Genomic DNA, 115343 nt, shown 5'->3' on the forward strand with positions numbered 1-115343 from the left:
GCGCATGGCCTATCGCTACTTCCGCTATACGCGAGTGCGGCGCCATGCCCGCAGCGAGGACGCAGCCCCGACGCTACTGATCGGCCGCGCCGCGGATGCCGAGGTGCTCTTGCGCGGCATCGAGAGCGGATCGATCAAGCGGATCTGGCCGGTCGGCCTGCTGTCGCCGTCGAGCTCCGATCGCGGCCAGTTGATCCGCAACTTGCCGGTGCTGGGCGGCATCGACGACATCGAGGACGTCGTCGCCGATTTCGCCAAGCGCGGCAAGGCGATCACCCGCGTGGTGATGACGCCGTCCGCGTTCGAACCGGAGGCCCACCCGGAATCGATCCTGATGCGGGCGCGCAGGCTGGGTGTGATCGTCAACCGCATGCCCTCGCTGGAGAGCGGCGACACCCCGCGGCTCACGGCCGTCGCGGTCGAGGACTTGCTGCTGCGGCCCAGCGAAAAGATCGACTATGCGCGGCTGGAGGCCCTCATCAAGGGCAAGGCGGTGATCGTCACCGGCGGCGGCGGTTCGATCGGCTCGGAGATCTGCGAGCGTATCGTCGCCTTTGGCGCCGCGCGCCTGCTGATCGTGGAGAATTCAGAGCCGGCGCTCTACGCGATCACCGAGGCGCTCGCCGCGCAGGACACCGGGGCGGCGATCGAGGGCCGGATCGCCGACATCCGCGACCGCGAGCGCGTCATGCGCCTGATGGCCGAGTTCAGGCCTGACATCGTGTTCCACGCGGCAGCCCTCAAGCACGTGCCGATCCTCGAGCGCGACTGGAGCGAAGGCGTCAAGACCAACATCTTCGGCTCGATCAACGTCGCCGATGCGGCGCTGGCCGCCGGCGCCGAAGCCATGGTCATGATCTCGACCGACAAGGCGATCGAGCCGGTGTCGATGCTGGGCCTGACCAAGCGTTTCGCCGAGATGTACTGCCAGGCGCTCGACCACGATCTTGCGGCGGGTGGCACCGGCACCAAGCCGCCGATGCGGCTGATCTCGGTCCGGTTCGGCAATGTGCTGGCCTCGAACGGCTCGGTGGTGCCGAAATTCAAGGCCCAGATCGAAGCCGGCGGCCCGGTGACCGTCACGCATCCCGACATGGTCCGCTATTTCATGACCATTCGCGAGGCCTGCGATCTCGTGATCACGGCGGCTACGCATGCGCTCGGAACACAGCGTCCCGACGTTTCCGTATATGTGCTCAACATGGGCCAGCCGGTGAAGATCGTCGATCTCGCCGAGCGCATGATCCGCCTCTCGGGTCTTCAGCCCGGCTACGACATCGAGATCGTGTTCACGGGGATGCGACCGGGCGAGCGCCTGAACGAAATCCTGTTCGCCTCCGAAGAGCCGACCCGCGAGATCGGCGTTGCCGGCATCATGGCCGCGCAGCCGAACGAGCCGCCGATGCAGACCCTGCGCAAATGGATCGCGGCGCTCGACCAGGCGATCGCGCGTGACGATCGGGCCACCATCAGCACCATCCTGAAGGATGCGGTCCCCGAATTCGGGTCGACCGCGGCCTGACCATGCAGCCAGAAGGCAAGATCGTCGTCGCGAGCCAGCATTATCCGCCGGATCCGAGCACGACCGCGGCGATCATGGCCGAGATAGCCTGCCGCCTCGCCTCCGAGCACGAGGTCGTGGTGTTGTCGGGCTCGCCTGGTGCGCTGCCGGCCTCGCAGACCGGTGTGGATAAGCCGCACGTAGTCGCCATCAGGAACCGGATGGGAGGAAAGGCGGCGCTGGTCCGCCGCGGTCTATCCGAACTGCTGTTCGTGCTGCGCATCTTCGTCGCGCTGCTGCGGCGCCTGCGGCGCGGCGACGTCGTGCTGACCGTCACGGCACCGTTCATGCTGCCTTACGCGGTCGCTGCCGCGGCCCGGTTCAAGGGGGCACGCTCGGCGCTGATCATGCATGACCTGTTTCCCGACGTGCTGGTGATGGCGGGCCTGTTGAAGCCGCGCGCGTTCGTGACCGGCGTGATGCGCGCCGCCAACAGCCTGATGTTCCGCGCGCTCGATGCCGTGATCACCATCGGCCGCGATGCGGAAGCGCCGCTGCTCGGCTATGCCGGCATGACGCGAAACAAGATCCGCTTCATTCCGAACTGGGCCACACTCGTGCCTGCGACGCGGCCGGTGACGTCGGACAATCCGTTCCGGAAAGACCTTGCGGCGCGCTTCATCGTCGGGCTGTCAGGCAATCTCGGCTTCACCCACGATCCCGAGATCGTGTTCGAGGCGGCGCGCCTGCTGAAGGACGACGCGGACATTCATTTCCTGCTCTCCGGCTGGGGCATCGGCTTCGAACGGCTGAAGCAGCTGCAGGCCGAGGCCGGTCTCTCCAATGTCTCCTTCGTGGCCCGGGTCGAGGATGCCGAGCTCGAGGCGTTCCTGACCGCCGCCGACCTCTGGATTATCCCGTACCGGAAGGACGTCGCCGGGGTATCGGTGCCGAGCCGTTTCTATAATCTGCTGGCGGTCGGCCGCCCCGTCGTGCTGGTGTCGGAGCCCGAGGCCGAGGCGGCCCTGACGGTGGTGGAGAACGGGCTGGGCTGGGTGGTGACGCCGGGCCGCGCCGATCAGCTCGCCGCGGCGATCCGTGCGGCGTCCAAATGCTGTGACGGCGCTTTGGCCGAACGCGCGGTGAAGGCGGCATCGAAGTTCGATCGCAGCGTCGCGATGAACGCCTATGCCGCTCTGATCGAGGAATTGTTGCGCAACCCGAGCCTGAGGGAGCAACGATGAGCGAGAACAAGCGGGTCGTGCTGGTCACGGGGGCGAGCGGCTTTGTCGGCCGTCATGTGGTGCCGGACCTGGTGCGCGCGGGATGGTCGGTCCGCCGCGCGGTTCGCAGCCCGGAAGGCCTCGACGACGAGGTCGTGATCGAGACGATCGGCCCCGACACCGATTGGACGGCCGCGCTCGAGGGCGTCGACGCCGTCGTTCATCTCGCCGCACGCGTGCATCACAAGCACGAGGAGCACGCGGTCCAGCTCTATCGCAACGTCAACATCGCCGGCACGCTGCACCTGGCGCGGTCGGCGGCGACCGCCGGCGTGCGCCAGTTCATCTTCGTCAGCACCGTTCTCGTGCATGGCCGCAGCAACGAGGGCCGTGCCCCGTTCTGCGAAGACGACATCCTGACGCCGCGCGGCCTCTACTGCATGTCCAAGGCGGCAGCCGAGGCGGGACTGCGGACGCTGGCGCGCGACAGCGACATAAACATCTCGGTGATCAGGCCGCCGCTGGTCTATGGCGCAGGCGCCAAGGGCAATTTCGCGCTGCTCACGCGCGCGGTGAATTTGGGCGTGCCGCTGCCGTTTGCCGCGATCCGCAACCACCGCGCCTTCCTCGCCGTGCAGAACCTCTCGTCCTTCATCCTGCGCCAGCTGGCCCATCCCGATCCCGCAAGCAATTTCGAGATCTTCCTGGTGCCCGACAGGGAGCAGGTCTCGACTCCCGAATTCGTCGAGCGGCTGGCGAGAGCGTCCGGCAAGAGCCCGCGGCTGTTCGGCATGTCACCCGAGCTGCTGGGCTCGCTGTTCGGCCTGCTGGGCCGGCAGGACACGCATGACAGCCTGATCGGCTCGCTCGAGCTCAACGTCTCCAAGGCGATCGCGACGGGGTGGCAGCCGGAGGTGTCGCTCGACGAGGGTCTGCGGCTGGCGCTGGCGGCTCAGGACGCCTGAGGGCGGGAGAACCGCCGCAGCACGACGGCAACCGCGATCGCGCCCACCAGGAGCGCGATCGGCGTGACGGTCGCCGAGCCGGCGCGGACGGTGAGGATGGCAAGCGCCGCCAGCAGGAGGTTGAGCGCAAACACCTCGCCGATGACGCGCCGAACCGAAAAGCCGTTGTCGGTGGCGCGCTGGTAGAAGTGCGAGCGATGCGCCGACCAGAACTGCTCGCGGCGCGCGATGCGGCGGAATAGCGTGATGGTGGAATCGGCGAGGTAATAGGCGGGCAGCAGCAGCGCCGCGGCGGGCTCACCGCGCCAGGTAAGCGCGAGCAGGCACCAGCCGACCAGAAGGCCGATCGGCAGGCTGCCGACATCGCCCAAGAACACTTTCGCGACCGGCTTGTTGAACGGTGCAAAGCCGAGCATCGCGCCGCACAGGGCCGTTGCGATCAACACCGCCGGCCACGGCAGTTCGCCGAGCAGCCCGAGCAGCAGCAGTGCCGCGGTGACCGGCACCACCTCCGCCACCGTCATCAGGTCGAGCCCGTCCATGAAGTTGACGAGGTTCACGAACCAGATTCCGGCGAGCAGGATCAGGCTGCGCTCCAGCGCCAGCGGCAGATCAGGCACGATGCGCGCATCGTCCGATGCGGTGAACACGACGGCGCCGACGCAGGCGGCCTGCAGCACGAGCCGCACCAGCACCGGCAGCGAGACGATGTCGTCGGCAAACCCGACCAGTGCGATCACGACGGTTGCGACGACCAGCGCCGGCGGGATCGCAACGTCGGCCCAGGCCGCCCACGCCAATGCGACGACGAGCGTCGCCGAGATCACCGCGATGCCCGCGCCCTGCGGGGTCGGGATCCGGTGCGAGGAACGTGCGTTCGGCCGCGCCAGCGCGTAGCGCTGCAGCAGGGGGCGGCTGATCCAGGTGATGAGCGCCGACATCAGCGCGGCGATCGCTGCGGCAAGCAGCGAGGCCACGATCGTGGGCGCGGTCACTCCGGGACCCCGAGCTGCGCCGAGCCCTGCGCCGCCTTCTCCGCGCTGAGGATCCAGACCAGGCCGCCGAACGCCCCGACGATGAACGAAACCGCGCCGAACAGCAGCGAGACGTTGACGCCCTCGTTGGCGGCCAGCCCCGCGAAGCCGAAGGCCAGGCCCATGCTTGCCTCGCGCACGCCCCAGCCGGCGATCGAGATCGGCATCAACGTGATCAGCATCACCGGCGGCACCAGCAGGAACACCTGCGCGAACGTGACGGGGGCGGCGATCGATTTCACCACGCACCAGGCAATGACGACCGCGAGCACGTGGACGAGCAGCGACAGGATTGCGATCATCGGCCCGCGCGTGCGGCTGAAGATGACGCGGTTGGCGATGACGGCGCAGGCGTGGATGTGGTGGGTCGCCCACCACGTCTTCAGCCAGGGCCATTTCAGCGCACCGAAGATGAGAAAGCCGATGCCGCCGGCGAGCGCCGCGAGGTCGATGAGCAGCAGCGCCGAACGTCCATGCGTGTCGGTGATGAGCTGGTAGCTCCAGGGCAGGCTCGCGACGATGAGGATGGCGAGCGCGACGAGGCCGATCGCGCGATCGACGAAGATCGAATAGGTTGCCGCGCGCCATCCGGCACCGGCGCGCGCCACCAGCCAGAGCCGGACCGCATCGCCGCCGATCGCCGACGGCAGGGTCTGGTTGAAGAAGGAGCCGATCACGTTGTAGCGCATGGCGCGGCCGAGCTCGAGCGGCGCGCTGCATGCGGCGCCGACCTCGCGCCAGCGCAGCACGCCGACGAAGATTTGCAGGAACGTGACCGCGATCGCCACGCCGATCCAGAACAGGCTGGTCGCGGTGAAGCGCGACAACAGCTCGGTCAGGTCGACCTTGCGCAGCGCCAGATAGAGCAGCGCTCCGGAAATCAGGATTTTGGCCGTCGACAACAGGATTCGGCGCATCTCGCCCGCGGGGTTTGCGAAGATTGGAGGCGACCCGACGCGAGGCGCCGAATTCGGCCGCTTTGGTATGGTTTTGGCGTCGATCTTGCAATAGCCCTCCTTCGTCCGCCGTGCTTCGCCGCCGAGGGCTCTTGCGAGCCCCTCGATACCGGCCAAAGCGCGCCGCAGGCAGGGTTTCGGGATCGCTTGGGAACAGGATGACGGATCGGGCGGCTCCGATCACCGGGACGGCCGGTTTCCCCGGCTTTCGCATCGCCCTGTTTGCGCATGTTTCCGTCTGTAAACGCCGTCGTGGCCGGCCAGCCGATCCTGCTCTCTGGACCATGGCAAAATGCGCCGCGAGGTCACCTATCTTGACGTCGCGGCCCGTGTAGTATCCAAGCCGATCGCACGGGGTCCACAATTCTGTCGCCTGCTATCGGGACGACTTCAAGGTTTGAGATGACGATGGACAAACGCATTATCCCCCTGATCATGTGCGGCGGCGCCGGCACGCGGTTGTGGCCGGCTTCGCGCGAGGTGCGCCCGAAGCAGTTCCTGCCGCTGTTCGGCGCGCGCTCGACCTTCCAGGACACGCTGCTGCGCGTCTCGGACGCTACGCTGTTCGACCGCCCCATCGTCATCACCAATGCGGCGTATCGCTTCATGGTGCTGGAGCAACTCGCCGAGATCGGCATCGAGGCCGACGTCATCCTCGAGCCGATGCGCCGCGACTCCGGCCCGGCGATCGCCGCTGGCGCTGCGTTCGCGCAGAACCGCACGAGTGAAGCGATCGTGCTCGCGCTCGCCGCCGATCACGTCGTGCAGGACAACGCCGCCTTCGTCGCCGCCTGCCGCGAAGGCCTCGCTGCCGCGAGCACGGGGCGCATCGTCACTTTCGGCGTGAAGCCGGAGCGGCCGGCGACCGAATACGGCTATATCAGCCCGGGCGAGGTGATCTCAGGCGAGGTGCACGCGGTCGCACGCTTCGTCGAGAAGCCGGATGCGGTGAAGGCCGCCGACTACGTCAATTCGGGCTATCTCTGGAACAGCGGCAACTTCATGTTTCCGGCGGCGCTGCTGCTCGACGAATACCGCAAGGTGGATGCGGCGAGTGTCGAGGCGGTGTCCAGCGCGGTCGCCAACGCCGGCCGCGATCTCGGCTTCGTCACGCTGGAGCCCGAGGCCTTCGGTGCGGCGAAGGCAATCTCGATCGACTATGCCGTGATGGAGAAGACTTCGCGCGCAGCGGTCGTGCCGGTATCCTGCGGCTGGTCCGACGTCGGCTCGTGGCGGGCGGTGTGGGAGCTCTCCGACAAGGATGCGCAGGGCAACGCCGCGCACGGCACCGCCGTGTTCGAGGATTCGCGCAATTGCAACGTCACGAGCGATCACGCGCTGGTCGCGCTCGAAGGCGTCGACGACCTCGTCGTGGTCGCGACCGCGGACGCGGTGCTGGTCTCGCGCCAGAAGGACGCCAACGGGCTGAAGCGCCTCGTCACCAAGCTGAAGGCGGTCGCGCCGAAGGTCACCGAGGAGCACCTCAAGGTGCATCGCCCCTGGGGCAGCTACCAGTCGGTCGACAATGGCGAGCGCCATCAGGTCAAGCGGATCGTGGTGAAGCCGGGCGGGCGGCTGTCGCTGCAGAAGCATCACCATCGCGCCGAGCACTGGATCGTGGTCCGCGGCGCCGCCCGCGTCACCGTGAACGAGACCGTGAAGACGGTGCACGAGAACGAGTCCATCTACATCCCGATGGGCGCGGTGCACCGGATGGAGAATCCCGGCAAGATCATGCTGGAACTCATCGAGGTCCAGACCGGCTCCTATCTCGGGGAAGACGACATCATCCGGATTGAAGACGACTATCAAAGGTCGTAACCAGCAGGCTCCGAATCACGCGATCCGGGCCCGTAAAGCCCGCCTTTGCGGCTTAAGGCCCGGAGAACGTGTAACTTTTTGAATCAAATCGTGTCCGGGCAGTCAGGCCGGCATTCGCCACATCTGTGGCACCCGTGCTAGAAGCGGCCCGGGGATTTGCGTTGAATCGGGGTTCGATCAGATGAGTTCCAAGGGGTCACAAGCGGCAAAGGCCGGCTTGCGCGTCGGCGTCATCGGCGCCGGCGTGATGGGCAGCAACCACGCGCGCGTGCTCGCTGGTTTGCCCGGCGTCAGCCTGGTCGGCGCGGTCGATCCTTCGCCGGCGCATCGCGCCCGCGCGACCGAGCTTGCCGATTGCAACAGCTTCGAGACGCTCGACCAGCTCGTCGCCGAGGGGGTCGATGCCGTCACCATCGCGGCGCCGACCCATCTGCACCACGAGGTTGCGCTCGCCTGCATCGCCAGGAACATCCACGTGCTGGTGGAAAAGCCGATCGCATCGACGGTCGAAGAGGGCCGCGAGATCGTCGCCGCCGCGCACAAGGCCGGCGTGACACTGATGATCGGCCATGTCGAGCGCTTCAATCCGGCGGTCGCTGCGGTCAAGCAGGCGATCGCGGGCGAGGACATTCTCTCCATCGCGATTACGCGCGTCGGCCCGTTCCCGCCGCGCATGTCCAATGTCGGCGTGGTCATCGACCTTGCCGTGCACGACATCGACCTGATCCGCTGGTTCACCGAATCCGACATCGTTGAAGTGCAGCCTCAGCTGTCGAGCGCGGTCGCCGAGCGCGAGGACATCGCGCTGCTGCAGTTCCGCACCGCCAATGGCGTGCTCGCGCACATCAACACGAATTGGCTGACGCCGTTCAAGGCGCGCAGCGTCACGGTCGCGACCCGCGGCAAATACGTGATGGGCGATCTGCTCACGCGCCAGGTCACCGAATGCTTCGGCTTCAAGCCCGACGGCAGCTATTCGATGCGGCATCTGCCCGTCGGCCATGACGAGCCGCTCCGCGCCGAGCTGCTGGCGTTCCTCAAGGCGGTGCGCAACGGCGAGACGCCGGCGGTGACCGGTGACGAGGGCGTCGCCAGCCTCGAGATCGCGACGCAGTGCCTCGAAACGCCGTCGCGGCCCGCAGCCACCTCGCCCGCCCGCAAGGGCCCGCGCCGCGTCGCCGGCTAAAACCTCTCTATGTCGACCACGCAAGAAGGCGTCATGAACCAACATCTGCGTTCCGAACCCATTCCCTTCATCGACGTCGCCTCGCAGCGCGTCCGGCTCGGCGCCTCGCTCGATGCGGCGGTCAAGCGCGTGATGGACCATTGCCAGTTCGTCAATGGTCCGGAGGTCACCGAGCTCGAAAGGCAGCTCGCGGCCTATTGCGGCGTCAGGCACGTCATCGCCTGCGCCAGCGGCACCGATGCGCTTCTCATGGTGTTGATGGCGAAGAATGTCGGGCCGGGCGATGCCGTGCTCTGTCCGTCCTTCACCTTCATCGCAACCGCCTCGCCCGCGGCGCGAATGGGCGCGACGCCTGTTTACGTCGATGTTGACGAGACGACCTTCAACATGAGCCCGGAGTCGCTCAAGCGCGGCATCGCGACCGCGCGGAAGGCCGGCTTGAGGCCGGTTGCGATCATTCCGGTGGATCTGTTCGGCCAGCCGGCCGACCACGACGCCATCGCCGAGATCGCGAGGGCCGAAGGCCTGTTCATCATCGATGACGCCGCGCAAGGTTTCGGCGCAAGCTACAGGGGTCGCAAGCTCGGCACCTTCGGGCTCGCCACCACGACCAGCTTCTTCCCGGCGAAGCCACTCGGCTGCTTCGGCGACGGCGGCGCGATTCTGACCGATGACGACGAGCTTGCAGCGACCCTGCGCAGCATCCGCGTGCACGGGCAGGGCGTCGACAAATACGACAACGTCCGCCTCGGCCTCACCGGCCGGCTCGACACCATGCAGGCCGCGATCCTGATCGAGAAACTGAAGATTTTCGACGACGAGATCGCCGCTCGCAACAGGGTCGCCGAGCGCTACGCGCGCGGCCTGTCCAACGTGGTCACCGTGCCGCGTCTCGCGCCCGGCAATACCTCGGTCTGGGCGCAATACACGATCCGCCTGCCTGAGGGGACCGACCGCGACGGCTTTGCCGCCGCGCTGAAAGCCCAGGGCGTACCGACGGCGGTCTACTACGGCAAGTCGATGCATCAGCAGTCCGCCTATAAGCAGTTTCCGGTCGCCGAGGGCGGCTTGCCTGCTTGCGAGAGCCTGTCGCAGGACGTCATCAGCCTGCCGATGCACGCCTATTTGACCGAAGCCGATCAGGAGCGGGTAATCGCGGCCGTGCGCGGCGCGCTTGCGGGCTGACTTGGCCGTTTCGCCTGCCACCTCTTCACCTCTCCCCATCGGGGAGAGGTGAACACCGAGCAAGCCTCTTTTTTGATCCGATCGTCGTTCAAAGCCTTATCGATTGATCGATAAGTCTCTAGAAGAAACGCATGCTCGGACGCATCTTCACGGTTGGTGGTTACACGCTGCTCTCGCGGCTGACGGGATTTGCCCGCGACATCATGCTTGCGGCGATCCTCGGCGCCGGCCCGGTGGCCGACGCGTTTTTCGTGGCGCTGCGGCTGCCCAATCACTTCCGCGCGATCTTTGCCGAGGGCGCCTTCAACGCCGCCTGGGTGCCGGCCTATGCGCACGTCCATGGCGAGAAGGGGGAGGGGGCGGCACACCTGTTCGCCGACCGCATCTTCACGCTGCTGCTGGCCTCGCAGGTGGTGCTGCTGATCGTGGCCTGGCTGTTCATGCCGCAGGCCATGAGCATCCTGGCGCCCGGCTTCAGTGAGGATGCCGAGCAGCGCAAGCTCGCGATCGAGCTGACCCGGATCACCTTTCCCTATCTGCTGCTGATCACGCTGGTGACGCTCTATGGCGGCATGCTCAACGTGATGCAGCGCTTTGCCAGCGCTGCGGCTGCGTCAATCTTCCTCAATGTCGCGATGATGATGACGCTGGCGCTCGCCGCCTGGTTTCCGACCGCCGGCCACGCCGCGGCTTGGGGCGTCCTGATCTCGGGCTTCATGCAGTATTTCCTGCTCGCCGGAGATCTCGGCCGCCATGGCGGCCTGCCGCGCTTCGCGCCGCTCAGGCTCGATGAAGACGTCCGCAGCTTCTTCAAGGCGCTTGGGCCGGCGACACTGGGATCGATGGGCACGCAGGTCGCGCTGTTCGCCGACACCATCATCGCGACCTTCCTGCCCGCCGGCGCGCTGTCGGCGCTGTATTACGCCGACCGCCTCAATCAATTGCCGATCGGCGTCATCGGCATCGCCATCGGCACGGTGCTGCTGCCGGAGATGTCGCGGCGGATCACGGCCGACGATCACGACGGCGCGATGAAGGCGCAGCGCCGGGCCTTCGATTTCACGCTGCTGTTCTCGATACCCTTCGTGGCGGCCTTCCTGACCGTGCCCGACGAGATCATGCGCGCGCTGTTCGCTCGCGGCGCGTTCTCCAAGGCCGATGCCGTCGCCGCCGGCGGCACGCTTGCGGCCTATGCCATCGGCCTGATCCCTTTCGTCCTGATCCGCAGCGCGGTCGCGACCTTTTACGCCCGCAAGGATACCGCGACGCCGGTCCGCGCATCGCTGTCGGGCATTGCCGTCAACGTCGCACTGAAGGTCGCCTTGATGGGATCGCTCGCCCAGATCGGCCTCGCGCTGGCAACCGCCGTCGGTGTCTGGACCAATCTCCTGCTGGTTCTGTTCTTCGCCGTGCGGCGCGGCTTTCTCGTGCTGGATCGCGCCTGGCTGCTGTCGCTCGTCAAATTCCTTCTGACCGGCATCATCCTTGCCGCGGCCTTCTGGCTGATTGCGCATTTCAGCCGTTCGGCGCTGGGCGCAATGCACTTCCGGGCCGAGGTGACGCTGGCGCTCCTGGCCGTCGGGGGCACGATCGTTTATGGGCTCGCGATCCTCGTTCTGTTCGGTCGGAGCTGGCTGGTCTCGCTGGTGCGCGGCTAGGCGGGTTCAAGCGAGTTTCGTCGTTTTCATAGCGAAACTGCGCCTGCCGGAAGTCTTGACATGCGTCAAACCTTCGGCGCGCGAAGCCGCTAGTAGTTGACGGCATGCTGGCCGGCGTCGGAGCGCGACATGGTAAAATCTGCTGTGAAATGTTTGATAATTGCCGGGCTGACCGCCGGTTTCGCCGCCGTGGCTCAGGCTGAAGACCCCGACGTCGGCAAGTCGGAATTTCAGTCCTCGTGCGCGAGTTGTCACGGCGCGGATGCGAGGGGCAAGGGACCGGTTGGCGACCTGCTCAAGGTACCGCCTCCCGATTTGACGGTGTTGGCCAAGAACAACAACGGCGTGTTTCCCACGAACGCTGTTTATGAAACCATCGATGGATCGAAGGCAGTTCCGGCTCACGGCACGCGTGACATGCCGATTTGGGGCGAGCGATTCAACCCCGTCGTCAACCTGCCTCACTATGTTGATCCGTCCTATTGGCAGAAGGCCGGGCCGGAGCAAAGCCCGGAAGTCGTCGTGCGAAAACGCATCCTCGCTGTCATCGATTATCTCGGTCGTATTCAGCAGAAGTAGCAACCGACAGGGCGCCTACCCACGGAAGGTGATCCGAACGCTTTGGACGATGCATCCGCCGACATGAGGCGCTCGCCTAAGGGATGTATGAAACCTCTACACATCTCTTGATTTTGCGCCATTGCCGTGCTATTGGCGCCGCATGATCAAATGGTCGCGCAACGTCAACTTCTCGCACATGACCCGCTTCGGCTGGGCCGTGGAGGGAGTCGTGCGCTAGCATTTGGACGACGACATCTCTTCCACCAGGCCCCGCCGGCATCGGACGGGGCCTTTTGTTTGGCCACGCACCCTGCCGGCACAACAGCAGGAGCGTGCGATGCCACCACAACTGACGAACCTCTCTTCCGGAATTGAGGCCGATGCCGCAAGGCGCGGCCTCAACCTCACCATCGTGCCGGCGAAGGATGCGATCGACCGGGCTTTGGCCGCGCGCCTCAAGGCGTCGGCCACGGCACTGGACGGCGCTTTGCCGCGCCAGGATGCTGCCGGACCAAGGCCGCCGGGCGTTCTCGGTCTGCTCAAGCGTGCCTGGCTTGCACTTCTGGAGCGGCGCCAGCACCCACGGGTCACCCTGCAGGACCTGAGCGACAGGGAGCTGATGGATATCGGCCTGACGCGCGGCGAGATCGACTACCTCACGCCTCAGCGCGCGATCGATACGCTGGGAGACAACACGCGGTATCTCTTGAGCCGCGGCGGGATGTAGATGACCAACCGCGGGAATTTGACATGCGTTCTGACAGCAAGCGGTGGTTGGTACCGCCGCTCGTTGTCAGGCATGCGCTGCGGTGCGAATTTGGCAAAAGTTCTGCAGTCGAAGGCGCCTCGCCGAGTCTTCGATCTACACGGAGAAATGACCAAGCTGCGGCCCTTCGGTCCGATCCCGCTCTGAGGCTCGAGGCAATTTTTCGCGGCCCGGGTCTGCCTAAAGCCGTTTGCCTTGCCTCTTTTTCCACGGCAATATGCCCGCAAAACAACCATAGGACGGGACAAGAAAAATGGCAGCCCCCATCAAGTTCGGCGTCGGCCAAAGCGTGCTGCGCAAGGAGGACGACGCGCTGATCCGCGGCAAGGGCCGCTATACCGACGATTATGCCCCGCAGGCCGCGCTGCGCTGCCTGATGCTGCGCTCGCCGCACGCGCATGCCAAATTCACCATCGATGCCGGCCGCGCCCGTACCCTGCCTGGTGTTGCGCTGATTCTGACCGCGGCCGAGGTCGGGGATCTCGGCAACCTGCCCTGCCTGTTCAATCTCGAGACCGATCCGTTCACCGGCCCGCCTTACCCGATTCTCGCCAAGGACGAGGTGCGTCATGTCGGCGATTCCGTCGCCTTCGTGGTGGCCGAGACCATCGACCAGGCGCGCGATGCGATCGAAGCCATCGACGTCAAGTGGAGCCCGCTGCCTTCGGTGACCGGCGTCGTCAACGCCGTCAAGAAGGGCGCTCCGCAGGTCTGGCCGGACAAATCCGGCAACGTGCTGTTCGACGTCTCGATCGGCGACAAGAAAGCGACCGAAGCTGCCTTTGCCAAGGCGCATGCGGTCGCCGAAATCTCCATCGTCAATCCGCGCGTGGTCGCGAGCTTCATGGAGACGCGCGCGGCGGTCTGCGAATACGACGCCAAGAACGATCACCTGACGCTGACGGTCGGCAGCCAGGGCAGCCACCGTCTGCGCGACATCCTCTGCCAGAACGTGCTCAACATCCCCACCGACAAGATGCGGGTGATCTGCCCCGACGTCGGCGGCGGCTTCGGCACGAAGCTGTTTCCGTATCGCGAATACGCCCTGATGGCGGTCGCGGCACGCAAGCTGAAGAAGGCGGTGAAGTGGTCGGCCGATCGCTCCGAGCATTTCATGGGCGATGCGCAGGGCCGCGACAACGTCACCACCGCGAGGATGGCGCTGGCCGAGGACGGCAAGTTCCTCGCGATGGATTGCGACCTGATGGGCGACATGGGCGCGTATCTGTCGACCTTTGGGCCCTACATCCCGCATGGCGGCGCAGGCATGCTGCCGGGGCTCTACGACATCCAGGCGTTCCACTGCCGGGTGCGCACGATCTTCACCAACAGCGTGCCCGTCGATGCCTATCGCGGCGCGGGCCGGCCCGAGGCCGCCTATGTCATCGAGCGCCTTGTGGACGCGTGCGCGCGAAAACTCGACATGACGCCGGATGCGATCCGTCGCAAGAACTTCATTCAGCCGAAGGCGCTGCCGTACAAGACCGCGACCGGCAAGGTCTACGATTCCGGCGACTTCGCCGCGCATCTCAAGCGCGCGATGGAAATCGCCGAGTGGAAGGAGTTTTCAAAGCGCGCCAAGGCGGCCAGGAAGAACGGCCTGATCCGCGGCATCGGGCTCGCCAGCTATGTCGAGGTCTGCGGCACCATGGGCGAGGAGACCGCCAACGTGCGGATGGACCCCAATGGCGACATCACGATCCTGATCGGCACGCAATCGAGCGGGCAGGGCCACCAGACCGCCTATGCGCAAATCGTCGCCGAGCAGTTCGGCGTCGCGCCCGAGCGCGTGCACGTCCACCAGGGCGACACCGCGGAGATCGCCACAGGCCTCGGCACCGGCGGCTCCGCCTCGATTCCGTCGGGCGGCGTCAGCGTCGAGCGCGCCACGCGTGAGCTCGGCGAGAAGCTGAAGGCGATCGCGGCGCAGGCGTTGGAAGCGAGCGCCGGCGACCTCGAGATCTCGGAGGGCGTCGTGCGCATCGCCGGCACCGACCGTTCGATCTCGTTCGCCGATCTGGCCAAGCGGCCGGGCGCGGATCCCTCGAAGCTGAACGCGAGCGCGACCTTTGCCAGTGCCGACGGCACCTATCCGAACGGCACGCATGTCGCGGAGGTCGAGATCGATCCGGCCACCGGCATCATCAAAATCGTCAACTACGTGATCGTCGACGATTTCGGCAAGACGCTCAATCCGCTGCTCCTGGCAGGCCAGGTGCATGGCGGCGCCATGCAGGGCATCGGCCAGGCGCTGATGGAGCAGGTGGTTTATGGCGCGGGCGACGGCCAGCTCATCACCGCAACCTTCATGGACTACGCGCTGCCGCGCGCGGCCGACGGTCCGTCGTTCGTGTTCGAGACCCACAATATTCCCTGCACGACCAATCCGATGGGCGTGAAGGGTGCGGGCGAGGCCGGTGCGATCGGCTCCTGCCCGGCCGTCGTCAACGCCATCGTTGACGGGCTCTGGCGCGAGTACAGGATCGACCACATCGACATGCCGGCAACGCCGGAGCGGGTGTGGATTGCGATCAACGAGCACCATCGCCGCCACAGCCTGTAAATCGGCCGCTCGGTCCGCGGGAATTAATTGCCCGCGGCCGGGTTCTATCCTCAATGGTCCTCCCCCGAATCGACTTGCGAGCCGGAGTAACAAGCCTATGAAACGTACGTTGATTGTCGCGGGCACCCTGCTTCTGGGTGCGGGCGCCGTGATGGCGCAGCAGGAGATTGCCGTCCAGCAGGACAATCTGATGCGATCGCAGGCCAAAAGCCTCTACAACGTCATGCTGAAGATGGCGAAGGGCGACATTCACTACAACCAGAAGAGCGTCGACGAGGCGCTGACGACCCTCGAAGCCGACGTCGGGAAGATCGCAAAGACGTTCGAGACCAATCCCAAGCAGGACGTGGTGAATGCCACCTACGGTTCGTCGCCAAAGGTGTGGCAGCAGAAGGCGGATTTCGATTCCAAGATCCCGCCGGTGCAGAAGGCGATCGCCGAGGCCAAGGGCAAGATCCACGATGTCGCCAGCCTGAAGGCCGCCTACACGGTGATCAACGACCGCTGCAACGATTGCCACGAGACGTACCGGTTGAAGCTGAAGTAGACGGCGTAGCTCGTTCACTCGTAGCCCGGATTGCGCTGCGCTCCATCCGGGCTACGGCTTCACTGCCAAATTCCGTTCGCACGCCCTGACGGATCGCCGTCAGAACGACTATGTTTGCTGGCGCCGCCGCGGCGTTGATGCCTCACGCCGTACCGAGTTCCGACGCGCGGTGGCGATCTCAGTCAACAGCGAGACAGGCCATGGCAAAACCGTTCCCGTCGAAAACCCATATCGGCAACCATATGCTGCATCCGGAAACGCTGATGCTGACCTATGGCTACGATCCGCAACTGTCGGAAGGCGCCATCAAGCCGCCGGTGTTCCTGACCTCGACCTTCGTGTTCAAGACGGCCGAGGACGGGCAGGACTTCTTCGATTTCGTCGCGGGCCGGCGCGAGCCGCCGGAGGGCATGGGCGCGGGCCTGGTCTATTCGCGCTTCAACCACCCCAACAGCGAGATCGTCGAGGACAGGCTCGCCATCTATGAGCGCACCGAGAGCTGCGCACTGTTCTCTTCAGGCATGGCGGCGATCTCGACGACGATTTTGGCGTTCGTCCGTCCCGGCGACGTCATCCTGCACTCTCAGCCGCTGTACGGCGGCACGGAGACGCTGCTGACGAACACGCTGTCGCGCTTCTCGATCGGCGCGGTCGGTTTTGCCGACGGCATCGACGAGGCGGTGGTCAATCAGGCCGCGGAGGAGGCGATGCGCAAGGGCAGGGTTTCAATGATCCTGATCGAGACGCCGGCCAACCCGACCAACGGCCTGGTCGACATCGCGCTGATGCGCCGCGTCGCCGATGCCATCGGCAAGGCACAGGGCCACACGCCGATCATCGCCTGCGACAACACGCTGCTCGGCCCGGTGTTTCAGCGGCCGATCGAGCACGGCGCCGACATCTCGCTGTACTCGCTGACCAAATATGTCGGCGGCCATTCCGATCTGATCGCGGGCGCCGCGCTCGGCACCAAGGCGATGATGAAGGGCGTCAAGGCGCTGCGCGGCGCCATCGGCACCCAGCTCGACCCGCATTCCTGCTGGATGATCAACCGCTCGCTGGAAACGCTGAGCCTGCGCATGGAGAAGGCCAACAGCAACGCGCAGCTCGTGGCGGATTTCCTTCGCGACCACGCCAAGGTGGCGAAGGTCCACTATCTCGGCCATCACGCGGAGGCCTCGCTGGCCGGACGCGTGTTCGCAAGGCAGTGCCTGGGCGCGGGATCGACGTTCTCGTTCGACATCGTCGGCGGCCAGGCGGCGGCGGAGAAATTCCTCAATTCGTTGCAGATATTCAAGCTCGCCGTGAGCCTCGGCGGAACGGAATCGCTGGCGAGCCTGCCGGCGACGATGACCCATTCCGGCGTTCCCGCCGAGATCCGCCGCAAGATCGGCGTTCTCGACTCCACGATCCGGCTGTCGATCGGGATCGAAAATCCGTCGGATCTGATCGCGGATCTGGAGCAGGCGTTGAGTGCGGCTTGAGCCCGCGGCATCACGTGCCGTTTCGGATCGAAAAGGCCGGACGCGCGCGCCCGGCCTTCGACGATGACCTCGCGATGAAATCTACTTGGTCACCTGGCCGCGGATTTCGCCGCCCGGGTTGGCCGCAGTGTGAATGTTGACGTAGAGCTTGCCGGAGAGGAGGTCCGAGGCCTGCGCATCGGTGAGCGTCGCACTGCCTTCGACCGGGCTGTTGGCGATGCCCGGGATCGGGACCATCACGCCGGCATTCTTGCCGGCCTCGGCGGGACCGTGGAAATGGGCGGCGGTGGCGGGGCCGGTGAGGCCGGAATAGGTCACCTTCCAGGAGAGCTTCTTGGTGGCGGCGTCATAGTCGATATCGGCCTTGCCGGTGCCGCTGCTGGTGGTGGCAGGAACTTCGGACTTGCCGTCCAGCGTCGCCTTCAGCTTCTCCGCGCTGGCCGAGCCTGCGAATGCGACGGCGGCTCCGAGCGCCAGCGTGGCAAAAAGCGCTTTGTTCATGGGTCTCTCCCTGTTGACGCCTGATTGCGGTCAACTTGCAAACAGTGCGGTTCCGACTTTATTCCCGGATTCCGATCAAACCATCTAAATTATTCGTGGCTGGAGCGGCCGCCGGGTGATCCGTAAATTCGCTCGAGCTCAATGGGATCCTCGATGCTGCGACGAACAATCCATGTCATTCTGATCGCCGTCGTCGCAGCCTTGGCCGCCTACTGGTGGCTGACAGCGCCGACAGCTTTGGCCCTGCCGGCGCCGACACGCGCGCCTGATCTTGCCAATGGGCAGGAGCTGTTCAACGCAGGCGGATGCTCGTCCTGCCATGCGGTGCCCAACCAGCCCGATCGCTTGAAACTCGGCGGCGGCCTGGCGCTCGCTTCGCCATTCGGCACGTTCTATGCGCCGAACATTTCACCTGATCCCGCTGACGGCATCGGCCGATGGAGCGAGGCCGATTTCGTCAACGCGGTGATGCGCGGCATCTCGCCCGAGGGCACGCATTATTATCCGGCGTTTCCCTACACGTCCTATCACCTCGCCAAGGTCGACGACGTCCGCGATCTCTTCGCGTATCTGAAGACGCTGCCGCCGGTCTCGGGGCGGGTGCGCGATCACGACCTGCCGTTTCCCTTCAACATCCGCCGCAATGTCGGCATCTGGAAATTGCTGTTCATGGATGTCAGGCCGTTCGTGCCGGCGGCGATGCATTCGGCCGGGTGGAATCGGGGCGCGTATCTCGTCAACGGTTTCGGCCATTGCGCCGAATGCCACAGCCCGCGCAATTTCCTCGGCGGCGTCGTCACCGCGCAGCGCTTCGCCGGCGGCCCCAATCCCGAAGGCGAGGGCTGGGTGCCGAACATCACCCAGAAGGGTCTGGGGAGCTGGAGCGAGAAGGATATCGCCGATTTCCTCGAGACCGGCGACATGCCCGAGGGCGACAGCGCGTCAGGCTCGATGCGGCCGGTGATCAAGAACCTCGCGCAGTTGAAGCCCGAGGACCGCGCCGCGATGGCCGCCTATCTGAAGTCGCTGCCGCCGGTCGATGGGCCGACGCCGCCCAAGCGCAAGGCGGGAGGCGATTGAACGCGTCCGGCTAGCCGGTGCCGAACGCCTTGAAGGTGATGATGGTGAGGGTGTCCTGGATGCCCGGCAGCACCTGCACCTTCTCGTTCACGAAGTGGCCGATGTCGGTGTCGTTGTCGACGTAGAACTTGACCAGCAGGTCGTATTGGCCGGCGGTGGAGTAGATCTCGGAGGCGATCTCGGCTTCGGCAAGCGCATTGGCGACCGTATAGGACTGGCCGAGCTTGCATTTGATCTGGACGAAGAAGGGAACCATTGCAGTCACTCCGAAGGCGAATTCTGAAGGCTAATAGGCCAAAACCAGCCCGATTTAGCAAGCGGGCCGGCCGGCCGGCCGAGGGCGGTCCGACGTCCTACGAGGCCACCGTCGCTGCCGCAAATGCGTCCCTGAGCCGCTGGGCGAGTTCGGCCTTGCGATAGGGCTTGGTCAGGACCACGGCCTGTGCCTGAGCGCGGCCCTGCTCGACCAGGGTCTCCAGCGCGTAGCCCGAGGTGAACAGTACCGGCAGGCCGGGCCTGATACGCCGGGCCTGGTCGGCGAGCTCCCAGCCGCTCATGCCGCCGGGCATGACGATGTCGGTGAACAGCATGTCGATGCCGGGGTCGGCACGCAGCCGCTGCAAGGCCTCCTTGCCGTTGACGGCGGCGACGACGCGGTAGCCGAGCGCCTCCACCCGGAGGATGACCGAGGAGCGGACGAACGGATCGTCCTCGGCGATCAGGATGGTCTCGTGGCCGCGCGGCGCGGCGTCTTCCTTGTCCGGCGCGTCGGTCAGCGACTGACCGCCGCCGGCGCGCGGCAGGTAGATCCGGACCGTCGTCCCCAGGCCCTGCTCGCTGTAGATGGAGACGTGGCCGTCGGACTGCTTGGCGAAACCATAGACCATGCTCAGCCCGAGGCCGGACCCTTTGCCGACCTCCTTGGTGGTGAAGAACGGCTCGAAGGCGCGCTCGATCACCTCCGGCGACATGCCTTCGCCGTCATCGGTGATGGAAATCAGCACATAGGCGCCGGAGGCCACCTCCGGGTGCAGGGCGCGGTAGTCCTCGTCGATCGCGGCGAGCTCGGTGCTCAGCGTCAGATGCCCTCCTGACGGCATGGCATCCTGCGCATTCAGCGCCAGGTTCAGCACGGCGGATTCGAGCTGGGAGCGGTCGGCAAAGGCCCGGATCGTGCCGGGCCCGAAAGCGGTGCCGATCTCGATGTTCTCGCGCAGGGTGCGCTTGAACAGCTTGAGCATGGACAAGATCAGCTCGGTGCAATCGATCGTCTGCGGCCGCAGCAGCTGGCGGCGGCTGAAGGCGAGCAGCCGCTGCGTCAGCTCCGCGCCGCGTTCGCCGGACTGGCAGATGTCGTCGGCGAACTGGCGCAAATCCGGCCGGGCCTTGAGCTGCTCGCTGAGATGCTCGGCGTTGCCGATGATGACGGTCAGCAGGTTGTTGAAGTCGTGCGCGATGCCGCCGGAGAGCTGGCCGACCGTCTCCATCTTCTGCGCCTGCTGGAGCTGCTGCTCGGTCAGCTTGCGCGCGGTCAGATCATGGATGATGCCGACATAGATCAGCTCGCCGTCCTGCCACGCCTGGCCCACCGACAGATCCATCGGAAAGTGTGACCCGTCCTTGCGCAGGCCGACGGTTTCCCCCGTCGCGAAACGCTGAGCATGAGCGGTGGATGAACGCTTCCCTCCGTCGGACATCAGCATGCCGATGTCGAGATTCATGACCTCCTCGGCGCGATAGCCGAACAGCCGTTCGCAGGCTGGATTGAACAGGAGAATGCGGGCCTGCGCATCGAACAGAATGACGCCGTCGACCGCAGTCTCGACGACGGCGGTGAGGCGCGCCACGCTCTCGCGCATCGCGCGCTGCGCCTCTCCCACCTGTTTCAGCAGCTGCGTCGCATCGCGGCGCTTGGTCTCCTCCTCCTCGAGCGCGGCCTGCACCTTTTGCAGCTCGAAGGGAGAGGGGATCGCCAGGATCTTGGGCAGCAGCGGCCAGAGCGCGACCGCGGTGAAGATCGAGGCGATCGCGGTCGCCGCCTTGACCAGGCCCTCGATGCCGTAGACCGGTACCCAGAGCGTATAGATCGACAGGACATGGGTGAGGCCGCAGGCCGTGATGAAGACCGCGAACGCCCAGAACACCCAGCCGAACTTGAGGTCACGCCGCTTGGTGACGAGGATCGCGAGCGCGAAAGGAATCGAGAAATACGCCGCGGCGATGCAAGCGTCGGAGACGACGTGGAGCCAGATCAGCTCGGGTTCCCACAGCAGGCAGATGCCGTGCGGTGAGAACATCGAGGAGTCGAGGATACGTTCGAAATATGCCCACATGATCTCTTCCCCGGAGGGTTGCAGGCCGAGGGCCGGCAATTTGCGTCGCTGGACGAATCCACTGACTACCGTGTCATTCGCACGCTTGGTCGCCAAGGCCGGGTGATGCCGTGCTCTTATTTTCGCAGGATATGCCCGCTTGCGGGACGACAATGCCGTGCAGCTCGCGCTTGGCCTGATTCGGCGGCTTGCTGGGGCTCCGCCGACGCGCTAGGACGGGCCATGGCCATGTCCTTTTCGAGCAAGCGTTTCCTGCGATGACCACGCCCGTGGCGCTCACCGTCGCCGGTTCCGATTCGAGCGGCGGCGCCGGCATTCAGGCCGACCTGAAGACCTTTGCCGCGCTCGGGGTCTACGGCGCGTCCGCGATCACGGCGCTGACGGCGCAGAACACCAAAGGCGTCACCGGCATTCACGCGGTGCCCGCCGATTTCGTCACCGCGCAGATCGATGCGGTGTTTTCCGATCTCGATGTCGGTGCGGTGAAGATCGGCATGGTGGCGCAGGCCGGCAGCATCGATGCGATTGCTGCCGCGCTGTCACGCTGGAAGCCGGGCCATATCGTGCTCGATCCGGTGATGGTCGCAACCTCCGGCGACCGGCTGCTGGCCGCGGAGGCCGTCGAAGCCTTGCGCACGAAGCTGATGCGGCTTGCATCGGTGATCACGCCCAATCTGCCGGAGGCGGCCGCACTGCTCGACGAGCAGGTCGCACGAAGCGAGGCCGAGATCGAAAGCCAGGGGCGCCGCCTGCTCGGGCTCGGCTGCCGCGCGGTCCTGATCAAGGGTGGCCACGGCGAGGGTGCGCAGAGTATCGACTATCTCGTCAGCGCTGACAAAACGATCGCGCTCCCCGCGCCGCGTGTTGCCACGCGCAACACCCACGGCACCGGCTGCTCGCTGTCGTCAGCCGTTGCGGCGGGGCTTGCCAAGGGCGAGGATCTCGAGACGGCCGTGCGCCATGCCAAGAGCTGGATCAGCGCGGCCATCGCGGCCGCCGACCGCTTCAGCGTCGGTCACGGCCACGGGCCGATCCATCATTTCCACAAGTTCTACTGACGCCGGCTTCCCGATCCACAGTTAACCAGCATCTCCTTGGGGTCCCGGCATTTTGCGGAGAACCATTGGGGCGCCATGTCGCCTGATTGTCGCATGCGGCTGATATTCGCGGGGAGGTCGAGGCAAGGTCCCGATTCGTATCCAAGGGTGCCTCATCGGTTCAATCGTCATCCCCCTGTCACGGGACATTGTTACAGGCTGTCGCATGGGAAGTTACGATGTGAGTGACGAGAGCCCGGAGCGGCGCTTTCGCACGTTGTTCATATCCGATGTCCATCTCGGAGCCCGCGGCTCGCAAGCCGACCTTTTGCTGGACTTCCTGCGCTACCACGATGCCGACACGATCTACCTCGTCGGCGACATCGTCGATGGTTGGGCGCTGAAATCGAGCTGGCACTGGCCGCAATCGCACAACGACCTGGTGCAGAAGCTGCTGCGCAAGGCGCGCAAGGGCGCCAAGGTCATCTACGTGCCCGGCAATCACGACGAGTTCCTGCGCAACTATTACGGCACGCATTTCGGCGGCATCGACGTCGTCGAGAACACCGTGCACATCGGCGCGGACGGCAAGCGCTACCTCGTCATTCACGGCGACATCTTCGACCTCGTGGTGCAGAACGCGCGCTGGCTCGCCCATCTCGGCGACAAGGCCTACGACTTCGCGATCCAGATGAACCGCTTCGTCAACTTCTTCCGACGCCTGTTCGGCGTGCCCTATTGGTCGCTGTCGCAATGGGCCAAGCAGAAGGTCAAGAATGCGGTGAACTATATCGGCGCGTTCGAGCAGGCGCTCTCCGCCGAAGCCCGGCGCCACGACGCCGACGGCGTGATCTGCGGCCACATCCATTACGCCGTGATCCGCGACGAGAACGGCATCCGCTACATGAACTGCGGCGACTGGGTCGAGAGCTGCACCGCGCTCGTCGAGCATGATGACGGTCGTTTCGAGATCATCACGTGGGCCGACCATCTGCGGAAGCCGGCGGAAGTGCCGCAGGTGGCGGCAAGAGCTGCCTGACGAGAGCCGCTTGATGCGCATCCTGGTCGCGACCGACGCCTGGCACCCGCAAGTCAACGGTGTGGTTCGGACGCTGACCAAGCTCGCCGACGCCGCCAAGACGCTCGACGTCGAGTTCTCGTTCCTCACGCCGCAATCGTTCCGCACCTTCGCGATGCCGAGCTATCGCGACGTGCGGCTTGCCATGCCGCGCCCGGCGCGTATCGCAAAACTGATCGCGGAAGCGCGGCCCGACAGCATCCACATCGCGACGGAAGGGCCGATCGGCCTGATGGTCCGCCGCTATTGCCGTCAGCGCAAGCTGCCGTTCACGACCAGCTTCCACAGCCGTTTTCCCGAATATGTCCGCGCCCGCGTGCCGGTTCCGGGCTCCCTGATCTGGCGGGCGCTGCGCCGCCTCCACAGCCCGAGCCGGGCCGTGATGGCGGCGACGCCGGCGCTGGCCCAGGAACTCGGCGAGCGCGGTTTCGACAATGTCGTGCTGTGGCCGCGCGGCGTCGATACGCACCTGTTCCATCCTCGCGCCGTCGACCTCTGCCTGCCGGCCCCGGTGTTCCTCTCGGTCGGCCGCGTCGCGGTTGAGAAGAATCTCGAAGCGTTCCTCGACCTCGATCTGCCCGGCACCAAGGTGATCGTCGGCGACGGTCCGGCGCGCAACGCACTGGAGGAGGCCTATCCCGACGCGCTCTTCCTTGGGGAAAAGCACGGCGAGGAGCTGGCCGACATCTATGCGGCAGCCGACGTCTTCGTGTTTCCGAGCAGGACCGACACGTTCGGCCTGGTCCTGCTCGAGGCCCTCGCAAGCGGCCTGCCGGTCGCGGCCTTCCCCGTGAAGGGCCCGCGCGACGTCATCGGCGACGCGCCGGTCGGCGCACTGGACGAGGATCTGCACAGCGCCTGCTTCGCTGCGCTCGACATTTCCAGGCAGGCATGCGTCGCATTCGCCGCCAACTACACCTGGGAGGCCTCGGCGCGGGCCTTCATAGACAACATCCGCGCGGTCGGTGCGGTGCTGCCCGGCCGGGAGAGGGCGGAACAGCCGCGGTTCGTCGCCTGAAGAGAAGAAAATCCTCGCGGGGAGGTGTCTTGCCCGCGCCTCGCCGGCCGCGATAACATCGCGCCATGTCTGAACAGCCCCTTCCGATCGGCCCCGCCGATATCGACGCCGCAGCGCGCGTGCTCGCGCCCTTCGCCGTTCGCACCCCGCTGTTGTCCTTTCCTGTGCTCAACGAGCGTGTCGGCGCAAAGGTGTTCCTGAAGCCGGAGATGCTCCAGCGCACCGGGTCCTTCAAGTTTCGCGGCGCCTTCAACAAGGTGTTCTCGATCCCGCAGGACAAGCGCGCCGGCGGCGTCGTTGCGTTCTCCTCCGGCAACCACGCCCAGGGCGTGGCTGCGGCGGCCAGGATCCTGGACATGCAGGCGACCATCGTGATGCCGGCGGACGCACCGCTGTCGAAGCGCGAGCGCACCAAATCCTACGGCGCCGAGGTCGTGCTCTACGACCGCGATCGCGACGACCGCGAGGCGATCTCGCGCGGCATCGCCGAAAAGCGCGGCGCGACGCTGGTCAGGCCCTATGACGATCCGTTCGTGATCGCGGGGCAGGGCACCGCCGGCCGCGAGATCGCGGAAGACATGGCAACGCTCGGCCTTGCGCCCGACATCGTGGTGGCGCCGGCCTCCGGCGGCGGCCTGATCGCGGGCGTCGCGACGGCCGTGAAGGCGCGCTATCCGCACGCCCAGATCGTGGTGGCCGAGCCCGAAGCGTTCGACGATCACGGCATTTCGTTGTCCGCGGGCCATCGCGAGCCGCACCCGCCGGCGGGCCGCACCATCTGCGATGCGTTGATGGCGCTGATCCCCGGCGAGATGACCTTCGCGATCAACAGCAAGCTGCTCGCGCGCGGCGTCACGGCGTCCGACAAGGAAGTCGGTGCGGCCGTCGCCTTTGCCTATCGCGAGTTGAAGCTGGTGGTCGAGCCCGGCGGTGCGGTCGGCCTTGCCGCGTTGCTCGCGGGCCGTCTCGACGTTGCCGGCAAGAACGTCGTCATCGTGCTCTCAGGCGGCAATGTCGATGCGGATCTGTTCGCCGAGCTGGTGGCCTGAGTTCAATTGAAGCGTGCGAGCGGTGAGGCTCGGTTCACCTCTCCCCGCTGGGGAGGTGAGGACTGCCCGGATTTTCTGACATGACGAAGGGGGCAGAGCGTTGCCGCTCTGCCCCCTTGCCGTTTTGTCTTTGCCGTGATCAGTGCATGAAGCTGCGGTGGTTGTTGCCCGCATTCATGTTCGATTGGTTCATCGACTGACGGAAGTTGTTGCCGCCGCCATTGCCGATCGTATTGATCTGCGGCCGGGTGTTCTGCGGATTGTTCTGTACCTGCACCTTGTTCACCGGGTTGTTGTTGAGCTTCACGACGCCGGGGTTGACGCGGATCGGGTTGCTCTGGGTCTGGACGTTCGTCGTCTTCACGTCGGTGGTCTTGACGTCGACCCTCGCGATGCCCTTGCCGATGTTCACCGGCATGCTCACGACCTTACCCGCCGTGCCGGCATTGTTTTTGCCGCCGTTCTGCGTGGTGGTCACCGGCAGCGTCGTGATCTTGCCGATGCCGCCAGTGTTCGTCGTCGTGTTGGTCGGCGCGGGCAGCGTCACGATCTTGCCCGGAGCCTGCGAGGGCGTGCCGTTCTGCGAATTGCCGGCGGGCAGGTTGGTGATCTCGCCGCCGTTGCCGAGCTTGCCGATAACTGTGCCGTCGACCGGCTTCTGCCCGACCGGCAGGTTGGCGTTCATCTGCGAGCCGTTGCCCTGCTGCATCAGCGGCATGTATTTGGGCTGGCCGAGATTGCCGATCTTCAACGTCGAGGCGATGTTCTGCGGGGCCAGGAACTTCGTCGCCTGCATCAGGGGGATCAGTTTCGGCTGCGCTTCCAGCTTCAACGCGACTTGCGCATAGGGGCTGTTGCCGTAGCTGTCGTAGAAGGCCTTGTAGCCGAGCGGCGAGTTCGCCAGCACCGCCTGGTGCCAGGCCTGCGAGATCAGGAGGTTCGCAAGCAGCCAGCGGATGTGGTCGCACAGCGGGTCGTGCGGATACATCGCGACGAACTCCTGATAGTATTCGGGCCTGCCCTCGGACAGCACGTAATCATAGGCCTGGCGGGCCGAGCGGCTCGGCAGGTTCGAGGCCATCTGCACCACCGGCGCATGCACTGGGGCGCGGGTGGCGGCAACGGCCGTGTCGCCGAAGAAGGTGAAGTCGGATGTGAGCGAGGAACTCTCCCACGGCGTCTGCGCGCCGCTGGTGGTCTGGTTCACCGCGAGACGCACGCGCTTGAACAGCTGCTCGATCGGCACGTTGGGCTCGCGCGCGGCGTTCAGGAAGGCCTGTGTGTAAGGGCTGTGGCCGCCATTGCCGTCGAGCGCTTCGGCGCCCGGTGCGGTCGAATAGCCGACGATCGAGCCGTTCGGTGCGTCGACGATGGCAAGGCCACGGCCGGCGTCGTTGACCTTGGGGAACGGGTTGTTGCGGCAGGCATCGAGGATGACGATGCGCATCCGGCTCGGAATCGTCTCCAGCGTCGACATCACGTCGACCAGGCGGACCGAGTCGTTGACGAGCTCGGTCTGGTTCGAGACCTTCGCATCGACGGGAACGAGATAGTTCTCGCCGGCGAGCTGCACGCCATGGCCGGCGTAGTAGACCATCGCCACCGTGTTGGGGCCGCGTGCGGACACCTTTGCCGAGAAATCCTGCACCACGCGCAGCATGTCGTTCTGGCCGAGGTCGGTCGCCGAGATCACCTCGAAGCCGGCCGAGTTCAGGAACTGTGCCATCGACTGCGCGTCATTGTCGGGGTTCGCGAGCTGCGGCGCGTTCTGGTAGTTCGAATTGCCGATCACCAGCGCCACCCGCTGCTCCGGGCCTTGCAGCGCGGTCGGGGCGGGTTGGACGGGGGCGACTTGGGCGGAAACCGGGCCGCAGGCGAAGCCGAACAGGCTTCCCAACAGGCCCGCAGTCATCAGGGCGGATTTCAGGCGGAACATGGCGTGCTCCTTTCGGCACTCATCTCGATGCGAGATTGGTTGCCAGCAAGCCTGACCGCGTTCGAGCCTTGCCGTCCGTGATCGTGATCACCCTCGACTGGGCGTGATCTGGATCACGTAAGGAGCAGCCGTTCGCTTAAAGGTGGGCGTGGCGATGCAATCCAGCGCCTTTCCGCCGGGGAATCTGGATTGCTTCGGATGCTTGCAATGACCAGCGAGAGAGACGGCCCCTTACGAGAAGAACGCGATCTTCTCGGCCTGGGTCATGCGGCGGATCGGCGCAAGCGCGTCGTTGGCGGCCGCGCGGGGCTTTTGCACGATGCCGCTGGCGAGGATGGTGGCGCCGAGCGAGGGCTCGGGCAGGGGAGAGGGCATCGGCAGCGTTGCGCCCGGGGCTACGTCCGAGGACGCCGTGGCCGCCATCGCGGGGGCCGGCTGCAGCATCACTTCGGCGGCAGCCTCCGCGATGGCATCGGTGAGGCGCGCGAGCGATTCCATCGGGATCGGGGCCTCGGTCACCGGCTCCTCGACCTCAGGCTCCTCGAATTGGCGCGCAGCCGGCGCCGGCTCCGGCATCGGTTCCGGAATGGCTGTTTCCATCTCCATCGGCGCGACGATCTCGTCGAACTCCGGATCGGGCGCGGCCATCTCCAGCGCGATCGCGTCGAGTATGGCTTCGTCCTCGGCTTCCGCGGCGGCATCGAGCGAGAACTCGTCGGTGATCCCGGCGATGCCCACGGGATCGGCGAGGCTGTCCTCGACGGCAGCAAAACTCTCTTCGACCGCGGCGTGGCTCTCGGCGATCTCGGGCGCGACCGCGACGTCCGACACCGCGTCCTCGGAGAGGCCGCTCACCTCAGCGATGGCCTCGGGCTCTGGCGCGATCTCCCGCGGCGTCTCCGTAAAAGCCGCGGGTACTTCGCTCACCATCGCAGCGGGCGTTTCGTCACCCGGCTCTTCCGCGTCCGTCGCAGCCGGCTGCGCAGGCGCCGGAGCAGGTTGCACGGCAGCTTGCGGCGCCGCGACACCGCCAGCATCGGTCTGCTCGACCCGGTCCCTGAGCAGATCGAAGGCGGCCTTGAGGTCGCCGCGCGGGTCGATAGTCACCACCTGGGCGCAGGCCGCTTCGATCGAGGCGAGCTGCGAATCAATCAGGTCGCAGATTCGCCCGTCGGCGCCGATCTCGCGCCAGCGCCAGGAAATCTCCTTGATGATGCGCACGCCGCGCGGGATGGGCGCGAGGTTCGCTTCGATCGCGGCGGGATCGAACGCCTTGGCTGCGGCGCTTTCTGCATCCTCGACCGCGCGGCGGATCGCGACGAGGGCTTCGGGCAGGCGATCCTCGACGACGGGTTGTCGCTGTGCCGCAAGGGTTTCTTCGATTTTCGCAACGGCGTCGAGCACCATGCGCGTGTCGGCGTTGCGGTTGCGCTTGGCGTATTCGCCGAGGAACCAGCGGCCGCGCGCGGTCTCCATGAAGGCTTCGCGGATCGCGTCGTAGTCCTGCTCGTTCGGCTCGGCCGCGCGGGCAGACATGGGCGAAAGGGCGAATGCTTCGTTGGCCATGACGATCTCGTCGCGCAAATCACTGCGCGTTACTGTAACGATCACCACGATATCGACCGAATCGCAATTGGTTTGATGCCACCCGAATCACAAATCCCCACACCAGCATCGGTCAAGCGGCGATTCGCCGTGAGTCTCGCGCTGTTCTATTCGGCCGTGTTCGCGGTATCGGGCACGCATCTGCCGTTCTTTCCGGTGTGGCTCAAGGCGATCGGCATCGACGCGTCGTGGATCGGCGTCATCAACGCGCTGCCGGCGCTGACGCGCTTCACCACGCTGCCGCAGATCACCGCCTTTGCCGAAAAGAAACGGGCGATTCGCGCCGCGATGATGATCTCGGTGCTGGCGACCGCGATCGGCTTTGCGGCGGTCGGCTTGCAGCAGCAGCCACTGGCGCTGTTCCTGATCTACGCGCTCACCTGCATGATGTGGACGCCGACGACGCCGCTGACCGATGCCTACGCGCTGCGCGGCGTCGCGCGCTACGGGCTCGACTACGGACCGGTGAGGCTGTGGGGCTCGGCGGCCTTCGCCGCCGGCTCGCTCGCCTGCGGCTATCTCGTCGACATCATCGCCGCGCGCGACCTGATCTGGATCATCGTCGCATGCGCGGTCGTTGCGGTGCTCGCCAGCCTGCTGCTTCGGCCGCTCGACGATGTCAGGCGCAGGACGGCGGAGACGCATGTCGGCAAGCCGCTGCTGCGCGATGCCGGCTTCTGGGCGGTGATCGCCTCGGCTGCGCTGATCCAGGGCAGCCACGTCGCCTATTACACCTTCTCGGCGATCAACTGGCAGCTCCATGGGATCAGTGGACTGACGATCGCGGGGCTGTGGACGCTGGGCGTGATCGCGGAGATCGTCGTGTTCGCGCTGTCGCCACGCTTCTCGCTGCATCCGTCATCGCTGATGGCGATCGGCGGCGTAAGCGCGGTGCTGCGCTGGATCGTCACGGCGAACGAGCCGCCGCTGGCGCTGCTCGCGGTCGCACAGCTCGGCCACGGCCTGACGTTCGGCATGACCATCGTCGGCACCATGAGGCTGATGGTGCAGCGCGTGCCATCGCACCAGATCGCGCGCGGGCAGGGCTACCTCGCCGCATGCAGCGGACTATTGGGGGCAACGACCTCGATCGCCTCGGGCGCGATCTACGCCCGCATCGGCGACAGCCTGTATTACGTGATGGCGGCGATGGCCGCGGTCGGCGCGCTCGTGATCTGGTCGGCGCGGCACCGGCTGACGGCTCAGCCCCAGAGCGAAGACTCGGGCGGATAGACCAGGCTCTCGTCGTAGCGCAGGGCGTGGTCGCGATCGCGCGCGAGCAGCAAGGGACCGTCGAGGTCGACGAAGCGTGCCTGCGGCGTCACCAGCATCGCGGGCGCCATCGACAGCGAGGTCGCGACCATGCAGCCGATCATGATCTCGAAGCCGAGCGCCTGCGCGGCGTCGGCCATCGCGAGCGCCTCGGTGAGGCCGCCGGTCTTGTCGAGCTTGATGTTGACGGCGTCGTAGCGGTCGCGGAGCGCCGCCAGGGTTTTGCGGTCATGCACGCTCTCGTCGGCGCAGACGGCCAGTGGTCGCTTGATCCGCGCCAGCGCATCGTCCTTCCCTGCCGGCAACGGCTGTTCCACCAAGGTCACGCCGACGGCGTCGCAGGCGGCGAGGTTGTGCTCGAGGTTGGCCTCGGTCCAGGATTCGTTGGCATCGACGATCAACTCGGATTCGGGGGCAGCCTTGCGGACCGCAGCGATGCGGGCGTCATCCCCGTCGCCGCCGAGCTTGATCTTGAGCAGCGGCCGGCGAGCGGCCTTGGCGGCCGCCGCCGCCATGGCCTCGGGGGTGCCCAGCGAGATCGTATAGGCCGTGGTGCGCTCACCCGGGGGCAGCCGGTCCAGCAGGTTCCAGGCCCGCAAGCCTGCCGCCTTGGCCTCCAGGTCGATGAAGGCGCAATCCAGGGCGTTGCGGGCGGCGCCGGGCTTCATGGCAGCCTGGAGGGCCTGCCGGTCGAGACCGCCCCTGATGGCGTCCTGCATGGCCTCGATCGCCGCCAAAGTCGCCTCCGGGGTCTCGCCATAGCGGGGATAGGGCACGCATTCGCCGTGGCCGGTCAGGCCGTTTTGGGTCAGCTCGGCCACCACGGTCACGGCTTCGGTCTTGGCGCCCCGGCTGATGGTGAAACTGCCGGCGATGGGAAACCGCTCGATTCGCGCGGAAAGACCAGGAACTTTGCTGGAAGTCATTTTGAACTCTGGCGAAATCTGAACCTGCTGGTTACCTCTAGCAACTAACATTAACCAGTTGGGGATACCTTTTCTGGGTACGGGCGCGTGCGCAACACTCTGATTTCCTCCGCCCTGGTCGTATGGGAGCGGACACCTTGAGCGGCGATCCGAAGCTGGAACGGATTGCCAAAGGCAATGCGCTGGCCCTCTGTGCCACCGGAACCTGGACCGCGAGCTTCGCGCCGGTGCTGGAGCGGATGGTGGCCGACGCCGAGAAGCTCGCCGGCGGCCCCCAGAGCATCTTCATCGACGTCTCCGAGGTCGCCAAGCTCGACACCTTCGGGGCCTGGCTGATCGAGCGGCTGCGCCGCAGCCTGACCAAAGGCTCGGTCGAGGCGCAGATCGCCGGGCTGTCTGCGAACTATTCGAGCCTCGTCGACGAGGTACGCCGGGTCCGCGCGACCCCGGTGGTCGAGACCTCGACGATCACCATCACCGGCATGCTGGAGCAGATCGGCCGGACCGTCGCGGGCCTCGCCGGCACGGTGGCCGGCCTCGTCGACATGCTCGGCGCGGTGCTGGCCGCGGGCGGTCGGGTGCTGATCCATCCGCGTTCGTTCCGCCTGACCTCGACCGTGCACCACATGGAGCAGGTCTGCTGGCGCGCGGTGCCGATCATCGTACTGATCACCTTCCTGATCGGCTGCATCATCGCCCAGCAGGGCATCTTCCATTTCCGCAGGTTCGGCGCCGACATCTTCGTCGTCGACATGCTCGGCGTGCTGGTGTTGCGCGAGATCGGCGTGCTCCTTGTCGCGATCATGGTCGCAGGCCGCTCGGGCAGCGCCTACACCGCCGAGCTCGGCTCGATGAAGATGCGGGAAGAAATCGACGCGCTGCGCACCATGGGTTTCGATCCGATCGAAGTCCTGGTGCTGCCGCGCATGCTGGCGCTGGTGCTGGCGCTGCCGATCCTCGCCTTCCTCGGCGCCATGGCCGCGCTCTATGGCGGCGGCCTCGTCGCCTGGCTCTATGGCGGCGTCGATCCCGAAGCGTTTCTGCTCCGCCTGCGCGATGCCATCTCGATCGACCATTTCATCGTCGGCATCGTCAAGGCGCCGGTGATGGCCGCGGTGATCGGCATCGTCGCCTGCGTCGAGGGGCTCGCCGTGCAGGGCAGTGCGGAATCCCTCGGACAGCACACCACCGCGTCGGTGGTGAAGGGCATCTTCTTCGTCATCGTCATGGACGGCGTGTTCGCCATCTTCTTCGCCTCGATCGGAATGTGACGATGGCGCAAGAAACTCAAAACGCGATCCAAAATCCCATCATCCGCGTCCGCGACATCACCGTGCAGTTCGGCACGACGCGCGTGCTCGACGGGCTCAACCTCGACGTCAAGCGCGGCGAGATTCTGGGCTTTGTCGGTCCTTCCGGCGCGGGCAAGTCGGTGCTGACCCGCACCATCATCGGCCTCGTGCCGAAGGTCGCCGGCTCCATCGAAGTGTTCGGCGTCGACCTGGATTCCTCCAGCACGTCGCAGCGCCGCAACGTCGAGCGGCGCTGGGGCGTGCTGTTCCAGCAGGGCGCGCTGTTCTCCTCGCTCACCGTGCGGCAGAACATCCAGTTTCCGATGCGCGAATATCTTCGCGTCTCGCAGCGGCTGATGGACGAAATCACCATGGCCAAGCTTGCCATGGTCGGCCTCAAGCCCGAGGTGGCCGAGCGCTTTCCGTCGGAACTGTCCGGCGGCATGATCAAGCGCGTTGCGCTGGCCCGCGCGCTGTCGCTCGATCCCGACCTCGTCTTCCTGGACGAGCCGACCTCCGGCCTCGATCCGATCGGCGCCGGCGATTTCGACGACCTGGTCAGGACGCTGCAGCGGACTTTGGGGCTGACCGTTTTCATGGTAACCCACGACCTCGACAGCCTTTACACCGCTTGCGACCGCATCGCCGTCTTAGGGAACGGCAAGATCATTGCGGCAGGGTCGATCGCCGACATGCAGGCCTCGCAGCATCCCTGGCTGAGGCAGTATTTCCACGGCAAGCGCGCCCGCGCGGTCGTGACTTGATGTGCCGGAGTAGCTGATGGAAACGCGGGCGAACTACGTATTGATCGGATCTTTCACGCTGGCGGTGTTCGCGGCCGCGATCGGCTTCGTGCTGTGGTTCCAGTCGCTGCACACGACCAAGCAGCGCAGCCCGTTCCGCGTCGTGTTCGAGGGCCCGGCGGCGGGCCTGCGCAACGGCGGCAGCGTCAACTTCAACGGTATCCGGGTCGGTGAGGTGGTCTCGGTGAAGCTCGACAACCCGCGGCGGGTTGTCGCACTCGCCATGATCGAGAACAACACGCCGCTCCGCAAGGACACCCTGGTCGGCCTCGAATTCCAGGGCCTGACCGGCGTCGCCGCGATCTCGCTCAAGGGCGGCGAGGAGGCCGCGCCGCCGCCGCCGCTCGACGAGGACGGCATTCCCACGCTGACCGCCGATCCGAACAAGCTCCAGGACGTCACCGAGGCGATCCGCGGCACGCTGCAGAACATCAACAAGATCGTCGCCGACAATCAGGAGTCGGTGAAGAACTCGCTGAAGAACCTCGAGACCTTCACCAACTCGCTCGCCCGCAACTCCGAGAAGATCGACGTCGTGATGGCCAAGGTCGACGGCGTCATGCTCAAGGCCGACAACCTCATGCTCGGCCTCAACACGCTCGCCGGCGGCAAGGACGGTGGCGAACTGTTCCAGACGGTGAAGTCGATCCGCGAACTCGCCGAGGATTTCGACAAGCGCTCCGGTGCGCTGATGACCGACGGCCGCCGCACGCTCGGCGACATCAGCCGCGCCGTGAACAACTTTGATCGCAATCCGACCCGCGTGCTGTTCGGCGCGAGCAACAGCGCGCCAGCCGCCCCCCCGCCCGAGCCGCCGAAGCCGGCAGCGAACGAGCGCAAGCGGCAGTAGGCGTCGACCGTTCTAGTCTAGCTTCCGTCAATTCCCTGCATCGGTATCTGTCGGAAGTCGATATCATCGGCTTCGATCACCCATACGAATGCTTTGCATTGGGCGCGATAGGCCCACTCAATCTCGTGGATCAAGTGACCGCGATCCGAGATGCGAAACTCGTCGTAGCGCCAATCGCCGGGCGACGGCGCATCTGGCGAAAGCTCCTGGAGTGAGTAAGGATACCCGGTCGGATACCTAATCTCGATATGTCCATCCTTGTAAGCGCCGAGCAAGCGAAGCGCGATCGAACGGGATCGTTGACGAGGCTGGGAGCCCGGCCTCGCCAATACTTGCAGCGACTCCAGCCAGGCATCATGCGGACAGCGGCGATGTCTCGTATGGTAGAACCAGTCTACGGGCTCATAGGCGCGAGGCGGGAACACCGCCTGGTTTTCGGCGAGATAGGTTTGGTACGTACCGCACGAATGCATGTTCTGCTTCAGGATATTCATCGTCGCGCCCGTCGTCCGAGAGAATGAACTCCTTTGACCGGTTCCTGTCAGATCCCTTTCGTCTGAGATAAATCAGACACCGTAGGTCAAATGCCCTAGTCGGCCTTGCGCTCTCGCAGCGGGTTCACGAATTTCAGTCCCGCGAAATCGTTCTCGTTGTCGGTCGCAACCATGCAGTCATTGGCCTCGGCCACGGCGGCGATGATCATATCGAGAGCGCTGCGGGGCCTGCCGGTGGTGGTGCCACGCGCCATGAGGCGCGCCCAGACTAGGCTTGCTTGCTCGTCGAAAGCCAGCACGCGCCCCGCGAAAAGCGATGGTGGCCCTTCAGGACCTGCGAACCAGGCCTCTAACGCGCTCCGTTTTTTTCCCGCTGGTTTTTCCAGGATACCTCGCCGGATTTCTCCAATCGTTAGAGCGGAGATGAACAGATCATCATCGTTCTGTGCGGCCAGCCACGCCAGGAGCGTTGGCGACGGGCTCGGTTTCGTGATGTTGCTGATGATGTTGGTGTCGAGGACGTAGCGTGTCACAGGTCAACCTTGCGACCCGTTACGCGCGTGCGCTTGACCTCGAGATCGGTTCCGACAAGCGGCGAGCGTCGCAGCGCGGCAAGGATGCCGCCCTTCTTGGGAGGTTCCGCTGCTATTGATCGATGCAGTGTAGAGCGCAGTCGCTCGGCGTCGGTACCATCCTCGGCGAGCTGCTTGGCAAGGGACCGGATCAATTCACGGTCGGTATCGAGGCCGAGCACCTCGAACCGCGCCATGCCACGCTTGGTCAGACGGGCCCGGTAGTTTCGAAGTGCTCTTTTTTGGGCTGTGTCGGCCAAGGGCCCGTCCTCTATTTCTGGAAATATATCCTGAAATAGATCGGAATGCAAACTGATACAGCGTTAGCGCCCATACGAAAGTATGGGGGCTGGCCGCGCCAAGGTAGGGGGAGGGACTGGCGGGTGATCTCAGCTATATCGCGCTCAAGGCGCGCTTCACGAAAAGCGCGCCGACTTCACTCACAGGGGAGGAGAGAGCGTGATACGTCTTTTGCTGTTGTTGCCGTTCATCGGCCTGATGATCGTGCCGTTCTACAACGTCCGGGAGCCGCTTCTGTTCGGCTTCCCGTTTTTCTATTGGTATCAGCTCGCTTGGGTGCCGCTGACCTCGCTGCTCACCTACATCGTGTACAGGAGCGTGCGTCGTGCTGGCTAATGTCGATAGCGCGGCCTTCGCCGTATTCCTCGCTCTGTTCATCCTCGTCACCGGCATGGGCTTCGTCGCCGCGCGCTGGCGCAAGCCGGAGACGCTCGCTCATCTCGACGAGTGGGGCCTCGGTGGCCGCAAGTTCGGGACCTGGATCACCTGGTTCCTGGTCGGCGGCGATTTCTACACCGCCTATACCGTGATCGCGGTGCCCGCCCTGGTCTACGCGGTCGGCGCCTACGGATTCTTCGCGCTGCCCTACACCATCATCGTCTATCCCTTCGTATTCGCGGTGATGCCGGTGTTGTGGAAGGTGGCCAAGGAGCGCGGCTATGTCACCGCCGGCGACGTGGTGCGCGGTGCCTACGGCTCGCGCGGGCTCGAACTTGCTGTCGCCGCAACCGGCGTGCTGGCGACGATGCCCTACATCGCGCTCCAGCTGATCGGCATGGAAGTCGCGATCAAGGCGCTTGGGCTGAGCGGCGAGGTGCCCCTCGTTCTGGCCTTCCTTGTGCTGGCGCTCTACACTTATTCGTCGGGCCTGCGCGCGCCTGCGCTGATCGCCTTCGTCAAGGACATCATGATCTACATCGTGGTGATCGCCGCGATCGCGATCGTGCCGTCCAAGCTCGGCGGTTATGGCGCGATCTTCAACGCGGCGGATGCAGCGTTTGCGGCGAAGGGCTCGGGCGGCATCCTGCTTTCGCCGGCGCAGATCGTGTCTTACGCCTCGCTGGCACTGGGCTCGGCGCTCGCCGCCTTCATGTATCCGCACACGCTGACCGGCATCTTCGCGTCGTCAGGCGGCGACACCATTCGCAAGAATGCGATGCTGCTGCCGGCCTACACGCTGCTGCTTGGCCTGCTGGCGCTGCTCGGCTACATGGGCCACGCGGCCGGGCTGAAGCTCGCGAGCAACAACGACGTCGTGCCGGAGCTGTTCAAGACGCTGTTCCCGAGCTGGTTCGCAGGCTTTGCTTTCGCCGCGATCGCGATCGGTGCCTTGGTGCCGGCAGCCGTCATGAGCATCGGCGCTGCCAACCTGTTCACCCGCAACTTCTGGAAGGTGTGGGTCGATCCGAAGGTGACGCCGGCCGGTGAGGCCAAGGTCGCCAAGATCACTTCCATGCTGGTGAAGGTCGGCGCACTTCTCGCCATCCTCCTGATGCCGACGCAGTTTGCGCTCGACCTGCAACTGCTTGGCGGCCTCTGGATCCTGCAGACGCTGCCGGCGCTGGTGTTCGGACTCTACCTGAACTGGTTCTCGAGCACGGCGTTGCTGGCCGGCTGGGCCGTTGGCCTTGCGGGCGGATCGTGGCTGGCCTGGTCTGACGGCTTGAAGCCGCTGCACGGCATCGACTTCGGCGCCGGCAAGGTCGCGATCTACACCGGCGTGCTGGCGCTTGCGCTCAACATCGTCGCCGCGGTCGTGGTCAACGTCGTGCTCAAGGGCCTGCCGCAAGCCCGCCTGTCACGCGAGGCGGCCTGACGTCGCGCCTTGATCGGCGGCCGGCTATCCGGCCGCCGATCCCAAAAGCACCTTTCACGCAATTGAAAGCTCTGGATTCTCGTGTTGACGCGTTTTCTTTACGCGAACCGGTGTCCACTTCTGGAAAACGCTCTAATATCCGCCCGCGTTCCGACCTCTCGATGAGCGGGCGGATGGGTCTCGAGTGAGGATATTTTGCAGGCGTGGTTCGTTCTCGCGGTCGCAGCCGGTTATGTGACCACGCTGTTCCTGATTGCCTGGTGGGGCGATCGGCGGAGCGTGGACGGACCGCTGGTCCCGCCAAAATCCTGGGCGGCCGCGGTCAGCTATTGCCTGACACTTGCGGTCTACAACACCTCCTGGAGCTTCTACGGATCGGTCGGCCGCGCCGCCACCAGCGGACTGGACTTCGCCACGATCTATATCGGTCCGACGCTCGTGCTGCTGTTCGGTCAGAAGCTGCTTGCCAAGGTGATCGCGATCGCGAAAGCCCAGAATGTCACCTCGATCGCTGACTTCATCGCCGCTCGCTACGGCAAGAGCCAGGCGCTTGCCGCCTTTGTGACGCTGGCCTCGCTGGTTGGTGTGCTTCCCTATATCGCGCTTCAGCTCAAGGCCGTTGGCAAGAGCTTTGATTATCTGATCCTCCAGCCCGAGCGGGCCGGAGGCGAAGCGCTGCGATTCTGGCAGGACTCGGCCTTCGGCGTCGCCGCGTCGATGGCGCTGTTCGCGATCGTGTTCGGCGTCCGCCATGTCCATGCCAGCGAGCATCATCGCGGCTTGATGCTCGCGATCGCCTTCGAGAGCGTGGTCAAGCTGGTCGCATTCCTTGTGGTCGCGCTGTTCGTGCTGTTTGGGCTCTCGGGCGGACCGGCCGCGCTGCTGTCGCAGTTCGCTTCGGATCCGCAACTGGCTGGGATCCTCGCCTTCGATCCCGCCCAGCCGGTCTGGCCCTCGACGATCGTCATGTCGGCGATTGCCTTCCTGTGCCTGCCGCAGGCGTTCCACGTCGCTGTCGTCGAGAACGAGAGTCCTGGGCATACGCGCACCGCAGCGTGGCTTTATCCTGCCTATCTTATGCTGTTCAGCCTGCTGATCCTGCCGATCGCCGCCGCCGGCCTTGCGAGGTTCGGTGCGATGATGGACCCCGACACCTACGTTATCTCGCTGCCGATCGCGGCGCATGCGGGCACCATCAGCCTGATCGCCTTCCTGGGTGGGCTATCGGCCGCCACCGGTATGGTGATCATGACCTCCGTCGCGCTGAGCACCATGCTCTGCAACGACGTCGTCATGCCGCTGTTGCTGCGCTCGCGCTTCTTCGGCCTGCGCGCGCAAAGCCGGCAGGTCGCCTCGGTGCTGATGACAGTGCGCAGGCTCTCGATCCTCGGCATCCTGCTGCTGGCCTATCTCATGCACCGCCTGGTTAACCAGACCTATCCGCTCACCGTGATCGGCCTGTTGTCGTTCGTTGCGGTCGCGCAATTCGCTCCAGCGTTCGTTGGTGGCCTGTTCTGGCAGCGCGCCAACAAGATCGGTGCCTCGATCGGAATCGCCGTCGGATTCCTGATCTGGGCTTATACGCTGCTGCTTCCCTCGGCCGCGCCGCTGTGGCCCGCCTTCGCGGAGATCGTTCGCCACGGCCCTTGGCAGCTCGGCTTCCTCAAGCCGAACGCGCTGTTCGGCATCGTGGGGCTCGACCCGATCTCGCATGCGACGCTGTGGAGCCTTGCCGCCAACCTCATCTGTTTCGTCGCGCTTTCGCTGCTGAGGCGGCAGACCACCGTCGAGCGCAACCAGGCCGCGGCATTTGCCGACGGTGTCGTCCGCGACACCGTGCCAAAACTGTCCTCGCGCGTGGTGGTCCGACTTGACGATCTCCGTGCGCTCGCCCGGCGCTTTGTCGGTGCGGAGCGCGGCGAGGCGGCTTTTGACAGCTATCTCGGCGCGCGCATGTCGGGCACCGGGCCGCGCCTCGATACGTCCGGCCTGGTCGATCTCGACTCGATCCGCTTCACCGAAAACCTTCTCGCCGGCGCGATAGGTGCTGCGTCGGCACGCGTGGTGATTGCGGCCTCGCTGGAAGGGCATTCACTGTCGCGGCGGGCGGCGATGGCGATGCTGGACGAGGCTTCGGAAGCCCTGCACTTCAATCGCACTCTGCTGCAAAGCACGCTGGAGAGCGTGCCGCAGGGCATCTGCGCGTTCGATGCCGATTTTAACATCACGGCCTGGAACGGGCGGTTCATCGAGCTGCTCGACCTGCCGCGGGATTTCGTCCGCGTCGGCCTTCCGCTCTCCGAGCTCATCGCCTTCAATGTTGAGCGCGGCGAATACGCCGCATCCGAATTCGCGGCGCTCCTGGTCAATCGCGACGTCGCGAGCCAAAGCTGGCCCTATCTCTACGAGCGCAAGCGGCCGGACGGCACGGTGCTCGAGATCGTCTACGATCGCGCCGCCGAGAGCGGTTATGTCTCGACCTACACCGACGTGACCGAGCGTCACCGTGCTGCCGAGGCGTTGCGGCGTGCCAACGAGGATCTCGAGTTGCGTGTCCGCGAGCGGACCGAGGCGCTCGAGCAGGCCAAGGCGGAGGCCGAGCAGGCTAATCTCGGCAAGACCCGCTTCCTGGCGGCGGCGAGCCATGATCTGCTGCAACCGCTGAACGCGGCACGTCTGTTCCTGTCGGCGCTCGACGAAAGCCTGCACGCTTTTTCGCAAGCCGGTGTCGCAGAGAAGGAACGAACTCTCGCCGGTAGCGCCATCACGGCGCTTCGTTCGACCGAGCATGTCCTCGACAGGCTGCTCGACATCTCCTCCTATGATGCCGGCGCTGTCAGTGCCGAGCCATCAGACTTTCCGATCGCCGATCTGTTCGTGCAGTTGAACGTGGAATTCTCGGCCATGGCGCGTGAGCGCGGAATCGTCCTCCGCGTCGTCGATTGCCAGCTCGCTGTGCGCAGCGATCCGCACTTGTTGCGGCGGATCTTGCAGAACCTGCTGTCGAATGCGTTGCGCTACACGCCCAGAGGACGCATCCTGCTCGGCTGCCGGCGACGCGGCGGCGATCTGCGCATCGAGGTCTGGGACACCGGTGTCGGCATCGCCGACGCGGACCATAAACGGATCTTCGAGGAGTTCAAGCGCCTGGCGCCGGGATCGGAGAAGGGGCTGGGCCTGGGCCTGGCGATCGTCGATCGTGTCTCCCGGCTGCTGGGGCATCCCGTTGATCTCTATTCGCGCCTCGGTCACGGTTCATGTTTTGCCGTCACGGCGCCGCTTGCGCGCGGCCCGGGAACGTCGCTCCAGCGCAAATCGGCGGACGCTGCGCCGGTTGTGACGGAGCGGCCGCTGACGATCCTGTGCCTGGACAACGATGCGACAATCCTCGACGGCCTGACGGCGCTGCTCGGCGGCTGGGGTCATCGCGTGCTGGTTGCAACCGATGCCGCCGACGCAATGGCGGCGGCCGCGGCGAGCCCGCCCGACGTCGTGCTGGTCGATTATCATGTCGATGGGGAACGCACCGGCTTGGACTTTCTCGATGATCTCAGGCAGAGATCGGGCCGCGGCACCTGCGCGCTGGTCGTCACAGCAGATCGCAGCGAGGCCGTCCGCACGGCGGCAAAGGCACGCGGCTGCGAGGTGCTTTCCAAGCCGGTCAAGCCGGCGGCGCTGCGTCGCTTCCTCGGCGGCGAAGCCTTGAGCCGGCAGTTCGGGACCGAACAGGGAGCCCCATCAGCGTGACCATGCGCATCCTTATCGGCGATGATCATCCGCTGGTGCAGGCTGCACTCCGCAGCGCGCTGTCGACCGTGCTGCCCGACCTCGACATCATCGCCTGCCAGGCCCTCGACGAGGCGATCAGCGTGCTCTCGGCGCAGTCGGACGAGATCGACCTCGTCCTATGGGACCTGGCGATGCCGGGGATCCAAGGATTTGCCGCGCTGTTCATCCTGTCGGCACAATTCCCGACGGTGCCGGTTGCGATCATCTCGGCGCGGCAGGACGCGGCCACGATCCGTCGCGCCATCGCCTATGGCGCGTCCGGTTACATCCCGAAATCGCTTGGTCTGCCCGAGATGGCGGACGCGATCACGAAGATCCTGGCCGGCGAAATCTGGATGCCGCCCAATGTCGGCGGCCGCGGTTCGATACAGAGCACCGATGTCGAGCTTGCCGCCCGCATGGCCTCGCTGTCGGCGCAACAGCTGCGCATTCTGGCGATGATCGTCGAGGGCAAGCTCAACAAGCAGATCGCGGGCGAGCTCGATATCGCCGAGCAGACCGTGAAGGGACACGTCTCAACGATCCTGCGCAAGCTCGGCGTCGGCTCGCGAACCCAGGCCGCGGTTCTCGCCGAGCGGCTGTCGTTCGGGCAGCCTGGCGGGAGTTGAGCACGCAAGGTCAAAAACAAAACGGAGGCCGTGAGGCCTCCGTTCTTATTCGTCATCGCTGGCCTTGCCGCTTATCCCAGCCGGCCCGCCGCATGTGCCAGCAGCGTGTAGACTAGACCCGTTTCCGAGGTCAGGTGGCTGCGCAGCTCCTGCGGGCCGCGACCGTCGCGGGCGACTTCGTCGAGCAGGCGTTCGAACTCGCCGATGTAGCGGTCGACCGTGCTCTTGAAGTTGCGGTCGGCGCGATACTTGCGGGCGACCTCGTCGAAGGCCTTCTGGCCGGCGGGCGTGTACAGGCGCTTGGTGAAGGCCTTGTTCTCGCCGCGCTGGTAGCGGTCCCACATCTCGGCGGCGAGGTTGCGGTCCATCAGCCGGCCGATGTCGAGCGACAGCGATTCCAGCGGATTGCTGCTGGCCTGCGGGGCCTGCGGCTGCGGCGCGGGTGCAGCCTGCTGGCGGCCACGCGGGGCCTCGCGACCGGCCGGAGCAGCCGGGGCGGCGTCCGTGCGGTTCAGGAGATCCGACAGCCAGCCGTCGCGTCCCTGGTCGTTGCCGCCAGGGGCGACCGGCGGGGCCTCGGTGCGACGCGAGGCGGCGGGCATGCCGAGGTCCGGCGGCGGCAGCGTCGAGGCGCTGCCGGTGTCGCGGCTGCGGGTCTCGGCGGTGCGGCTGCCCGCGGTCGCCATCATCGGCTCTTCCTGGCGCTGGACGGCGACGGACGCGCGGCCCGTCGTGGTGACGTCGAGGCCGCGGCCGTGCTGGGCCACGATGCGGTTGAGCTCGGCGAGCGCCTCGATCTGGTCGACGATCACCTTGCGCATCTGCGCGGTGCTCTCGGCGGCCTCCTGCGGCATCTCGAGCACGCCGCGGCGCAGCTCGTTGCGGGTGGCTTCGAGCTCGTTGTGCATCTCGAACGCCATCTGCTTCATGCTGGAGACGAGGTTGCCGAACTTCTCGGTCGACTGCTTGAACATCGCATCCGCCTCGTCGGTGGTCTGGCGGTAGATGTCGTGCATGGCCTCGATGGTCTGGCGGTGCTCCTCTTCGGACGCCGACCGCACCGCCTCGAACTGGCGGGTGATCGCGGCCGAGCCTGCGCCGGCGGTCTCGGCGACCACGCGGGCGATGTCGCGGGCACGCTCTTCGGCCGCAGCGAGCGACTCATCGAGCAGTCCGGTGAAGCGCGACAGGCGCTGGTCGAGATCGGCGGTGCGCAGGTCGATGGTGCTGACGAGCGATTCCAGCGCCGCCTTGCGTTCGGCAAGCGAGGCGGTGGTGTTCTTGTTGCTCTGCTCGACGACCTGCGCGGCATCGACCAGGGCCTTGCCGTGCGCGTCGAACTGGGTCGACAGCTCGCCGAGGTCCTGGAGCGCCCGCGTGGTCTTCGTGTTGAAGACGTTGAGCTGGTCTTCCAGGTTCTGCGTCGCAGCGCCGTTGCGCGAGGTGACGTCGTTCATCGCCGAGACGAAGTCGGCGACGCGCGTCACCAGCGCCCGCTCGAGCGAGTTGAGGTTGTCGTGCGCACCGGTCAGCACCTCCTGGAGGAGGATGTTGCCTTCGCGCAGGCGCTCGAACAGGGCCACGGTGTCGGTGCGCAGGATCTTGCTGGTCTCCTGCATTTCGGTGACGGCCGCGATCGAGACCTGGCGCGACTGGTCGATCGCCGCGCGCGAGGCCGACTCGAGGTCCTTCAGAGACTTGCCGACCGCGCTGGTCGCGATCTCGCTCGCCGCGTTGATGGTGCGGGCGACCTCGTTGCCGTTGCCCATCATGGTCTGCGAGAAGGCATGGCCGCGCGTCTCGATCGACTTCAGCGCGTCGGAGGTGACGCGGTCGATGTCGAGCGTGAGCTGGCTGGTCTTCGAGCCGATCGCGTCCACGAGCGAGCCCCGCTTGGCGTCGATCATGTTCGAGAGGCGGTCGGCCTGCTGCTGCACGTAGGTGACGATCTCGTCGGTCTTGCCGGTCATGGCCTGGCCGAAGCTGGAGCTGGCGGCGAGCACCGAGCGCTCGATGTCGGCCGAGCTCGACTTGACCCGCGAGCTCGCCTCGTTGGAGGCGGAGATCAGCGCGTTCTGGGCGTTGAGCGCGCTGGTCTGGATGTCGTTGGTCGCGTTCGACGTCGCCGTGCTCAGCGCGCGCTCGATCTCGGTCGAGATCGTGCGGATCTGGCTGGCGGCATCCGCCGAGCTCGAGGTCAGCGAGGTCTGGGCCTCGCGGGCGCTGTTGAGGATGGTCGAGGCGGTGTCGGCGCCGACCGAGGTCAGCGTGCGCTCGATGTCCGTCGTGAGCGACTTGATCTGGCTCGCCGCGTCGGTCGAGGCGGAGATCAGCGTGCCCTGGGCCTCACGCACGCCGCTGGTGAGGGCCTCGATGGTGGCGCCGCCGGCGGTCGCCAGCGCGCGCTGCATCTCGGCCGCGAGCGAGCGGACCTGGCCGGTTTGCTCTGCGGAGACAGCAAGAAGGGTGCTCTGGGCGTCGCGGGCGCTCGCCGTGATCGTCTCGGCGGTGGTCTGGCCGACCTGCGAGAGCGAGCGGTGCACTTCGGCCGCGAGCGACTTCACCTGGCTCGCCGCATCCGAGGACGCATTGACCAGCGTGCTCTGGGCTTCACGCGCGCCGGTCATGATGGTCTCGGCGGTCGATGTGCCAGCCATCGAGAGCGAACGCTGCACGTCCGAGGACAGCGCCTTGATCTGGTTGGCGGTCTCGGTCGAGGCCGCGATCAGCGTGCCCTGCGCATCGCGGGCACCGGCGGTGATCGATTCCGCCGTCGAGGTGCCGGCCAGCGACAGCGAGCGCTGCACGTCGGCGGTGAGCGTCTTGACGAGGTTGGCCGCGTCCGAGGAGGCGGTGACGAGCGTGGTCTGCACCTCGCGGGCGCCGGCCAGGATCGAGGCCGCGGTGGCCGAGCCGGCTGCGGACAGCGTGCGTTCGACGTCGGTGGCGAGGCCCTTGATCTGGTTGGCGGCATCGCCCGAGGCCGCGACCAGGCTCGACTGTGCCTCGCGGGCGCTGGTCAGGATCGAGTTCGCAGCACCGGTGCCGACCGCGGTCAGCGCATGCTCGACCTCGGCGGAGGTCATCCTGAGCTGGGCGTTGACGTCCGAGGAGACCGTCATCAGCGACTGCTGCGCAGTGCGCGCTCCGGTCTGGATCGTCTCGCTGGTGTTGACCACGAGGTTGGTGAGCGAGCGCTCGGCGTCCTCGACATGCGAGCGGATCGCGGTCGAGATCATCTCGGCGCGGGACATCATGTCCTCGCTGGCCTGGCGGCCGCTGTTTTCGATGCGGCCGGCGACGGCCTCGACGCGCGAGCCGAGCAGGTCCTCGAACTGCGCCACGCGGACGTCGATGTCGTTGGCAACCGAACCGACCTTGGTCTCGATCGCCTGGTGGATATCCTGGAAGCGCGCCGTGACCGTGTCGGTCAGGTGCATGCTGCGTCCGTCGATGAGGTCGGCGACTCCGGTGATGCGGCGGTCGACCGCCTCGATCGCCTGCGCGGTGCCGTCCGTGAGCGTCGAGGTCAGCAAAGTGAGGCGGGTGTCGATCGACTGCACGGCCTGCGAGGCGCCGTTGGTCAGCGCCGAGGTCAGGTAGGTCAGGCGGGAGTCGATGGATTCGAGCGCCTGCGTCGCACCGCCCGTGAGGGTGGTGGTGAGATGGGTCAGGCGGGTATCGATCGACTGGATCGTCTGCGAGGCGCCGTCGGTCAGCGACGTCGTGAGGTGGGTCAGGCGGCCGTCGATGGATTCGAGCGCCTGCGCCGCACCGCCGGTGAGGGTGGCGGTGAGGTGGGTGAGGCGGGAGTCGATCGAGTGGATCGCCTGCGTCGCACCGTCGGTCAGCGTCGTGGACAGCGTGTTGAGACGGCCGTCGATGGTCTCGGTGACGGACTTCGCACGGGCATCGAACGACTGCTCGAGCGCGCCGACGCGGCCGCCGAGCTGCTGGTCGAAGGTCTTGATGTGACCCTCGATGGTGCCGTCGAGGTTGGCGATCTTGCCGTTCAGCGAGGCGTCGAGATGGTTGACGCGTTCGCCGATCGTGGTCTCGAACTGCACCAGGCGCTGGTCGAGAATGGCCGTGATCTCGCCGCCGTTGGAGGTGAAGCGGGTGTCGAAATTGTCCACATAGGTCTTCAGCGATTCATGGATGTCATGCGTGCGCTGGCCCATGCGCTCGACGATCTCGCCGCCGAAGGTCTTCACGGTGCGGTCGAACTCGGAGATGTGGCGCGTGATCAGGGCGCCCAGCGTGCCGGAATCGCGGGCGAACTTCTCGACCAGCTCGGAACCCTGGTTCTTCACCAGTTCGTCGAACGCGCTCATCTGGAGCGAGAGCGAGTCGTGCGCGGTCTCGGTCTGGCTGACGACCTTGGCGACGAGCGTGTTGACGGTGGCGTCGAGCGCCTCGCTCGCCTTGTCGCCCGAGGTCATGATCTGGCCTGCGAGGCGGTTGCCGGCGTCGTCGATCTTGGCGGAGATGTCGTTGGAGCGCAGCTCGAGCTCGAGCAGCAGCGAGTCCGACGAGTTCTTCAAGCTGTCGTGCACCTGCTCGGTGCGCTCGGAGATGCCGTCCACGATCGCGGCGGAACGCTGCTCGAACTCGCCGGTGATGCGGTCGATACGCTCGTTCAGCATCTCGTGGACGCGGTCGGCGAGGTCGACGAACTCGTCGTGGACGTGGCCGGTCTTGAAGTTGAGGCTGGTGGTCAGCCGCTCGCTGGCGTCGAGCACCGCGCGCGTGGTCTCGGCGCTGGCCTCCTCGAGGCGGTCGAGCAGGTCGCCGCCGCGCTCGCCGAGCGCCAGGATCATGTTGTCGCCGGCATGGCTCAGCGCGCCGGTGATGTGGGCGCCGCGCTCTTCCAGCGCGCCGGTGATGGATTTCGCGACCTCGTCGACGCGCGAGGCGATCGCGTCCGAGATCAGTGCGATGTCGTGGCGCAGGTCGATCTGCACGCCGGAAATGGCGCTGCGGACCTGCTCGGCCTGGCCGACCAGGTTGTCGCGCTGATGCGCGATGTCCTGGAGCAGGGCGCGGATGCGCACTTCGTTGTCGGAATAGGCGCGCTCGAGCGCGGCAACCTCGTTGGCGACCAGTGTCTCGAGCTCGCCGGCACGCGCGATGGCGCGCTCGATGCCGTCGCCCATCGCCGCGACTTCGCGGCGGATGGCCTGGCCGACGGTGACCATGGAATCGGACGCCGAGCCTTCGGGCTCGGAGAAGCGGATCGCGACCTGCGCCATCGCCTGAGCGACCTGGCTCATCTGCTGGCCGCGCCAGACGAGACTGGCGAGGAAATAGAACAGCATGATCGGCGCGAAGAACATGGTGACGAGGCCGGCGATCGCCAGCACGCCGCCGCTCTCGCCCATGGCGGCACGGATCGAGGGCAGGAAGCCGACCGTCAGCGCGGCGCAGGCGGCGAGCCAGATCACGGTGAAGATGGTCGCGCCGGTGTAGATGTTGCGGGCGGGGCGGCCCGTTTGCAGCGACTGGAGCAGCTGGCCGATGGTCTCGCGGTCGTCATTGGCCGCACGGCGCGAGGTGCGCGGTTCCTCGATGGAATCGAACACGGCGCGCTCGTTGGCGGCAGGCCGCGGCTCGAAGGTCGGCTCGTCGAACGCCGGAGGTGCGGGCGGCGCGACCGACGGCGCCGCTTCGTTGCGCATCGACGCGTTGCGGCTGGTATCGGCCGCCGTGTCGCTGATGTTGAGGGCTTCCTGGATCGCAGAAAGCGCAACTTCTGTGGGGTCTTTGACCTTTTTGGGAGTGTTGGCCATGTTCAGTCCGAGCCCTCGTTACTTTTACGCGTCCCCCCGCGAGCCCTGCGCGCTACGCAAGCCCACAGACCGGATTATGCCGCTTGCGCGGATCTCCGAGCCGTTCCCACCCGGACGGCTTGTCCGCCAATTTCCGCAACATCCTATTGGCAGAGCGTCGCGAATGAAATGCCCGCGATTAAGACATTCTTAATCATCGTTAACAGGAATGCGCCGTAACACCTTAGGCCTAAATGAAATTCTCCACCGGACTAGGCCAATTGCGGCAACTTTTCGTCAATAAACGGGCGGATTTGCGTAAAACGGCCCGAACACTTCGTTAACCATTTTCGTGCTTCGGTGGGCGGAACCGCCGGACCGGCGGACCATCGCGCGATGCCGGGGCCTGCGCCATGACGCCTGAACTGCAACGGATGGACTGAATGCCCTCGCCCCCGCTTGCGCCCATCGACAGCCCGCTCGACCTCGACCACCTCTCGCGCATGACGCTCGGCGAGGCCGAGCTGGAGCAGGAAGTGCTGGCGATGTTCGCCGAGCAGGCCGTCCGCCTGATCGCGGCAATGGCGGCGCTGCCGGCCGAGACCGGCGCGCTCGCGCACAAGCTCAAAGGCTCGGCACGCGGGATCGGCGCCTTTGCGGTCGCGGATGCCGCCGCGAGCCTCGAGACCGCGGTCCGGATCGGCCACAACCAGCCCCATGCCCTTGCTGCGCTGAAAGAGGCGGTCGCCGAGGTTCGCGCGGCGATTGCGGCAATTCTCAAGCACTAGGCCGGTCCTGCTTCAGCAGGGGCGGCCTGTGCATGGTCTTCTGTTTTGACGCAATTTCTTCCCGCGAACCGCTCCCCACTTCGCTTGAAAACGCTATGGCGCGGCCCGGAGCGACCCGTTATAGGACACCCGGACCCTCCATTTTCCCCAGATCGCGGCAGCACGAGAACACATGGCCAAAATTCACTTTGTCGACCACAAGGGCGAAACCCGCACGGTGGAAATTGAGAACGGCGCGACCGTGATGGAAGGCGCCATCCGCAACAGCATCCCCGGTATCGAAGCCGAGTGCGGCGGCGCCTGCGCCTGCGCGACCTGCCATGTCTATGTCGACGAAGCCTGGCGCGAGAAGGTCGGCAGCCCGACGCCGATGGAAGAAGACATGCTCGACTTCGGCTTCGACGTGCGCCCGAACTCGCGCCTGTCCTGCCAGATCAAGGTCTCCGACGAGCTCGACGGTCTCGTCGTGTCGACGCCGGAGCGTCAGGCCTGATCGTTCTCTTCAAGAGTGCATGATCTTTCCGGGAGACCGCTACGCAGTTTGCGCCAACCCGGCCCTGCAGGTCCGGATCATGCATCAGGAACTCGGCCGCGCGACCTCGATGCCGTGCTTGTGCCAGGGTTTGAACTTCGCGATCACTTCAGGGGGCAGCGGTGCAGGACGGCGCGCCGCCTCGTCGAGCAGGACGCCGACTGAAATGGCTGACGCGATGCACGTCCCGTTCGAAAACACGACCTGCTCGAACGTTACCGACGTACGCCCGAGCTTCACGACGCCAAGGCCGAGCTCGATCGTGTTCGGCCAGTGCAGCTCGGCGCGGAAATGCATGTCGAGCCGCACCATGATCCAGGCGAAGCCCGGCGGGGTCAGCCCGTATTGGGGAAGCTTCATCAGCGTGACACGGCCGGTCTCGAAATAGGTGGCATAGACCGCGTTGTTGACGTGCTGGTTCGGATCGAGATCGCCGAAGCGGACGTTGTCGCTGAGGCGAAATGGGAAGTCCTCCAGGCGCGGCGTCGTGTCGAGGCGGCTTGGTGCGTTCACCGATTGATCTCCGTCAAATCCAGCCCCGTTACAGCTCAGTTATTTTGACCCGGCAAGTGGGTGTGCTTGCGGGGCGCTCCTGCTTTTATGCCTTCCCTGATCCATCCCCGTTGGCTAGACAGGAAGGGTTCCTCTGCCCACAGGGCGCCGTCCAACCGACAACGACCGATAAAGAGACGACATGAGCGACGTGATCAAAACCGATGTGCTGATTATTGGCGCCGGCCCCTGCGGTCTGTTCGCCGCCTTCGAGCTTGGCCTTCTCGACATGAAGGCGCATTTCGTCGACATCCTCGACAAGGTCGGCGGCCAGTGCGCCGAGCTGTATCCGGAAAAGCCGATCTACGACATTCCCGGTATTCCGCAGGTGTCGGGGCAGGGCCTCACCGAAGCGCTGATGGAGCAGATCAAGCCGTTCCATCCGACCTTCCATCTCGGCGAGATGGTCGAGACCGTGGAGAAGATCGGCGATCCCGCGTTCCGCTGCACCACCGACACCGGCAAGGTGTTCGAATGCAAGGTGGTGGTGATCGCAGCCGGCGGCGGCTCGTTCCAGCCCAAGCGTCCGCCGGTGCCGGGCATCGAAGCCTACGAAGGCACCTCGGTGCATTACGCCGTGCGCAAGATGGAAAATTTTCGCGACAAGAACGTGTTGATCGTCGGCGGCGGCGACTCCGCGCTGGACTGGACGCTCAACCTGCATCCGCTCGCCAAGCGCATCACGCTCCTGCATCGGCGCGATGATTTTCGTGCCGCGCCTCACAGCGTCGAGCAGATGCGCGCGCTGGTGGCCGACGGCAAGATGGATCTGCGGCTCGGCCAGGTCACCGCGCTCTCGGGTGCCGATGGCCGGCTGACCGGCGCCACCGTCAAGGGCAACGACAACAATGTCAGCGAGATTGCCTGCGATACCATGCTGCCGTTCTTCGGGTTGACCATGAAGCTCGGTCCGGTCGCGAACTGGGGCATCGCGCTGGAGAACAATCTGGTGCCGGTCGAGACATCGGCGTTCGAGACCAACGTATCGGGCATCTTCGCCATCGGCGATATCAACACCTATCCCGGCAAGATCAAGCTGATCCTGTGCGGCTTCCACGAGGGCGCACTGATGTCGCAAAAAGCCCACCGCTACGTCTACCCGGAGAAGCGGCTCGTGTTCCAGTACACGACCTCGTCCTCCAGTCTGCAAAAGAAACTCGGTGTCAACTGACGACGGTGCGAACGGTGCCGCGGCGCCCCATGTTCCTGGTGCTGGAACCGTTCGCGAAATCGCCGTAGTCTGCGGCCATTGCAGTGGCGGCTCAGCAAGGTGATGATGATGCGGAATCTCTTTTCCAGCTTTCGGCTGCTCCCGTTGCTCGCGCTCGTGCTGACGCTCGGCGCGGCAGGCCCGGCTCCGGCGCAAGCGCAGCAGCCAACCGCCGCGGGCCTCTGGCAGAAGGTCGAGGACGGCAAGCCGGTGGGCTGGTTCCTCTTCGTCGATCACAACGGCATCTTCGAAGGCGTCATTGCCAAGACCTTTCCGCGTCCGGGCGACGACCCGAACGAGGCCTGCACGAAATGCACGGATGATCGCAAGAACCAGCCGGTGCTCGGGCTCTCCTTCATCCGCGACATGAAGCGCGACGGGCTGAAGTATGAGGGTGGCAACGTGGTCAATCCGCGCGACGGCAACATCTGGAAGGCCAAGATGACGGTGAGCCCGGACGGTCAGGTGCTGACCATGCGCGGCTATCTCGGTATTTCGCTGTTCGGCAAGGACGAGACCTGGCAGCGCCTGCCGGATTCCAGCATGGCCGAGGTCGACCCCGCGATCATCGCCAAATATCTTCCCGCGCAGGCTGCCGCGACTTCCCCGAAGGCTGCGCCTGCGGCCAAGAAGGGCGGAGGGATGATGATGGCGCCGGCAGCGAAGAAGTAGGCTTGCTTTCACACCGCGAAGAAGGCTGCGGGCATCAATATGTCGCTGCCTTCTGGCAAGGCGCATAGAAGGTGCCGTTGCCGGCAGAGACCCGTTCGAGGCACTGCCGGGCATCGGTAATCTCGCCGTCGACCTGAAAATAATAAGCCTGAGATCCCAGGCTCAGGACGTAATGTCCCGGCGGAAGTTCGAGGTCTGTGTCGCTGGCGTGGAGCTCGTACATCTCGGCTTTTCCCGGAATCGGCGCGATCCGAAACGGATAGGAGAAGTTGCGGATGACGCCAGCGTCCTCTCCGCCACCCGACGTTTTCGTGGCGGCGTTGGTTGAAAACTCTCTGACCTTCGCAACCACCCGGACCTCGACGCGCTCCGGAATCACATCTAAAATATCCCGACGAAATATGATGAACTTGACGCGGCCGCTCGACAGATGCGGTCGATCGGGCTTCTTGAACTCCGGTGAAATCGCGATGCGCATGTCCGGCGCCATCACGGCGATCGCGCTCAACTCGACCAACGATTTGTCGTCGATCAAGGCATAGATGCCGTAGTCGGTCGGAAGCACGCGCGCCGGCTGAGGCGGGCCAGGCGGCACCATTTCCGGCTTGGCGACCGTGATGGTGGACTCCGGCTTGGGCGCGACCAGAGCGATCTCGGGCGTCTGTGACGAGATCAGCCGGCGCAGCGCCGCGATCCTGTCTCGCTGCGAGACGATCACGATGATTGCGCCAATGACGACCAGGATGGCAGCCGCACGCTTGATCACCGGCAGAAGCGGGCCCGAGGCCGCTGGCAGTTTGCTGCGGGACTTGCCGATCGCCGACGGCAGGACGGTCGCATCGCCGGACACGAGAACACTGCCAGTTTCGGTCACCTTGGCCGACGGGAGCTGTTGTTGCGGCAAGCGCTCCAGCGGGGCCTGGTTGCGCGAGAACTTCTCGACGCCCTCGATCGCGACCTCGAGGGCCAGCTTCATCTGGTCGATGTTCTTGGTGTCGGCGTAGGTGAACTGCTCCTGGAGCTTGTAGCGGGCAAGATCGTAGACCATCTGCCGCCTGGCTTCGGCGTCGTCCTTGACCGTATCGAGCATGCGCGAAATCACCAGCGCAAACTGCACCTGGTTTGCAGGCAGATCGGTCGGGTCCTGTTGACCGGGAAGCAGGTCTCTGGAGTCGCTCATCGCGCCGACGGTCCAATGCCTGTCACGCCGATACCCAATTCTTCCATTCGAAACAGTCGGTTAAGCGATTGCGATCACGCCAGCTTCGTACACGTCCCGGCGCGACAAGGAAAGCCTGCGAACAAGGCCAGCCAAGCCGTCCGAGTCACACATGCGCGATCTCCTGGCAGGTCCAGTGAGCCCGTCGCGGCAGTAGTTCCCCGGAATGCGCGCTGGCGCCGGATTTGCATAGCTGTGGGCAAATCCGCCGGAGGAACTAGTCGCCGTGCCGTGCCTGTTCAAGGCGTGAGCGGCGTCGCCTGTTCCGCGCGGCGCCGATTTCGATCCGAGAGACGACGCTATGAGATCTGCAAAACTGAGTGGAGCGGCGTTGCTGGGGCTGATGCTGCCGCTGGCGACATCGGCGCTCGCGCGCGATGACGGGCGCTATGTCAATTCGCCGCTCAAACCCTGGTTCGAGAGCCTGCACAGCGAGTACGGACAGTGCTGCTCGGATGCCGACGGCTACGTCGTCGCCGATGTCGACTGGGAGTCAGACAAGGGACACTACCGCGTGCATCTCGACGAGGAGTGGGTCGTCGTACCCGACGGCGCCGTCATCACCGAGCCGAACAAGATCGGCCGCACCATGGTGTGGAAGCACTATATCGACGGCCACCCGCGCGTTCGGTGCTTCATGCCTGGCAGCATGACCTGAAAATGCTGGCGGCGCCCGCATGGGATGCGAGCGCCGGAAGTGATGCCAAGACTTAGCGCGCTTCGCTGTCGGAGGTCGCGCTGGCGAGCCGTTTGACGCGCGGTGACAGCACCGACATCTGCGCAGGCGATGCCGGCATGCCGGCGACGATCATCGCTGGTGCCGTCGATCGCTCCTCGACGCCGGCGCCCCCGAGAACCTGCACCTGCATCGCAGAGATCGGAAAGGACTTCACTTCGTAAGAGGGAAGCTCGCCGGCAAATGCGCTGACTGTGCTTGCAATCGTCGCGCCGGCAACGGCAATCATTGAGAGGATACGCATTTCAAAATCTCCGTTGAAGACATCAATCGGAAGTTTGGTCGCGGCAATGCCGCGACAGGTTCGCTCGTGTACGAACATTCGTTCCTCGACGGCGCAGATATTTGGTTGCGTTGCGTGACCGCGATGAAGCGAAGAGGAAGCTTTTCGCGTCTTTGTTTCAGGCCGGTTTCATCTCGGGGGCGCGATGCGGCACTGATCACGCCTTACGCGCCGAGCCTGGACTCCCGCACCACGGCATCCGCGCGGCGGCGCAGATCGGGATTGAGCGCAAGCCCGAGGCCGGCCGCAGTCGGCGCCGACACGACGCCATCGTTCACGATCGGCAGCGCCGTGACGAGATCGCGGTACCATGTCGACAGCGTCGCACGCACCACTTCCTGGAAGATTGCGGTCGGGGCATGCAGGGCCAGATGCAGTCCCGCCATCAGCGCGACGGGGCCGGTGCAGTCGTGCGGTGCGAGTGGCTTGTTGTAGGCCTCGCTGAGCGCCGCGATCTTGCGGGCTTCGCTGAGCCCGCCGCACCAGGCGACGTCGAGCATGACGATGTCGACGGCATCGGCCGCGAGCAGGTTGCGAAAACTCGCCGCGCCCGCCAGCGTCTCGCTGCCGCAGATCGGCGTCTTCACGCGCCGACGGAGATCGGCAAGGCCCTGCACATCGTCCATCTTGTTGAGGGGGTCCTCGACCCAGAACACGCCGTGATCTTCCAGCGCGCGGCAGATTCGCTCGGCAGCGTGCATGCCCCACAGGCTGTGCAACTCGCACATGATCTCAATGCGATCGCCGACGGCGTCGCGGATCTTGCGGAACGGCTCGAGGCCGGTCCTGAGGTCGGTGAGAGAGATCGCATGGCCGCCATTGGCGGCGAAGGGATCGAACGGCCAGATCTTCATGGCGCCGTAGCCTTCGCTCAACAGGCTTTCGGCGAGCGCGCCCGCGTCGCGCATGAAGGCGATCTGGTCGTCATAGGGGCCGAGCGCGGTATCGTCGGCGCCGATCTCGCGGCGCCTGGCGCTCTTGGTGTTGTAGGCATAGCCGGCGCAGGTGTTGTAGGCGCGGATCTCGAGCCGGCTGGCACCGCCGAGCGCTTCGTGCACGGGGATGCCGTGGCGCTGACCCTTGAGGTCCCACAATGCGATGTCGATGGCACTGGCCGCGCGCACCTCGGCGCTGACGCTGCGAAAGCCGAGATAGGGCGTCAGCAGTTGGCGCGAGATCGCCTCGATGCGGCGGGAGTCCTGGCCGAGCACCAGCGGTGCGGCGAGTTCGTGGACTGCTGCCTCCACGGCTTGCGCGCCACGAAAGCTCTCACCGAGGCCGGTCAGTCCCTCGTCGGTCTCGATCTCGACCCAGATCAGGTTCGGCCGCTCGTCGATGCGGATCGTGCGCAGGGTCGTGATGCGGGACATCGAGGTCCTCTTGGTCTTAGGTCGGCGCTCAGGTCACCGGCGCCGGGTTGAACAGCGTGAGGTCGTTGTGGATGCCCCAGCGATCCGACCACGGCTTGGTGCGGCCGGAGGCGACGTCGAGGATCAGGCGGAACAGCTCCCAGCCGGTTTCCTCGACGGTCTTTGCGCCGGTAGCGATGCCGCCAGCGTCGAAATCGATCAGGTCCTTCCATCGGCGCGCGAGCTCGGTGCGGGTCGCGACCTTGATCACGGGCGCTGCTGCAAGGCCATAGGGCGTGCCGCGGCCGGTGGTGAACACCTGCAAGGTCATGCCGGAGGCGAGCTGGAGCGTGCCGCAGATGAAGTCGGAAGCCGGCGTCGCCGCGAACAGCATGCCCTTCTGCGTCGCCTTCTGGCCGGGCGCGAGCACGCCGGTGATCGCTGACGAGCCGGACTTGACGATGGAGCCGAGCGACTTCTCGACGATATTGGCGAGGCCGCCCTTCTTGTTTCCGGGCGTGGTGTTGGCGCTGCGATCGGCGCCGCCGCGGGCCAGATAAGAATCGTACCAGGCCATCTCGCGCACCAGCGCGCGGCCGACATCCTCGTTGATGGCGCGGCGCGTGAGCAGCTGGATGGCGTCACGTACCTCGGTGACCTCCGAGAACATCACGGTCGCGCCGGCGCGCACCAGGAGGTCGGCGGCGAAGCCGACGGCGGGATTTGCAGTGACGCCGGAGAAGGCGTCGCTGCCGCCGCATTGCAGGCCGATGACGAGATCGGAGGCGGGGCAGGTCTCGCGGGAGCGCTTGTTCAGGATTTTCAGGCGGGCCTCGGCCTGGGTCATGATCGCATCGACGATCGCGCCGAAGCCGTCAAAGGCTTCGTCCTGCATGCGGACGATGGCATCGCTGACGCCTTCCGGCACCAGCCGCTCGGGGGCGAGCTTTTCGCAGCCCAAGCCGACGACCAGGATCTCGCCGCCGAAGTTCGGGTTGAGCGCGATGTTTTGCAGCGTGCGGATCGGCACGACCGCGTCGGGCGCGGTGATGGCGACGCCGCAGCCATAGGCATGCGTGAGCGGCACGACATCATCAACGTTCGGGTACTTCGGCAAGAGCTCGGCGCGGATGCGCTTCACGGCATATTCCATCGTGCCCTTGACGCATTGCACGGAGGAGGAGATGCCGAGAATGTTCTTGGTGCCGACCGATCCGTCAGCATTGCGATAGCCTTCGAAGGTGAAGCCCTCGAGCGGCGGCAGCGGCGCGGGGACGGCGGTCGAGATTTCGAGCTTGTCGAGGGCAGGGGCCTCCGGCATGCGGATGCGCGCTTCGTCCACCCACTCCCCGGCCAGGATCGGCGAGAGCGCGTAACCGATCACCTCGCCGTAGCGGATGATCGGCTCATCTTGTGCGATGTCGACCAGGGCCGTCTTGTGCCCTTGCGGCACGAAGGCGCGCAGCGTCAGGCCGCAGGCAAAGCGGGAGCCGGCGGGAAGCCCGAAATCATTGACCACGATCGCGACATTGTCGCGCGCGTTGAGCTTGATGTAGCGGGGCTGTTCTTTCGCTGCAACGTCCTGGTCCATGGAGGACTCCGGGATTTGTAGGGTGGGTTAGCGCAGCGTAACCCACCAATGTCTCTGTCCGCGGATGCAGAAGAGGTGGGTTACGCTGCGCTAACCCACCCTACGATATCAGCCTATCAACCCGGATAAGTATAAGCCGTCTTCACCGTTGTGTAGAACTCGCGCGCATAGGAGCCCTGCTCGCGGGCGCCGTAGCTCGAGCCCTTCCGGCCGCCGAACGGCACGTGGTAGTCGACGCCGGCGGTCGGCAGATTGACCATCACCATGCCGGACTCGCTATTGCGCTTGTAGTGCGAGGCGTATTTCAGGCTTGATGTGCAGATGCCGGAGGCGAGGCCGAACTCGGTGTCGTTGGAGATCGCCAGCGCTTCCTCGTAGTTCTTGGCGCGGATCACGGCGGCGACGGGCCCGAAGATCTCTTCGCGCGCGATGCGCATGTTGTTGCTGGCCTCGGTGAACAGCGCCGGCTGGAGATAGTGACCGGGCGTCTCGCGCTTGAGCAGTTCGCCGCCAAAGGCGAGCTTGGCGCCTTCGTCCTGGCCGATCTTGATGTAACGCAGGTCCTGGTCGAGCTGGCTCTGGTCGACCACCGGGCCGATATGCACGCCGGCCTTGAGCGCATCGTCCACCGACAGGCTGTTCAGGCGTTCGGCCACCGCGGCAACGAAGCGGTCGTGGATGCCTTCGGTGACGATCAGGCGGGACGAGGCGGTGCAGCGCTGGCCGGTCGAGAAATAGGCGCCGTTGACGGCAACTTCGACCGCGGTCTTGAGGTCGGCGTCATCGAGCACGACCAGCGGGTTCTTGCCGCCCATCTCGAGCTGGAACTTCTTCATCGGGTTCGAAAGCACGCAGGCCTGCGCGATCTTGCGGCCGGTTTGCACCGAGCCGGTGAAGGAGATTGCGGCGACATCCGGATGGTCGAGCAGCGTCTGGCCGACGACGGAGCCGGAGCCGACGACGAGGTTGAACACGCCGGCTGGAATGCCGGAGCGGGTGATGATCTCGGACAGCGCGTGGGCCGAACCGGGCACCAGCTCGGCCGGCTTGAACACCACCGTGTTGCCGTAGCAGAGCGCGGGTGCGATCTTCCAGGCCGGGATTGCAATCGGGAAATTCCAGGGCGTGATCATGCCGACGACGCCGACCGGCTCGCGGGTCAGCTCGACGTCGAGGCCGGGACGGACGGAAGCGCCCTTCTCGCCGATCAGGCGCAGCGCCTCGCCGGCGAAGAACGCGAAGATCTGGCCGGCGCGGGCGACCTCGCCGATGCCCTCGGGCAGCGTCTTGCCTTCCTCGCGGGCGAGCAGGCGACCGAGCTCTTCCTTGCGGGCGAGGATTTCGAGCGAGATCTTGTTGAGCGCGTCAAAACGCACCTGGGGTGTCGACTGCGCCCAGGCGGGGAAGGCGGCCTTCGCGGCCGCAATCGCCTTCTCGGTCTGCGCCTTGTCGGCCTTGGCGTATTCGCCGACGAGATCGTTGGTGTTGGAGGGGTTGATGTTCCTGGTGACGCCGGAGCCGTCGACCCATTCGCCGCCGATGAAGTTTTTCAGGATCGCAGTCATCGTTTCCTCCAGGGTTTCTCTTACCGAACGAGGCAAGGGCGCTTGTCGTCAAACGTCCAGCCGGGGATCAAATCCTGCATGGCCGTGGCGTCGTCGCGGGCGCCGAGACCATGCTTCTTGTAGAGCTCATGCGCGGCCTCGATGGCCGCACGGTCGATCTCGATGCCGAGGCCCGGGCGATCCGGGACCGCGATCTTGCCGCCGCGGATCAGCAGCGGCTCCCTGGTCAGCGCCTGGCCATCCTGCCAGATCCAGTGGGTGTCGATCGCGGTGACCTTGCCGGGAGCGGCGGCGCCGACATGGGTGAACATCGCGAGCGAAATGTCAAAGTGGTTGTTGGAGTGCGAGCCCCAGGTCAGGCCATTGTCACGGCAAGTCTGCGCGACGCGCACCGAGCCCTGCATGGTCCAGAAATGGGGATCGGCCAGCGGAATGTCTACCGCGCCCAGGCGCAGCGCGTGGCTGAGCTGGCGCCAGTCGGTCGCGATCATGTTGGTCGCGGTCGGCAAGCCCGTGGCGCGGCGGAACTCGGCCATGATCTCGCGGCCGGAGAAGCCGGCCTCGGCGCCGCAGGGATCCTCGGCATAGGCGAGGATCCCGTGCATGTTCTTGCAGAGGCCGATCGCCTCGTCGAGCGACCAGGCGCCGTTCGGGTCAAGCGTCACGCGCGCGTCGGGGAAACGCTTGGCGATGGCTGTGACGGCCTCGATCTCCTGCTCTCCGCGCAGCACGCCGCCCTTGAGCTTGAAATCGGCGAAGCCGTAATGGTCGTGCGTGGCTTCCGCCAGCCGCACCACCGTGTCCGGCGTCATCGCCTCCTGGTGGCGGAGGTTGAACCAGTCGGGCTTGCCGGTTTCGCCCTTGATGTAATCGAGCTTGCTCTTGCTGATATCGCCGACGAAGAAGAGATAGCCGAGCGTCTCGACGCTTCTGCGCTGCTGGCCTTCACCGAGCAGGGCTGCGACCGGCAGATTGAGATGCTGGCCGAGCAGGTCGAGCAGGGCGGATTCGATCGCGGTGACGGCGTGGATCATCACGCGCAGGTCGAACGTCTGCTTGCCGCGGCCGCCGGCGTCGCGGTCTGCGAAGGTCGTTCTGATATCGGCGAGGATGTTGTTCATCGCGCCGACGGTCTTGCCGATCACGAGGTCGCGGGCATCCTGAAGCGTCTGCCAGATCTTTTGCCCGCCCGGCACCTCGCCGACGCCGGTGTGGCCGGCATTGTCGGTGAGGATGACGATGTTGCGGGTGAAGAACGGCGCATGCGCGCCGCTCAGATTGAGGAGCATGCTGTCGCGGCCCGCGACCGGGATCACCTGCATCGCTGTAACGACGGGTGCGCCAGAGATATCAGTCCGGGCCATCGCTCTCTCCTCCCTGTTGTCTTGCGTTCTCTATTCTGCTGCCTGTTGCGACGATCGGATGGCAGGCAGATTCTTCACCAGCGCGGTCAGTTCCGCAATCTCCTGCTCGGCGAGATCGGTCAGCGGCGGGCGAACCGGGCCGGAATCGCGACCGATCACCTTCATGCCGGCCTTGATGATCGAGACCGCGTAGCCCTTCTTGCGGTTGCGGATCGCGATCAGCGGCAGGATGAAATCCTTCAGGCCGGCGTGGATGGTGGCGTGGTCGCGCTTGCGCACGGCAGCATAGAAGTTGGTGGCGAATTCAGGCACGAAGTTGAACACGGCGGAAGAGTAAGTCGTCACGCCCATGTCGAGATAGGGCAGAGCGAAGGTTTCCGCGGTCGGCAGGCCGCCGACATAGGTCAGGCGGTCGCCGAGCTTGGTGTAGACGCGGGTCATCAGCTCGATGTCGCCGATGCCGTCCTTGTAGCCGACGAGGTTCGGGCAGCGCTCGGCGAGGCGGGCGAGCGTGTCGGGCTGGAGGATGGCGTTGTCGCGGTTATAGACGATGACGCCGATTTTCACGGAGGCGCAGACGGCCTCGACGTGGGCGGCAAGGCCTACCTGCTCGGAATGGGTGAGGTATGGCGGCAGCAGCAACAGGCCGTCAGCGCCGGCCTTTTCCGCGCCAATGGCAATCTCGCGAGCGATCGCGGTGCCGTAGCCTGTGCCGGCGAGCACGGGCACGCGGCCTTTGGTCTCGTCGACGGCAACCTTGACCACCTGCGGGACTTCGGTCGGGGTCAGAGAGAAGAACTCGCCGGTGCCGCCGGCGGCGAACAGGCCTGCGACATCATAGCCGCACAGCCAGTCCATGTTGGCGCGGTAGGTCGCTTCGTCGAAGGAATAATCCGCCTTGAACGGCGTAACGGGGAAGGACAGGAGGCCCGATCCGATCTTGTGGGCCATTTCCTGCGGGGTCATCTTGCTCATGGGCGCTGCTCCCTGTTTCTCATGTTGTGGAGGACGCAAGAAGGCTGCGCGTCCATGGGCCGCTGTTTAAGCAACCGTTCGATGCGCGTCCAAGCCAAAGCCTATATCGACCGATGCGGATTGAGCATCAATCTTCCACCACCTCGGCTGAGGACAATTCGCTGGCGATTTTGACGAGCGCCGAGAGCAGCGGATTCTCGTCGTCGCGACGCCAGACCATGAACAGCTCGACCGGAACGCGGTTGCGCAGCTTGAGGGGGCGCAGCCGAACGTCGGAGATCTTCAATCCGGCGGCTGCGGCCGGCACGATAGCGAGACCAAGGCCTGCGCGCACCATCGCCAGGATCGAGTGGATCTGGCTGAGATGCTGGACGTAGCGCGGCAGGATGTCGGCGCGGGTGAACAGCGCCACCAGCAGATCGTGGAAATAGCGGCTCTCATAGGGCGAATACATCACGAACGGCTGGTCGTCGAAATCCTTGACGGTGATGTTCTCGGCATTCGCCAGCGGATGCTTCTTCGGGATGGCGGCGAGCAGCGGCTCGGCGACGACGCGGCGGCTGGTGAGTTCGGGCCGCGCAATCGGCGGCCGCAGCAGGCCGGCATCGATCTGGCCCGAGGTCAGCGCCTCGAACTGGTCGCCCGAGACCATTTCTTTCAGCGAGAAGTCGACCTCCGGCAGCTTGGCGCGGCAGGCCGCGACCAGTTCGGGCAGGAAGCCGTACGCGGCCGCCGCCGTGAAGCCGATCTTCAGCGAGCCGGTCTTGCCGAGCGCAATGCGGCGGGCGACCTGGGAGGCGCTTTCCGCGAGCTTGAGGATGCGCCGGGCCTCGGGAAGAAAGCTGCGTCCGGCCGGCGTCAGGCGCACCGAGCGGCTGGTGCGCTCCAGCAGCGGCGCGTCGATGATGTGCTCCAGCACCTGGATCTGCCGGGACAGCGGCGGCTGGGTCATGTTCAGCCGCGCGGCGGCGCGGCCGAAATGCAGTTCTTCCGCCACCGTGACGAAACAGCGGAGCTGGTTGAGGTCGAACATCGATACATGCCTTAGATGGATAAGGCGCTTCCCCGGCACTTCTAGCATCGATTACCCCCAAAACAAAGACGGCGGCCTTTGAGACCGCCGTTGAGTTGCTTGTCCCACTCCGATCACTCGGAGCGCTCAGGAGGAACGCTTGAGCACCACCCGCTCGATCCTGCCGACCACCACGAGGTATGCGATCGCCGCGACCAGCGCGTTGATGCCGACGAACACCAGGGCGCCGTTGAAGGATTTGGTCGCGGCCACGATGTAGCCGATCACGATCGGCGTGGTGATCGAGGAAAGGTTGCCGAAGGCATTGAACAGGCCGCCGGAGACGCCGCCGGCCTCCTTGGGCGAAGTGTCGGAGACGACAGCCCAGCCGAGCGCGCCGATGCCCTTGCCGAAGAAGGCGAGCGCCATGAAGCCGACCACCAGCGCCTGGCCGTCGACATAGTTGCAGGCGATGATCGACATCGACAGCAGCATTCCGCCCACGATCGGTATCTTGCGCGCCATGGTCAGCGAGCCGGTCTTGCGCAGGATGACGTCGGAAATGATGCCGCCGAGCACGCCGCCGATGAAGCCGCACAGCGCGGGCAGCGTCGCGACGAAGCCGGCTTGCAGGATCGACAGGCCGCGCTCCTTGACCAGGTACACCGGGAACCAGGTCAGGAAGAAATAGGTCAGCGTGTTGATGCAGTACTGGCCGAGATAGACGCCGAGCATCATGCGGTTGGAGAGCAGCTGGCGGATATGATCCCACTTCGGACCGGAATCCGCTGCGCGTTCGTCCTTCAGATCGTTCTTGGGCGCGTCGAGATCGACCAGCGCGCCGCCGTCCTTGATGTAGTCGAACTCGGCCTCGTTGATCGAAGGATGTTCTTTCGGTCCGTAGACGGTCTTGATCCAGGCGAGGCCCATGATCACGCCGAGCCCGCCCATCACGAAGAACACGTAGCGCCAGCCATAGTCGTGGGCGATCCAGGCCATCAACGGCGCGAAAATCACGGTGGCGAAATATTGTCCCGAATTGAAGAAGGCCGAGGCGGTGCCGCGCTCATTGCCGGGAAACCAGGCCGCCACGATGCGGGCGTTGGCGGGGAAGGACGGTGCTTCCGCGACGCCGACCAGAAGACGAAGCGCGAACAGCGCGACGACGGCAGCGCCGGAACTGAGAAAGCCGACCCAGCCCTGCATCATCGTGAACAGCGACCAGACGAGGATGCAGAACGCATAGACGAGGCGCGACCCGTAACGGTCGAGCAGCCATCCGCCCGGCACCTGTGCGACCACGTAGGACCAGCCGAAGGCCGAGAAGATCCAGCCCATGGCGACGGGGTCGAGATTCAGCTCCTTGGAGAGCGCAGGGCCTGCGATCGAGAGCGTGGCACGGTCGGCGTAATTGACGGTGGTGACCAGGAACAGCATGGTCACGATGAACAACCTGACGCGAGACCGTTTCACGTCCGCTGCGGACATCACTGCGCTCATCAGGCGCCTCCTTGAACTCGAAATGTTTCCTCGAGGCGACTCCTAGAGGTGCGCGCGGGAAAGTGTCCAAGTTCAAGGGAGTATTGATTGATGCCGTTTTTGAATTGATGGAACGGCAGAGTGCGGGAACGCGGCCGCCTCGACGCAATCACTGCCGTCGCGGCGTACTGGATTGCCCGACTGCCGTGCGGGCGGTGACGTCGCGTTTGGGTAAGCCGCGTCTTTGCTACTGCTGGGCGCCCGGCAGCAGCGGAGCCAACAGCCCGGGCGTGACGCTTGGTGGTACGGCGTCCAGCCCGAGCACGGCGCTTGCGGCAGGCAATGTCGCATCAGCCATCGCAGCGTGACCTTCGGCGCTAGGATGCACGGCGCCGCCATAGACCGCGGAAAGCACGCCCCATGTCGCGTCGTGAATGTCGTTCGGCTGGCTCGCTGCCGGCAAGCCTTGCGGATAGGTCATCGCGGCGAAATAGCTGTCATTGGCGTCGCGGATCCAGCGCGCGCGCGGCAGATAGGCGCGATATTCCGAGGCGCCGCGGCCGCAGAGCATCGGCTGGCTCGCTGCGCTGACGATGTCCGGATTGAAGCTCTGGCCGTTCTCGGCAAAACAGGTGCGATCGAATTCGGGATCGTTGCCGGAATGCGCGCAAAAACCGTGGTCGGCGAAGGCGGCCTGATGCGTGTCGACGAAGGTCATGCGGTCAGCCTCGGGATCGCGGCACAGCGCGCCGTGTGTGCAGGTGGCGAGCCCCTTCAACTGCGGCAGGAACTCGGTATCGACGAAGGTCGACACGCGGGCGAGGCGTTGCGGATCGGCGTTGAAGGCGGGATGGATGTCGAAGCCGGCGCGGCCGCCGCGGCAGGGCACCCCGCCGTCGGCCAGCGCCGGGTTGGCGTAGGAGACGTAGACCACGTGCGAGAGATCGCCGCCGACGAGCGGCTTCAGCGCCTCGCGCAGCTTGACGAAGTTCTGCGGCAGCTCGCGCTGCAACGCGTCGCGGGACTCATCGACGCTTGCCATCACGCCGGAGCGGCGGAACAGCGCGCGCTCGGTCGCGGTGTCGACGATGACGTCGGCGACGAGGCCGGAAAAGTAGACGTCGTTGGCGCCGATCGAGAGCAGCACGAGATCGAGGTTGCGGTCCGGCTGGCGCTTCTTCGCCGCGGCGAGCGCCTCGCGCAGTTCGGCGATCTGGGCGTTCACGCTGGTGTTGCAGACGCCGCTCTTGCCGGGCGGGCATTCGCGGGCGCGTTGCGAACCGAGCAGCCCGTCACTGATGCTGGCGCCGGTGCAGGCGAGCGGCAGATAGGTGACCGCGATATGGGTGTAGCGCACCGCGAGCGCGAGCGCGGTGCGGGCCTGATAGCTGTAGAGCGAACGGTGGCAGGGCGAGTTGAACCAGAGCGCGCTGTAGCGTTGCCAGTTGGCGAGCGTATCCGGTGCCTCGCAGGCGCGGCCCCCCTTGAAGCCGGCGCGGCTCGGCCGGTAGTACTGTCCGCCGGCGGTGCCGAGATAGGAGCGGAAGCAAAAGCCCTCGTCGGACAGCGCCAGCGGCCGGTCCGGATTGCCTTCGCCGGAGGCGATGCTGTCGCCGAGACCGGCGATGAAGATGTCGCGCACCTGGATCTCGGTCTGGATGCGCTGGCTCGGATCGGAGCCGGAGGACACGTCGACGGTCGCCACCGTCTGCTTGCCGTAGCGCACCCGCAGATTGATCGGCTCGGCGCAGTCGAAGGTCGAGGTTTGCGGTCCGTCGCCGTCGTCGAACGACCAGGCGCAGGTCGCACCGACTGGCACCGCGCCGGTCAGCCGCACGGTGACGGGATGATCGATCGGGGTCAGGTAGTTCTCTTTGACGTTGTCGCGCGTGCAGGGCTGGTTGACCCGGCCCTGGAGGTCGATACAGAGCCGGTTGACCATGTTGCGAGCCCAGCCGCGGCCTTCGCTTTGCAGCTCCATCGATTGCTCGGCGGCGAGGATGCTGCGGTTTCGCGCATTCTCGACATGCAGCAGGAAGTCGCGCTCCTCGCGGAACAGGCGGAAGCGATTGCGGACCTCCCAATTGATCTGCAAGGCGCCGCTGTCCTGCGCGGCTGCGGGCTGAGGCAAAACGGCGAGGAGCCCTGCCAGCAGCAGGGCGCCCGCGAGACATCGGCGAAGGGAAACAGGGATCATGGCCCGCGTCTTCAACGGCAAAGTTGAGGCGGAAATAAGAGAGGATTGCCGTTCGGCCTGCAACCTTCGTCTGTCGCCTTTGCAGGTCGCGGCCGGCCTTACCGTTTGCTCGCCTGGCGCAGCGACCGCTCATGCTCCATCGCCGTAACCTGCTTGGGCAGGTTGGCCTGCGCGCAGGCCTCCGCCAGCCGCCGTCGCTCCTGCCAGGGCTGGACGACGTTCATCCAGAGCTCGCGGGTGCCCATGATGGAGATGGCCAGACCGAACGGGATCACGAAATAGAGAATACGGAAGACCAGCAGTGTCGCCAGCAGCTGCTCACGGCCGAATTCGGGCAGCGCCACCAGCATGGCGGCGTCGAACACGCCGATCGAGCCGGGCGCATGGCTGGCAAAGCCCAGCAGTGTCGCCAGGATGAACACAACGGCGAGCGACAGGAAGTCGATCGGCGGAGTGGAAGGGATCAGCAGATACATCGCAAAGGCGCAGAAGCCGAGATCGACCACGCCGATCAGGATCTGCACCAGCGTCAGCGGCGCTGACGGCAGCACCACCTTCCAGCCCTTCTGGCCGAGCTCGCGTCGTTTCTCGCCCATGCAGAGCCAGACCAGATAGGCCCCGATCGAGGCGAGGCCGCCGAACGCGATCAGCCGGTTAATCGACGACGGCAGCTGGTCCATGTAGGAGGCCGCGTCCGGGTGGATGGCCATGCCGATCGACAGCACGAAGATGTTACCGAGCCAGAAGGTCAAGCCGGAGAGGAAGCAGATCTTCGCGACGTCGATCGCGTTCAGCCCATAGTCCGAATAAATCCGGAAGCGGATCGCGCCGCCCGTGAATACGGTGGCGCCGATATTGTGGCCGATCGAATAGGACGTGAAGCTCGACAGCGCTGCGATGCGATAGGGCACGTGCTTCTTGCCGATCGTTCGCAATGCAAAAAAGTCATAGAAGGTCAGCGTACAGAACGCGAAGAACACGCAAAGCGCCGCCAGGCCGATATTGCCACGCGGGATATCAGCCAGCGCGGTGAGGATGGCGTTCCTGTCGATCCCGTGGAGGGTCCGCACGAGCGTGGTGACCGCGAAGGCGATGATCATCACGCTCGCGGCAATTCCGAGCCGTCGCCAGCCGATCCATCTCTTGAAGCCGCGCTTCAGCGCGGGCAGCAGTCCGTGCATTCATCCTCCCGGCGGGGGGCAAGACCGACCGGGCCAGACATTGGCCGGTCGGTTGCGATCACTGCCCGAAAAGGGCGTCGATCGCTAGGCATGATGTAGCTCATTTAAGGCAAAAACAGCGACTTGTGCAGCCCTTGACAACGACAGGTTCTGCGCCGGATCGGCCGTTTCTGTCATACATGGTTCACATCGCCCGCGCGTTAAGCATATGAGTCGGGGACCGAGCCTCGACCGCGTAACCTTTCATTGAGATGGTCTCAAATCCTGCGCTCGCAAGCTTTGTTCCGGCGCAAACGCGGCGAGGCTTTTTTGGAACGACGGCGCCGCGCACCGGTTAGCGCCCCATCAGCAATCGAACACGGCGAAACAACAGGCTTTTCGTGCAAGCCGGTACGGTCGTGTTCCCGAAACCTGCAAGGATCGGAACGATGGGACTGTTCACCAAAGACATCAAGACCATGAACGACCTGTTCGTGCATCAGCTCCAGGACATCTACTACGCCGAGCAGCAGCTCACCAAGGCGCTGCCGAAAATGGCAGACAAGGCTACCGATCCGCAGCTGAAGCAGGGCTTTTTGACGCATCTCGAGGAAACCAAGCAGCACGTCGCGCGGCTGGAGGAAGTGTTCAAGATGCACGGTGCCCAGGTGAAGGCGGTCGACTGCCCGGCGATCGACGGCATCATCGAGGAAGCCGACGAGACCGCCGGCGAGGTCGCAGACAAGGCGGTGCTCGACGCAGCGCTGATCAACGCCGCGCAGGCCGCCGAACACTACGAGATCGTCCGCTACGGCAGCCTGATTGCCTGGGCCAAGCAGCTCGGCCGCAGCGATTGCGCCGCCGTGCTCGCCAAGACCCTCGAGGAGGAGAAGGCGACCGACAGGAAATTGACGTCGCTTGCAGAGAGCAAGGTGAACCTGCGGGCGGCGAGCTAAGGCCGTCTTCAGCCACCAGAGCGCCGCGCGGCCAATCCCGCGCGGCGCGGCCTTATCGGATATTCATCATTCGGTCATTGTCGAAACATGGCGACGGACCGACGGTGTATATGTCGCATGGGGCTGCAATCGAGGTGGCAGCATGCGCGCCGATACCATCAAATTCGAATCCTTCGACGCGAACGGTGCTCCGCGCACCGCATCGCGCCTCGCGACCTCGCTCACGCTGGCGGCGATGAGCCTCGGCTACGGCGTGGTGCAGCTCGACGTCACCATCGTCAACACTGCGCTCGATGCCATGGGCAAGACGCTCGGCGGCGGCGTCGCCGAGCTGCAATGGGTGGTGAGCGCCTACACCATCGCCTTTGCCGCCTTCATCCTGACGGCGGGCGCACTCGGCGACCGGATCGGCGCCAAGCGCATCTTCATGGCGGGGTTCGCGATCTTCACCGCGGCCTCGCTAGCTTGTGCGCTGTCGCCCAACGCCATCGTGCTGATCGGCGCGCGGCTGGTTCAGGGGCTGGCAGCGGCGATCCTGGTGCCGAATTCGCTGGCGCTGCTGAACCACGCCTACACGGACGATCGAGCGCGCGGCCGTGCGGTCGCGGTCTGGGCCGCAGGCGCGAGCCTGGCGCTGACCGCCGGTCCCTTCGTCGGCGGCGCGCTGATCACGCTGGTCGGCTGGCGCGCGATCTTCCTGGTCAATCTGCCGATCGGCCTCGCCGGCCTGTGGCTGAGCTGGCGCTATGCGAGCGAAACCACGCGGGCGCGCTCGCGCGAGATCGATCTGACGGGCCAGCTTGCGGCGATCGGCGCACTCGGGTCGCTCGCCGGCGCGATCATCGAAGCCGGTGCGCTGGGATGGGACCATCCGGCCGTGATCGCGGCCTTCGTGGCCTCAGCCGTCCTCGCCACGCTGTTCGTCTGGCGCGAGAGCCGCACGGCGCAGCCGATGCTGCCGCTGTCGTTGTTCAGCCACCGGCTGTTTACCCTGACCACGATCGTCGGTCTGCTCGTGAACATCGCCATCTACGGCCTGATCTTCGTGCTGAGCCTCTATTTCCAGCGGATCAACGGCCTGTCGGCGTGGTGGACCGGGCTTGCTTTCGTTCCGATGATGGGTGCGGTGCTCCCCGTCAATCTGCTGGCGCCGCGCCTTTCCGAGCGTATCGGGCCATGCCCGACCATCGTCGTCGGCGCCTCCATATCCGCGCTCGGCTGTCTCGGCCTGGTCTGGATCGAAGCCGGGACGAGCTATTGGGCGATCCTTGCGCAGATGATCGCGATCAGCGGTGGACTTGGCCTCCTGGTACCGCCGCTGACCTCGACCTTGCTCGGCAGTGTCGAGAAGGCGCGCTCCGGCATCGCCGCCGGCGTGCTCAACGCGACGCGACAGACCGGCAGCGTCCTCGGCGTCGCGCTGTTCGGGTCGCTGATCGCTTCGGACAGCGCCTTCGTGCCGGGCCTACACCAATCGCTGATCATATCGGCGGCGGTCCTGCTGATCGCGGCGGCCGTGATCGGATTTGGTGCGAGGGCCCCGGCACGCGCAATGTGAACAGTCGCACACATTCCCTGTTCACCATTCCGGTAACCGGCGCATAGCCGGTTACCGACTGTCCATTTCTGCCGGTTCTAGTGCCCGATGAATGGGGGCCGGCAATGTATCAAGTTCTGTTTTGTCTCACCGACCAGCATGATTGGCGTCTGGTCGCACTCGGCGGCGCGGTGTGCCTGCTTGCGAGCGCGGCGGCGATCAGCCTGTTTCACCGGGCGCGCGCGGCCAACGGCGGTGCTCGCCTCGTGTGGATCACCCTCGACGCAGTCGTGGCCGGCTGCGGCATCTGGGCAACCCATTTCATCGCGATGCAGGCCTACGGGCCGGGCGCCGGCGGCGCCTACAACATCCCGGTGACGGTTCTCTCGCTGGTCTTTGCGATCGCCGTCACCTTCATCGGTCTCAGCATCTCGGTTTCGGCAAGACGCGGAGCTTTGGTCGCGGTCGGTGGTGCCATCGTCGGCGCAGGCGTGGCAGCGATGCATTATACCGGCATGATGGCGTTCGAGATCCCCGCTCATGTCGGTTGGAGCACGGGAACCGTCACGGTCTCGATCCTGCTCGGCATCGTATTCGGATCATTCGCCCTGTTCGTCGCGGGCCGAGGCGATAGCCTGTCCAACGCGCTCGGCGCAACTATCCTGCTCACCGTTGCCATCGTCTCGCACCATTTCACCGCCATGGGCGCACTGGAGTTGACGCCCGATCCGACCCTTGCGATCGGCGGTCTTTCGATCCCGCCGGCGTCATTGTCCATCCTGACTGCCAGCGCGGCCGCTGCTATTATCGCCATCGCGCTCGCGGCCGCCGTGCTCGACCGTCGCGCCAAGGGCGAGATCGGACGCCAGCAGGTCGTGCTCGACACCGCGCTCGAGAACATGTCGCAGGGCCTTTGCATGTTCGATGCGGAAGGCAAGATCATCCTGTTCAACGAACGCTATGCGGCGATGCTCCGCCGCTCCGACATGCAGCTCACCGGCCGCGTCTTGATCGAGGTTCTCCGCGAGGAGGCGGCGAAGGGGCAGTGGACCGGCGATCCCGAACAATTCTTCGCACGCCTTGTCGACGATGCCCGGGACGGACGTACGACGACGGACGTCATTCGTCGGTTCGACCGCTCGATCCGTGTCGTCAACCAGCCGATGCAGGGCGGCGGTTGGGTCGCCACCTTCGAGGACATCACCGAATGGCTGGAGGCGCAGGCCAAGATCTCGCACATGGCGCGCCACGACGCGCTGACCAATCTGCCGAACCGCGTGCTGTTCCACGAACAGCTTGAACAGGGATTGCGCCGGGCGGCCTCGAACGACCAGCTCGCGGTGCTCTGCCTCGACCTCGATCATTTCAAGGACATCAACGACTCGCTCGGTCATCCCATCGGCGATGCGCTGCTCAAGGAAGTCGGCCGCAGGCTGAAGGCGACCGTCGGCGAGCACGACACCGTCGCCCGTCTCGGCGGCGATGAGTTCGCCGTGGTTCAGATCGGCCGCTCGGAGGAAGCCGCCGCGCGAGCGCTTGCCGGCCGCCTCGTCGAGGTGATCTCCGCGCCTTACGAAATCGATGACCATCAGATCGTGATCGGGGTCTCCATCGGCATCTCGCTGTCGCCGCAGGACGGCAGCAATCCCGACGAGCTGCTGAAGAATGCCGACCTCGCGCTGTACCGCGCCAAGGCCGACGGCCGCGGCACCTATCGCTTCTTCGAGACCGGCATGGATGCGCGCGCACAGGCGCGGCGCCTCCTTGAAATGGATCTGCGCGCGGCGCTCCAGCGCAACGAGTTCCAGCCCTATTATCAACCGATCCGCGACGTCGCCAGCGATCGTGTCGTCGCGTTCGAGGCGCTGATGCGCTGGAACCACCCCCAGCGCGGCCTGATCTCGCCGATCAACTTCATTCCGCTTGCCGAGGAGACCGGCCTCATCATTCAGCTCGGCGAGCTGATGTTGCGCGGTGCCTGCGCCGATGCAGCGACCTGGCCCGACAATATCGGCGTCGCCGTCAACCTGTCGCCGGTGCAGTTCAAGAATCCGAACCTGATCGCATCGGTGACCGAGGCGCTGGAGAAATCCGGGCTGGCGGCGCGCCGCCTCGAGCTCGAGATCACCGAATCCGTGCTGCTCCAGAACAGCGAGGCAACGCTCACGACGCTGCACGAGCTGCGAGCCATGGGCGTGCGAATCTCGCTCGACGATTTCGGCACCGGCTATTCGTCGCTGAGCTATCTGCGCAGCTTCCCGTTCGACAAGATCAAGATCGACCGTTCCTTCGTGTCGGAGCTTGCGACTCGCGACGATTCCGTAGCGATCATCCGTGCGGTGACCGGTCTCGGCCGCAGCCTCGGCATCGTTACCACGGCGGAGGGTGTCGAGACTGACGCGCAGCTCGAACTGCTCCGGCGCGAGGGCTGCACCCAGGCGCAAGGCTATCTGTTCAGCCAGCCGAGGCCGGCCTGCGATGTCGCGATGATGCTGGATCGGCCGCGGCTGCGGGTTTCGGCCTGACCGACTAGCCGCGGCGCAGCGCGAAATGGGCGCCGCAGAACGCCATCACCGCGCCGAGGCACAGCGCCGCGAGACCCGCGAGCACGCCTGATATAGTCGGGATCGGGCTCGGGGCCGAGGCTGCCTGTCCGGCGCCGGCGAGCAGCAGCACGCCGACAGCGATCAGGAATTGGCGCATCCGCTGCGGGATCTGGCCGGAGACGGCGCTTTGCATCAGGCTCGCCGTGAAATAGCCGCCGGAGAATCCGACCGTCGCGATCAGCCACCACGCGATCGCCGCGCCCGTCGGCATGAACTCGTGCGTGTCGGAGCGCCAGAGGCCGCCGAGATCGAGCCCGTAGCGCGCACCCAGCATGTGCACGGCGAGCGCGAGCAGCACGCCCGAGACCATGGCGGCCCCGAGAATCAGCCGGCGCGGAAAATAGATCGTCTCAGCCATGCCTCGCTTGTAGGATGGGTGAGGGCGGTCGCGCAAGCGGATCGCAGACGGGATTGAGTGATGCGGGTTTCGGACGGGGAGGGACGGTCGGTCACGAGCTATGCCTACAAGGCGTCGCTGATCGGCTCGGCGCATCGCTTCGAGCTGACCGAGGAAGGATTGTCCTGGCACGTCGCCGGCCGCTCCGGCGTCTGGCGCTATGACGAGATCAGCGCCATCAGGCTGTCGTTCCGCCCGGTCTCGATGCAGCAGCACCGTTTCCGCGCCGATGTCAGCCACGCCAAGGGCGGGCGCATCGCGATCCTGTCGACGAGCTGGCAGACCGCGGCGCTGATGGCGCCACAGGACAATGGCTTTCGCGCGTTAATCGTCGAGCTGCATGCGCGGATGGCGAAGGCCGGTAGCCGGGCCGAGCTCACCGCCGGCCTCGGCACCAAGACCTATGCGGCGGTGCTGGCGTTCCTGGCGCTGTTGGCCGTGGCGATGGCCGGGCTGCTGATCCGCGCGCTGATGATCGGGGAATTCGCCGGCGTTCTGTTCATTCTCGGCTTTGCCGCGCTGTTCGCCTGGCAGGTCGGCGGCTTCGTCCGGCGCAACCAGCCGCGCAGCTATGGCTTTGATCGGTTGCCGGCCGGCTTGCTGCCGTAGAACCTGCAATCGGCCGCAATCAAATTTGACTTCGCAGCCGCGCGCCGGTCGCGCATCGTGCCGCGGATGACATCAGGGAATTGCAGCACGCGCCTGCCGACGGCCGACGAGATCGCCGAGATCAATCGCATTCATTTGATCGACACGCCGCTTCGGCCCGCCGACCTGCTGTTTCTGTTCGGCACCCGCGAGGACGTTGCGCTCCGCGTCGAGGCCGCGGCGCGGCTGTGGCGTGACGGCTTCTTCCGCTGGGTGATTGTCAGCGGCGGCGTGACGCCGGGCTCGGAGCAATCCGAGTGCGAGATCATCAAGGCGGCGATGGTCGCCGCGGGCATTCCGGCGGAGCGGATCCTCGAGGAACACCGCGCGATGAACACCGGCGAGAACGTGATCTACTCGCTCCCCATCATCGACGCGGCGCTGGGGCTGCACAATATCCGCAGCGTGATCTGCCTCGGCAACACCTGGACTGCGCGGCGTTATCCGATGACGCTGCACCGGCATTGGCCGGAGGTGACGAAGCTGCTGCTCACCGTCGACAGTTTTGCGACACCGCGCACGCTCTGGCATACCGACGCCGAGTTTCGCCGTCGTGTCCTGCACGAATGGCACAAGGTCGAGCCCTACAAGGCGAACGGCTTTATCGCCGAATGGCCGGAGGCGTAAACGGCGAGCGCGTTACTCCGTCGAGTCGAAATCTTCCTCCTTGGTGCCGAGCAGCGACACGATCGTGCGCAGGCCGGAATCGAGCTGCTCGAACGAGGGGGGCGCAAGCGCCAGCCGCACCGCGTTCGGGGCGTGGCCATGCGCGACCGCGAAGGTCGAGGAGGGCGTCAGCGCGATGCCGCGCCGCGAGGCCGCGGCAACGAACGTCTGCGAGCGCCAGTGCGGCGGCAGCGTCAGCCAGAGATGATAGGAGCGTGCGTCGGCGGCGACTTGGTAGCCCGCGAGCAGCCGTGCTGCGGTCTGCTGGCGGCGCGCGGCGTCGATGCGCTTCAGTCGCGTCAATTCGGCGACGGTGCCGTCGGCCATCAGCCGCTGTCCGGATGCGAGCGCGTGGCCCGAGGCGATCCAGCCGCCGGTGCGGACCGCGCTCATCACGCTTTCGCGCAAGTGCGGCGGCGCGACGAGGATGCCGAGGGCAAGGCCCGGCGCGACCTTCTTGGACAGACTATCCAGCACGATGCAGCGGTCCGGTCCCAGCGCCGCGAGCGGCGTGTCATCGGCAAGGAAGCCGTAGACGGCGTCTTCGATGATGGTGAGATCGAGCTTCTCGGCGACGCGCATGATGTCGGCGCGCCGTGTCGCGTTCATGGTGACGCCGAGCGGATTCTGGATGATGGGCTGGAGATACAATGCCGACAGATGCGCTTCGCGATGCGCCTTCTGGATCGCATCGGGCCGCGCGCCAAACTCGTCCATCGGGATCGGCACGAGTGTCACGCCGAGCCGCGCGGCGATGCTCTTGATGTAAGGATAGGTCAGTGCCTCGACGCCGCAGCGGCCTCCGGTCGGCACCAGCGCCGCCAGCGCGGCGGCGAGCGATTGCTTGCCGTTCGCGGTGAACACGATCTGCTCGGCCTGCGGCGTGAAATCCTTGCGCGCGAGATAGGCGGCAGCGGCATTGCGCGCGCTCTTGGTACCGGTGCTGGTCGAGGCGCGCAGCACGGACTCGAGCGCATCGACGCGCTCGAGCCCGGCGAGGCTCTTGGCGATCATCGCCCATTGCTGCGGCAGTAACGGATAATTGACCTCGAAATCGATGCGCGCATCGCGCGGCTCGGCGACCGTCTCGACCTCGCGCCTGATGTCGCCTGATATGAACGTGCCGCGGCCGACCTCGCCGACCACGAGCCCGCGGCGGAGCAACTCCGTATAAACCCGGCTCGCAGTCGAGACTGCAATGCCGCGGTCATATGCAAAATTGCGCTGCGGCGGCAGGCGGTCGCCGGCTCTTAACGTGCCCTTAGCGATATCTGCGGCAATGGCATCCGCAAGCTTCACGTACTCGAACTTGGACATTATTGCACCGAGAGCAATGTTTTCCTTGCTCCGAGCAATGTACTGGAGCATTTAAGTTCCATCAAGTTCCGCGATTGAGCCGAGGTGAGCGAGAGCAATCCGACGGCAAGTGAGGTGCAGACGCTCAGGCGTTTGCGCCAACGGCACCTGCTTCGCCGCGCGGGACACAAGGCCGGAGAAGAAACATGACCACGATCTCGCAAACTGCCGGGCGGAGTCTACGCCCATCCTCGTCGAGCGGATTTTTTGCCGCGCTCGCGGGCGCCGCCTACGCCCTGTTCGACCGCCTGGAGCGCCGCTCCGCCGTCAAGACGCTGAACGAGCTCGACGACCGCGCTTTGCGCGACATCGGGATCAACCGCAGCGAGATCGAAGATGCCGTCTACGGCCAGTTCAAGGCCGAACTGACGCGCTATCTGTAAGGCACCTGTGTCGCGGACGCGCTGCAGCGTTCTCACGCTGCTGCGCAGAGCCGGGACCCGGGAGGCGACACGGCGCGCTGATACATGGGCCCCGCTCTGCAGCGCACCGCACCGGACGATGCCTCTCAGCGCCGGGAGCCTGCGCTGCGTCCGGGGCACGGGACCTCTCTTCAATAGATACGCCTTCGCATCCTCGCGGCTTGTGCACGAGCTTTGCTTTGTCGCCTCATTGAGGCCGCAGGGAAGACCGGGTGCCGACCTCGCACCCGCGGTCCGCTGCGCGCATGTAGCGCAAAGGGACTGCACAGCGGCATGCAGGTGTGGCCGAACACACGGCCTTCCCTGCGCAGGGGGAAAATTAATATGGCCACGCACGCGCACACTCACAGACGCGCTCTTCATCTCGTTGATTTTTCTAAACTACTATCCCCATAATGCCGCGTGCGCGCGTCGGCGGGCGCGGACACAATCGCGGCACATCGCGAGAACGGGGACACATCATGGCTCGCAAAGTCAGCTTTTAGCGCCCTCGAAAGCCGGCGATCTTTATTCCGCTCCGGTAAAGCAACATCATCCAAAAGAAAAGCCCGAGCTGATGCCGGGGCTTTGTCGTTTGAATTCCGCGAGCGTGACCCCCGCGAGCAGTGGCGGTTTCAGCGTTGGCTCAAGCTAGGCCGCTGGCCGGATTGCTTTTCTTAGACGGCCTGCGCTTGGGCGTTACCTTGAACTGCAATCCCATGGCCGTGAGCACAGTGAGGACGGTGGTAAAGTTCGGCAGTTGCGTCTGTGTCTGGAAAGCACGATAGATGCTCTGCCGGGCTAAACCTGTCTCTCGCGCCATTTCTGAGATGTTGAACTCGCCGAGAGCCTTGCCGATAGCTTGGGATATTACATGAGGTTCAGCCGAGGCGAAGGCAGAGTTGAGGTGATTGGCGAGCTGAGCAGGTGTGACGGGTCTGTCGGCTTTGGTCATCGAACATCCCAAAGATAAAAGGCCGGCTCTGTGAGCCGGCCTTTGTTTCTCGAATGCCGCTGCTTAGTACTTTGCGACGATCGGGCCGCCAAAGCGGTAGTTCACACGGACTGTCGCAAGATCAACGTCGCCGCCAGAATTGTAAGTGTCGGCCAAGGCCGCGCCCGTTGTATTATTGATGAAGGTCACGTCGTGATGGCCCAAGAAGATGTGGTCGTACTCGACACCGATACTCCAGTTCGGCGCGAACCCGAACTCGAGGCCGGCGCCGACCGTGCCGCCCCAACGAGTGTTGTAGCCTGCTGATGCAACCGCCAAGCCTGTGGCATTCGAGATGAAGTCAAAGCGCTGATCGACAACGGCAGCGCCACCCTTTGCGTAGAACAAAACATTATTCCAAGCGTACCCGATCTGCCCGGTAAAGAGACCGAGGGCATCGATCTTGGTCGAGAGCGAGTTGAGTGCATTGCCCAGATTCTGGGTCGTGCCATGAATGTCAGCCCAATCGCCCTGAGCCTCAAGGCCGAACACCCAGCTGGCCGACTGCCAACGATATCCGATCTGACCGCCTGCAACCGCTCCGCTCGGATCATAGCAGCCGAGGAACGTTACAGTCGTGACATTATTACGGCAGTCGCGGGCCCAACCACCGCCGCCATTGGCACCGACGTAAAAGCCGCTCCAGTCATAAATCGCGGCTACCATCGGCGGAGCCTTGGTGTAGGGACGGGCCGCGAGGTCTGCTGCGCTAGCGGGGGCAGCAAGACCGAGCGCCAGTGCGCCGGTAGCGATTGCAATAAGTTTCTTCATTGGTATCTCCCCAGAAATAAGAATCGGCGCGACCGCCCAGTTATGGAAAAGTAGCGTTTTCCACTCGCCTAAGCTGTAGCAGTAGCGCCACACCTGCGACAAAAGGACGCCTTGAAAATCTCAACATTTGTTAAGTGGCGGGAACTCACTCCCTTGGAGCCGTCGAGCATTTCGAAGAGCGCGGGGGTCACCAAGTCGTCGTTTTGATTGGCAAAAATGGTTGACCCGCCAGCGTGAGCCGGCGGACCTCTTGCCCGTCAACGTCAACTCGTGACGCGCCGGCGTGCCTATCTAAGCCGCTGGAGTGCCCATAGGGCTCAGATCAACCGCAACAGGCGATGACCACGCCGCAATCGGAATTCCGACTGCGCGTCCGCTTGGTCATCCGCTTGCGCTGCGAACTGGTCAGCCCGTTGAGAAGCGCCGGTGCGAGTGGTCGACCCAAACGGTGGCCTCGTTCAATTCACGGACGTTCTGTGGCGCAACGGCCGGCGCTCCTTGCTCCAGGTCAGCGCAGTTGCCGAACTGGCCGTCCGCGGTCCAGCCCAAGCTCGGCTCGCGGTCAGCGGTGTCGTCCTCAGCGATGATCGTGCAGGGGGTTAAAGCCGATGCTGGGCTCATAGTCGGCTTCGTTGATCGGCTTCGAGCCGAAGATCACATCGGTCGTGTGCGCGATGGTCTTCACTCACAGTTGCCCGCCCTGCAAAGCCCTTCGCGCCGATGAGACCCACGCCCCCACAGCCCGGCCCGCGTCGTGACGATCGCGATACGCCCCTCTTCCATGGGCCGGGTTACCGCGACGCATGCGATATTTCCGAAGTTCGGTAAAGTGGAATATTTTTGGCGAAGCGGGTTGCCCCAAGGCTGGGGTGTTTTGCCCGTCGAGGCTGGGCAAGAAAGGGACCGTGCTGACGCGACTGAGCACGCCGAGAAGGAGCAGCACCGAGAAGATGTCGATATAGGCGAGGAAGTCGCCGACCAGCATCAGCTCAGGTGGAATCGGGATGCCGTGATAGTAGGCGCCTATGAGAATGACGACGGGGAGGAAGGCGATGACACCGTCAGCCTGTCCAGCAGCGCCGCCAGTTGCACGACCAGCACGTTCCGTAACGCATCGCCGATCGCCCGCGGGACTTCATAGGTCCATCTCCGCCACCATTGCTCCACGACATTGCTCCGAGTTCAGTGCCTCACAACCAGCACCGAGCACTTGGCGTAACGCACCACATGCCCGGCATTCGACCCCAGGAAATAGGTGCGCATCGCAGGCCGGTGCGAGGTCATGACGATCAGGTCGGCCTTCATGTGCGCGGCTTCCTCCAGGATCTCGTGATAGATACCACCCTGGCGCACCACGCTGGAAATGTGGGCGGGGTCGATGCCGGATTCGCGGGCGACGATGGCGAGAGCCTCTTCCGAGGTCTGGCGCTGCTGCTCGTCGAAATCGGCGGGGACGTATTCGGCCAGCATCACCGGGGTCATCGGCAGCACGTTGAGCAGCCGGATCGATCCATTCCAGTTTTGCGACAGCGTTGCCGCGGTCTCGATCGCAGGCTTCGCCAGATCGGTGTCGGCGAGGTCGATGGGTACGAGGATGGACTTGAACATCTGCGCCTCCCTAATCTTCCAATCAGCACGTCTTGTCGGCACGTCGCGCGATCATCCTTGTCGAAGCAACTTGGGGCTGACGAACAGCACCAGTTTGCCGCGGCGGTAGGCCACGTCCCCCCAATCCTTGACGTCAAAGTCGAGGATCGCAAGCCCCGCTGTGGGCAGATTGTCGGCGAGTGCCTTGGCGCTGGCGTGATCGCCACTGCCCGTCAGCATCAGGCCAGCCTCGTGCATGCCGGGATTGTGCCCGACCAGAAGCAATCGCTTGGGATTGGCCGGGACGGTTGCAGTGCGAATGGTTTCGAGAATCTGCGCAGGATCGGCGCCGTAGAGTTCCGGCAGGATCGCGACCTCGGGCGCCGCGACACGGTCCTTCATCGCCTCCCAGGCGACGTCCCAGGTCTGCCGGGCGCGGACGGCATGCGACACCAGCACCATCTCGGGGACGGGCGGATGGCTGGCCATCCATTCGCCCATCTCGGCGGCATCCCGCTGGCCGCGATGGTCGAGCCGGCGGTCCTGGTCACGGCCGCTCGGCGCGTCGGTCTCGGTCTTGGCGTGACGCAGCAGCATCAAACGGCGCATGGCATTCTCGAATCGTTCCACGTCCAGAATAATCTACAGGCGCCCATCGAGGACAAGGTGACAAGCGCCTGCTCGGTATTTTAAGAAAACGACATGAGCGAGACTTTCACAAGCGTGTCCCAGGAAGAAGCCGGCTTTCGCGAGCGTGAACGGCTGTCGTTCGATCTCGACGCCGACATTTGCGTGATCGGGGCAGGGCTTGCCGGCCTTTCCATTGCGCTGGAGGCGGCCCGGCTCGGGGCCAGCGTCGCGGTGCTCGAGGGCCGCCATGTCGGCTGGAACGCCTCAGGCAACCAGCTCGGTACCGTGATGCCGGGTTTCGCGTTGCCGCTCGCCGACCTGATCGAGCGCATCGGCTTCGAGGACGCCAGCGAGTTGTGGACGCTCTCCAGGGAGGGCGCCGAGTTCGTCCGCGCCAACGCCACTGAAGAGAACATGCCGGGCATCGGCCTCACCGACGGGGTGCTCGAGGTCTCGAACGTCGATGCCGGCGACCGGCTGATCAGCCGGCTGCAGATGCTGAACGAGGATTTCGACACCGAGGCCGAGGGCTGGCAGGTCGATCGCGTTCGCGAAGTGCTCAAGACCGATCGTTACTTCCACGGCGTCTATTACCCAAAGGCGTTCCAGGTCGACGGCCGCAAATATGTGCATGGCCTCGCCGCGCTGGCACGGCGCGCCGGCGCCCGCATCTTCGAGGACACACCGGTCGTCAGCATCGATCATTCCGGTATCCGCAAGCGCATCGTCACGCCCTCGGCGCGGCTGCGCGCCTCCCACATCGTGCTTGCCGGCAACATCCATCTCGGCGCGCCCTTGCGGCGCCTGTCGGAAACGCTGCTGCCGGTCTGGCGTTACGCCGGCATCACCGCGTCGCTCGGCGAGCGCGTGCACGAGATCATCGGCTTCAAGGGATCGGTGATGGATTCCGACGGCGTCGATCATTTCCGCATCGTCGATGGCGACCGCCTGATGTGGGAGAGCCCGGAAACCACCTGGGCCGCGCGGCCGCAGCGCTTTGCAGGCGCCGTCAAGCGCCGCATCCGGTCGATCTTCCCAGGGCTCGGCAATGTCGAGGTCACCGATATGTTCGGCGGCGTCACCGGCCAGACCGTGCACGGCATGCCGCAGATCGGCCAGCTGCGCAAAGGCCTGTGGGTGGCGAGCGGGTTCGGCCGCCAGGGCATGAACACCTCGGCTCTGGCCGGGCAGCTGATCGCGCGCAGCATGCTGTGGGGCGATGAGCGCTGGAAGCTGTTCTCGCCGTTCGAGCTGGTCTGGGCCGGCGGCGCCACCGGCCGGGTCGCGGGCCAGCTGGTCGGCCTATGGGGCAGGGCGAGTTCCGCAGCCTCCGGGTCGCTCGCCCGTTACCGCGAGCGGATGCGCGTGAAGGACAGGGAACGCGAGGCGCGGCTGGCCGAGGCCAACAGGGCCGCCGGCACCGGTCCGCGCCGCCAGCCGCCCGGGGAGCGGCCACGGATGGCCCCGCCGCAGCCGCCTGCGCCGGAACAGGCGCAACCGGCCTCCCAAAAGACCTCCCAGGAGACCTCTCACGTGCAGGGCGTCTCGCAATAAGGACGCGAAAAATTCCGCCTGGACGTGTAACATCGGCCGTTAGAGCCCGTATCTCAGGGCGTGGACTCCCCGCGCACGGAGAATCAGATGTTTGACCGCCGCATCCTGTTGACGACTGTCGCCGGCCTGTTCGGCCTATCGGCCTTCCGCTGGCTGAGGGCAACGCCGGCCGAGGCTGGAGAGAAGGCCGCGCAAAAATTCGAGATCGAGAAGACCGACGCCGAGTGGCGCGCACAATTGACGCCGCAGCAATATGAGATCCTGCGCAAGGAGGGCACCGAGCGCCCGGGCTCCAGCCCGCTGCTGAACGAGCATCGCAAAGGCACCTTCGCCTGCGCCGGCTGCGACCTTCCGCTGTTTGCCTCGGAGACCAAGTTCGAGAGCGGCACGGGTTGGCCGAGCTTCTACCAGCCGATCGAGGGCAATGTCGGCAAGACCGAGGACCGCACCTTCGGCATGGTGCGCACCGAGGTGCACTGCCGGCGCTGCGGCGGCCATCTCGGCCACGTCTTTGACGACGGTCCGAAGCCGACCGGACTACGCTACTGTATCGACGGTTTCGGGCTGGTGTTCCACCCCGCGGCGCCGTCGGCGACATAGTCTTTATTTGACGGATTTCCCCGGCAATTGTTGCCGGGCCGGCAATTGTGCCCCGGTCATCCGACCGGGGCATGTCTATTTAAGCCATTGATTTTCTTGTGATACCCGCATTGGCATAGGCCTTGCGACGTCTCCTCCGACTGCGGCCATTGGTCTGCCGGCCGCCGAGATCGGATTTGGAGACAAAGTTATGGGTATCTTCGATGCAATGAACACCTCGGTGGGTGGCCTGCAGGCGCAGTCCTACGCGCTTCAGAACATCTCGGGCAACATCGCGAACTCGTCCACCACCGGTTACAAGGGCATCGGGACCAGTTTCGAGGATCTCATTCCGGACGCCTCCGTGCCGAGCAAGCAGGTCGCCGGCGGCGTCACTGCCCACGCACAGGCGACCATCACCACCCAGGGCACGATCTCGTCCTCCAGCGTCGCCACCAACATGGCGATCACCGGCGACGGCTTCTTCTCGGTGCAGAAGGCGAGCGGCGTGGTCGACAACGTGCCGGTGTTCGACGGCGTCAACTACTACACCCGTCGCGGCGACTTCCAGGTCAACGCCAACGGCAACCTCGTCAACGGTGCCGGCTACTACCTGATGGGCGTCGCGGTCGACCCGAAGACCGGCAACCCGACCGGCAGCGTGCCGACGGTGCTGCAATTCCAGAACAACTTCGTCCCGGCGCAGGCGACGACCTCGATCCAGTACGCGGCGAACCTGCCGTCGGTGCCGAACACCGTGGCGAGCTCGACGGCGGTGAGCGGCACGCTGCTCGCGGCCGGCGGCCTCAACCCGTCCGATTTCGCATCCAACCCGCTGATCGTGGGCACGCCGCCGCCGCCCTATACCAGTGCGACCGTCTCCGGTGCGGCAGCGACCGGCAATCTGCGCTCGGCCTATACGGCGACGACCGCAACGGGATCGGTGGCACTGCTGGACAGCTCTTCGGCCGCGGTCAGCAGCGGCACGTCGCTCGATTCCGCCGTGAGCCCGCATCTCAACAGCACGCTGCTGACCAGCCTGGCCGGCACGCAGATGACGATCAACGGCACGGTGATCAAGTTCGACAACACCGTGTCGGGCGTTACGACCGGCAATCCCACCACGATCGGCCTGCTCTCGCCCACCGGCGCAAAGATGTCCGACATCCTGAACGCGATCACGACGGCGGCCGGTGGTGCGCCCGCGACCGCGACGATGACGTCGAGCGGCAACATCCAGATCACAACCAACACAACGAGCGATATCACGGTTTCGGGCGCAGCGGCCGGCCTGCTCGGTGTCAGCAGCGTGACGCGCGGCGGCAACGTGCTGTCCACGCCTGCGATCACCGGCTCGACTGTGTTGGGCGGCGCTGCGACGGCCGGCGGCGCGGAAGTCCTCTCGTCGGGCTTCGCCGCCAACGACACCATTTCCGTGAACGGTCAGACGCTGACCTTCATGGCTTCGGGTGCATCCGGCCCGAACCAGATCAACGTCACCGACGACATCACGACCCTGCTCGGCAAGATCGACGGCCTGAGCGGCGCGACCGGCTCCTCGATCTCCAACGGCGTGATCACGCTGCAAACCGGTATTGCCAGCCCCACGCTGACGGTGACCAGCTCCAACAGCAGCGCCTTTGCCGCGCTCGGCTTCACGTCATCCATCACCAAGGCGCGCGGCGGCGGCGGTACCTCGGGTACGGGCACCGTGATCGGCAACGACATCGCCACTTTCACGAAGGAATCGATCAGCGGCGGCGCGGTGACCGCCTACAACGCGGCCGGCACGCCGGTGAACCTGCAATTGCGCTGGGCCAAGACCGACAGCGCTTCGCTGGGCACGGGTCACACCGACACCTGGAATTTGTTCTATCAGACCGACCCGAATGCGACCGGCACGACGGTCGGCTGGGTGAACGCAGGACAGTCCTTCACCTTCGCCGCCGACGGTTCGCTCACTTCTCCAAGCGGCTCGGGCATCACGCTCAGCAACGTCACCGTCAGCGGTCAATCGCTGGGTTCAGTCGCCCTCAACATCTCCTCGGGCGCACTGACGGAATATGCCAGCACCAGCGGCGCGGTGACCATCAACACCATCACGCAGAACGGCTACGCCGCCGGTCAGCTCCGTTCGGTGTCCGTCAGCAACAACGGTCTCGTGGTCGGCACCTTCTCCAACGGCCAGAACCTCGACCTCGCCCAGGTGACGCTGTCGCACTTCAACGGCACCAACTACCTCAAGGCGATGGACGGCGGCGCCTACGCCGTGACCGACCAGTCGGGTCCGGCGATCGCGGGAGCCTCGGGCACCATCAGCGGTTCGTCGCTGGAGGGATCCAACACCGACATCGCCGACGAGTTCACCAAGCTGATCGTGACCCAGCAGGCCTATTCGGCCAACACCAAGGTGATCACGACGGCGAATTCGATGGTGCAGGATCTCCTGAACGTGTTGCGCTGATCGGCGCGTAACGTAACCAAAGGCGGCAAGTAACATGGGTTTGAGTTCAGCCCTTGCCAGTGCGATGAGCGGTCTGCGTGCCAACCAGGCCGCGCTCTCGATCGTCTCGTCGAACGTCGCAAACTCGCAGACGCCGGGTTACGTCGCCCAGACGCCGAACCAGATCGAAGTCACCACCGGTGACTTCGGCTCGACGGCCAAGACGACCGGTGTCAGCCGCGAGATCGACGGCTACGTGCTGAACCAGCTGCGCACCGAGACCGGCGGCAGCGGCTATGCCGACCAGATGGCCAACATCCTGAAGCAGCTTCAGAATGTCTACGGCACGCCCGGCAACAGCGGCACGCTCGAAACCGCGCTGAACAATTTCACCTCATCGCTCCAGGCGCTCTCGACCAACGCGGGCTCGTCGTCGGCGCAGACCGTCGCGCTCGGCGCCGCGCAGGCGCTGGCGACGCAGCTCAACGTCACCACCAAGGGCATCCAGTCGCTGCGCTCGAACGTCGAGCAGGATCTCGGTACCTCGTCGCAAGCTGCCAACGCGGCGATGAACCAGATCGCCGACATCAACACCAAGCTCCAGGGCCTGGCGCCGAACGATCCGTCCGCGGCGACCTTGATGGACCAGCGCGACCAGGCCATCAACACGCTGTCGAAATATGTCGACGTCCGCGTCACCACCGATGGATCGAACCAGGCCAACATCTACACCACCACCGGCGTCCAGTTGGTCGGTGCGGGGCTCGCCTCGCAATTCTCGTTTACGTCTTCCGGCACGCTGGGGGCGACGTCGCTCTACAACGTCGATCCGGCCAAGTCGGGCGTCGGTGCGCTCACCATCAAGCTGCCGAACGGCTCGTCCATCGACGTTGCCGGCAACAACGTGGTCTCCTCCGGCCAGATCGCCGCCGACCTGAAGCTGCGCGACCAGACGCTGGTGCAGGCGCAGAACCAGGTCGACCAGCTCGCCGCGACGATGTCGAGTGCGCTGTCGGACAAGACCACGGCGGGCACCACCGTCTCCGGTCCGCCCGCGGGCTTCGACATCGATCTGGCCGGCGCGCAGCCGGGAAACACCGTCAACATCACCTATACGGATTCCACCAACACCCAGCGCCAGATCACGCTGGTGAACGTGACCGACCCGGCGGCGCTGCCGCTCCAGAACGCCACCAACGCAAATCCGATGCAGGTCGGCGTCAATTTCTCCGGCGGCATGGGCGCGATCGCGTCCGCGCTCAACACCGCGCTATCGGGCTCGCACCTGACGTTCTCCGCGGCTCCGTCGCCGGCGACCGCGACGACGCTCCGCGTCACCGACGACAACAGCGGCCTCGCCAGGATCACTTCGGCGTCGAGCACCAAGACGGTCTCGTCACTGACCTCGGGTGGTCCCCAGCTGCCGCTGTTCACCGATGGCGGTCAGGCGCTCTACACCGGTGCGATCACGGCCTCGGGCTCGCAGATGACCGGCCTTGCCGGCCGCATCGCGGTGAACACGCAGCTCACCGCCGACCCGACCAGGCTGTCGATCTACAGCACCTCGCCGGTGACGCCGACGGGTGACACGACGCGCTCGGACTATCTCTACTCGCAGCTCACCAATGCGGTGTACTCCTATTCGCCGCAGACCGGCCTCGGCTCGGCGAGCCAGCCGTTCACCGGCAGCGTTTCGAACTACCTCCAGCAGTTCTTGAGCGTGCAGGCCAACGCCTCGACCCAGGCGACCCAGCTGCAGCAGGGCCAGAGCGTCGTGGTGTCGACGCTCCAGGCCAAGTTCAATTCGACCTCCAGCGTCAATCTGGACTCGGAGATGTCGAACCTCATCCAGCTTCAGAATGCCTACGCCGCCAACGCCCACGTGATGTCGGTGGTGCAGAGCATGATGAATACGTTGATCCAGGCTCAAGGGTAATCAGTAGGGCTCTGAAACATGTCGATCAGCAGCATCAATTACGGCTCGTCGGTTCTCGGTGCGCAGGTCCGTAACATCAACCAGCAGCTCACCGACCTGTCGACGCAGCTCTCGACCGGCAAGCTGTCGCAGAACTATTCCGGCATGGGGACCAACGAGGGCTTCGCGATCGCCTCGCGCGCGCAGCTTTCGAACATCGCCGCCTATACCGACACGATCACCAACGTCAACGTCAACATCAACCTCGCCAACACGGCGCTGCAGTCGCTGACGACGATCCGCAACACGGTGCAGACGGGCTCGGCCACGAGCTCGCAGGATCTCAACGTCAACGGCCAGACGGTCGCGCAGAACACCGCCGCCGCGCAGTTCGGCTCGATGGTCGGCGTGCTCAACACGCAGTCTGGCAACCGCTATCTGTTCTCCGGCACCGCCTACAACACCCAATCGGTCGCCAATGCCGGCGACATCATCAACGGGACGACGACGCAGGCCGGCCTGAAGACCGTCATGGCGGAACGCCAGGCTGCCGATCTCGGTGCCAACGGCATGGGGCGGCTGGTGCAGTCGCAGCCGACGGCGAGTTCGGTGCAGGTGTCCGAGGATGTCGCAGGATCGCCGTTCGGCCTGAAGATCGCCTCGGTGTCCTCGACGCTGACGGGCGCGACGGTCACAGGACCCAGCGGCTCGCCGGTGTCGTTCTCGGTCGATCTCAACGGCGTCAACCCGAACAATGGCGACAAGCTCAGCGTGCAGTTCACGCTGCCGGACGGTTCGACCGAGCAGATCGACCTGACCGCGTCGAGCGCGACGCCGACACCGGTCGGCAGCTTTGCGATCGATGCAAGCACGCCGGTCAATCCGAACAACACGGCGAGCAACCTCAACGCCGCGCTGAACACGGCCATCACGAAGCTGGCCAACACTTCGCTGGTGGCGGCGTCGGCCGTTGCTGCCGGCGACAATTTCTTCAACACCGACAGCTCGGCGATCGGCGCCGCCAAGACCAACCAGGCGACGCCTGCGGCCCCGATCAGCGGCGCCACCGCGCTGTCGGGCACGGCGCCTTCGGATTCGATCTCGCCGGGCTTCTCCGCCGGCGACAGCATCACCGTCAACGGCACCACGCTGAGCTTCGTCGCCTCCGGCGCGACCGGCAACCAGCTCAACGTCACCGACAGCATCCAGACCCTGATGAGCAAGATCGACGCCATCACGGGCACCTCGCGGCCCTCGACCATCCATGGCGGCTCGATCACTGTTAACACCGACGATGCGGCAACCTTGAGCATCTCCGGCTCGACCGCCGGCGCGACCGCCGCGCTCGGCGCGCTCGGTTTCGGCACGTCGCCGATCACCGCGACGCAGCCGCCGCTGCGGGTCGGCTCGTCGCCGGCGAGCTCGGCGACGACGCTGGTGAACGGCACGGCCACGACGGTGAAATGGTACACCGGCAATGACGGGCCGGGCTCGGCGCGCTCGACCGCAGTGGCGCGGGTGGACGATTCCGTCACGGTGCAATATGGCGCGCAGGCCGACGAGGACGCGATCCGCAAGCAGTTGCAGGCGATCGCCGTGTACGGCACGTTCTCGACCTCGCCGACCGGACAATATTCGGGCGCGCAGGTCGCGGCATTGAGCCTGCGCACTACGCAGGCGCTGACGCCGCAGGCCGGGCAGCAGAAGGTCGAGGACATCCAGACCGACATCGCGATGGCCCAGAACACGATGAAGGACGCGACCACGCGCCAGACCCAGGCCAAGGCGCAGCTCCAGACCATCGTCGACCAGGCGGAGTCGGCCTCGCCCGACCAGGTCGCGAGCGAGATCCTGTCGCTCCAGAACGCGCTCCAGGCGTCGTACCAGACGACCGCGAGCCTGGCGCAGCTCTCGCTGGTCAAGTTCCTGTAAGGGCGCATTAAGGCGCCGTTAACCATGCCTCTTTACCTCTTGGTGAGGATTTGGGGCACGCGGAGCCGTCAATGTCGGACAAGATGCAACTGGTGGTGGCGACGCCCTGCTTCGGCGGGCAGGTGTCGAGCATCTACGCGAGCTCGATCTTCGCGCTCCAGCGCGCCGTGCACGGCATGTCCAATCTCGGGCTCAAGGTGCTTTTGCGGGACGGCGATGCGCTGATCACGCGGGCGCGGGCCAATCTGGTCGCGATGTTCCTGGATGACCCCGACGCGACGCACTTCCTGTTCATCGACGCCGACATCGGCTTCAAGCCGGAGCAGGTGTTCCGCCTGATCGAATGCGGTGCCGACGTCGTCGCCGGCTGCTATCCGATCAAGCGGGTCAACTGGGACAAGGCGAGGCGGGCGATCCAGGCCGGCCGAACCGACGTGACAGCGGCCTCGCTCGACTACGTGCTCGAGATCGAGGACCCTGATCGCATCGTTGTGGTCAACGGCTTCACCCGCGTGCGCTATGCCGGCACCGGCTTCCTGATGATCCGCCGCCAGGCGCTGGAGGCGATGTGCCGCCATCCGGACTACGCCAGTCTGCAATTCTTCCGTGAGCATTCGCACGACACGCTGGCCGCGAGCCAGAACCGGTTCGCGCTGTTCGAGTGCATGATCGATCCGGCGACCGGGACCTATCTCTCCGAAGACTTCGCCTTCTGCAAGCGCTGGACCGATATCGGCGGCGAGATCTGGGCCGATATCCAGAGCTCGCTCGACCATGTCGGCCCCTCGGTGTTCCACGGCGATATCGCCTCGCAATTCGCGCCGGCCCCCGTGGCTGCGGCCGACGCAGCGTGAGCCCGCCGGGATGAGCATCGGCGCATCCCGTCTGTCAGACATTGAGCGCGCCTCCGAGGGCGGCTCGCGCTATCGCCTGCGCGATCTCTTCACGCCGTTGGATACGCTGCTCATCTCCGGCGGAGATGGACGGCTGGCGCTCGGCCCGAAAGAGCGCGTCAACGCCTATGGCTGTGCGCCGTCGCCCGAGCCCGAGATCTGGAATTTCGCCTCGTCGACGGCATCGACGATCTCGCAAGGCGCCTATGACCGTGCTGCACTGGCGCGCGAGGAGCTGGTGCACAAATCGCTGTTCGACGAGGTCGAGATCGCCTTCGACCGGCGCTGCGAGGACATGCGCGACGAGCTGCGCGGACACTTCCAGCTCCCGCCGCGCGTCGATGTCGTGTTCTCGCCATCGGGCACGGACTCCCAGCTCCATGCCCTGTTTCTGGCCCACGCCGTGCTCGGCGCTCAGCCGGTGACGATCGTGGTCGGGGCCGACGAGGCCGGCAGCGGCACGGTTCACACCGCGCGCGGGCACCATTTCAGCACGATGACGGCGAGCGGCTTTGCGGTGCGCAAGGACGCGGCGATCGCAGGTCTTGCCGGCGAGAGCATTGCGGTGCCGCTGCTGGACGCTGCCTCCGGCCTTGCAATGCGCACTGACGCGGATGCGGCGGTGATGCGGGCCATCGAGGACAGCCTCGCGCAGGGCCGGCGCGTTCTGTTGCAGATCATGGATTCGTCAAAGCTCGGCTGGCGCGCGCCGAGTGCCGCCTGTCTCGATGAGATCGCGCGGCGCTGGCCGCGCAAGGTTCAGGTCGTCGTCGATGCCTGCCAGGCGCGGCTCGGCCGCCCGCGTCTGCGCTCCTATCTCGATCGCGGTTACATGGTGCTGACGACCGGCTCGAAGTTCTTCGGCGGTCCGGCCTTCAGCGGCGCGCTGCTGGTGCCGAAAGGCATATCGCGGGCGCTCGACCGGATCGAAGGAATCGCGCCCGATTTCTTCGACTACGCCGGCCGCAGCGACTGGCCGATGGCCTGGAGGGCGCTGCGCTCGCGCTTCGAACGCCGTCCGAATTTCGGTCAATGGCTGCGCTGGGAAGCGGCGCTGGCCGAGATCGGCAGCTACTATGCCGTACCCGTCGCGTTCCGCGCCAAGGTGATCACCGAGCTCGCAACCGGCATCGACAGCATGATCGCGCTGTCGCCATCGCTGCGCGCCATACCGGCGACCTGCTACTCCGCCGATGCGGACAATGAGGAATTCGTCCAGCGCACGATCTTTCCATTCACGCTGCTGCGCAACGGAAAGGCGGTGTCGATCGCCGATACCAGCACCGTCCATCGCGCGCTCGCGCAAGACATGAGCGATGACGTCGGCGGCAGCGCAGCGGACCGGCAGGTTGCCGCGCGACGCTGTCTCGTCGGCCAGCCGGTCCGGCTGGAGCAACCGGACGGCGCGCCGCAGGCCGCGCTGCGGCTGTCTATCGGCGCGCGGCTCGTCACTGACGCCTGGTCGGCCGACGGCGCCCAAGCGCAAGGCAACGTGCAGCACATCCTCGACCGCATCGCCCAGGTTCTGGTGAAGATCGAGCTGCTGCTTGACCGTACCGCCGCTGCACCGGCGTAGTCCGTATTCGAGGTGTGAGATGTTGCATCCGCTTGCCGCGCCTGACTATGCCGACCGCATCGGCTTTGCGCATTTGACGCGCCAGGCCTTCGAGGGTGTCGATCTGCACCCGCTGCGCGACCAGCTCCTGGCGCGAATTGCGGAGGGGACGGCGCAGGCGGGAGAAGGCCTGGACCTGTCGCTGATCGCCCAGCTGATGGGCGAGAAGGAGGCGGGCCTGGTGATCCAGTCCGAGGTGCTCTCCTTCCACCAGCTGTTTCGTACGCCGACTGCTGCGCCGAAGCCGGGATTGCGCGTGCTCGCGCTTGCCGCCGATATCGACATGGGCGGCAACACGCCGATCGAATTCCTGCTCGAAGGTTCCGACATCGAGCTGCTGACGCTCTATGTGACCAAGGGAACGGGCCTGCCGGAGACGCTGCCCGAGCACGACGTCGCCATCGTGGTCGCGTCCGATTCCGAGGAATGCCGCGAAGCGCTTGCGCTGATCGAAAGGGCCGCACCAAATTGGCCGCGGCCGCTGCTCAATCGCCCCGAGTTGATCGGCAATCTCGATCGCGACAAGTTGTTCCGTCTGCTCGCCGATATCCCCGGTCTCGACATTCCCGTGACCGCCCACGCGACGCGTGCACAGATGACAGCTCTCGCGGGAGGCCGGATTGCTTGCGCGGAAATCACGGGCGAACTGCACTTTCCGATGATCGTACGGCCGCGCGGCACGCATGCCGGCGTCGGGCTTGCGAAGATCGACGATGCGGCGGCGCTCGCAGCCTATCTTGCCGAACGGCAGGAGCAGGACTTCTTCGTGGCGCGTTTCGTCGATTACGCGAGCCTCGACGGCCTCTATCGCAAGATCCGCCTCGCCATGGTCGACGGCAAGCCCTATGCCTGCCACATGGCGATCGCCGATCGCTGGGACATCTGGTATCTCAACGCCTACATGGCGTTCAGCGAAGACAAGCGCGCCGAAGAAGCCATCTTCATGCAAGACTTCGATCAAGCCTTCGCCGCGCGCCACAGGGACGCGCTCGACGAAATGAGCCGGCGCGTCGGGCTCGACTATTTCATCGTCGATTGCGCCGAGAACCAGAACGGCGAGCTGCTGGTGTTCGAAGCCGACAACACTGCAGTCGTGCACAACATGGATTCGCCGGTCGTGTTTCCATACAAGCCGCCGCAGATGCGCAAGATCTTCGCCGCGTTCACCGCGATGCTGTCGCGGCACGCCAAGGCGGCTGAAGCGGCGGGCCTCGGGAGTGCTGCATGAATGAGGTCATCCGCAACACGCAGGCCGGCGTCGCGAGCGGATCGCTCGATCCGCAGGACTGGAGCGAGTTTCGCACGCTCGCCCATCGCATGCTGGACGAGGCGATCGACGGCATCGCCAATGTTCGTGCGCGCCCGGTCTGGCAGCCGATCCCCGAGGAGGTTCGCGCGGCTGTTAGAACCGACGTGCCGCGCGCGGCAACTGATCTCAACGAAGTCTATCGCGAGTTCTCCGAGCATGTCGCGCCTTATGCGACCGGCAACGTTCATCCCGGCTTCATGGGCTGGGTGCATGGCGGCGGCACCGCTGTCGGCATGATGGCGGAGATGCTCGCGGCCGGCCTCAATGCCAATCTCGGCGGACGCGATCACATGCCGATCGAGGTCGAACGCCAGATCGTCGCGTGGATGCGCGGCCTGTTCGGCTTTCCGCAAGGCGCGAGCGGCATCTTCGTCACCGGCACCTCGATGGCCAATCTGATGGCGGTGCTGGTGGCGCGCACGAACGCGCTCGGCGCACTGGCGCGGCAGCACGGCATCGGCAATGACGGTGCGCTGCTCACGGCCTATGCATCGAAGGCTGCGCATGGCTGCATCTCCCGTGCGATGGACATCGCCGGCTTCGGCACCGACGCGCTGCGCAAGATCGATGTCGATGCGGATCATCGCATCGACGTCGCGGCGTTGCGCACGCAGATCGCAGTCGATCGCGAGGTCGGCTTCAAGCCGTTCCTGGTCACCGCATCTGCCGGGACCGTCGATATCGGCGCGATCGACGATCTCGAGGCGATCACTGAGCTGTGCCGCGAGGAGGGGATCTGGTTTCACGTCGACGGCGCATTCGGAGCGCTCGCGATCTTCTCGCCTGAGCTCGCGCCGTCGCTCGGGGGCATCGAGCTCGCCGACTCGATCGCGCTCGACTTCCACAAATGGGGGCAGGTGCCCTACGACGCCGGCTTCCTGCTGGTGCGCGACGGCGAGCGGCATCGGCAGGCCTTTGCGCAGCCGGCGGCCTATCTGAGCCGCGAGGCGAGGGGGCTCGCGGCCGGCACCGTCTGGCCCTGCGATCTCGGCCCCGATCTGTCGCGCGGATTCCGCGCGCTGAAGACCTGGTTCACGCTGAAGACGTTCGGCACCGACCGGCTGGGGGCGGTGATCGCACGAAGCTGCGCACTCGCAAAATATCTGGAGACGCGTGTGCTCGCCGATCCCAGGCTCGAGCTGCTCGCGCCCGTCAATCTCAACATCGTGTGCTTCCGTTATCGCGCCGGCGACGCGGTCAATCGCGAGATCGTTGCCGATGTCCAGGAATCCGGCATCGCCGCGCCGTCGGGCACGACGCTGGACGGCAGGTTCGCGATCCGCGCTGCGATCGTCAATCACCGCACCGCAGAGGCCGATATCGACGCGCTTGTGTCCGCCGTGATCAAGTTCGGTGCGCTCCGGACCGGCGGTCTGATCGAGGTCGAGGCGCCGCCCCTCGCGACGCAGTGATCGTCATCGGCTGAAACGTCAACGGCCCCGGAGATGATCCGGGGCCGTTGTCGTTCGGATGGGAGCGCCGGTCAGGCAGCCGTGCTGACGTCGCCCTCGGGATGTGCGGCGTTGTACTGGTCGCGCAGCTTCTCTTCATAAGCGATCAGCTTGCGGGCATCCTTGAGCGCCCGGTAGAGGTCGCCGTTCAGGATGTTGTTGTTGATGGCTTCGATGATCGGCCAGGAGCTGGGCACGGCGGTGACGATGTCACGCACCAGGTTGAAATAGGTGCCGTGCTGGGTCTGCGGATCCGGCGAGATGTACATCAGCTGGACCGCCAGGTAGACGAGCTTGGCGGGCGTATCCGCGGTCTCGGGCGTGAGGATGTCACGCTCGCGCAAGATCGGCACGTTCTCGCCGTCGATCAGAAGGCGGGCGCGCTGGTCGGTGTTGGTGATGACGCAATTGCCGACAATGATGCGTTCGTGCGGCCTGAGCTCGACCTTGAGGGCCATTGCCTGTTCTCCATCAACGCTTTCGTAACTCAAGCGCGTGTTGTGGCGGATCAGGGCGCAATACTCCCTCAACATTAGTTAACGAGTTGTGAATCCGGGCGGTCGGCGCGGAAATGTCTAGTTATTTCAGGGATGAATTTGACTTCCGGCGCTCCGGCGCTGCGGCTTCGATTGCCCGAATCACGCCGCGACTCAGCGAAAGCGCCGGTTTCATTTCATGCTTCGTTAGATTCTCGGGGCCACCGTCCGCCGGTCGCTGGGTCAATCAAGATCCCAGGACGCGTAACAGTAGCGTCGTTTACCAGAAAGGTAACACCCAATGTCCGGTATCGTTCTTTCCGCATCGGTTCGTCAGAACCTGCTCTCCCTCCAGTCCACCGCTGATCTTCTCGCCACCACGCAGAACCGTCTGTCGACGGGCAAGAGCGTGAACTCGGCCCTGGACAATCCGACCAACTTCTTCACCGCCCAGTCGCTCGACAACCGCGCCAGCGACATCAACAACCTGCTCGACAACATCGGCAACGGCGTGCAGGTGCTGCAGGCTGCCAACACCGGCATCACCTCGCTGCAGAAGCTCGTCGACAGCGCCAAGTCGATCGCCAACCAGGCGCTCCAGACCACCGTCGGTTATTCCACCAAGTCCAACGTCTCCACCACGATCTCCGGTGCGACGGCGGCCGACCTGCGTGGCACGACCTCCTTTGCCAGCGCGACCGCGCTGAGCAACGTGCTGTACAACGGCACCGCCGGCGGCACGACGGCTGCAAGCGGCACCACGACCCTCGGCGCGGCCCAGGCATCGGTCTCGGGCACCGGTACGGTGTACGCATCCGACGGCTCGACGGCCCTGACCGGTGCGATCACGCTGCTCGGCACCACTGCGGCCAGCAAGCTCACCACGGCTCCCGCCGACGGCGACACGCTGACGGTGAACGGCAAGACCATCACCTTCCGTGCCGGCGCAGCTCCGGCTTCGACCGCCGTTCCGAGCGGCTCGGGCGTGAGCGGCAACCTCGTCACCGACGGCAGCGGCAACACCACCGTCTATCTCGGCACCAACGCGGCGCCGGGCGCGACGGTCGGCGACGTGCTGACCGCGATCGACCTTGCCAGCGGCGTGAAGACCTCGACGATCTCCAGCGGTGCCGCGACCATCGGTGTCGCCTCCGGTGCGACGGCGTCGTCTGCGGCCGCGGGTGTCGTGACGCTGAAGAGCTCGACCGGTGCGGATCTGTCCGTGACGGGTAATGCCGACTTCCTGAAAGAGCTCGGTCTGACCACCGCCACGGGTGCCGGCAATGCGACGGTCACCGCGACCCGCACGACCAGCTCGTCCTCGCTGGGCGCGCTGATCTCGGACGGTTCGACGCTGAACGTCGATGGCCATGTCATCACCTTCAAGAACGCGCCGGTCCCGGGCTCGACCAACGCTCCGGCGGTTGCGAGCGGCTTCGGTGTCAGCGGTAACGTCCAGACCGACGGCGCCGGCAACTCGACCGTCTATCTCCAGGGCGGCACGATCAACGACGTGCTGAAGGCGATCGACCTTGCCACCGGCGTGCAGACCGCTTCGATCAGCGCAGGCGCGGCGACGCTGACCACCGCCACCGGTCAGATCAACTCGTCGATCAACGCCTCCGGCCAGCTCAAGCTGTCCACCGGCGTCAATGCCGACCTGTCGGTCACCGGCACCGGTAACGCGCTGAACGTGCTCGGCCTCGCCGGCAACACCGGCACGGCGACGGCGTTCACCGCGGCTCGTACCTCCGGCATCGGCGGCATCACCGGCAAGACCTTGACCTTCTCCTCCTTCAACGGCGGCACGGCGGTCAACGTCACCTTCGGCGACGGCACCAACGGCACGGTCAAGACGCTCGATCAGCTCAACTCGGCGCTGCAGGCCAACAACCTGACCGCCACGATCGACGCCAACGGCCTGCTGACGGTCTCGACCACCAACGACTACGCGTCCTCGACCATCGGTTCGAGCAGCGCAGGTGGTTCGATCGGCGGCACGCTGACCACGGCACTGACCTTCTCGACGGCTTCAAGCCCCGTCCAGGATACGGTTGCCCAGACGGCCCGCGCCAACCTGGTGTCTCAGTACAACAACATCCTGAGCCAGATCGACTCGACCTCGCAGGACTCCTCGTTCAACGGCGTCAACCTGTTGAACGGCGACCAGCTCAAGCTGACGTTCGACGAGACCGGCAAGTCGAGCCTGAACATCACGGGTGTGACGTACAACTCGAAGGGTCTGGGCCTCGCCGCGCTGACCAACGGTGTCGACTTCATCGACAACGCCGCGACCAACAAGGTGCTGACCAACCTGAACTCGGCGTCGAGCACGCTGCGTTCGGAAGCCTCGAGCCTCGGTTCGAACCTCTCGGTCGTGCAGGTTCGTCAGGACTTCAACAAGAACCTGATCAACGTGCTGCAGACCGGTTCGTCGAACCTGACCCTGGCCGACACCAACGTCGAAGCGGCCAACAGCCAGGCGCTGTCGACCCGCCAGTCGATCGCGGTCTCCGCGCTGTCGCTGGCCAACCAGTCGCAGCAGAGCGTGCTGCAGCTGCTTCGCTAACAAGCGGACGACATCGCAAGCAAGATCAGGCGGCGGGGCTTTTGCCCCGCCGCTTTCTTTTTGCGTCGGCATCAAGGTGCCCTTCAGCAGGTGGAAGCGATGGGTGCGAGCGCAGCGAATTGCCCACTCTGAGTTATGGTTGACAAGTGGCAAACGCCCGGTTGCTGCACCGAAAAGCATCATTTGATCATGACGATACGAGATGGCTCGATCCGGCGCCGATCGCGCATATGGTGAATCCGCGCAAGGACTCGCGCAACACGCTTCATGCTTTGTTAGCCGTCTGCGTTCACCGTCCCGGCATCGATTAATCCTAATCGAAGTTTGTTGCGTTGCGTACCAGAAGGGTAACACTCAATGTCCGGTATTGTTCTCTCGTCCTCGGTTCGTCAGAACCTGCTCTCCCTCCAGTCCACCGCTGATCTTCTCGCCACCACGCAGAGCCGTCTGTCGACGGGCAAGAGCGTGAACTCCGCCCTGGACAATCCGACCAACTTCTTCACCGCACAGTCGCTCGACAACCGCGCCAGCGACATCAACAACCTGCTCGATGGCATCGCCAACGGCGTGCAGGTGCTGCAGGCTGCCAACACCGGCATCACCTCGCTGCAGAAGCTGATCGACAGCGCCAAGTCGATCGCCAACCAGGCGCTCCAGACCACCGTCGGTTATTCCACCAAGTCCAACGTCTCCACCACGATCTCCGGTGCGACGGCGGCCGACCTGCGTGGCACGACCTCCTTTGCCAGCGCGACCGCGCTGAGCAACGTGCTGTACAACGGCACCGCCGGCGGCGCGACGGCTGCAAGCGGCACCACGACCCTCGGCGCGGCCCAGGCATCGGTCTCGGGCACCGGTACGGTGTACGCATCCGACGGCTCGACGGCCCTGACCGGTGCGATCACGCTGCTCGGCACCACTGCGGCCAGCAAGCTCACCACGGCTCCCGCCGACGGCGACACGCTGACGGTGAACGGCAAGACCATCACCTTCCGTGCCGGCGCAGCTCCGGCTTCGACCGCCGTTCCGAGCGGCTCGGGCGTGAGCGGCAACCTCGTCACCGACGGCAGCGGCAACACCACCGTCTATCTCGGCACCAACGCGGCGCCGGGCGCGACGGTCGGCGACGTGCTGACCGCGATCGACCTTGCCAGCGGCGTGAAGACCTCGACGATCTCCAGCGGTGCCGCGACCATCGGTGTCGCCTCCGGTGCGACGGCGTCGTCTGCGGCCGCGGGTGTCGTGACGCTGAAGAGCTCGACCGGTGCGGATCTGTCCGTGACGGGTAATGCCGACTTCCTGAAAGAGCTCGGTCTGACCACCGCCACGGGTGCCGGCAATGCAACGGTCACCGCGACCCGCACGACCAGCTCGTCCTCGCTGGGCGCGCTGATCTCGGACGGTTCGACGCTGAACGTCGATGGCCATGTCATCACCTTCAAGAACGCGCCGGTCCCGGGCTCGACCAACGCTCCGGCGGTTGCGTCAGGCTTCGGTGTCAGCGGTAACGTCCAGACCGACGGCGCCGGCAACTCGACCGTCTATCTCCAGGGCGGCACGATCAACGACGTGCTGAAGGCGATCGACCTTGCCACCGGCGTGCAGACCGCTTCGATCAGCGCAGGCGCGGCGACGCTGACCACCGCCACCGGTCAGATCAACTCGTCGATCAACGCCTCCGGCCAGCTCAAGCTGTCCACCGGCGTCAATGCCGACCTGTCGGTCACCGGCACCGGTAACGCGCTGAACGTGCTCGGCCTCGCCGGCAACACCGGCACGGCGACGGCGTTCACCGCGGCTCGTACCTCCGGAATCGGCGGCATCACCGGCAAGACCTTGACCTTCTCCTCCTTCAACGGCGGCACGGCGGTCAACGTCACCTTCGGCGACGGCACCAACGGCACGGTCAAGACGCTCGATCAGCTCAACAACGCGCTGCAGGCCAACAACCTGACCGCCACGATCGACGCCAACGGCCTGCTGACGGTCTCGACCACCAACGACTACGCGTCCTCGACCATCGGTTCGAGCAGCGCAGGTGGTTCGATCGGCGGCACGCTGACCACGGCACTGACCTTCTCGACGGCTTCCAGCCCCGTCCAGGATACGGTTGCCCAGACGGCCCGCGCCAACCTGGTCAACCAGTACAACAACATCCTCCAGCAGATCGACTCGACCTCGCAGGACTCCTCGTTCAACGGCGTCAACCTGTTGAACGGCGACCAACTCAAGCTGGTGTTCGACGAGACCGGCAAGTCGAGCCTCAGCATCACAGGTGTGACGTACAACTCGAAGGGTCTGGGCCTCGCCGCGCTGACCAGCGGTGTCGACTTCATCGACAACGCTGCGACCAACAAGGTGCTGACCAACCTCAACACCGCGTCGAGCACGCTGCGCTCGGAAGCTTCGGCTCTGGGTTCGAACCTGACGATCGTGCAGGTTCGTCAGGACTTCAACAAGAACCTGATCAACGTGCTGCAAACCGGCTCGTCGAACCTGACCCTGGCCGACACCAACGTCGAAGCGGCGAACAGCCAGGCGCTGTCGACCCGCCAGTCGATCGCGGTCTCCGCGCTGTCGCTGGCCAACCAGTCGCAGCAGAGCGTGCTGCAGCTGCTCCGCTAACAAGCGGACGACATCGCAAGCAAGATCAGGCGGCGGGGCTTTTGCCCCGCCGCTTTTTTTTGTTGCCAGGCTTGCTTGCGCCGTCAGGCATTCGAGGGGCCGGGAGCGATCGAAAAAGTAACCGGCGGTTATGGTTAACGGGGAGTAAGCGCGCAGAATCCCCAACGATTTCAGGTCGATTTCTGTGCCCGCCGTCGCATCACGATGGTTTATGGTGAACCGGCGCTTATGACGGTGAGGCTCGTTTCACCCTTTGTTAGCCATGTCGGCGCACCCTGTGGCCGTCACTCGATCCAGAAGCGATCGAACGAAGACGCGTAAGCCAGAAGGGTAAGAGTCATGTCCGGTATCGTTCTCTCTGCGTCGGTTCGTCAGAACCTGCTCTCTCTCCAGTCCACCGCTGATCTTCTCGCCACCACACAGAACCGTCTGTCGACCGGCAAGAGCGTCAACTCGGCCCTGGACAATCCCACCAACTTCTTCACGGCCCAGTCGCTCGACAACCGCGCCAGCGACATCAACAACCTGCTCGATGGCATCGCCAACGGCGTGCAGGTGCTCCAGGCTGCCAACACCGGCCTGACCTCGCTGCAGAAGCTGATCGACAGCGCCAAGTCGATCGCCAACCAGGCGCTTCAGACCACGGTCGGTTATTCCACCAAGTCGAACGTCTCCACCACGATCTCGGGCGCAACGGCGGCCGACCTGCGCGGCACGACCTCCTTTGCGAGCGCGACGGCCTCCAGCAACGTGCTGTATGACGGCGCGGCTGGCGGCGTGACCGCTGCAAGCGGCTCCACGACCCTCGGCGCACCGCAGGGTTCGGTCTCGGGCACCGGTACGGTGTACGCGTCCGACGGCTCGACGGCCCTGACCGGTGCGATCACGCTGCTCGGCACCACTGCGGCCAGCAAGCTCACCACGGCTCCCGCCGACGGCGACACGCTGACGGTGAACGGCAAGACCATCACCTTCCGTGCCGGCGCGGCTCCGGCGAACACTGCTGTTCCGACCGGCTCGGGCGTTAGCGGCAACCTCGTCACCGACGGCAGCGGCAACACCACCGTCTATCTCGGCACCAACGCGGCGCCGGGTGCGACGGTCGGCGACGTGCTGACCGCGATCGACCTTGCCAGCGGTGTGAAGACCTCGACGATCACCAACGGTCAGGCGACGATCGGTGCTGCCTCCGCTGCATCGCCTTCGACCGCGGCTGCGGGTGTCGTCACGCTGAAGAGCTCGACCGGTGCGGATCTGTCCGTGACGGGCAAGGCCGACTTCCTGAACGAGCTCGGTCTCACGACAGCAACTGGTGGCGGCAATGCGACGGTCACTGCGACCCGCACGACCAGTTCGTCCACCCTCGGATCGCTGCTTCAGGACGGTTCGTCGCTGAACGTCGACGGCCACACCATCACCTTCAAGAACGCGCCGGTCCCGGGCTCGTCCAACGCCCCGGCGGTTGCGTCAGGCTTCGGTGTCAGCGGCAACGTCCAGACCGACGGCGCCGGCAACTCGACCGTCTATCTCCAGGGCGGTTCGATCAACGACTTGCTGAAGGCGATCGACTTCGCCACCGGCGTGCAGACGTTCACGCTGAACGGCAGCGGCGGCGGTACGCTGGCAACTGCGGTGGGTCAGGCTCCGTCGACGATCAACAGCTCCGGCCAGCTCAAGCTGTCCACCGGCGTCAACGCCGACCTGTCGGTCACCGGCACCGGCAACGCGCTGGCGGCGCTCGGCCTCGCCGGCAACACCGGCACGGCGACCGCGTTCACCGCGGCCCGCACGTCCGGCATCGGCGGCATCGCCGGCAAGACCTTGACCTTCACCTCCTTCAACGGCGGCACGGCGGTCAACGTCACCTTCGGCGACGGCACCAACGGCACGGTCAAGACGCTCGATCAGCTCAACAACGCGCTGCAGGCCAACAACCTCGCCGCGACGATCGATGCCAACGGCCTGCTGACCATCACCGCCTCCAACGACTATGCGTCCTCGACGATCGGATCGACCGCCGCTGGCGGTGCGATCGGCGGCACGCTGACTTCGGCGCTGACCTTCTCGACGGCTTCCACTCCCGTCCAGGATGCGGTTGCGCAGACGGCTCGTGCCAACCTGGTGTCTCAGTACAACAACATCCTGAACCAGATCGACACGACCTCGCAGGACTCCTCGTTCAACGGCGTCAACCTGTTGAACGGCGACCAGCTCAAGCTGGTGTTCGACGAGACCGGCAAGTCGAGCCTGAACATCACGGGCGTGACCTACAACTCGAAGGGTCTGGGCCTCGCCGCGCTGACGGTCGGCGTCGACTTCATCGACAACGCAGCGTCCAACCGCGTACTGACCAGCCTGAACGCCGCGTCGAGCACGCTGCGCTCGGAAGCCTCGAGCCTCGGCTCGAACCTCTCCGTCGTGCAGATCCGTCAGGACTTCAACAAGAACCTGATCAACGTGCTGCAGACCGGCTCGTCGAACCTGACCCTGGCTGACACCAACGTCGAAGCGGCGAACAGCCAGGCGCTCTCGACCCGCCAGTCGATCGCGGTCTCCGCGCTGTCGCTGGCCAACACCTCACAGCAGAGCGTGCTCCAGCTGCTCCGCTAATAAGCGACTGAAATCACTCAAAAAAGCCGAGCGGCGGGGCTTTTGCCCCGCCGCTCTTTTTTGCATTTCGAGGCAGGCAGGATGTACACGAGCCATTAACCCTATCCCTTAAGCCGGCGTTAACCATACTTTAAAGGACAGCCCCTAAAACTGGACGAAAGCCCGCTTCCAGACCCGCGCGGCCGATTCGTATCCGGTTCAAGAGGAAGACCTGCCAATGTCCAACATCGTTCTCTCGGCGTCAGTTCGCCAGAACCTGTTGTCGCTGCAGTCGACGGCCGACTTGCTGGCCACGACGCAGGAACGGCTGTCGACCGGCAAGAAGGTCAACACGGCGCTCGACAATCCCACCAACTTCTTCACCGCGCAGGGGCTGGACAACCGGGCGAGCGACATCAGCAACCTCCTGGACGGCATCAACAACGGTGTGCAGGTGCTCCAGGCGGCCAATACCGGCATCACCTCGCTGCAGAAGCTGATCGACTCGGCGAAATCGATCGCCAACCAGGCGCTCCAGACCACGGTCGGCTACTCCACCAAGTCGAACGTCTCGACCACGATCCCGGGTGCGACGCCGGCGGATCTGCGCGGCACGACGTCGTATGCGAGCGCAACCGCCAACAGCAACGTGCTCTATACCGGTGCGGCCGGCGGCGTCACGCCGGTGACGGCTGCTGCCGCGCTCGGCGCTTCGCTCGGTTCCACCGCCGGCACCCTGGTCGGTGGCACCGTGAACGCGGCCGACGGCAGCACTGCGCTCGCCGGCACGGCCACGCTGCTCGGAACCACCACATCCTCGACGTTCAGCACGCCGCCCGCCGACGGTGACACCATCACCGTGAACGGCAAGACCATCACCTTCCGCACCGGTCCCGCGCCGGCGACGCAGCCGACCGGCTGGGGCCTCAACGCCAGCGGAAGCATTGCCACCGACGGCAACGGCAACTCGATCGTCTATGAGGGAACGGCGGCAGCGCCCAAGGCGACCGTCAACGACGTGCTCAGCGCGATCGACCTCGCCAGCGGCGTCAAGACCGCGACGATCAGCGCCGGCGCGGCGACGATCGCGACCAGCGGCGCGACCGTTGGTACGATTCAGACGCCGTCGTCCATTGCCGGCGGCGTGGTGACGCTGAAGAGCTCGACCGGCGCCGATCTGTCCGTCACGGGCAAGGCCGACTTCCTCAACGCCCTCGGCCTGACGGCCGCGACGGGCGCGGGCAATGCCAGTGTGACCGCGGACCGGTCGACCACGGCGGGCTCGCTGGGGACGCTGGTGCAGGACGGCTCGACGCTGAACGTCGACGGCCACACCATCACCTTCAAGAACGCGCAGACGCCGCAATCGGCAACGAGCGTGCCCACCGGCTATGGCGTCAACGGCAACGTCGTCACCGACGGCAACGGCAACTCGACGGTCTATCTGCAGAGCGCGAACCTGACCGACCTGCTGAATTCGATCGATCTTGCGACCGGCGTGAAGACCGCGAGCCTATTCAATGGCGCTGCGACGCTCAGCACCACCTCGGGCCAGATCCCGTCGTCGGTGAATTCGAGCGGCCAGCTCTCGATCTCGACCGGTATCAACGCCGACCTCTCGATCACGGGCACCGGCAATGCGCTGAGCGCCTTCGGTCTCAGCGGCAACACCGGAACGGCGACGGCATTCAGTGCGGCGCGCACCTCCGGCGTCGGCGGCGTCAGCGGCAAGACCCTGACCTTCACCTCGTTCAACGGCGGCACGCCCGTCAACGTTACCTTCGGCGACGGCACCAACGGCACGGTCAAGACGCTCGACCAGCTCAACGTCCAGCTTCAGGCCAACCATCTGACCGCGACGATCGACGCCAACGGCGTGCTGACGGTGACGACCGTCAACGAATACGCGTCCTCGACACTCGGCTCGTCCGCTGCGGGCGGTGCTGTCGGCGGTACCCTCACCAGCGTGCTCGCCTTCACCACCGCGCAGCCGCCGGTGCAGGATCCCGTGGCGCAGACCGCACGTTCGAGCCTGGTCAGCCAGTTCAACAACATCCTGGCGCAGATCGACACGACCTCGCAGGACTCCTCCTTCAACGGCGTCAACCTGCTGAACGGCGACACGCTGAAACTGGTCTTCAACGAGACGGGCAGCTCCACGCTCGGCATCAACGGCGTCGTGTTCAACGCGGCGGGTCTCGGCCTCAGCAATCTCGTTCCGGGCACCGACTTCATCGACAACGGCGCGACCAACAAGGTCCTCCAGAGCCTTAACGCGGCCTCGAGCACGCTGCGCTCGGAAGGTTCATCGCTCGGTTCGAACCTGTCGATCGTGCAGGTGCGCCAGGACTTCTCGAAGAACCTGATCAACGTGCTGCAAACCGGCTCGTCCAACCTGACGCTCGCCGACACCAACGAGGAAGCTGCCAACAGCCAGGCGCTGTCGACCCGCCAGTCGATCGCGGTCTCCGCGCTGTCGCTGGCGAACCAGTCGCAGCAGAGCGTGCTCCAGCTGCTCCGCTAGTTCGAAGGCGCAGGAATCGAATCTTGAGACGGCGCGGCGGGGCTAAAGCTCCGCCGTTGTTTTGAGGGAGTTCGCTAAGACAAGATTAGCCGAAATCGATGTGCACGATGCAGTGCAAGTTTACAGCTTGCATCGCGCGCATCTATTCTCGCGCTCGAGAAGGACTCCGCGACCCGTAATAATCCGGAGGGCTTCCAAGCGCACACGTAAGCAAATCTTAAGCGGTGCTGCATAGGGTTGGGAAAGAAATCCTTAAGCCCGTTCAACGGGCTAGGAAGCTTCCAAGGTGTGATTGATGTCGAATTCTGCTGCCTCGGCCTACGCGCGTGTTGCAACGACCACCGCATCTCCTCGCGACATCGAGGCGCAGACTCTGCTGAAGGCCGCCAACAAGCTTCAGGACGCGGTCAACAATGCTGACCCATTCAGCGAGCAGACCACGCAGGCGCTGATGTTCAATCGCAAGCTCTGGACCATCTTCCTCAGCGAAGCGATGCGCGACAACAATCCGCAGCCGCTCGACGTCCGGCAGAAGATCGCCAACATCAGCGTGTTCGTGCTGAGTCAGACCGCGGCGCTGCAAATGAGCCCGCAGTTCGATCATTTCCGCCCGCTGATCGAGATCAACCGCAACATCGCCGCCGGCCTGTCCGGTCGCCCGTGATGGAGACTCGTGATGTCCGACATCATGAGCATCCTCTCGACCGCGTATAAGTCCAACGTGCTTTCGAGCACGTCGGGCTCGTCCAAATACGTCGCGGTCGACTCCTCGCTGTACCAGGGCAATTGGTCCGGCACCTATCCGGACGGCAAGACGTTCTCGCTGAACATCTCGCAGGTCAACGGCTTCCGCGCGCAGATCCATTATCAGAGCGGCGACACCTCGCAGTATCAGCAGGTGCTGATCAAGGATTCGTCGTTCCGCTTCGGCAATACGAAGTTCACACTGACCGATACCGGCAAGGCGCAGCTCAAGAACGTCGTCACGGCCCCCGCGACCGGCTCGACCTATCTCGATACCGCCCCGGCCTCGCTCGACGGCTGATCGGCAGGCGCGGCTTAGGCGCTGAGGTCCGTGTTGAGCGGACGCGAAGGCTCCGACTTCAAATCCAGTGCGTGGAAATAGGCTCGCCGGCGCAGCATCGCCTCGTCGGGAAATTGGTTGACGACCGCATCGGTCTTGTCGTTGACGACCTGGAAGACCATCGATGCGGACGCCTGGTCGAAAACGACCTGGCGCGAGATGTTCGCATTGCCCTGCAAATCACCATTGCCTACGGCTGCGCTCGTGTCGCTCGCGGCGACCGTCTGGCTCAGCGGCAAATCGGTTTGCACGGCATCGTTCGCCGCCGAATTCGACGTCGTGACGATCTGTATGGGGGCCGGGATCCCCACCGGCCTGATGCTGAAATCTGTACTCATGGCAGCCTCCTGGTTGCCTTGCTTGAGTCAAATCCCAACCCCTCTCAATACGCAACCATGGGACACGAGGATTGAACACCCGGTAAGGAAACGTGCCTAACCGCACGACGCTTTCGCCGCGCGGCTTTTCGTAAAATTGCAGGCAGTTCTCGTGTGCGTTCAGAGCGAACGGCTGACCGCGAGCGGTGTGATGTGGCGCGGGCCGGGAGTCGCACGGCGTCCCGCCGCGGTATAGGTGTTCGGCACGTTGCGCTTCTGGATCTCGGCATTGACGCCGCGCACGACGCTTTCGGAGACCGCATGCGCGGTCGCGAGCACGGTGAGATTGACCTGGAGCATGGCGCGGAAGGCGTCGTGATGGCGGTGCAGCGTCGAGAGCAGCTCGGGCGCGGATTTCGCGAGCCTGTCCTGGTTCGTCTTCAATTGACTGACGGCGGTGACATAGCGCCGCGACAGCTCCTGCTTCTTGCCTTCCATCGTCATCGCCTCGCGGACCTTGCCGCCGCGGACCAGCTCGGTCTCGCGCTCGATCAGGCCGAGCAGCGCGTTCATCGCGTCCATCAGGTCTTCGGCGAGCTTGCGCGCCTCCGCGCCAGCAGGCGTGGTATTCGCGCGCTGCGCAGGCATCGGCTGACGTGACGCGTTGAAGTGGTTCATCTCGTTTGACCTTATGCCGTACGAAGAGTGGTTTTGGCCTGTTGTATGATCAGGGTACGGTAGACGTCGCGGGCGACGCCGACGCCGCCGGCGCTGGCGAAGTTCTTGGAATATTGCTCGGTCAGCATCGAGCGCCACACGCCGGTACCAGGCGTGTCGCCGAACGGGCCTTCGCCCTTCAGGCCCGAGGTCATCTGAGCGAACATGCTGTTGAGGAACATGCCCTCGAAGTCGGTGGCGGTCTTCTGCGCCTTGGCCTGCTGCTGCGGCGAGACTTTCTGAAGTGCTGCGGCGAGCTCGAAGTCGGGACGGCCGTTGCGGCTTTCCACGGAGAATGCGGGATTCGAGGAGAGCGCCGCGGACACGACGCGCGCGGTGTTGAGCATGCCGGTCTGCATCACATCACCTCGATATCGGCTTCGATCGCCCCCGCGGCCTTGATCGCCTGGAGGATGCTGATGAGGTCGCGCGGGCCGATGCCGAGGCCGTTGAGGCCGTCGACGAGCTGCTGGAGCGAGACGCCATCCTTGACGACGGCGAACTTCTTGCCGTCCTCGGTGACGCCGACGCTGGAGCGCGGTGTGACCACGGTCCGGCCCCGCGACAGCGGATTGGGCTGGCTGACCTGCGGGCTTTCGGAGATCGTGACCGTGAGATTGCCTTGCGCGACCGCGACGGTGGCGACGCGGACGTCGCGGCCCATCACGATGATGCCCGAGCGTTCGTCGATGATGATCTTGGCGGCGAGGTCGGGATCGACCTGAAGCTGCTCGATCTCGGTGAGAAAGGCGACGACGTTGCCCTTGAACTCGGGCGGGACCGAAAGCTGCACGGTCGAGGGATCGATCGGCTCGGCGGTCTTGACGCCGAGATAGTCGTTGATTGCCGCCGCAATCCGCTTGGCCGTGGTGAAGTCGGAGTTGCGCAGCGCGAGACGAACGTTCGGCAGGCGATTGAGCGCGAACTCGATCTCGCGCTCGATGATGGCGCCGTTGGCGATGCGGCCCACGGTCGGCACGCCGCGCACGATCTTGGCTGCTTCGCCTTCGGCCTGGAAGCCGGAGATCGCGAGCGAGCCTTGCGCCACCGCGTAGACGTTGCCGTCGGCGCCGAGCAGGGGAGTGACGAGCAGGGTTCCACCGCGCAGATCCTTGGCATCGCCGAGGGCGGACACGGTGACGTCCATGCGCGTGCCTTGCGTCGCGAAGGCGGGCAGATTGCCTGTCACCATCACCGCGGCGACGTTGCCGGTGCGGATGGTGGCGCCGCGGATGTTGACGCCCATGCGCTCGAGCATCGCTTGCAGCGACTGCTTGGTGAAGGGGATGTTGTTGAGGGTGTCGCCGGTGCCGTTGAGGCCGACGACGAGGCCATAGCCAATGAGCTGATTCTGCCGCACGCCTTCGATATTGGCGAGATCCTTGATGCGCGAGGTCGCGTTCGCCGACGCGACCGAGAGCGCCAGCGCTGACAGCGCGGCGAAGGCCACTCCAAAAATCCTCACCCAACGAACGCCTGGCATCCTCTGCTCCCCAAGGCTCCCGAAGAGCCTCCTCACATCCTGGACCATCTGCGACACTCCCATGACGAGCTGGTCCGACGCTGTCCTTGCGAGCGCTGTGCCAACACGGAGCAGAGGCGCTAGGCGATTGAATAGGTTGAGTAAATTTGTTTCCTCTGGTATCAGCCGCTGTTGCCGCTGAGGAGCGAAACTGCCGTGTGCCGGCAGATTTTGCCGGGCCGTTTACGCTCCGTTAACCATAAAGCGGCGAATGTGGCGCATCGATCACCCGGATTGCTTCGATGCGCATCTACGGACCGAATGGCACCACGCTTGGGACGCCGGCCAGCCAGGCCCGGCGAACCAGCTCCGGCACCTTCGTGCTGCCGGACACCTCCTCGGCGCAGGAGACGCGGAGCGCGGCCGCACCGAAGGCCACCGCCAACATCGACGGGCTGCTCGCACTGCAAGGCATCGAGGAAGATCCGATCGAGCGCCGCAAGCGCTCGGTCGCCCGCGGCAAGACCGCGCTCGACGTGCTCGACGATCTCAAGATGGGGCTGCTCTCCGGCAATCTTGACAAGTCGACGGTGATGCGGCTGCGCGACGCGGCGGCGAACCTGAAATCGTCCTCCGGCGATCCCGGCCTGGATTCCGTGCTCTCCGAGATCGAACTGCGCGTCGAGGTCGAACTGGCGAAGGCCGGGCAGGGCTGACCGTCATCCCGCAATGTGGAGCGCTTGGGGAACGGACTTACGCCGCTTCCTCCTTCTGCTGCGTGTCGTAGCGGCGCTGGGCGGCGAGCACGTCTTTCAGATTCTCCTCGGCCCAATCGCGCAGCGGATCGACTGCGGCGGCGAGCGTCAAACCGAGCTGCGTGATTGAATATTCGACCGTCACCGGCACGGTCGCGATGGCGCGGCGCTTGAGCAGGCCGTCGCGTTCGAGCGACTTGAGAACCTGGCTCAGCATCTTCTGCGAGATCCCTTCAATCGTGCGACGCAATTGATTGAAGCGCATTGGCTCCTCGCGCAGCAGCAACAGGATCAACACGGCCCATTTGTCGCCGACGCGATCGAGGATTTGGCGCGTCGGGCACTCGGCGGCATAGACATTGGGTTTCATCTCAGTTCCTCGCGCTTGCCTGGCTCGGCATCTGGTGTCGGGTTACTCCTGCGTAATCAGGTAAGCACAAAGTGCTCTCTTAACACCAGCATTCTTTGCGATATCTAGTAACTATTGGTTACTATTGAAGCAAAGGAGCCTTCCATGAAAATCGCAGTCGCCGGCGCCTCGGGCCGGGCCGGGTCGGAGATCACCAAGGAACTGTCCCGCCGCGGCCACGCGGTCACCGCCATCGCCCGGAACCCCGAGAAGATCGCAGGCTTGCCCAACGTCACGCCGACCAAGGGAGATGTGCTCGACCAGGCCGGTCTGACGAAACTCTGGTCCGGGCACGATGTTGCGGTGAGTTCCGTGCATTTCCTGGCGAGTGACCCGCACAAGCTGATCGGCGCGGCCAAGGGCTCCGGGGTCGGGCGCTATCTGGTTGTCGGCGGCGCTGGCAGCCTCGAGGTCGCTCCCGGCGTCAAACTGGTCACAACTCCCGGCTTTCCGGCCCAATACAAGGCCGAGGCGGAGGCTGGCTCCACGTTCCTCGACCTGCTGCGGCAGGAAAAGGACCTGAACTGGACCTTCATCTCGCCCTCGGCGCTGTTCGTCGAGGAAGCGCGAACTGGTAAGTTCCGGCTGGGCACCGATCAGCTTCTCGCAGATGCGAATGGCAAGAGCTGGATCAGCTTCGCCGACTACGCCATCGCACTCGCCGACGAGATCGAGAAACCGGCCCACTCGAGGCAGCGTTTCACGGTCGGCTACTAGGCCTTTGGCCGCCCCCGGGCCTCCTCCCGGATAAACCTTCCTGTGCAAGGGCTTGGGGGCGGTAACTGCGCCATTAAGGAAATATTGTCTGTCACAGGAGGCCACTATATAAGGCCCGGCTCAACGGACCCCGTTCCGTTCGCGAGTCGTTGCTTAAGAAGATAGGCCGCCCTTGGAAAAGTTGAAAAACTACCGACCGACCGAAAAAGAGCCTTTCATGAACGACCGGCAGAAGGAGTACTTCCGTTTGAAGCTCCTCGCCTGGAAGGATGAGATCCTCAAAGAGTCCAAGCTCACCCTGCAGGCTCTGCAGGAGGAGAACGTGAACCACCCCGATCTCGCCGATCGGGCATCGTCCGAAACCGACCGCGCCATCGAACTCCGCGCCCGCGACCGTCAGCGCAAGTTGATCGCCAAGATCGACGCAGCGCTCCAGCGGATCGAGGACAACACCTACGGGTATTGCGAGGACACCGGCGAGCCGATCTCGTTGAAGCGGCTTGAAGCCCGGCCCATCGCGACGCTCTCGGTGGAAGCGCAGGAGCGCCACGAGAAACGCGAGAAGGTCTATCGCGACGAATAGAGTCCGAGCCGCAGCGATGCGGCTCTTTGTTTTTGGACGCAAGGCGCCCTTTCGCGCCGCGATCGGCATTTTGCCTGTCGCTTGCCGCCGCGTTCTCGACGCGCGCGCGATCGCGAAAAATGAATCATGATCAACGACCTAGAGTCCGTTCCTGCGAGCTCACGTGAGTTCACATGAGAAACAGCCTTCACTTCAGGTGCGAGAGGTTTTGCGAGTCGCATCAACGAGATCGACTCGGATGCTGAGAGTCTGATCAAGCTGCATCAAGTATTGCTGCAATCAGGCTTCATGCGCCGCCGCAGGGCGCGCGTCTCCATAAAGCCTGGACCAGCTCAATTTTTTCTTAAGCGTCGGCGGCTCCCCGTAATCGTCCTGGTCTGGGGGGCAGCGCTTGTCAGGCCCGGGCGGGGATGCTGAAGTGCCGCCCCTGATTGTGATCGCGTAGCGTGGGAGGCGGCGCCGATGGACAAAATTCTCGAAGCCGCAAAGGCGATCGCGCTGGCGCGCCGCAACCATGCACCGCTCGCGGCGCTGGAACATCCGCCTGCCGACGAGGCCGAGGGCTATGAGGTCCAGCGCGCGCTGCACGATCTTCTGCTGAAGAATGTCGGCCCGCTGGTCGGCTACAAGATCGGCTGCACCAGCCAGGTGATGCAGGAGTATATCGGTATCCCGCACCCCTGCGCCGGCGGCGTGTTCCAGAAGGGCGTGCACGACAGCGGCGTCACGCTCGCGGCATCCGACTACGTCCGCGTGGGCGTCGAATGCGAGATCGCGGTGCGGCTGAAGCGCAATCTCGCCGCCGGCGAGGCGCCATTCACGGCCGAATGGGTCGGCGAGGCCGTCGAGGCCTATCATCCCGCCATCGAGATCGTCGACGACCGCTACGTGAAGTGGGAGACGATGGGCGCACCGACGCTGATCGCCGACGATTTCTTCGCCGCCGGCTGCGTGCTCGGCGAGGCGGTACCGCGCTCGTCGGTGCCGGACCTGAAGGCGGTGAAGGGCCGCGCCATCGTCAACGGCGAGGAAGTCAGCCACGGCACCGGCGCCGACGTGCTCGGCCATCCCCACAATGCACTCGCCTGGCTCGCCAACCATCTCGCCGCCGAAGGCAAGGGCCTGCACGCGGGACAGCTCGTGCTGACCGGCAGCTTGGTGAAGACGCTGTGGCTGAAAGCCGGCGACAAGGTGCGGATGGAACTGGACGGGCTGGGCGTGGTCGAGGCGGAGTTCAGCTGAACTCTCTCCGTCGTCATTGCGCGCGCAGCAAAGCAACGCAATGACGGAGTGTGAGGTGATACGGTCGCCAAAATACATGCGGCCCTCGCCAGGGGAGCTAGCGAGGGCCGCGTAGTACATCGTCGTTCGCGCCTAGGTTCGCGAGCACGATGTGGGAGCTCTTGAAGAGACTTAGAAGGGCAGCAGCACGTCCATGACTTGCTGGCCGTAGCGCGGCTGCTGCACGTCCGTGATCTGGCCGCGGCCGCCGTAGGCGATGCGGGCCTGTGCGATCTTGCTGGAATCGATGGTGTTGTCGCTCTGGATGTCTTCGGGGCGGACGATGCCGGCGACGATGAGTTCGCGGATCTCGTAATTGACGCGGATTTCCTGCTTGCCCTCGACCACGAGGTTACCGTTCGGGAGCACCTGGGTCACGACGGCTGCGACGTTGGTCTGCAGGGCTTCCGTGCGGTTGACCGAACCCTTGCCGTCGCTGGATGCGGATGAATCGGCGGTGAGAATGCGGCCGGGCAGGATCTTGTTGGCCTGGGTAATGGTCTTCGCGCCAATGAAATCAGTGATGCCGGAATCTTCCGAGTTGGTGCGGCTGCGCTGGGTCTCGTTGGACAGGTTGGCCTTGTCGGTGATGTTCACGGTCACGGTCAGGAGGTCGCCGACATGGGTGGCGCGCTGGTCCTTGAAGAACGCGCGACTGCCGTTCCGCCACAGCGAGTTCGGGCTGTAGGAGGCGACTTCCGGCTTCGGCATCGGCATCTGCACCGGCTTGTAGCCGGGCTGCGTCGTCGGATTGTCGATCGCCGACAGTTTTGGTTGCTCGCCGATCTGCGACAGGCGGTCGATCGAAGAGCAGCCGCCCAGCGCGCTGGCTGCGAGCAGCAGGGCGGAGATCGCGATGCGACGAAGACGGTGAGCCGAACTGAAAGCGGACATGACTAACTCTTACTTGGCTTGAGCTTGCGAGGCGCGAGCTTGTGGGATCTGGGCTTCTGCGACCTGGGCCGGCGACGCGGGGGGCTGGACCAGGTTCCGAAGCAGGGCTGCGGTGTCGACGGGTGCGGGGGCTTCGTCGCGCTTCAGCGAGGAGGTCTGCTCGACCGCGGCCGGCATCGGCGCTGACTGGCCGGCGCCCTCAACCGTCACCTGGCCGCGGCCGGTGACGATACCGGTCAGCGTCCGCTTGGTCTGCAGATTGAGAACGTTCACGGTGTCGCCTTCGGCGCCGTTGTCGATCGCCTTGCCGCGGGTGGTGAGGTAGATCCCGGGGACCTGGTAGATGACGGTGACGCTCTGGTCGCGCGACACGAGTTCGGGCTTGGCGATGTCGGCGACGCGGATCGGCGTGCCGGCGCGCATCGGCCGGCGCAGCTGCATGCCGACTGCGCGCTCGCGCAGCGCGGGCTCGCCGGCCACTTCCGCCTTCGGCCGACGCTCCTGCGCGACGTCGGAGGCTTTCAGCATCTCGCTGCGGTCGATGTCGCGGGTCAGAACAGCGACCTCGACGGTCTCGATCGCGGTGCCGGTCAGGCGCAGCTTGGTCGGCGCGGTGGTGCTGTCGTTGGCGATCTCGAAAGTGACATCGAAGCGGCCGCCACGCGCATCGTAGCGGGTCGCGACCGGCTGGAGCGCGCCGGTGTTGGAGGCGTCCAGCCGCATGTCGGAGATGCCGCGGTCGAAGGTGACGGTGATGTTGGCGGCATCGCCCAGGCCAAAGCGTCGCTCGAGCGCGGAGGCGACCGCGTCTTCGAGTTCCTTGTTGGCGAGCGTGCGGGCGAGGCGGGTGACCTGGACTTCCTTGATGTCGCCGGTCATCACGCCGATCACCTGCTTGGCGCGGAGCACGTTCAGGACCTGGGCGACCGGCAGCGCGCCGGTGGTGCCGAGATCGGGCGAGCGATAGACCGGGATCTGCGCGGCCGCCCCGGCATTGTCGATGAGGTCGCCGACGCGCACCACGTCGGAGGTGACGTTGACGCTGGCGCGCAGCGTCGGCGTGGCGATGCCGTCGTCGGCGGCCTGTGCCGGCAGCGCCAGCACGAGCAGGGTGGAGAGGGTGAGAAGCGCGGTGCGGATCATCATCATCACCTCAGCGGAACAGCGCCGTGGTCGATTGCATCATCTGGTCGGCGGCGCTGATCACCTTGGCGTTCATCTCGTAGGCGCGCTGGGCTGCGATCAGGTCGCTCATCTCCGAGACGACGTCGACATTGGCCTGTTCGAGACTGCCTTGCGTGATCTTGCCGTAGCCTTCCGAGTTCGCGGTGCCGTCCTGCGGCGAGCCGGACGATGTCGTCTCCGTGAACTGGTTGCTGCCGACCGGCTGCAGGCCCGCCTTGTTGATGAAGCGGGTTATGCCGATCTGGCCGAGAACGGTGTTGCTCGACGAGCCCGGCAGCGTCACGGTCACCTGGCCCTGCTCGTTGACGGTGATGCCCGAGGCGTTGTTCGGGATCGTGATGGTCGGCTGCACAGGGTTGCCGCCTGCGGTCACGACGCGGCCCTGATTGTCCATCTGGAAGGTGCCGTCGCGGGTGTACTGGTAGGTGCCGTCGGGCATCAGGATCTTGAAGAAGCCTTCGCCCGAGATGGCGAGGTCGAGATCGTTGCCGGTCTGCGACAGCGTGCCCTGGGTCATGCTGCGCGGAGTGCCGACGGTCTTGACGCCGCCGCCGATGTCGACGCCGACGGGCAGGATGGTGCCCTGGTCCGAGGCTTGGGCGCCGACGCGGCGGATGTGCTCGTAGATCAGGTCCTGGAACGCCGCGGTCTGCTTCTTGAAGCCGGTGGTGCGCAGGTTGGCGATGTTGTTGGAGATCACCTGAACGTTGAGTTCCTGTGCCGCCATTCCGGTCGCTGCGGTGTGAAGCGCCTGCATCTCAGTTCTCCCTCAATCAGGCCGGCACGTCGGCGAGCTTTTCGATCGCCGATTTGTGGAGGTCGCTCTGCTGCTGGAGCAGGTTGGCGATCGCGGTGTAGCTGCGCATCACCTCGACCATGCGGCTCATCTCGCCGACCGAATTCACGTTCGACTTCTCGATGTAACCCTGCTGGAGGGTGGACTTGGCGTCGACCTGCTGGTTGGCGTTGCCTGCCGCGTAGAGGTTGGCGCCGAGCTTGGTCAGCTTGGCCGGATCGTCGAAGCTCACCATGCGGATCTTGCCGCGGATCGAGTCGGTCTTGGCCGTGCCCTCCAGCACCGTCACGGTGCCGTCGGGGGCGACGTTGATGTCGTGGTCGGTCGGCTGGAACACGATCGGACCGCCGGTGCCGAGCACCAGATTGCCGTCGGAGGTGATGAGCTGGCCGGTGCTGCTGAGCGCGAACTTGCCGTCGCGGGTGTAACGCTCGGCGCCGTTGGCCTGCACGGCGAAAAACGCGTTGCCGCTGATCGCCATGTCCAGAGGGTTGTTGGTCGCCTCCATCGGCCCCTGGCCGACGTCGCGGTAGGTGCCGCGGTCCTGCACATAGGAGACCCGGCGGTCTGAGCCGATGAAATTGTCCTCATGCGCGTTCGAGTTCAGATACTCCTCGAACAGCGAATGGTCGGCCTTGAAGCCGTTGGTGTTGGCGTTGGCGACGTTGTTGGCGATGACATCCATCTGCCGCTCCAACGTCATCTGCCGTGACAATCCGATCAGAAGCGCATTCTGCATCGGTCAATCTCCCCTCAAGTGAGGCCGGCCATTTCGCTCTCCCAAGCGCCTTGGCCGATCCCGTGAAAGAGGCCGTCGGGTTCTCCCAAACCGTTCGGTCTCGGCCCTCTCTCAGCGAAAGCCGTGCCAACTCGGAAAGACGTGCAATTACAGCCGGTTCTCTATTTTTCGGCGGCGTGCGCGGGGGGCAGAAAGGTTCTGTTAGCCATGTTTGCCCGGCAGATTTTTCCTAGCTGAGGCCCAATCGAAAGGTTCCGTTAACCATTATTACCGTAGCGTTTGTGCTTAAGAGGAGCGCATTGCGCTGGGGCATTTGTATCGCGTCACCGTCTGCCACGAGGCTTCGCTCTTTCGACCCTTTTTGAGATGAGCGAGCCCGGACGATCATGGCAGATGAAGCGGAAGGCGGCGCAGCCGCCGAAGGCGCGGAAGCCGCTGCCCCCAAAAGCAAGTTCAAGCTGATCCTGATCGTCGTCGGCGTGCTGGTCGTACTCGGCGGCGGCGCCGCGTCCTGGTTCCTGTTCTTCCGCCATGGCGACGACGAGCATCACGCCGAGGCTGCGCCTCCGCCGAAGCCGCCGGCCTTCGTCGACGTACCCGACATGATGGTCAACCTCGCCGGCGCGCCCGGCGAGCGCGTGCAATATCTCAAGCTCAAGATCGTGCTCGAGCTGAAGGAAGAGAAGCAGATCGAGGCGATCAAGCCGTCGATGCCGCGCGTCACCGACATCTTCCAGACCTATGTGCGCGAGCTCCGCTCCTCCGACCTCAACGGTTCTGCCGGCATCTTCCGCCTCAGGGAAGAGCTGACCAAGCGCGTCAACGCTGCGGTCGCGCCGATCCAGGTCAGCGCGGTGCTGTTCAAGGAAGTCGTGCTCCAGTGAGGATGCTGCGGAAGGGTACGGGCTAGCGCCATGGCCGGCAACGAGCAGATGGACCAGGATGCGATTGCCGCCCAATGGGAGGCGTCGCTCGATTCCGAGGATCCCGCGGAGGCCGCGAAGGCTGCTGCCGAAAACGAACTCTCGGAGACCATGGCCATGCAATGGGCGGCCATGGTCGAGGACGGCAGCCGCGATCTCGGCAACGGCAAGAACTCCGGCGAGCGGGTGCTGTCGCA

General features: G+C 65.2%; 98 protein-coding genes (2 of these 98 only partly in view). 57 read left to right on the forward strand and 41 right to left on the reverse strand.

Annotated features, from left to right (window positions below; all coding sequences use genetic code 11):
• The 3 genes in view from XH90_RS12255 to XH90_RS12265 are tightly spaced (at most 2 nt apart) and all read left to right on the forward strand, a layout consistent with a single transcriptional unit that may run on beyond the window.
• Positions 1–1522, forward strand: the 3' portion of a protein-coding gene (locus XH90_RS12255; protein ID WP_194481717.1) for an SDR family NAD(P)-dependent oxidoreductase. The gene continues 392 nt to the left of window position 1, outside the view; 1522 of the gene's 1914 nt are visible here — the last part of the coding sequence; the start codon falls outside the window, past its left edge; it ends in the stop codon at positions 1520–1522.
• Between the two features lie 2 nt (positions 1523–1524).
• A complete protein-coding gene (locus XH90_RS12260) occupies positions 1525–2745 on the forward strand; it encodes a glycosyltransferase family 4 protein (protein WP_194481718.1) in 1221 nt (406 codons plus the stop codon).
• Positions 2742–3689: an NAD-dependent epimerase/dehydratase family protein gene (locus XH90_RS12265; protein WP_194481719.1), complete on the forward strand. Its 948-nt coding sequence runs from the start codon at positions 2742–2744 to the stop codon at positions 3687–3689. Before XH90_RS12260 ends, XH90_RS12265 begins: the two co-directional genes overlap by 4 nt.
• On the opposite strand, the gene XH90_RS12270 is transcribed toward XH90_RS12265, so the two are convergent.
• Positions 3677–4630 carry a glycosyltransferase family 4 protein gene (locus tag XH90_RS12270; RefSeq protein WP_194482665.1) on the reverse strand — a complete coding sequence of 318 codons (954 nt, stop codon included), beginning with the start codon at positions 4628–4630 and terminating at the stop codon, positions 3677–3679. The two genes, XH90_RS12265 and XH90_RS12270, sit on opposite strands and share 13 nt — an antisense overlap.
• Before the next feature lie 50 nt (positions 4631–4680).
• Positions 4681–5640 (reverse strand): lysylphosphatidylglycerol synthase transmembrane domain-containing protein, encoded by a 960-nt coding sequence (locus tag XH90_RS12275; protein ID WP_194481720.1) that lies wholly within the window; start codon positions 5638–5640, stop codon positions 4681–4683.
• Between the two features lie 447 nt (positions 5641–6087).
• Here XH90_RS12275 and XH90_RS12280 point away from each other — a divergent pair, with 447 nt between their 5' ends.
• The 9 genes from XH90_RS12280 to XH90_RS12320 all read left to right on the forward strand — a co-directional run bounded on the left by XH90_RS12280 (position 6088) and on the right by XH90_RS12320 (position 17450).
• Entirely contained in the window at positions 6088–7500 is a 1413-nt protein-coding gene (locus XH90_RS12280) for a mannose-1-phosphate guanylyltransferase/mannose-6-phosphate isomerase (RefSeq protein WP_194481721.1), read from the forward strand.
• A 181-nt stretch (positions 7501–7681) separates the two neighbouring features.
• Positions 7682–8686: a Gfo/Idh/MocA family protein gene (locus tag XH90_RS12285; RefSeq protein ID WP_194481722.1), complete on the forward strand. Its 1005-nt coding sequence runs from the start codon at positions 7682–7684 to the stop codon at positions 8684–8686.
• A gap of 33 nt (positions 8687–8719) precedes the next feature.
• Positions 8720–9871 carry a DegT/DnrJ/EryC1/StrS aminotransferase family protein gene (locus XH90_RS12290; RefSeq protein WP_194481723.1) on the forward strand — a complete coding sequence of 384 codons (1152 nt, stop codon included), beginning with the start codon at positions 8720–8722 and terminating at the stop codon, positions 9869–9871.
• A 131-nt stretch (positions 9872–10002) separates the two neighbouring features.
• Entirely contained in the window at positions 10003–11529 is a 1527-nt protein-coding gene (gene murJ / locus XH90_RS12295) for a murein biosynthesis integral membrane protein MurJ (RefSeq protein ID WP_194481724.1), read from the forward strand.
• 129 nt (positions 11530–11658) lie between these two features.
• Positions 11659–12108 carry a c-type cytochrome gene (locus XH90_RS12300; protein ID WP_194481725.1) on the forward strand — a complete coding sequence of 150 codons (450 nt, stop codon included), beginning with the start codon at positions 11659–11661 and terminating at the stop codon, positions 12106–12108.
• A 319-nt stretch (positions 12109–12427) separates the two neighbouring features.
• Positions 12428–12817: a DUF1127 domain-containing protein gene (locus tag XH90_RS12305; RefSeq protein WP_194481726.1), complete on the forward strand. Its 390-nt coding sequence runs from the start codon at positions 12428–12430 to the stop codon at positions 12815–12817.
• Between the two features lie 292 nt (positions 12818–13109).
• Positions 13110–15419 carry a xanthine dehydrogenase family protein molybdopterin-binding subunit gene (locus tag XH90_RS12310; RefSeq protein WP_194481727.1) on the forward strand — a complete coding sequence of 770 codons (2310 nt, stop codon included), beginning with the start codon at positions 13110–13112 and terminating at the stop codon, positions 15417–15419.
• A 97-nt stretch (positions 15420–15516) separates the two neighbouring features.
• Positions 15517–15966: a cytochrome c gene (locus XH90_RS12315; RefSeq protein WP_194481728.1), complete on the forward strand. Its 450-nt coding sequence runs from the start codon at positions 15517–15519 to the stop codon at positions 15964–15966.
• Between the two features lie 200 nt (positions 15967–16166).
• Positions 16167–17450 carry a cystathionine gamma-synthase family protein gene (locus XH90_RS12320; protein ID WP_194481729.1) on the forward strand — a complete coding sequence of 428 codons (1284 nt, stop codon included), beginning with the start codon at positions 16167–16169 and terminating at the stop codon, positions 17448–17450.
• Positions 17451–17531: 81 nt separating this feature from the next.
• Here XH90_RS12320 and XH90_RS12325 read toward each other — a convergent pair whose 3' ends face one another.
• On the reverse strand, positions 17532–17951 hold the full coding sequence (locus XH90_RS12325; protein WP_194481730.1) for a CHRD domain-containing protein: 420 nt from the start codon (positions 17949–17951) through the stop codon (positions 17532–17534).
• Positions 17952–18104: 153 nt separating this feature from the next.
• Here XH90_RS12325 and XH90_RS12330 point away from each other — a divergent pair, with 153 nt between their 5' ends.
• Positions 18105–19031, forward strand: coding sequence for a cytochrome c (locus XH90_RS12330; protein ID WP_194481731.1), 927 nt, complete (start codon positions 18105–18107; stop codon positions 19029–19031).
• A gap of 10 nt (positions 19032–19041) precedes the next feature.
• Here XH90_RS12330 and XH90_RS12335 read toward each other — a convergent pair whose 3' ends face one another.
• Together XH90_RS12335 and XH90_RS12340 are read right to left on the reverse strand one after the other, a co-directional pair.
• Complete coding sequence (locus XH90_RS12335) at positions 19042–19287, reverse strand: Lrp/AsnC ligand binding domain-containing protein (RefSeq protein WP_194481732.1); 246 nt, start codon at positions 19285–19287, stop codon at positions 19042–19044.
• A gap of 97 nt (positions 19288–19384) precedes the next feature.
• Positions 19385–21364 (reverse strand): PAS domain S-box protein, encoded by a 1980-nt coding sequence (locus XH90_RS12340; RefSeq protein ID WP_194481733.1) that lies wholly within the window; start codon positions 21362–21364, stop codon positions 19385–19387.
• A gap of 257 nt (positions 21365–21621) precedes the next feature.
• Between XH90_RS12340 and thiD the strand changes: the two genes are divergently transcribed.
• From thiD to XH90_RS12360, 4 genes are all read left to right on the forward strand, one after another.
• Positions 21622–22422 (forward strand): bifunctional hydroxymethylpyrimidine kinase/phosphomethylpyrimidine kinase, encoded by an 801-nt coding sequence (gene thiD / locus XH90_RS12345; RefSeq protein WP_194481734.1) that lies wholly within the window; start codon positions 21622–21624, stop codon positions 22420–22422.
• 205 nt (positions 22423–22627) lie between these two features.
• The gene (locus tag XH90_RS12350) at positions 22628–23440 is read left to right on the forward strand and encodes a UDP-2,3-diacylglucosamine diphosphatase (protein WP_194481735.1); all 813 of its coding nucleotides are present in this window, start codon (positions 22628–22630) and stop codon (positions 23438–23440) included.
• A 13-nt stretch (positions 23441–23453) separates the two neighbouring features.
• Positions 23454–24497, forward strand: coding sequence for a glycosyltransferase family 1 protein (locus XH90_RS12355; protein WP_194481736.1), 1044 nt, complete (start codon positions 23454–23456; stop codon positions 24495–24497).
• A gap of 65 nt (positions 24498–24562) precedes the next feature.
• Positions 24563–25546, forward strand: a complete 984-nt coding sequence (locus XH90_RS12360) for a threonine/serine dehydratase (protein ID WP_194481737.1) — start codon at positions 24563–24565, stop codon at positions 25544–25546.
• 139 nt (positions 25547–25685) lie between these two features.
• Here XH90_RS12360 and XH90_RS12365 read toward each other — a convergent pair whose 3' ends face one another.
• Positions 25686–27482, reverse strand: coding sequence for a caspase family protein (locus tag XH90_RS12365; protein WP_194481738.1), 1797 nt, complete (start codon positions 27480–27482; stop codon positions 25686–25688).
• Between the two features lie 231 nt (positions 27483–27713).
• Positions 27714–29048, reverse strand: a complete 1335-nt coding sequence (locus XH90_RS12370) for a hypothetical protein (RefSeq protein WP_194481739.1) — start codon at positions 29046–29048, stop codon at positions 27714–27716.
• A 75-nt stretch (positions 29049–29123) separates the two neighbouring features.
• On the opposite strand from XH90_RS12370, the gene XH90_RS12375 reads away from it, so the two are divergent.
• Positions 29124–30320 carry a major facilitator superfamily domain-containing protein 6 gene (locus XH90_RS12375; RefSeq protein WP_194481740.1) on the forward strand — a complete coding sequence of 399 codons (1197 nt, stop codon included), beginning with the start codon at positions 29124–29126 and terminating at the stop codon, positions 30318–30320.
• On the opposite strand, the gene dgcA is transcribed toward XH90_RS12375, so the two are convergent.
• Positions 30290–31285: an N-acetyl-D-Glu racemase DgcA gene (gene dgcA / locus XH90_RS12380; protein WP_194481741.1), complete on the reverse strand. Its 996-nt coding sequence runs from the start codon at positions 31283–31285 to the stop codon at positions 30290–30292. The genes XH90_RS12375 and dgcA overlap by 31 nt on opposite strands.
• A 137-nt stretch (positions 31286–31422) precedes the next feature.
• On the opposite strand from dgcA, the gene XH90_RS12385 reads away from it, so the two are divergent.
• Genes XH90_RS12385 through XH90_RS12395 form a run of 3 tightly spaced genes read left to right on the forward strand, consistent with a single transcriptional unit; the run spans position 31423 to position 34230 of the window.
• Entirely contained in the window at positions 31423–32556 is a 1134-nt protein-coding gene (locus XH90_RS12385) for an ABC transporter permease (protein ID WP_194481742.1), read from the forward strand.
• A gap of 2 nt (positions 32557–32558) precedes the next feature.
• Positions 32559–33341 carry an ABC transporter ATP-binding protein gene (locus XH90_RS12390; protein WP_194481743.1) on the forward strand — a complete coding sequence of 261 codons (783 nt, stop codon included), beginning with the start codon at positions 32559–32561 and terminating at the stop codon, positions 33339–33341.
• A 16-nt stretch (positions 33342–33357) separates the two neighbouring features.
• The gene (locus XH90_RS12395; protein ID WP_194481744.1) at positions 33358–34230 is read left to right on the forward strand and encodes an MlaD family protein; all 873 of its coding nucleotides are present in this window, start codon (positions 33358–33360) and stop codon (positions 34228–34230) included.
• A gap of 17 nt (positions 34231–34247) precedes the next feature.
• On the opposite strand, the gene XH90_RS12400 is transcribed toward XH90_RS12395, so the two are convergent.
• The 3 genes from XH90_RS12400 to XH90_RS12410 all read right to left on the reverse strand — a co-directional run bounded on the left by XH90_RS12400 (position 34248) and on the right by XH90_RS12410 (position 35556).
• Positions 34248–34724 carry a hypothetical protein gene (locus XH90_RS12400; RefSeq protein ID WP_194481745.1) on the reverse strand — a complete coding sequence of 159 codons (477 nt, stop codon included), beginning with the start codon at positions 34722–34724 and terminating at the stop codon, positions 34248–34250.
• 95 nt (positions 34725–34819) lie between these two features.
• On the reverse strand, positions 34820–35257 hold the full coding sequence (locus XH90_RS12405; RefSeq protein ID WP_194481746.1) for a type II toxin-antitoxin system VapC family toxin: 438 nt from the start codon (positions 35255–35257) through the stop codon (positions 34820–34822).
• Positions 35254–35556 (reverse strand): hypothetical protein, encoded by a 303-nt coding sequence (locus XH90_RS12410; RefSeq protein ID WP_246755782.1) that lies wholly within the window; start codon positions 35554–35556, stop codon positions 35254–35256. Before XH90_RS12410 ends, XH90_RS12405 begins: the two co-directional genes overlap by 4 nt.
• Before the next feature lie 199 nt (positions 35557–35755).
• Here XH90_RS12410 and XH90_RS12415 point away from each other — a divergent pair, with 199 nt between their 5' ends.
• The 4 genes from XH90_RS12415 (at position 35756) to XH90_RS12430 (ending at position 41809) form a co-directional block, all read left to right on the forward strand.
• A complete protein-coding gene (locus XH90_RS12415; protein WP_194481747.1) occupies positions 35756–35932 on the forward strand; it encodes a DUF3311 domain-containing protein in 177 nt (58 codons plus the stop codon).
• Positions 35922–37412 (forward strand): monocarboxylate uptake permease MctP, encoded by a 1491-nt coding sequence (mctP, locus tag XH90_RS12420; RefSeq protein ID WP_194481748.1) that lies wholly within the window; start codon positions 35922–35924, stop codon positions 37410–37412. The genes XH90_RS12415 and mctP overlap by 11 nt, the downstream gene beginning before the upstream one ends.
• Before the next feature lie 195 nt (positions 37413–37607).
• The gene (locus tag XH90_RS12425) at positions 37608–41159 is read left to right on the forward strand and encodes a PAS domain-containing hybrid sensor histidine kinase/response regulator (protein WP_194481749.1); all 3552 of its coding nucleotides are present in this window, start codon (positions 37608–37610) and stop codon (positions 41157–41159) included.
• On the forward strand, positions 41156–41809 hold the full coding sequence (locus XH90_RS12430; RefSeq protein ID WP_194481750.1) for a response regulator transcription factor: 654 nt from the start codon (positions 41156–41158) through the stop codon (positions 41807–41809). The genes XH90_RS12425 and XH90_RS12430 overlap by 4 nt, the downstream gene beginning before the upstream one ends.
• 71 nt (positions 41810–41880) lie before the next feature.
• On the opposite strand, the gene XH90_RS12435 is transcribed toward XH90_RS12430, so the two are convergent.
• Positions 41881–47598, reverse strand: a complete 5718-nt coding sequence (locus XH90_RS12435; RefSeq protein WP_194481751.1) for a negative regulator of septation ring formation — start codon at positions 47596–47598, stop codon at positions 41881–41883.
• A 422-nt stretch (positions 47599–48020) separates the two neighbouring features.
• On the opposite strand from XH90_RS12435, the gene XH90_RS12440 reads away from it, so the two are divergent.
• Together XH90_RS12440 and XH90_RS12445 are read left to right on the forward strand one after the other, a co-directional pair.
• Entirely contained in the window at positions 48021–48365 is a 345-nt protein-coding gene (locus XH90_RS12440; RefSeq protein ID WP_194481752.1) for an Hpt domain-containing protein, read from the forward strand.
• Positions 48366–48537: 172 nt separating this feature from the next.
• The gene (locus XH90_RS12445) at positions 48538–48858 is read left to right on the forward strand and encodes a 2Fe-2S iron-sulfur cluster-binding protein (RefSeq protein WP_194481753.1); all 321 of its coding nucleotides are present in this window, start codon (positions 48538–48540) and stop codon (positions 48856–48858) included.
• Between the two features lie 84 nt (positions 48859–48942).
• Here XH90_RS12445 and XH90_RS12450 read toward each other — a convergent pair whose 3' ends face one another.
• Positions 48943–49410, reverse strand: a complete 468-nt coding sequence (locus XH90_RS12450) for a thioesterase family protein (protein WP_194481754.1) — start codon at positions 49408–49410, stop codon at positions 48943–48945.
• A 181-nt stretch (positions 49411–49591) separates the two neighbouring features.
• On the opposite strand from XH90_RS12450, the gene XH90_RS12455 reads away from it, so the two are divergent.
• Both XH90_RS12455 and XH90_RS12460 read left to right on the forward strand, forming a co-directional pair.
• Positions 49592–50620: an NAD(P)/FAD-dependent oxidoreductase gene (locus tag XH90_RS12455; RefSeq protein ID WP_194481755.1), complete on the forward strand. Its 1029-nt coding sequence runs from the start codon at positions 49592–49594 to the stop codon at positions 50618–50620.
• 108 nt (positions 50621–50728) lie between these two features.
• Entirely contained in the window at positions 50729–51331 is a 603-nt protein-coding gene (locus XH90_RS12460; RefSeq protein ID WP_194481756.1) for a DUF2147 domain-containing protein, read from the forward strand.
• 34 nt (positions 51332–51365) lie between these two features.
• On the opposite strand, the gene XH90_RS12465 is transcribed toward XH90_RS12460, so the two are convergent.
• Positions 51366–52511 carry a hypothetical protein gene (locus tag XH90_RS12465; protein ID WP_194481757.1) on the reverse strand — a complete coding sequence of 382 codons (1146 nt, stop codon included), beginning with the start codon at positions 52509–52511 and terminating at the stop codon, positions 51366–51368.
• 340 nt (positions 52512–52851) lie between these two features.
• Between XH90_RS12465 and XH90_RS12470 the strand changes: the two genes are divergently transcribed.
• Positions 52852–53208 (forward strand): hypothetical protein, encoded by a 357-nt coding sequence (locus XH90_RS12470; RefSeq protein WP_194481758.1) that lies wholly within the window; start codon positions 52852–52854, stop codon positions 53206–53208.
• Positions 53209–53260: 52 nt separating this feature from the next.
• Here the strand turns inward: XH90_RS12470 and XH90_RS12475 are convergent, their stop codons facing one another.
• The 10 genes from XH90_RS12475 to XH90_RS12520 all read right to left on the reverse strand — a co-directional run bounded on the left by XH90_RS12475 (position 53261) and on the right by XH90_RS12520 (position 66282).
• A complete protein-coding gene (locus XH90_RS12475; RefSeq protein ID WP_194481759.1) occupies positions 53261–53530 on the reverse strand; it encodes a hypothetical protein in 270 nt (89 codons plus the stop codon).
• Between the two features lie 203 nt (positions 53531–53733).
• Positions 53734–54939, reverse strand: coding sequence for a mandelate racemase/muconate lactonizing enzyme family protein (locus tag XH90_RS12480; protein WP_194481760.1), 1206 nt, complete (start codon positions 54937–54939; stop codon positions 53734–53736).
• 28 nt (positions 54940–54967) lie between these two features.
• On the reverse strand, positions 54968–56509 hold the full coding sequence (gene garD, locus XH90_RS12485; RefSeq protein ID WP_194481761.1) for a galactarate dehydratase: 1542 nt from the start codon (positions 56507–56509) through the stop codon (positions 54968–54970).
• A 116-nt stretch (positions 56510–56625) separates the two neighbouring features.
• Positions 56626–58074 (reverse strand): aldehyde dehydrogenase family protein, encoded by a 1449-nt coding sequence (locus XH90_RS12490; protein ID WP_194481762.1) that lies wholly within the window; start codon positions 58072–58074, stop codon positions 56626–56628.
• A 20-nt stretch (positions 58075–58094) separates the two neighbouring features.
• A complete protein-coding gene (gene gudD, locus XH90_RS12495; protein WP_194481763.1) occupies positions 58095–59438 on the reverse strand; it encodes a glucarate dehydratase in 1344 nt (447 codons plus the stop codon).
• Positions 59439–59468: 30 nt separating this feature from the next.
• Entirely contained in the window at positions 59469–60413 is a 945-nt protein-coding gene (gene kdgD / locus XH90_RS12500) for a 5-dehydro-4-deoxyglucarate dehydratase (protein WP_194481764.1), read from the reverse strand.
• Positions 60414–60540: 127 nt separating this feature from the next.
• Positions 60541–61446, reverse strand: coding sequence for a LysR substrate-binding domain-containing protein (locus XH90_RS12505; RefSeq protein ID WP_194481765.1), 906 nt, complete (start codon positions 61444–61446; stop codon positions 60541–60543).
• A gap of 126 nt (positions 61447–61572) precedes the next feature.
• Positions 61573–62925, reverse strand: a complete 1353-nt coding sequence (locus XH90_RS12510; RefSeq protein WP_194481766.1) for an MFS transporter — start codon at positions 62923–62925, stop codon at positions 61573–61575.
• Positions 62926–63151: 226 nt separating this feature from the next.
• Positions 63152–65101, reverse strand: a complete 1950-nt coding sequence (locus tag XH90_RS12515; protein WP_194481767.1) for a hypothetical protein — start codon at positions 65099–65101, stop codon at positions 63152–63154.
• 98 nt (positions 65102–65199) lie between these two features.
• The gene (locus XH90_RS12520) at positions 65200–66282 is read right to left on the reverse strand and encodes a YbhN family protein (protein WP_194481768.1); all 1083 of its coding nucleotides are present in this window, start codon (positions 66280–66282) and stop codon (positions 65200–65202) included.
• Between the two features lie 428 nt (positions 66283–66710).
• On the opposite strand from XH90_RS12520, the gene XH90_RS12525 reads away from it, so the two are divergent.
• From XH90_RS12525 to XH90_RS12535, 3 genes are all read left to right on the forward strand, one after another.
• Positions 66711–67217, forward strand: a complete 507-nt coding sequence (locus tag XH90_RS12525) for a ferritin-like domain-containing protein (RefSeq protein WP_194481769.1) — start codon at positions 66711–66713, stop codon at positions 67215–67217.
• Positions 67218–67359: 142 nt separating this feature from the next.
• Positions 67360–68775, forward strand: coding sequence for an MFS transporter (locus XH90_RS12530; protein WP_194481770.1), 1416 nt, complete (start codon positions 67360–67362; stop codon positions 68773–68775).
• A 104-nt stretch (positions 68776–68879) separates the two neighbouring features.
• The gene (locus XH90_RS12535; RefSeq protein ID WP_194481771.1) at positions 68880–71279 is read left to right on the forward strand and encodes an EAL domain-containing protein; all 2400 of its coding nucleotides are present in this window, start codon (positions 68880–68882) and stop codon (positions 71277–71279) included.
• Positions 71280–71283: 4 nt separating this feature from the next.
• Here XH90_RS12535 and XH90_RS12540 read toward each other — a convergent pair whose 3' ends face one another.
• The gene (locus XH90_RS12540) at positions 71284–71718 is read right to left on the reverse strand and encodes a hypothetical protein (protein WP_194481772.1); all 435 of its coding nucleotides are present in this window, start codon (positions 71716–71718) and stop codon (positions 71284–71286) included.
• Positions 71719–71778: 60 nt separating this feature from the next.
• Here XH90_RS12540 and XH90_RS12545 point away from each other — a divergent pair, with 60 nt between their 5' ends.
• Together XH90_RS12545 and XH90_RS12550 are read left to right on the forward strand one after the other, a co-directional pair.
• On the forward strand, positions 71779–72366 hold the full coding sequence (locus XH90_RS12545) for a hypothetical protein (protein WP_194481773.1): 588 nt from the start codon (positions 71779–71781) through the stop codon (positions 72364–72366).
• A gap of 66 nt (positions 72367–72432) precedes the next feature.
• Positions 72433–73032, forward strand: coding sequence for a YdcF family protein (locus XH90_RS12550; RefSeq protein ID WP_194481774.1), 600 nt, complete (start codon positions 72433–72435; stop codon positions 73030–73032).
• A 12-nt stretch (positions 73033–73044) separates the two neighbouring features.
• On the opposite strand, the gene XH90_RS12555 is transcribed toward XH90_RS12550, so the two are convergent.
• Positions 73045–74388 (reverse strand): PLP-dependent aminotransferase family protein, encoded by a 1344-nt coding sequence (locus XH90_RS12555; RefSeq protein ID WP_194481775.1) that lies wholly within the window; start codon positions 74386–74388, stop codon positions 73045–73047.
• A 185-nt stretch (positions 74389–74573) separates the two neighbouring features.
• On the opposite strand from XH90_RS12555, the gene XH90_RS12560 reads away from it, so the two are divergent.
• A complete protein-coding gene (locus XH90_RS12560) occupies positions 74574–74810 on the forward strand; it encodes a DUF1127 domain-containing protein (protein WP_194481776.1) in 237 nt (78 codons plus the stop codon).
• Positions 74811–75474: 664 nt separating this feature from the next.
• On the opposite strand, the gene XH90_RS12565 is transcribed toward XH90_RS12560, so the two are convergent.
• The 5 genes from XH90_RS12565 to XH90_RS12585 form a co-directional block, all read right to left on the reverse strand.
• Positions 75475–75783 carry an addiction module antidote protein gene (locus tag XH90_RS12565; RefSeq protein WP_194481777.1) on the reverse strand — a complete coding sequence of 103 codons (309 nt, stop codon included), beginning with the start codon at positions 75781–75783 and terminating at the stop codon, positions 75475–75477.
• A 63-nt stretch (positions 75784–75846) separates the two neighbouring features.
• Positions 75847–76593 (reverse strand): outer membrane protein, encoded by a 747-nt coding sequence (locus XH90_RS12570; protein WP_194481778.1) that lies wholly within the window; start codon positions 76591–76593, stop codon positions 75847–75849.
• A 685-nt stretch (positions 76594–77278) separates the two neighbouring features.
• Complete coding sequence (locus XH90_RS38935; RefSeq protein WP_246755783.1) at positions 77279–77578, reverse strand: helicase associated domain-containing protein; 300 nt, start codon at positions 77576–77578, stop codon at positions 77279–77281.
• A gap of 197 nt (positions 77579–77775) precedes the next feature.
• The gene (locus XH90_RS12580; RefSeq protein ID WP_194467273.1) at positions 77776–78201 is read right to left on the reverse strand and encodes a universal stress protein; all 426 of its coding nucleotides are present in this window, start codon (positions 78199–78201) and stop codon (positions 77776–77778) included.
• 51 nt (positions 78202–78252) lie between these two features.
• Positions 78253–78789: a histidine phosphatase family protein gene (locus XH90_RS12585; RefSeq protein ID WP_194481779.1), complete on the reverse strand. Its 537-nt coding sequence runs from the start codon at positions 78787–78789 to the stop codon at positions 78253–78255.
• Positions 78790–78882: 93 nt separating this feature from the next.
• Between XH90_RS12585 and XH90_RS12590 the strand changes: the two genes are divergently transcribed.
• The 9 genes from XH90_RS12590 (at position 78883) to XH90_RS12630 (ending at position 92462) form a co-directional block, all read left to right on the forward strand.
• Entirely contained in the window at positions 78883–80364 is a 1482-nt protein-coding gene (locus XH90_RS12590) for an FAD-binding oxidoreductase (protein ID WP_194481780.1), read from the forward strand.
• A gap of 87 nt (positions 80365–80451) precedes the next feature.
• Positions 80452–80964: a peptide-methionine (R)-S-oxide reductase MsrB gene (msrB, locus tag XH90_RS12595; protein WP_128950827.1), complete on the forward strand. Its 513-nt coding sequence runs from the start codon at positions 80452–80454 to the stop codon at positions 80962–80964.
• A gap of 190 nt (positions 80965–81154) precedes the next feature.
• Positions 81155–83407 carry a flagellar hook-basal body complex protein gene (locus XH90_RS12600; protein WP_194481781.1) on the forward strand — a complete coding sequence of 751 codons (2253 nt, stop codon included), beginning with the start codon at positions 81155–81157 and terminating at the stop codon, positions 83405–83407.
• Positions 83408–83441: 34 nt separating this feature from the next.
• On the forward strand, positions 83442–85322 hold the full coding sequence (flgK, locus tag XH90_RS12605; protein WP_194481782.1) for a flagellar hook-associated protein FlgK: 1881 nt from the start codon (positions 83442–83444) through the stop codon (positions 85320–85322).
• An 18-nt stretch (positions 85323–85340) separates the two neighbouring features.
• Complete coding sequence (locus XH90_RS12610) at positions 85341–87233, forward strand: flagellar protein (protein ID WP_194481783.1); 1893 nt, start codon at positions 85341–85343, stop codon at positions 87231–87233.
• Between the two features lie 71 nt (positions 87234–87304).
• Entirely contained in the window at positions 87305–88087 is a 783-nt protein-coding gene (locus XH90_RS12615) for a hypothetical protein (protein WP_194481784.1), read from the forward strand.
• A 10-nt stretch (positions 88088–88097) separates the two neighbouring features.
• On the forward strand, positions 88098–89702 hold the full coding sequence (locus XH90_RS12620) for a hypothetical protein (RefSeq protein ID WP_194481785.1): 1605 nt from the start codon (positions 88098–88100) through the stop codon (positions 89700–89702).
• Positions 89703–89721: 19 nt separating this feature from the next.
• A complete protein-coding gene (locus XH90_RS12625) occupies positions 89722–90969 on the forward strand; it encodes a RimK family alpha-L-glutamate ligase (protein ID WP_194481786.1) in 1248 nt (415 codons plus the stop codon).
• Positions 90966–92462, forward strand: coding sequence for an aspartate aminotransferase family protein (locus XH90_RS12630; RefSeq protein ID WP_194481787.1), 1497 nt, complete (start codon positions 90966–90968; stop codon positions 92460–92462). The genes XH90_RS12625 and XH90_RS12630 overlap by 4 nt, the downstream gene beginning before the upstream one ends.
• A 71-nt stretch (positions 92463–92533) precedes the next feature.
• Here the strand turns inward: XH90_RS12630 and flbT are convergent, their stop codons facing one another.
• Positions 92534–92959: a flagellar biosynthesis repressor FlbT gene (gene flbT / locus XH90_RS12635; RefSeq protein WP_194481788.1), complete on the reverse strand. Its 426-nt coding sequence runs from the start codon at positions 92957–92959 to the stop codon at positions 92534–92536.
• A 319-nt stretch (positions 92960–93278) separates the two neighbouring features.
• Here flbT and XH90_RS12640 point away from each other — a divergent pair, with 319 nt between their 5' ends.
• From XH90_RS12640 to XH90_RS12665, 6 genes are all read left to right on the forward strand, one after another.
• Positions 93279–95546 (forward strand): DUF1522 domain-containing protein, encoded by a 2268-nt coding sequence (locus XH90_RS12640; protein ID WP_194481789.1) that lies wholly within the window; start codon positions 93279–93281, stop codon positions 95544–95546.
• 357 nt (positions 95547–95903) lie between these two features.
• The gene (locus tag XH90_RS12645) at positions 95904–98171 is read left to right on the forward strand and encodes a DUF1522 domain-containing protein (protein ID WP_194481790.1); all 2268 of its coding nucleotides are present in this window, start codon (positions 95904–95906) and stop codon (positions 98169–98171) included.
• Between the two features lie 339 nt (positions 98172–98510).
• Positions 98511–100781 carry a DUF1522 domain-containing protein gene (locus XH90_RS12650; RefSeq protein ID WP_194481791.1) on the forward strand — a complete coding sequence of 757 codons (2271 nt, stop codon included), beginning with the start codon at positions 98511–98513 and terminating at the stop codon, positions 100779–100781.
• A 217-nt stretch (positions 100782–100998) separates the two neighbouring features.
• Entirely contained in the window at positions 100999–103284 is a 2286-nt protein-coding gene (locus XH90_RS12655) for a DUF1522 domain-containing protein (protein ID WP_194481792.1), read from the forward strand.
• A 295-nt stretch (positions 103285–103579) separates the two neighbouring features.
• A complete protein-coding gene (gene flaF / locus XH90_RS12660; protein WP_194481793.1) occupies positions 103580–103948 on the forward strand; it encodes a flagellar biosynthesis regulator FlaF in 369 nt (122 codons plus the stop codon).
• Positions 103949–103960: 12 nt separating this feature from the next.
• Positions 103961–104329, forward strand: coding sequence for a hypothetical protein (locus tag XH90_RS12665; RefSeq protein WP_194481794.1), 369 nt, complete (start codon positions 103961–103963; stop codon positions 104327–104329).
• 14 nt (positions 104330–104343) lie between these two features.
• Here the strand turns inward: XH90_RS12665 and XH90_RS12670 are convergent, their stop codons facing one another.
• From XH90_RS12670 to XH90_RS12685, 4 genes are all read right to left on the reverse strand, one after another.
• Entirely contained in the window at positions 104344–104706 is a 363-nt protein-coding gene (locus XH90_RS12670; protein WP_194481795.1) for a hypothetical protein, read from the reverse strand.
• A gap of 159 nt (positions 104707–104865) precedes the next feature.
• A complete protein-coding gene (locus XH90_RS12675; RefSeq protein ID WP_194481796.1) occupies positions 104866–105363 on the reverse strand; it encodes a hypothetical protein in 498 nt (165 codons plus the stop codon).
• 11 nt (positions 105364–105374) lie between these two features.
• Positions 105375–105761, reverse strand: a complete 387-nt coding sequence (gene flgJ / locus XH90_RS12680; RefSeq protein ID WP_194481797.1) for a flagellar assembly peptidoglycan hydrolase FlgJ — start codon at positions 105759–105761, stop codon at positions 105375–105377.
• Positions 105761–106885 carry a flagellar basal body P-ring protein FlgI gene (locus tag XH90_RS12685; protein ID WP_194481798.1) on the reverse strand — a complete coding sequence of 375 codons (1125 nt, stop codon included), beginning with the start codon at positions 106883–106885 and terminating at the stop codon, positions 105761–105763. The genes flgJ and XH90_RS12685 overlap by 1 nt, the downstream gene beginning before the upstream one ends.
• 281 nt (positions 106886–107166) lie before the next feature.
• Here XH90_RS12685 and XH90_RS12690 point away from each other — a divergent pair, with 281 nt between their 5' ends.
• A complete protein-coding gene (locus XH90_RS12690) occupies positions 107167–107580 on the forward strand; it encodes a flagellar assembly protein FliX (RefSeq protein ID WP_194481799.1) in 414 nt (137 codons plus the stop codon).
• A gap of 37 nt (positions 107581–107617) precedes the next feature.
• On the opposite strand, the gene XH90_RS12695 is transcribed toward XH90_RS12690, so the two are convergent.
• Positions 107618–107989 carry a helix-turn-helix domain-containing protein gene (locus tag XH90_RS12695; RefSeq protein WP_128965418.1) on the reverse strand — a complete coding sequence of 124 codons (372 nt, stop codon included), beginning with the start codon at positions 107987–107989 and terminating at the stop codon, positions 107618–107620.
• Between the two features lie 144 nt (positions 107990–108133).
• Here XH90_RS12695 and XH90_RS12700 point away from each other — a divergent pair, with 144 nt between their 5' ends.
• The 3 genes from XH90_RS12700 to XH90_RS12710 all read left to right on the forward strand — a co-directional run bounded on the left by XH90_RS12700 (position 108134) and on the right by XH90_RS12710 (position 110570).
• The gene (locus tag XH90_RS12700; protein ID WP_194481800.1) at positions 108134–108745 is read left to right on the forward strand and encodes an NAD(P)-dependent oxidoreductase; all 612 of its coding nucleotides are present in this window, start codon (positions 108134–108136) and stop codon (positions 108743–108745) included.
• A gap of 217 nt (positions 108746–108962) precedes the next feature.
• Positions 108963–109328, forward strand: coding sequence for an RNA polymerase-binding protein DksA (gene dksA / locus XH90_RS12705; RefSeq protein ID WP_008554760.1), 366 nt, complete (start codon positions 108963–108965; stop codon positions 109326–109328).
• 462 nt (positions 109329–109790) lie between these two features.
• Complete coding sequence (locus XH90_RS12710; RefSeq protein ID WP_194481801.1) at positions 109791–110570, forward strand: 2-keto-4-pentenoate hydratase; 780 nt, start codon at positions 109791–109793, stop codon at positions 110568–110570.
• Between the two features lie 171 nt (positions 110571–110741).
• Here the strand turns inward: XH90_RS12710 and flgH are convergent, their stop codons facing one another.
• Genes flgH through flgF form a run of 4 tightly spaced genes read right to left on the reverse strand, consistent with a single transcriptional unit; the run spans position 110742 to position 114223 of the window.
• Positions 110742–111503: a flagellar basal body L-ring protein FlgH gene (flgH, locus tag XH90_RS12715; protein WP_194481802.1), complete on the reverse strand. Its 762-nt coding sequence runs from the start codon at positions 111501–111503 to the stop codon at positions 110742–110744.
• A gap of 9 nt (positions 111504–111512) precedes the next feature.
• Positions 111513–112646 carry a flagellar basal body P-ring formation chaperone FlgA gene (gene flgA, locus XH90_RS12720; protein WP_194482667.1) on the reverse strand — a complete coding sequence of 378 codons (1134 nt, stop codon included), beginning with the start codon at positions 112644–112646 and terminating at the stop codon, positions 111513–111515.
• A gap of 10 nt (positions 112647–112656) precedes the next feature.
• Positions 112657–113445 carry a flagellar basal-body rod protein FlgG gene (gene flgG, locus XH90_RS12725; RefSeq protein ID WP_194481803.1) on the reverse strand — a complete coding sequence of 263 codons (789 nt, stop codon included), beginning with the start codon at positions 113443–113445 and terminating at the stop codon, positions 112657–112659.
• Positions 113446–113461: 16 nt separating this feature from the next.
• On the reverse strand, positions 113462–114223 hold the full coding sequence (gene flgF / locus XH90_RS12730; protein ID WP_194481804.1) for a flagellar basal-body rod protein FlgF: 762 nt from the start codon (positions 114221–114223) through the stop codon (positions 113462–113464).
• A 386-nt stretch (positions 114224–114609) separates the two neighbouring features.
• On the opposite strand from flgF, the gene fliL reads away from it, so the two are divergent.
• Together fliL and fliM are read left to right on the forward strand one after the other, a co-directional pair.
• Positions 114610–115107, forward strand: a complete 498-nt coding sequence (gene fliL, locus XH90_RS12735; RefSeq protein WP_194481805.1) for a flagellar basal body-associated protein FliL — start codon at positions 114610–114612, stop codon at positions 115105–115107.
• Positions 115108–115137: 30 nt separating this feature from the next.
• Positions 115138–115343, forward strand: partial view of a flagellar motor switch protein FliM gene (fliM, locus tag XH90_RS12740; RefSeq protein WP_194481806.1) — the 5' portion only. Its footprint extends 997 nt past the window's final position; 206 of the gene's 1203 nt are visible here — the first part of the coding sequence; it begins with the start codon at positions 115138–115140; its stop codon lies beyond the right edge, outside the window.

Origin of the sequence: Bradyrhizobium sp. CCBAU 53338, assembly GCF_015291665.1 — a bacterium.
Classification (GTDB): domain Bacteria; phylum Pseudomonadota; class Alphaproteobacteria; order Rhizobiales; family Xanthobacteraceae; genus Bradyrhizobium.

What these genes read in the sequence shown, in the direction of transcription:
- XH90_RS12585 (WP_194481779.1), bottom strand. Translation starts at nt 78,789, where the DNA reads ATGCGCCGTTTGATGCTGCTGCGTCACGCCAAGACCGAGACCGACGCG.
- flgJ (WP_194481797.1), bottom strand. Translation starts at nt 105,761, where the DNA reads ATGCAGACCGGCATGCTCAACACCGCGCGCGTCGTGTCCGCGGCGCTC.
- XH90_RS12285 (WP_194481722.1), top strand. Translation starts at nt 7,682, where the DNA reads ATGAGTTCCAAGGGGTCACAAGCGGCAAAGGCCGGCTTGCGCGTCGGC.
- XH90_RS12640 (WP_194481789.1), top strand. Translation starts at nt 93,279, where the DNA reads ATGTCCGGTATCGTTCTTTCCGCATCGGTTCGTCAGAACCTGCTCTCC.
- thiD (WP_194481734.1), top strand. Translation starts at nt 21,622, where the DNA reads ATGACCACGCCCGTGGCGCTCACCGTCGCCGGTTCCGATTCGAGCGGC.
- XH90_RS12530 (WP_194481770.1), top strand. Translation starts at nt 67,360, where the DNA reads ATGCGCGCCGATACCATCAAATTCGAATCCTTCGACGCGAACGGTGCT.
- XH90_RS12620 (WP_194481785.1), top strand. Translation starts at nt 88,098, where the DNA reads ATGAGCATCGGCGCATCCCGTCTGTCAGACATTGAGCGCGCCTCCGAG.
- XH90_RS12360 (WP_194481737.1), top strand. Translation starts at nt 24,563, where the DNA reads ATGTCTGAACAGCCCCTTCCGATCGGCCCCGCCGATATCGACGCCGCA.
- XH90_RS12390 (WP_194481743.1), top strand. Translation starts at nt 32,559, where the DNA reads ATGGCGCAAGAAACTCAAAACGCGATCCAAAATCCCATCATCCGCGTC.
- XH90_RS12590 (WP_194481780.1), top strand. Translation starts at nt 78,883, where the DNA reads ATGAGCGAGACTTTCACAAGCGTGTCCCAGGAAGAAGCCGGCTTTCGC.
- XH90_RS12630 (WP_194481787.1), top strand. Translation starts at nt 90,966, where the DNA reads ATGAATGAGGTCATCCGCAACACGCAGGCCGGCGTCGCGAGCGGATCG.
- XH90_RS12545 (WP_194481773.1), top strand. Translation starts at nt 71,779, where the DNA reads ATGCGGGTTTCGGACGGGGAGGGACGGTCGGTCACGAGCTATGCCTAC.
- XH90_RS12335 (WP_194481732.1), bottom strand. Translation starts at nt 19,287, where the DNA reads ATGGTTCCCTTCTTCGTCCAGATCAAATGCAAGCTCGGCCAGTCCTAT.
- XH90_RS12305 (WP_194481726.1), top strand. Translation starts at nt 12,428, where the DNA reads ATGCCACCACAACTGACGAACCTCTCTTCCGGAATTGAGGCCGATGCC.
- XH90_RS12435 (WP_194481751.1), bottom strand. Translation starts at nt 47,598, where the DNA reads ATGGCCAACACTCCCAAAAAGGTCAAAGACCCCACAGAAGTTGCGCTT.
- msrB (WP_128950827.1), top strand. Translation starts at nt 80,452, where the DNA reads ATGTTTGACCGCCGCATCCTGTTGACGACTGTCGCCGGCCTGTTCGGC.
- garD (WP_194481761.1), bottom strand. Translation starts at nt 56,509, where the DNA reads ATGGACCAGGACGTTGCAGCGAAAGAACAGCCCCGCTACATCAAGCTC.
- XH90_RS12695 (WP_128965418.1), bottom strand. Translation starts at nt 107,989, where the DNA reads ATGAAACCCAATGTCTATGCCGCCGAGTGCCCGACGCGCCAAATCCTC.
- XH90_RS12665 (WP_194481794.1), top strand. Translation starts at nt 103,961, where the DNA reads ATGTCCGACATCATGAGCATCCTCTCGACCGCGTATAAGTCCAACGTG.
- XH90_RS12555 (WP_194481775.1), bottom strand. Translation starts at nt 74,388, where the DNA reads ATGTCCAAGTTCGAGTACGTGAAGCTTGCGGATGCCATTGCCGCAGAT.
- dksA (WP_008554760.1), top strand. Translation starts at nt 108,963, where the DNA reads ATGAACGACCGGCAGAAGGAGTACTTCCGTTTGAAGCTCCTCGCCTGG.
- XH90_RS12675 (WP_194481796.1), bottom strand. Translation starts at nt 105,363, where the DNA reads ATGAACCACTTCAACGCGTCACGTCAGCCGATGCCTGCGCAGCGCGCG.
- flgF (WP_194481804.1), bottom strand. Translation starts at nt 114,223, where the DNA reads ATGCAGAATGCGCTTCTGATCGGATTGTCACGGCAGATGACGTTGGAG.
- gudD (WP_194481763.1), bottom strand. Translation starts at nt 59,438, where the DNA reads ATGGCCCGGACTGATATCTCTGGCGCACCCGTCGTTACAGCGATGCAG.
- XH90_RS12670 (WP_194481795.1), bottom strand. Translation starts at nt 104,706, where the DNA reads ATGAGTACAGATTTCAGCATCAGGCCGGTGGGGATCCCGGCCCCCATA.
- XH90_RS12320 (WP_194481729.1), top strand. Translation starts at nt 16,167, where the DNA reads ATGGCAAAACCGTTCCCGTCGAAAACCCATATCGGCAACCATATGCTG.
- XH90_RS12650 (WP_194481791.1), top strand. Translation starts at nt 98,511, where the DNA reads ATGTCCGGTATCGTTCTCTCTGCGTCGGTTCGTCAGAACCTGCTCTCT.
- XH90_RS38935 (WP_246755783.1), bottom strand. Translation starts at nt 77,578, where the DNA reads ATGCTGGTCGGCGACTTCCTCGCCTATATCGACATCTTCTCGGTGCTG.
- XH90_RS12685 (WP_194481798.1), bottom strand. Translation starts at nt 106,885, where the DNA reads ATGCCAGGCGTTCGTTGGGTGAGGATTTTTGGAGTGGCCTTCGCCGCG.
- flgK (WP_194481782.1), top strand. Translation starts at nt 83,442, where the DNA reads ATGGGTTTGAGTTCAGCCCTTGCCAGTGCGATGAGCGGTCTGCGTGCC.
- XH90_RS12490 (WP_194481762.1), bottom strand. Translation starts at nt 58,074, where the DNA reads ATGACTGCGATCCTGAAAAACTTCATCGGCGGCGAATGGGTCGACGGC.
- XH90_RS12710 (WP_194481801.1), top strand. Translation starts at nt 109,791, where the DNA reads ATGGACAAAATTCTCGAAGCCGCAAAGGCGATCGCGCTGGCGCGCCGC.
- XH90_RS12395 (WP_194481744.1), top strand. Translation starts at nt 33,358, where the DNA reads ATGGAAACGCGGGCGAACTACGTATTGATCGGATCTTTCACGCTGGCG.
- XH90_RS12520 (WP_194481768.1), bottom strand. Translation starts at nt 66,282, where the DNA reads ATGCACGGACTGCTGCCCGCGCTGAAGCGCGGCTTCAAGAGATGGATC.
- XH90_RS12600 (WP_194481781.1), top strand. Translation starts at nt 81,155, where the DNA reads ATGGGTATCTTCGATGCAATGAACACCTCGGTGGGTGGCCTGCAGGCG.
- XH90_RS12455 (WP_194481755.1), top strand. Translation starts at nt 49,592, where the DNA reads ATGAGCGACGTGATCAAAACCGATGTGCTGATTATTGGCGCCGGCCCC.
- XH90_RS12460 (WP_194481756.1), top strand. Translation starts at nt 50,729, where the DNA reads ATGCGGAATCTCTTTTCCAGCTTTCGGCTGCTCCCGTTGCTCGCGCTC.
- XH90_RS12270 (WP_194482665.1), bottom strand. Translation starts at nt 4,630, where the DNA reads ATGTCGGCGCTCATCACCTGGATCAGCCGCCCCCTGCTGCAGCGCTAC.
- fliL (WP_194481805.1), top strand. Translation starts at nt 114,610, where the DNA reads ATGGCAGATGAAGCGGAAGGCGGCGCAGCCGCCGAAGGCGCGGAAGCC.
- XH90_RS12290 (WP_194481723.1), top strand. Translation starts at nt 8,720, where the DNA reads ATGAACCAACATCTGCGTTCCGAACCCATTCCCTTCATCGACGTCGCC.
- flaF (WP_194481793.1), top strand. Translation starts at nt 103,580, where the DNA reads ATGTCGAATTCTGCTGCCTCGGCCTACGCGCGTGTTGCAACGACCACC.
- XH90_RS12465 (WP_194481757.1), bottom strand. Translation starts at nt 52,511, where the DNA reads ATGAGCGACTCCAGAGACCTGCTTCCCGGTCAACAGGACCCGACCGAT.
- flgA (WP_194482667.1), bottom strand. Translation starts at nt 112,646, where the DNA reads ATGATCCGCACCGCGCTTCTCACCCTCTCCACCCTGCTCGTGCTGGCG.
- XH90_RS12370 (WP_194481739.1), bottom strand. Translation starts at nt 29,048, where the DNA reads ATGGCCAACGAAGCATTCGCCCTTTCGCCCATGTCTGCCCGCGCGGCC.
- XH90_RS12655 (WP_194481792.1), top strand. Translation starts at nt 100,999, where the DNA reads ATGTCCAACATCGTTCTCTCGGCGTCAGTTCGCCAGAACCTGTTGTCG.
- XH90_RS12580 (WP_194467273.1), bottom strand. Translation starts at nt 78,201, where the DNA reads ATGTTCAAGTCCATCCTCGTACCCATCGACCTCGCCGACACCGATCTG.
- XH90_RS12400 (WP_194481745.1), bottom strand. Translation starts at nt 34,724, where the DNA reads ATGAATATCCTGAAGCAGAACATGCATTCGTGCGGTACGTACCAAACC.
- XH90_RS12700 (WP_194481800.1), top strand. Translation starts at nt 108,134, where the DNA reads ATGAAAATCGCAGTCGCCGGCGCCTCGGGCCGGGCCGGGTCGGAGATC.
- XH90_RS12510 (WP_194481766.1), bottom strand. Translation starts at nt 62,925, where the DNA reads ATGAGCGCAGTGATGTCCGCAGCGGACGTGAAACGGTCTCGCGTCAGG.
- XH90_RS12550 (WP_194481774.1), top strand. Translation starts at nt 72,433, where the DNA reads ATGACATCAGGGAATTGCAGCACGCGCCTGCCGACGGCCGACGAGATC.
- XH90_RS12280 (WP_194481721.1), top strand. Translation starts at nt 6,088, where the DNA reads ATGGACAAACGCATTATCCCCCTGATCATGTGCGGCGGCGCCGGCACG.
- XH90_RS12275 (WP_194481720.1), bottom strand. Translation starts at nt 5,640, where the DNA reads ATGCGCCGAATCCTGTTGTCGACGGCCAAAATCCTGATTTCCGGAGCG.
- murJ (WP_194481724.1), top strand. Translation starts at nt 10,003, where the DNA reads ATGCTCGGACGCATCTTCACGGTTGGTGGTTACACGCTGCTCTCGCGG.
- XH90_RS12325 (WP_194481730.1), bottom strand. Translation starts at nt 17,951, where the DNA reads ATGAACAAAGCGCTTTTTGCCACGCTGGCGCTCGGAGCCGCCGTCGCA.
- XH90_RS12480 (WP_194481760.1), bottom strand. Translation starts at nt 54,939, where the DNA reads ATGTCCCGCATCACGACCCTGCGCACGATCCGCATCGACGAGCGGCCG.
- XH90_RS12470 (WP_194481758.1), top strand. Translation starts at nt 52,852, where the DNA reads ATGAGATCTGCAAAACTGAGTGGAGCGGCGTTGCTGGGGCTGATGCTG.
- XH90_RS12350 (WP_194481735.1), top strand. Translation starts at nt 22,628, where the DNA reads ATGGGAAGTTACGATGTGAGTGACGAGAGCCCGGAGCGGCGCTTTCGC.
- XH90_RS12645 (WP_194481790.1), top strand. Translation starts at nt 95,904, where the DNA reads ATGTCCGGTATTGTTCTCTCGTCCTCGGTTCGTCAGAACCTGCTCTCC.
- XH90_RS12535 (WP_194481771.1), top strand. Translation starts at nt 68,880, where the DNA reads ATGTATCAAGTTCTGTTTTGTCTCACCGACCAGCATGATTGGCGTCTG.
- flgH (WP_194481802.1), bottom strand. Translation starts at nt 111,503, where the DNA reads ATGTCCGCTTTCAGTTCGGCTCACCGTCTTCGTCGCATCGCGATCTCC.
- flbT (WP_194481788.1), bottom strand. Translation starts at nt 92,959, where the DNA reads ATGGCCCTCAAGGTCGAGCTCAGGCCGCACGAACGCATCATTGTCGGC.
- XH90_RS12610 (WP_194481783.1), top strand. Translation starts at nt 85,341, where the DNA reads ATGTCGATCAGCAGCATCAATTACGGCTCGTCGGTTCTCGGTGCGCAG.
- XH90_RS12310 (WP_194481727.1), top strand. Translation starts at nt 13,110, where the DNA reads ATGGCAGCCCCCATCAAGTTCGGCGTCGGCCAAAGCGTGCTGCGCAAG.
- dgcA (WP_194481741.1), bottom strand. Translation starts at nt 31,285, where the DNA reads ATGACTTCCAGCAAAGTTCCTGGTCTTTCCGCGCGAATCGAGCGGTTT.
- XH90_RS12440 (WP_194481752.1), top strand. Translation starts at nt 48,021, where the DNA reads ATGCCCTCGCCCCCGCTTGCGCCCATCGACAGCCCGCTCGACCTCGAC.
- XH90_RS12375 (WP_194481740.1), top strand. Translation starts at nt 29,124, where the DNA reads ATGCCACCCGAATCACAAATCCCCACACCAGCATCGGTCAAGCGGCGA.
- XH90_RS12525 (WP_194481769.1), top strand. Translation starts at nt 66,711, where the DNA reads ATGGGACTGTTCACCAAAGACATCAAGACCATGAACGACCTGTTCGTG.
- XH90_RS12265 (WP_194481719.1), top strand. Translation starts at nt 2,742, where the DNA reads ATGAGCGAGAACAAGCGGGTCGTGCTGGTCACGGGGGCGAGCGGCTTT.
- XH90_RS12540 (WP_194481772.1), bottom strand. Translation starts at nt 71,718, where the DNA reads ATGGCTGAGACGATCTATTTTCCGCGCCGGCTGATTCTCGGGGCCGCC.
- XH90_RS12615 (WP_194481784.1), top strand. Translation starts at nt 87,305, where the DNA reads ATGTCGGACAAGATGCAACTGGTGGTGGCGACGCCCTGCTTCGGCGGG.
- XH90_RS12515 (WP_194481767.1), bottom strand. Translation starts at nt 65,101, where the DNA reads ATGATCCCTGTTTCCCTTCGCCGATGTCTCGCGGGCGCCCTGCTGCTG.
- XH90_RS12565 (WP_194481777.1), bottom strand. Translation starts at nt 75,783, where the DNA reads ATGACCAAAGCCGACAGACCCGTCACACCTGCTCAGCTCGCCAATCAC.
- XH90_RS12560 (WP_194481776.1), top strand. Translation starts at nt 74,574, where the DNA reads ATGACCACGATCTCGCAAACTGCCGGGCGGAGTCTACGCCCATCCTCG.
- XH90_RS12330 (WP_194481731.1), top strand. Translation starts at nt 18,105, where the DNA reads ATGCTGCGACGAACAATCCATGTCATTCTGATCGCCGTCGTCGCAGCC.
- XH90_RS12365 (WP_194481738.1), bottom strand. Translation starts at nt 27,482, where the DNA reads ATGTTCCGCCTGAAATCCGCCCTGATGACTGCGGGCCTGTTGGGAAGC.
- XH90_RS12625 (WP_194481786.1), top strand. Translation starts at nt 89,722, where the DNA reads ATGTTGCATCCGCTTGCCGCGCCTGACTATGCCGACCGCATCGGCTTT.
- flgG (WP_194481803.1), bottom strand. Translation starts at nt 113,445, where the DNA reads ATGCAGGCGCTTCACACCGCAGCGACCGGAATGGCGGCACAGGAACTC.
- XH90_RS12475 (WP_194481759.1), bottom strand. Translation starts at nt 53,530, where the DNA reads ATGCGTATCCTCTCAATGATTGCCGTTGCCGGCGCGACGATTGCAAGC.
- XH90_RS12300 (WP_194481725.1), top strand. Translation starts at nt 11,659, where the DNA reads ATGGTAAAATCTGCTGTGAAATGTTTGATAATTGCCGGGCTGACCGCC.
- XH90_RS12355 (WP_194481736.1), top strand. Translation starts at nt 23,454, where the DNA reads ATGCGCATCCTGGTCGCGACCGACGCCTGGCACCCGCAAGTCAACGGT.
- XH90_RS12690 (WP_194481799.1), top strand. Translation starts at nt 107,167, where the DNA reads ATGCGCATCTACGGACCGAATGGCACCACGCTTGGGACGCCGGCCAGC.
- XH90_RS12445 (WP_194481753.1), top strand. Translation starts at nt 48,538, where the DNA reads ATGGCCAAAATTCACTTTGTCGACCACAAGGGCGAAACCCGCACGGTG.
- XH90_RS12315 (WP_194481728.1), top strand. Translation starts at nt 15,517, where the DNA reads ATGAAACGTACGTTGATTGTCGCGGGCACCCTGCTTCTGGGTGCGGGC.
- XH90_RS12505 (WP_194481765.1), bottom strand. Translation starts at nt 61,446, where the DNA reads ATGTTCGACCTCAACCAGCTCCGCTGTTTCGTCACGGTGGCGGAAGAA.
- XH90_RS12260 (WP_194481718.1), top strand. Translation starts at nt 1,525, where the DNA reads ATGCAGCCAGAAGGCAAGATCGTCGTCGCGAGCCAGCATTATCCGCCG.
- XH90_RS12340 (WP_194481733.1), bottom strand. Translation starts at nt 21,364, where the DNA reads ATGTGGGCATATTTCGAACGTATCCTCGACTCCTCGATGTTCTCACCG.
- XH90_RS12570 (WP_194481778.1), bottom strand. Translation starts at nt 76,593, where the DNA reads ATGAAGAAACTTATTGCAATCGCTACCGGCGCACTGGCGCTCGGTCTT.
- kdgD (WP_194481764.1), bottom strand. Translation starts at nt 60,413, where the DNA reads ATGAGCAAGATGACCCCGCAGGAAATGGCCCACAAGATCGGATCGGGC.